Source organism: Streptomyces sp. NPDC101152, assembly GCF_044768275.1.
Taxonomy (GTDB): Bacteria; Actinomycetota; Actinomycetes; order Streptomycetales; family Streptomycetaceae; genus Streptomyces.
Genome location: NZ_JBIWPO010000023.1, coordinates 1 through 111,904, shown reverse-complemented (window position 1 = coordinate 111,904; position 111,904 = coordinate 1). Strand labels below are relative to the sequence as shown.

At 71.5% G+C, this 111,904-nt stretch carries 110 protein-coding genes, 3 pseudogenes and 1 riboswitch (1 of these 114 cut by a window edge); of the genes and pseudogenes, 61 read left to right on the top strand and 52 right to left on the bottom strand.

What is annotated here, in order from left to right:
- The 5 genes from ACIRVK_RS26970 to ACIRVK_RS26950 all read left to right on the top strand — a co-directional run.
- A protein-coding gene (locus ACIRVK_RS26970) for a TIGR03086 family metal-binding protein (protein WP_404251344.1) crosses the window boundary here: on the top strand, nt 1-100 show its 3' portion. Its footprint begins 488 nt before the window's first position; the window shows 100 of its 588 coding nt (coding positions 489-588); the start codon falls outside the window, past its left edge; the stop codon is at nt 98-100.
- Nucleotides 101-216: 116 nt separating this feature from the next.
- Nucleotides 217-873, top strand: coding sequence for a GntR family transcriptional regulator (locus ACIRVK_RS26965; RefSeq protein ID WP_404251342.1), 657 nt, complete (start codon nt 217-219; stop codon nt 871-873).
- Nucleotides 870-1,781: a dihydrodipicolinate synthase family protein gene (locus ACIRVK_RS26960; protein ID WP_404251340.1), complete on the top strand. Its 912-nt coding sequence runs from the start codon at nt 870-872 to the stop codon at nt 1,779-1,781. Before ACIRVK_RS26965 ends, ACIRVK_RS26960 begins: the two co-directional genes overlap by 4 nt.
- Entirely contained in the window at nt 1,778-3,514 is a 1,737-nt protein-coding gene (gene araD / locus ACIRVK_RS26955) for an L-arabinonate dehydratase (protein WP_404251338.1), read from the top strand. Before ACIRVK_RS26960 ends, araD begins: the two co-directional genes overlap by 4 nt.
- A 31-nt stretch (nt 3,515-3,545) precedes the next feature.
- Entirely contained in the window at nt 3,546-4,343 is a 798-nt protein-coding gene (locus tag ACIRVK_RS26950; RefSeq protein ID WP_404251336.1) for an HAD family acid phosphatase, read from the top strand.
- Nucleotides 4,344-4,353: 10 nt separating this feature from the next.
- Here ACIRVK_RS26950 and ACIRVK_RS26945 read toward each other — a convergent pair.
- The 4 genes and pseudogenes from ACIRVK_RS26945 to ACIRVK_RS26930 form a co-directional block, all read right to left on the bottom strand.
- Nucleotides 4,354-6,456: pseudogene (locus ACIRVK_RS26945) on the bottom strand (family 43 glycosylhydrolase).
- A gap of 140 nt (nt 6,457-6,596) precedes the next feature.
- Nucleotides 6,597-8,285, bottom strand: coding sequence for a rhamnogalacturonan lyase B N-terminal domain-containing protein (locus tag ACIRVK_RS26940; protein WP_404251334.1), 1,689 nt, complete (start codon nt 8,283-8,285; stop codon nt 6,597-6,599).
- 108 nt (nt 8,286-8,393) lie between these two features.
- Nucleotides 8,394-9,218, bottom strand: a complete 825-nt coding sequence (locus ACIRVK_RS26935) for a hypothetical protein (RefSeq protein WP_404251332.1) — start codon at nt 9,216-9,218, stop codon at nt 8,394-8,396.
- Nucleotides 9,215-9,781, bottom strand: a complete 567-nt coding sequence (locus ACIRVK_RS26930; protein ID WP_404251330.1) for a SigE family RNA polymerase sigma factor — start codon at nt 9,779-9,781, stop codon at nt 9,215-9,217. The genes ACIRVK_RS26935 and ACIRVK_RS26930 overlap by 4 nt, the downstream gene beginning before the upstream one ends.
- A gap of 231 nt (nt 9,782-10,012) precedes the next feature.
- Here ACIRVK_RS26930 and ACIRVK_RS26925 point away from each other — a divergent pair, with 231 nt between their 5' ends.
- Nucleotides 10,013-11,464 carry an NCS2 family permease gene (locus ACIRVK_RS26925; RefSeq protein WP_404251328.1) on the top strand — a complete coding sequence of 484 codons (1,452 nt, stop codon included), beginning with the start codon at nt 10,013-10,015 and terminating at the stop codon, nt 11,462-11,464.
- 112 nt (nt 11,465-11,576) lie between these two features.
- Here the strand turns inward: ACIRVK_RS26925 and ACIRVK_RS26920 are convergent, their stop codons facing one another.
- From ACIRVK_RS26920 to ACIRVK_RS26910, 3 genes are all read right to left on the bottom strand, one after another.
- Complete coding sequence (locus ACIRVK_RS26920) at nt 11,577-13,025, bottom strand: peptidoglycan D,D-transpeptidase FtsI family protein (protein ID WP_404251382.1); 1,449 nt, start codon at nt 13,023-13,025, stop codon at nt 11,577-11,579.
- Between the two features lie 87 nt (nt 13,026-13,112).
- Nucleotides 13,113-13,583, bottom strand: coding sequence for a GNAT family N-acetyltransferase (locus tag ACIRVK_RS26915; RefSeq protein WP_404251327.1), 471 nt, complete (start codon nt 13,581-13,583; stop codon nt 13,113-13,115).
- 18 nt (nt 13,584-13,601) lie between these two features.
- Nucleotides 13,602-14,375: an IclR family transcriptional regulator gene (locus ACIRVK_RS26910; RefSeq protein ID WP_404251325.1), complete on the bottom strand. Its 774-nt coding sequence runs from the start codon at nt 14,373-14,375 to the stop codon at nt 13,602-13,604.
- Between the two features lie 154 nt (nt 14,376-14,529).
- Here ACIRVK_RS26910 and ACIRVK_RS26905 point away from each other — a divergent pair, with 154 nt between their 5' ends.
- The 5 genes from ACIRVK_RS26905 (at nt 14,530) to ACIRVK_RS26885 (ending at nt 19,194) form a co-directional block, all read left to right on the top strand.
- Nucleotides 14,530-16,059, top strand: a complete 1,530-nt coding sequence (locus ACIRVK_RS26905) for an aldehyde dehydrogenase (NADP(+)) (protein ID WP_404251323.1) — start codon at nt 14,530-14,532, stop codon at nt 16,057-16,059.
- Nucleotides 16,060-16,085: 26 nt separating this feature from the next.
- The gene (locus tag ACIRVK_RS26900; RefSeq protein WP_404251321.1) at nt 16,086-16,694 is read left to right on the top strand and encodes a DUF1349 domain-containing protein; all 609 of its coding nucleotides are present in this window, start codon (nt 16,086-16,088) and stop codon (nt 16,692-16,694) included.
- Between the two features lie 91 nt (nt 16,695-16,785).
- The gene (locus ACIRVK_RS26895; RefSeq protein ID WP_404251380.1) at nt 16,786-17,259 is read left to right on the top strand and encodes a GNAT family N-acetyltransferase; all 474 of its coding nucleotides are present in this window, start codon (nt 16,786-16,788) and stop codon (nt 17,257-17,259) included.
- A 73-nt stretch (nt 17,260-17,332) separates the two neighbouring features.
- Nucleotides 17,333-18,049 carry a DsbA family oxidoreductase gene (locus tag ACIRVK_RS26890; protein ID WP_404251319.1) on the top strand — a complete coding sequence of 239 codons (717 nt, stop codon included), beginning with the start codon at nt 17,333-17,335 and terminating at the stop codon, nt 18,047-18,049.
- A gap of 95 nt (nt 18,050-18,144) precedes the next feature.
- Complete coding sequence (locus tag ACIRVK_RS26885) at nt 18,145-19,194, top strand: aminotransferase class V-fold PLP-dependent enzyme (RefSeq protein WP_404251317.1); 1,050 nt, start codon at nt 18,145-18,147, stop codon at nt 19,192-19,194.
- 80 nt (nt 19,195-19,274) lie between these two features.
- Here the strand turns inward: ACIRVK_RS26885 and thpD are convergent, their stop codons facing one another.
- The 6 genes from thpD to ACIRVK_RS26855 form a co-directional block, all read right to left on the bottom strand.
- Nucleotides 19,275-20,162: an ectoine hydroxylase gene (gene thpD, locus ACIRVK_RS26880; RefSeq protein ID WP_404251315.1), complete on the bottom strand. Its 888-nt coding sequence runs from the start codon at nt 20,160-20,162 to the stop codon at nt 19,275-19,277.
- A 7-nt stretch (nt 20,163-20,169) separates the two neighbouring features.
- Complete coding sequence (locus ACIRVK_RS26875) at nt 20,170-20,574, bottom strand: ectoine synthase (protein ID WP_404251313.1); 405 nt, start codon at nt 20,572-20,574, stop codon at nt 20,170-20,172.
- Between the two features lie 32 nt (nt 20,575-20,606).
- The gene (gene ectB / locus ACIRVK_RS26870; protein WP_404251311.1) at nt 20,607-21,878 is read right to left on the bottom strand and encodes a diaminobutyrate--2-oxoglutarate transaminase; all 1,272 of its coding nucleotides are present in this window, start codon (nt 21,876-21,878) and stop codon (nt 20,607-20,609) included.
- An 88-nt stretch (nt 21,879-21,966) separates the two neighbouring features.
- Nucleotides 21,967-22,482, bottom strand: coding sequence for a diaminobutyrate acetyltransferase (ectA, locus tag ACIRVK_RS26865; RefSeq protein WP_404251309.1), 516 nt, complete (start codon nt 22,480-22,482; stop codon nt 21,967-21,969).
- Between the two features lie 318 nt (nt 22,483-22,800).
- The gene (locus ACIRVK_RS26860) at nt 22,801-23,334 is read right to left on the bottom strand and encodes a DinB family protein (RefSeq protein WP_404251307.1); all 534 of its coding nucleotides are present in this window, start codon (nt 23,332-23,334) and stop codon (nt 22,801-22,803) included.
- Between the two features lie 58 nt (nt 23,335-23,392).
- Complete coding sequence (locus ACIRVK_RS26855; RefSeq protein WP_404251305.1) at nt 23,393-24,493, bottom strand: pyridoxal-phosphate-dependent aminotransferase family protein; 1,101 nt, start codon at nt 24,491-24,493, stop codon at nt 23,393-23,395.
- Between the two features lie 103 nt (nt 24,494-24,596).
- Between ACIRVK_RS26855 and ACIRVK_RS26850 the strand changes: the two genes are divergently transcribed.
- Genes ACIRVK_RS26850 through ACIRVK_RS26835 form a run of 4 tightly spaced genes read left to right on the top strand, consistent with a single transcriptional unit; the run spans nt 24,597 to nt 28,197 of the window.
- A complete protein-coding gene (locus ACIRVK_RS26850; RefSeq protein ID WP_404251303.1) occupies nt 24,597-25,460 on the top strand; it encodes a transporter substrate-binding domain-containing protein in 864 nt (287 codons plus the stop codon).
- Nucleotides 25,457-26,290: an amino acid ABC transporter permease gene (locus ACIRVK_RS26845; RefSeq protein WP_404251301.1), complete on the top strand. Its 834-nt coding sequence runs from the start codon at nt 25,457-25,459 to the stop codon at nt 26,288-26,290. The genes ACIRVK_RS26850 and ACIRVK_RS26845 overlap by 4 nt, the downstream gene beginning before the upstream one ends.
- Nucleotides 26,287-27,096: an amino acid ABC transporter ATP-binding protein gene (locus tag ACIRVK_RS26840; RefSeq protein ID WP_404251299.1), complete on the top strand. Its 810-nt coding sequence runs from the start codon at nt 26,287-26,289 to the stop codon at nt 27,094-27,096. Before ACIRVK_RS26845 ends, ACIRVK_RS26840 begins: the two co-directional genes overlap by 4 nt.
- Before the next feature lie 9 nt (nt 27,097-27,105).
- Entirely contained in the window at nt 27,106-28,197 is a 1,092-nt protein-coding gene (locus tag ACIRVK_RS26835; protein WP_404251297.1) for an amidohydrolase family protein, read from the top strand.
- Between the two features lie 155 nt (nt 28,198-28,352).
- Here ACIRVK_RS26835 and cobC read toward each other — a convergent pair whose 3' ends face one another.
- From cobC to cobM, 6 genes are read right to left on the bottom strand one after another with little or no spacing between them, the layout of a single operon-like run.
- On the bottom strand, nt 28,353-29,438 hold the full coding sequence (gene cobC / locus ACIRVK_RS26830; RefSeq protein ID WP_404251295.1) for an Rv2231c family pyridoxal phosphate-dependent protein CobC: 1,086 nt from the start codon (nt 29,436-29,438) through the stop codon (nt 28,353-28,355).
- Nucleotides 29,401-30,336, bottom strand: a complete 936-nt coding sequence (locus tag ACIRVK_RS26825; protein ID WP_404251293.1) for a sirohydrochlorin chelatase — start codon at nt 30,334-30,336, stop codon at nt 29,401-29,403. Before ACIRVK_RS26825 ends, cobC begins: the two co-directional genes overlap by 38 nt.
- Nucleotides 30,333-30,923 carry a precorrin-8X methylmutase gene (locus ACIRVK_RS26820; RefSeq protein ID WP_404251378.1) on the bottom strand — a complete coding sequence of 197 codons (591 nt, stop codon included), beginning with the start codon at nt 30,921-30,923 and terminating at the stop codon, nt 30,333-30,335. The genes ACIRVK_RS26825 and ACIRVK_RS26820 overlap by 4 nt, the downstream gene beginning before the upstream one ends.
- Before the next feature lie 20 nt (nt 30,924-30,943).
- Complete coding sequence (gene cobJ / locus ACIRVK_RS26815; RefSeq protein ID WP_404251291.1) at nt 30,944-32,635, bottom strand: precorrin-3B C(17)-methyltransferase; 1,692 nt, start codon at nt 32,633-32,635, stop codon at nt 30,944-30,946.
- On the bottom strand, nt 32,632-33,864 hold the full coding sequence (gene cbiE / locus ACIRVK_RS26810; RefSeq protein ID WP_404251376.1) for a precorrin-6y C5,15-methyltransferase (decarboxylating) subunit CbiE: 1,233 nt from the start codon (nt 33,862-33,864) through the stop codon (nt 32,632-32,634). The genes cobJ and cbiE overlap by 4 nt, the downstream gene beginning before the upstream one ends.
- 5 nt (nt 33,865-33,869) lie before the next feature.
- Complete coding sequence (gene cobM, locus ACIRVK_RS26805) at nt 33,870-34,688, bottom strand: precorrin-4 C(11)-methyltransferase (protein ID WP_404251289.1); 819 nt, start codon at nt 34,686-34,688, stop codon at nt 33,870-33,872.
- A gap of 96 nt (nt 34,689-34,784) precedes the next feature.
- Here cobM and ACIRVK_RS26800 point away from each other — a divergent pair, with 96 nt between their 5' ends.
- Nucleotides 34,785-35,513 carry a ZIP family metal transporter gene (locus ACIRVK_RS26800; RefSeq protein WP_404251287.1) on the top strand — a complete coding sequence of 243 codons (729 nt, stop codon included), beginning with the start codon at nt 34,785-34,787 and terminating at the stop codon, nt 35,511-35,513.
- A gap of 20 nt (nt 35,514-35,533) precedes the next feature.
- Here ACIRVK_RS26800 and cobI read toward each other — a convergent pair whose 3' ends face one another.
- The 9 genes from cobI to ACIRVK_RS26755 all read right to left on the bottom strand — a co-directional run bounded on the left by cobI (nt 35,534) and on the right by ACIRVK_RS26755 (nt 48,358).
- Nucleotides 35,534-36,280, bottom strand: a complete 747-nt coding sequence (cobI, locus tag ACIRVK_RS26795) for a precorrin-2 C(20)-methyltransferase (RefSeq protein ID WP_404251285.1) — start codon at nt 36,278-36,280, stop codon at nt 35,534-35,536.
- Nucleotides 36,265-37,791 carry a cobyrinate a,c-diamide synthase gene (locus ACIRVK_RS26790; RefSeq protein WP_404251283.1) on the bottom strand — a complete coding sequence of 509 codons (1,527 nt, stop codon included), beginning with the start codon at nt 37,789-37,791 and terminating at the stop codon, nt 36,265-36,267. Before ACIRVK_RS26790 ends, cobI begins: the two co-directional genes overlap by 16 nt.
- A complete protein-coding gene (gene cobO / locus ACIRVK_RS26785; RefSeq protein ID WP_404251281.1) occupies nt 37,788-38,387 on the bottom strand; it encodes a cob(I)yrinic acid a,c-diamide adenosyltransferase in 600 nt (199 codons plus the stop codon). The genes ACIRVK_RS26790 and cobO overlap by 4 nt, the downstream gene beginning before the upstream one ends.
- The gene (locus ACIRVK_RS26780; protein ID WP_404251279.1) at nt 38,387-40,372 is read right to left on the bottom strand and encodes a putative cobaltochelatase; all 1,986 of its coding nucleotides are present in this window, start codon (nt 40,370-40,372) and stop codon (nt 38,387-38,389) included. The genes cobO and ACIRVK_RS26780 overlap by 1 nt, the downstream gene beginning before the upstream one ends.
- Nucleotides 40,369-44,022, bottom strand: a complete 3,654-nt coding sequence (gene cobN / locus ACIRVK_RS26775) for a cobaltochelatase subunit CobN (RefSeq protein WP_404251277.1) — start codon at nt 44,020-44,022, stop codon at nt 40,369-40,371. Before cobN ends, ACIRVK_RS26780 begins: the two co-directional genes overlap by 4 nt.
- Complete coding sequence (locus tag ACIRVK_RS26770) at nt 44,019-45,551, bottom strand: cobyric acid synthase (protein ID WP_404251275.1); 1,533 nt, start codon at nt 45,549-45,551, stop codon at nt 44,019-44,021. The genes cobN and ACIRVK_RS26770 overlap by 4 nt, the downstream gene beginning before the upstream one ends.
- Nucleotides 45,548-46,489: a cobalamin biosynthesis protein gene (locus tag ACIRVK_RS26765; RefSeq protein WP_404251274.1), complete on the bottom strand. Its 942-nt coding sequence runs from the start codon at nt 46,487-46,489 to the stop codon at nt 45,548-45,550. The genes ACIRVK_RS26770 and ACIRVK_RS26765 overlap by 4 nt, the downstream gene beginning before the upstream one ends.
- A 100-nt stretch (nt 46,490-46,589) precedes the next feature.
- Nucleotides 46,590-46,730: riboswitch (cobalamin riboswitch) on the bottom strand.
- A gap of 127 nt (nt 46,731-46,857) precedes the next feature.
- Complete coding sequence (locus ACIRVK_RS26760) at nt 46,858-47,085, bottom strand: hypothetical protein (RefSeq protein WP_404251272.1); 228 nt, start codon at nt 47,083-47,085, stop codon at nt 46,858-46,860.
- A 34-nt stretch (nt 47,086-47,119) separates the two neighbouring features.
- Entirely contained in the window at nt 47,120-48,358 is a 1,239-nt protein-coding gene (locus ACIRVK_RS26755) for an anion permease (RefSeq protein ID WP_404251270.1), read from the bottom strand.
- A 250-nt stretch (nt 48,359-48,608) separates the two neighbouring features.
- On the opposite strand from ACIRVK_RS26755, the gene ACIRVK_RS26750 reads away from it, so the two are divergent.
- The 6 genes from ACIRVK_RS26750 (at nt 48,609) to ACIRVK_RS26725 (ending at nt 55,352) form a co-directional block, all read left to right on the top strand.
- Nucleotides 48,609-49,319 carry a class II aldolase/adducin family protein gene (locus tag ACIRVK_RS26750; RefSeq protein ID WP_404251268.1) on the top strand — a complete coding sequence of 237 codons (711 nt, stop codon included), beginning with the start codon at nt 48,609-48,611 and terminating at the stop codon, nt 49,317-49,319.
- Between the two features lie 112 nt (nt 49,320-49,431).
- Nucleotides 49,432-50,553, top strand: a complete 1,122-nt coding sequence (locus tag ACIRVK_RS26745) for an alpha/beta hydrolase (protein WP_404251266.1) — start codon at nt 49,432-49,434, stop codon at nt 50,551-50,553.
- A gap of 318 nt (nt 50,554-50,871) precedes the next feature.
- A complete protein-coding gene (locus tag ACIRVK_RS26740) occupies nt 50,872-52,119 on the top strand; it encodes a hypothetical protein (RefSeq protein WP_404251264.1) in 1,248 nt (415 codons plus the stop codon).
- A gap of 147 nt (nt 52,120-52,266) precedes the next feature.
- Complete coding sequence (locus ACIRVK_RS26735; RefSeq protein ID WP_404251262.1) at nt 52,267-53,865, top strand: ABC-F family ATP-binding cassette domain-containing protein; 1,599 nt, start codon at nt 52,267-52,269, stop codon at nt 53,863-53,865.
- A gap of 334 nt (nt 53,866-54,199) precedes the next feature.
- The gene (locus tag ACIRVK_RS26730) at nt 54,200-54,421 is read left to right on the top strand and encodes a helix-turn-helix domain-containing protein (protein WP_004002281.1); all 222 of its coding nucleotides are present in this window, start codon (nt 54,200-54,202) and stop codon (nt 54,419-54,421) included.
- A 127-nt stretch (nt 54,422-54,548) separates the two neighbouring features.
- Nucleotides 54,549-55,352 (top strand): enoyl-CoA hydratase/isomerase family protein, encoded by an 804-nt coding sequence (locus tag ACIRVK_RS26725; RefSeq protein ID WP_404251260.1) that lies wholly within the window; start codon nt 54,549-54,551, stop codon nt 55,350-55,352.
- A 4-nt stretch (nt 55,353-55,356) separates the two neighbouring features.
- On the opposite strand, the gene ACIRVK_RS26720 is transcribed toward ACIRVK_RS26725, so the two are convergent.
- The gene (locus ACIRVK_RS26720) at nt 55,357-56,067 is read right to left on the bottom strand and encodes a nucleopolyhedrovirus P10 family protein (protein WP_404251258.1); all 711 of its coding nucleotides are present in this window, start codon (nt 56,065-56,067) and stop codon (nt 55,357-55,359) included.
- A gap of 88 nt (nt 56,068-56,155) precedes the next feature.
- Between ACIRVK_RS26720 and ACIRVK_RS26715 the strand changes: the two genes are divergently transcribed.
- Genes ACIRVK_RS26715 through amaP form a run of 5 tightly spaced genes read left to right on the top strand, consistent with a single transcriptional unit; the run spans nt 56,156 to nt 58,487 of the window.
- Nucleotides 56,156-56,653, top strand: a complete 498-nt coding sequence (locus ACIRVK_RS26715) for an Asp23/Gls24 family envelope stress response protein (protein ID WP_404251256.1) — start codon at nt 56,156-56,158, stop codon at nt 56,651-56,653.
- A gap of 37 nt (nt 56,654-56,690) precedes the next feature.
- Nucleotides 56,691-56,876 (top strand): hypothetical protein, encoded by a 186-nt coding sequence (locus ACIRVK_RS26710; RefSeq protein WP_404251254.1) that lies wholly within the window; start codon nt 56,691-56,693, stop codon nt 56,874-56,876.
- Nucleotides 56,873-57,256 carry a hypothetical protein gene (locus ACIRVK_RS26705; RefSeq protein ID WP_404251252.1) on the top strand — a complete coding sequence of 128 codons (384 nt, stop codon included), beginning with the start codon at nt 56,873-56,875 and terminating at the stop codon, nt 57,254-57,256. The genes ACIRVK_RS26710 and ACIRVK_RS26705 overlap by 4 nt, the downstream gene beginning before the upstream one ends.
- Nucleotides 57,253-57,903: a DUF6286 domain-containing protein gene (locus tag ACIRVK_RS26700; RefSeq protein ID WP_404251250.1), complete on the top strand. Its 651-nt coding sequence runs from the start codon at nt 57,253-57,255 to the stop codon at nt 57,901-57,903. Before ACIRVK_RS26705 ends, ACIRVK_RS26700 begins: the two co-directional genes overlap by 4 nt.
- The gene (gene amaP / locus ACIRVK_RS26695; protein ID WP_404251248.1) at nt 57,900-58,487 is read left to right on the top strand and encodes an alkaline shock response membrane anchor protein AmaP; all 588 of its coding nucleotides are present in this window, start codon (nt 57,900-57,902) and stop codon (nt 58,485-58,487) included. The genes ACIRVK_RS26700 and amaP overlap by 4 nt, the downstream gene beginning before the upstream one ends.
- 18 nt (nt 58,488-58,505) lie before the next feature.
- Here the strand turns inward: amaP and ACIRVK_RS26690 are convergent, their stop codons facing one another.
- From ACIRVK_RS26690 to ACIRVK_RS26670, 5 genes are all read right to left on the bottom strand, one after another.
- On the bottom strand, nt 58,506-59,261 hold the full coding sequence (locus ACIRVK_RS26690) for an SDR family oxidoreductase (RefSeq protein ID WP_404251247.1): 756 nt from the start codon (nt 59,259-59,261) through the stop codon (nt 58,506-58,508).
- Nucleotides 59,262-59,266: 5 nt separating this feature from the next.
- Complete coding sequence (locus ACIRVK_RS26685; RefSeq protein ID WP_404251245.1) at nt 59,267-61,054, bottom strand: glycoside hydrolase family 15 protein; 1,788 nt, start codon at nt 61,052-61,054, stop codon at nt 59,267-59,269.
- Between the two features lie 82 nt (nt 61,055-61,136).
- Complete coding sequence (locus ACIRVK_RS26680) at nt 61,137-61,928, bottom strand: SURF1 family protein (RefSeq protein ID WP_404251243.1); 792 nt, start codon at nt 61,926-61,928, stop codon at nt 61,137-61,139.
- Nucleotides 61,929-61,977: 49 nt separating this feature from the next.
- Nucleotides 61,978-62,211, bottom strand: coding sequence for a hypothetical protein (locus ACIRVK_RS26675; protein WP_404251242.1), 234 nt, complete (start codon nt 62,209-62,211; stop codon nt 61,978-61,980).
- Between the two features lie 80 nt (nt 62,212-62,291).
- On the bottom strand, nt 62,292-63,272 hold the full coding sequence (locus ACIRVK_RS26670; protein ID WP_404251240.1) for a DEDDh family exonuclease: 981 nt from the start codon (nt 63,270-63,272) through the stop codon (nt 62,292-62,294).
- A 173-nt stretch (nt 63,273-63,445) separates the two neighbouring features.
- On the opposite strand from ACIRVK_RS26670, the gene ACIRVK_RS26665 reads away from it, so the two are divergent.
- The 8 genes and pseudogenes from ACIRVK_RS26665 to ACIRVK_RS26630 all read left to right on the top strand — a co-directional run.
- A complete protein-coding gene (locus ACIRVK_RS26665; protein ID WP_404251238.1) occupies nt 63,446-64,252 on the top strand; it encodes an acetoacetate decarboxylase family protein in 807 nt (268 codons plus the stop codon).
- Nucleotides 64,252-65,136, top strand: a complete 885-nt coding sequence (locus ACIRVK_RS26660) for an SDR family NAD(P)-dependent oxidoreductase (protein ID WP_404251237.1) — start codon at nt 64,252-64,254, stop codon at nt 65,134-65,136. The genes ACIRVK_RS26665 and ACIRVK_RS26660 overlap by 1 nt, the downstream gene beginning before the upstream one ends.
- Before the next feature lie 10 nt (nt 65,137-65,146).
- Nucleotides 65,147-66,433, top strand: a complete 1,287-nt coding sequence (locus ACIRVK_RS26655) for an amidohydrolase family protein (protein ID WP_404251235.1) — start codon at nt 65,147-65,149, stop codon at nt 66,431-66,433.
- Nucleotides 66,430-67,662 (top strand): amidohydrolase family protein, encoded by a 1,233-nt coding sequence (locus ACIRVK_RS26650; RefSeq protein WP_404251233.1) that lies wholly within the window; start codon nt 66,430-66,432, stop codon nt 67,660-67,662. The genes ACIRVK_RS26655 and ACIRVK_RS26650 overlap by 4 nt, the downstream gene beginning before the upstream one ends.
- A gap of 88 nt (nt 67,663-67,750) precedes the next feature.
- On the top strand, nt 67,751-68,461 hold the full coding sequence (locus ACIRVK_RS26645) for a VIT family protein (RefSeq protein WP_404251231.1): 711 nt from the start codon (nt 67,751-67,753) through the stop codon (nt 68,459-68,461).
- Nucleotides 68,462-68,585: 124 nt separating this feature from the next.
- Nucleotides 68,586-69,476 (top strand): sterol desaturase family protein, encoded by an 891-nt coding sequence (locus tag ACIRVK_RS26640; RefSeq protein WP_404251229.1) that lies wholly within the window; start codon nt 68,586-68,588, stop codon nt 69,474-69,476.
- Nucleotides 69,473-70,186 (top strand): lysoplasmalogenase, encoded by a 714-nt coding sequence (locus tag ACIRVK_RS26635; RefSeq protein WP_404251227.1) that lies wholly within the window; start codon nt 69,473-69,475, stop codon nt 70,184-70,186. Before ACIRVK_RS26640 ends, ACIRVK_RS26635 begins: the two co-directional genes overlap by 4 nt.
- Before the next feature lie 37 nt (nt 70,187-70,223).
- Nucleotides 70,224-70,690: pseudogene (locus ACIRVK_RS26630) on the top strand (hypothetical protein); the annotation flags it as partial.
- A 43-nt stretch (nt 70,691-70,733) separates the two neighbouring features.
- Here ACIRVK_RS26630 and ACIRVK_RS26625 read toward each other — a convergent pair.
- The 3 genes from ACIRVK_RS26625 to ACIRVK_RS26615 form a co-directional block, all read right to left on the bottom strand.
- Nucleotides 70,734-71,747, bottom strand: coding sequence for a CopD family protein (locus ACIRVK_RS26625; protein ID WP_404251225.1), 1,014 nt, complete (start codon nt 71,745-71,747; stop codon nt 70,734-70,736).
- A gap of 101 nt (nt 71,748-71,848) precedes the next feature.
- On the bottom strand, nt 71,849-73,213 hold the full coding sequence (locus tag ACIRVK_RS26620; RefSeq protein WP_404251223.1) for a CoA transferase: 1,365 nt from the start codon (nt 73,211-73,213) through the stop codon (nt 71,849-71,851).
- Between the two features lie 64 nt (nt 73,214-73,277).
- On the bottom strand, nt 73,278-74,804 hold the full coding sequence (locus tag ACIRVK_RS26615) for a S8 family serine peptidase (RefSeq protein WP_404251221.1): 1,527 nt from the start codon (nt 74,802-74,804) through the stop codon (nt 73,278-73,280).
- A gap of 252 nt (nt 74,805-75,056) precedes the next feature.
- Between ACIRVK_RS26615 and ACIRVK_RS26610 the strand changes: the two genes are divergently transcribed.
- The 3 genes from ACIRVK_RS26610 (at nt 75,057) to moaA (ending at nt 78,191) form a co-directional block, all read left to right on the top strand.
- On the top strand, nt 75,057-75,413 hold the full coding sequence (locus tag ACIRVK_RS26610; protein ID WP_404251219.1) for a DUF485 domain-containing protein: 357 nt from the start codon (nt 75,057-75,059) through the stop codon (nt 75,411-75,413).
- A complete protein-coding gene (locus ACIRVK_RS26605) occupies nt 75,410-77,035 on the top strand; it encodes a cation acetate symporter (protein ID WP_404251217.1) in 1,626 nt (541 codons plus the stop codon). The genes ACIRVK_RS26610 and ACIRVK_RS26605 overlap by 4 nt, the downstream gene beginning before the upstream one ends.
- A 166-nt stretch (nt 77,036-77,201) precedes the next feature.
- A complete protein-coding gene (gene moaA / locus ACIRVK_RS26600) occupies nt 77,202-78,191 on the top strand; it encodes a GTP 3',8-cyclase MoaA (protein WP_404251215.1) in 990 nt (329 codons plus the stop codon).
- Nucleotides 78,192-78,200: 9 nt separating this feature from the next.
- On the opposite strand, the gene ACIRVK_RS26595 is transcribed toward moaA, so the two are convergent.
- Together ACIRVK_RS26595 and ACIRVK_RS26590 are read right to left on the bottom strand one after the other, a co-directional pair.
- A complete protein-coding gene (locus tag ACIRVK_RS26595; RefSeq protein ID WP_404251213.1) occupies nt 78,201-78,413 on the bottom strand; it encodes a hypothetical protein in 213 nt (70 codons plus the stop codon).
- Nucleotides 78,414-78,624: 211 nt separating this feature from the next.
- Nucleotides 78,625-79,023, bottom strand: a complete 399-nt coding sequence (locus ACIRVK_RS26590) for a DUF3099 domain-containing protein (protein ID WP_404251212.1) — start codon at nt 79,021-79,023, stop codon at nt 78,625-78,627.
- A gap of 245 nt (nt 79,024-79,268) precedes the next feature.
- Between ACIRVK_RS26590 and ACIRVK_RS26585 the strand changes: the two genes are divergently transcribed.
- Entirely contained in the window at nt 79,269-79,547 is a 279-nt protein-coding gene (locus ACIRVK_RS26585; protein ID WP_404251210.1) for a GlsB/YeaQ/YmgE family stress response membrane protein, read from the top strand.
- Here the strand turns inward: ACIRVK_RS26585 and tyrS are convergent, their stop codons facing one another.
- The 3 genes from tyrS to ACIRVK_RS26570 are packed head-to-tail and all read right to left on the bottom strand — an operon-like array spanning nt 79,548 to nt 83,821.
- Complete coding sequence (gene tyrS, locus ACIRVK_RS26580; protein WP_404251208.1) at nt 79,548-80,816, bottom strand: tyrosine--tRNA ligase; 1,269 nt, start codon at nt 80,814-80,816, stop codon at nt 79,548-79,550. It abuts the gene before it with no gap.
- Between the two features lie 57 nt (nt 80,817-80,873).
- The gene (locus tag ACIRVK_RS26575; protein WP_404251206.1) at nt 80,874-82,268 is read right to left on the bottom strand and encodes a metallopeptidase TldD-related protein; all 1,395 of its coding nucleotides are present in this window, start codon (nt 82,266-82,268) and stop codon (nt 80,874-80,876) included.
- Nucleotides 82,265-83,821: a TldD/PmbA family protein gene (locus tag ACIRVK_RS26570; protein WP_404251204.1), complete on the bottom strand. Its 1,557-nt coding sequence runs from the start codon at nt 83,819-83,821 to the stop codon at nt 82,265-82,267. The genes ACIRVK_RS26575 and ACIRVK_RS26570 overlap by 4 nt, the downstream gene beginning before the upstream one ends.
- A 143-nt stretch (nt 83,822-83,964) precedes the next feature.
- Here ACIRVK_RS26570 and ACIRVK_RS26565 point away from each other — a divergent pair.
- The 9 genes and pseudogenes from ACIRVK_RS26565 to ACIRVK_RS26525 all read left to right on the top strand — a co-directional run.
- A pseudogene (locus ACIRVK_RS26565) lies at nt 83,965-84,711 on the top strand (DEAD/DEAH box helicase); the annotation flags it as partial.
- Nucleotides 84,712-84,763: 52 nt separating this feature from the next.
- Entirely contained in the window at nt 84,764-85,108 is a 345-nt protein-coding gene (locus ACIRVK_RS26560) for a hypothetical protein (RefSeq protein WP_404251386.1), read from the top strand.
- 44 nt (nt 85,109-85,152) lie between these two features.
- Nucleotides 85,153-86,361, top strand: a complete 1,209-nt coding sequence (locus ACIRVK_RS26555) for an McrC family protein (RefSeq protein ID WP_404251374.1) — start codon at nt 85,153-85,155, stop codon at nt 86,359-86,361.
- Nucleotides 86,362-86,421: 60 nt separating this feature from the next.
- Nucleotides 86,422-87,537, top strand: a complete 1,116-nt coding sequence (locus ACIRVK_RS26550; protein ID WP_404251202.1) for an SEC-C metal-binding domain-containing protein — start codon at nt 86,422-86,424, stop codon at nt 87,535-87,537.
- A gap of 81 nt (nt 87,538-87,618) precedes the next feature.
- A complete protein-coding gene (locus ACIRVK_RS26545) occupies nt 87,619-87,903 on the top strand; it encodes a type II toxin-antitoxin system Phd/YefM family antitoxin (protein ID WP_404251200.1) in 285 nt (94 codons plus the stop codon).
- Between the two features lie 5 nt (nt 87,904-87,908).
- Complete coding sequence (locus tag ACIRVK_RS26540) at nt 87,909-88,295, top strand: PIN domain-containing protein (RefSeq protein WP_404251372.1); 387 nt, start codon at nt 87,909-87,911, stop codon at nt 88,293-88,295.
- Between the two features lie 156 nt (nt 88,296-88,451).
- Entirely contained in the window at nt 88,452-89,171 is a 720-nt protein-coding gene (gene fabG / locus ACIRVK_RS26535; RefSeq protein ID WP_240862916.1) for a 3-oxoacyl-[acyl-carrier-protein] reductase, read from the top strand.
- A 5-nt stretch (nt 89,172-89,176) separates the two neighbouring features.
- Complete coding sequence (fabI, locus tag ACIRVK_RS26530; RefSeq protein WP_404251198.1) at nt 89,177-89,944, top strand: enoyl-ACP reductase FabI; 768 nt, start codon at nt 89,177-89,179, stop codon at nt 89,942-89,944.
- Nucleotides 89,945-90,110: 166 nt separating this feature from the next.
- A complete protein-coding gene (locus tag ACIRVK_RS26525; RefSeq protein ID WP_404251196.1) occupies nt 90,111-90,452 on the top strand; it encodes a hypothetical protein in 342 nt (113 codons plus the stop codon).
- Here the strand turns inward: ACIRVK_RS26525 and ACIRVK_RS26520 are convergent.
- Nucleotides 90,433-91,122 carry a FadR/GntR family transcriptional regulator gene (locus ACIRVK_RS26520; protein WP_404251194.1) on the bottom strand — a complete coding sequence of 230 codons (690 nt, stop codon included), beginning with the start codon at nt 91,120-91,122 and terminating at the stop codon, nt 90,433-90,435. The genes ACIRVK_RS26525 and ACIRVK_RS26520 overlap by 20 nt on opposite strands.
- Before the next feature lie 70 nt (nt 91,123-91,192).
- On the opposite strand from ACIRVK_RS26520, the gene ACIRVK_RS26515 reads away from it, so the two are divergent.
- From ACIRVK_RS26515 to ACIRVK_RS26500, 4 genes are all read left to right on the top strand, one after another.
- On the top strand, nt 91,193-92,491 hold the full coding sequence (locus ACIRVK_RS26515; protein WP_404251192.1) for a CynX/NimT family MFS transporter: 1,299 nt from the start codon (nt 91,193-91,195) through the stop codon (nt 92,489-92,491).
- Between the two features lie 49 nt (nt 92,492-92,540).
- Entirely contained in the window at nt 92,541-92,657 is a 117-nt protein-coding gene (locus tag ACIRVK_RS26510; RefSeq protein ID WP_404251190.1) for an SGM_5486 family transporter-associated protein, read from the top strand.
- 193 nt (nt 92,658-92,850) lie between these two features.
- A complete protein-coding gene (locus ACIRVK_RS26505) occupies nt 92,851-93,054 on the top strand; it encodes a hypothetical protein (RefSeq protein WP_404251188.1) in 204 nt (67 codons plus the stop codon).
- 65 nt (nt 93,055-93,119) lie between these two features.
- Nucleotides 93,120-93,638, top strand: coding sequence for a SixA phosphatase family protein (locus ACIRVK_RS26500; RefSeq protein WP_404251186.1), 519 nt, complete (start codon nt 93,120-93,122; stop codon nt 93,636-93,638).
- Between the two features lie 77 nt (nt 93,639-93,715).
- Here ACIRVK_RS26500 and serB read toward each other — a convergent pair whose 3' ends face one another.
- Nucleotides 93,716-94,942 (bottom strand): phosphoserine phosphatase SerB, encoded by a 1,227-nt coding sequence (gene serB, locus ACIRVK_RS26495; protein WP_404251184.1) that lies wholly within the window; start codon nt 94,940-94,942, stop codon nt 93,716-93,718.
- 249 nt (nt 94,943-95,191) lie between these two features.
- A complete protein-coding gene (locus ACIRVK_RS26490; RefSeq protein ID WP_404251182.1) occupies nt 95,192-96,979 on the bottom strand; it encodes a streptophobe family protein in 1,788 nt (595 codons plus the stop codon).
- 239 nt (nt 96,980-97,218) lie between these two features.
- Between ACIRVK_RS26490 and ACIRVK_RS26485 the strand changes: the two genes are divergently transcribed.
- A complete protein-coding gene (locus ACIRVK_RS26485; protein WP_404251180.1) occupies nt 97,219-99,735 on the top strand; it encodes an FHA domain-containing protein in 2,517 nt (838 codons plus the stop codon).
- Between the two features lie 91 nt (nt 99,736-99,826).
- Here ACIRVK_RS26485 and ACIRVK_RS26480 read toward each other — a convergent pair whose 3' ends face one another.
- The 3 genes from ACIRVK_RS26480 to ACIRVK_RS26470 all read right to left on the bottom strand — a co-directional run bounded on the left by ACIRVK_RS26480 (nt 99,827) and on the right by ACIRVK_RS26470 (nt 102,659).
- The gene (locus tag ACIRVK_RS26480) at nt 99,827-100,579 is read right to left on the bottom strand and encodes a transglycosylase SLT domain-containing protein (RefSeq protein WP_404251178.1); all 753 of its coding nucleotides are present in this window, start codon (nt 100,577-100,579) and stop codon (nt 99,827-99,829) included.
- Nucleotides 100,580-100,884: 305 nt separating this feature from the next.
- Nucleotides 100,885-101,964 carry an S-adenosylmethionine:tRNA ribosyltransferase-isomerase gene (locus ACIRVK_RS26475; protein WP_404251176.1) on the bottom strand — a complete coding sequence of 360 codons (1,080 nt, stop codon included), beginning with the start codon at nt 101,962-101,964 and terminating at the stop codon, nt 100,885-100,887.
- Nucleotides 101,961-102,659: an SDR family NAD(P)-dependent oxidoreductase gene (locus ACIRVK_RS26470; RefSeq protein WP_404251174.1), complete on the bottom strand. Its 699-nt coding sequence runs from the start codon at nt 102,657-102,659 to the stop codon at nt 101,961-101,963. Before ACIRVK_RS26470 ends, ACIRVK_RS26475 begins: the two co-directional genes overlap by 4 nt.
- Nucleotides 102,660-102,884: 225 nt before the next feature.
- Between ACIRVK_RS26470 and ACIRVK_RS26465 the strand changes: the two genes are divergently transcribed.
- The 4 genes from ACIRVK_RS26465 to ACIRVK_RS26450 all read left to right on the top strand — a co-directional run bounded on the left by ACIRVK_RS26465 (nt 102,885) and on the right by ACIRVK_RS26450 (nt 105,392).
- A complete protein-coding gene (locus ACIRVK_RS26465) occupies nt 102,885-104,033 on the top strand; it encodes a GAF domain-containing sensor histidine kinase (protein WP_404251172.1) in 1,149 nt (382 codons plus the stop codon).
- Nucleotides 104,026-104,667, top strand: a complete 642-nt coding sequence (locus ACIRVK_RS26460; RefSeq protein ID WP_404251170.1) for a response regulator — start codon at nt 104,026-104,028, stop codon at nt 104,665-104,667. Before ACIRVK_RS26465 ends, ACIRVK_RS26460 begins: the two co-directional genes overlap by 8 nt.
- Nucleotides 104,668-104,835: 168 nt before the next feature.
- On the top strand, nt 104,836-105,078 hold the full coding sequence (gene chpE / locus ACIRVK_RS26455; protein WP_404251168.1) for a chaplin ChpE: 243 nt from the start codon (nt 104,836-104,838) through the stop codon (nt 105,076-105,078).
- 98 nt (nt 105,079-105,176) lie between these two features.
- Nucleotides 105,177-105,392 (top strand): chaplin family protein, encoded by a 216-nt coding sequence (locus ACIRVK_RS26450; protein ID WP_404251166.1) that lies wholly within the window; start codon nt 105,177-105,179, stop codon nt 105,390-105,392.
- A gap of 9 nt (nt 105,393-105,401) precedes the next feature.
- Here ACIRVK_RS26450 and ACIRVK_RS26445 read toward each other — a convergent pair whose 3' ends face one another.
- Nucleotides 105,402-106,190 (bottom strand): hypothetical protein, encoded by a 789-nt coding sequence (locus ACIRVK_RS26445; protein WP_404251164.1) that lies wholly within the window; start codon nt 106,188-106,190, stop codon nt 105,402-105,404.
- A 136-nt stretch (nt 106,191-106,326) separates the two neighbouring features.
- Between ACIRVK_RS26445 and ACIRVK_RS26440 the strand changes: the two genes are divergently transcribed.
- From ACIRVK_RS26440 to ACIRVK_RS26430, 3 genes are all read left to right on the top strand, one after another.
- Nucleotides 106,327-107,124: an ABC transporter ATP-binding protein gene (locus ACIRVK_RS26440; protein ID WP_404251162.1), complete on the top strand. Its 798-nt coding sequence runs from the start codon at nt 106,327-106,329 to the stop codon at nt 107,122-107,124.
- A 74-nt stretch (nt 107,125-107,198) separates the two neighbouring features.
- Nucleotides 107,199-107,633: an NfeD family protein gene (locus ACIRVK_RS26435; protein WP_404251160.1), complete on the top strand. Its 435-nt coding sequence runs from the start codon at nt 107,199-107,201 to the stop codon at nt 107,631-107,633.
- A gap of 131 nt (nt 107,634-107,764) precedes the next feature.
- Complete coding sequence (locus ACIRVK_RS26430; protein ID WP_404251158.1) at nt 107,765-108,709, top strand: SPFH domain-containing protein; 945 nt, start codon at nt 107,765-107,767, stop codon at nt 108,707-108,709.
- A gap of 61 nt (nt 108,710-108,770) precedes the next feature.
- Here ACIRVK_RS26430 and ACIRVK_RS26425 read toward each other — a convergent pair whose 3' ends face one another.
- The 3 genes from ACIRVK_RS26425 to ACIRVK_RS26415 form a co-directional block, all read right to left on the bottom strand.
- Nucleotides 108,771-109,277 carry an HNH endonuclease gene (locus tag ACIRVK_RS26425; protein WP_404251156.1) on the bottom strand — a complete coding sequence of 169 codons (507 nt, stop codon included), beginning with the start codon at nt 109,275-109,277 and terminating at the stop codon, nt 108,771-108,773.
- A gap of 143 nt (nt 109,278-109,420) precedes the next feature.
- Nucleotides 109,421-109,960 carry a YbhB/YbcL family Raf kinase inhibitor-like protein gene (locus ACIRVK_RS26420; protein ID WP_404251154.1) on the bottom strand — a complete coding sequence of 180 codons (540 nt, stop codon included), beginning with the start codon at nt 109,958-109,960 and terminating at the stop codon, nt 109,421-109,423.
- A gap of 42 nt (nt 109,961-110,002) precedes the next feature.
- Nucleotides 110,003-110,785, bottom strand: coding sequence for a sporulation protein (locus ACIRVK_RS26415; RefSeq protein WP_404251152.1), 783 nt, complete (start codon nt 110,783-110,785; stop codon nt 110,003-110,005).
- Between the two features lie 152 nt (nt 110,786-110,937).
- Between ACIRVK_RS26415 and ACIRVK_RS26410 the strand changes: the two genes are divergently transcribed.
- Complete coding sequence (locus tag ACIRVK_RS26410) at nt 110,938-111,579, top strand: DNA-3-methyladenine glycosylase (RefSeq protein WP_404251150.1); 642 nt, start codon at nt 110,938-110,940, stop codon at nt 111,577-111,579.
- The last annotated feature ends 325 nt before the right edge of the window (nt 111,580-111,904 follow it).

Genomic DNA, 111,904 nt, shown 5'->3' with positions numbered 1-111,904 from the left:
CGGCGGCATCTTCGGGCCCGTCGTGCCCGTGCCGGACGAGGCGCCGCTGCTCGACCGGGCGGTGGGGCTGAGCGGACGCGATCCCGGCTGGAGGCCGTAGCCGCTGGTACCGGACTTCCTTTGTCGGAAGCATTGACGAACCCGGCGCCTCCTCCTACCTTCAACCGCGTCGTACTTCGTACGTCATATATGAGACGCGATACATGAGAGGCGCGCATGACCTTGGTGCCCACGCCGATCCCCTCCCGCACGCAGTACGTGCTGGAGGAGATCAAACGTCGCATCCTCACCGGGTGGCTGACGCCCGGTCAGGCCCTGGTGGAGACCGAGCTCGCCGCGCAGTTCGGGGTGTCCAAGACCCCGGTGCGGGAGGCGCTCAAGACCCTGGCCGGGACCGGACTGGTCGTGATGAGCCAGTACAAGGGCGTCACGGTGCGCATGGTGGACGCGGACATGGCGCGCGAGGTCTACGACGTGCGGTTGCTGCTCGAACCCGAGGCACTCAGGCGAACCGTCAGCAGGCGCGCCTCCCTCGACGCGGCCCGCGAGGCGCTGACGCGCGCCGAAGGCGCCGAGGACACCGCCGAACGCTCTCTCGCCAACCGGGAGTTCCACCGCGCCCTGTACCTGCCCTGCGGCAACCCGCTGCTCGGCCGGATGCTCGACGAACTCCGCGACCAGGCCGCCCTCGTCTCCGCGGTGGCCTGGGCCGCCTCGCCCTCCTGGGAGCGGGAGGCCGGCGAGCACCGGGAGATCCTGCGACTGGCCTCGGAGGGTGACGCGGACGGTGCCGCGCGCGCCCTGCACGACCACATCGCGTCGTTCGTCGAGCGAGCGTACCCCCGGGCAGCGGCAGAGGAAGGGCAGGCATGAGCAGCGTGACGTTCGAGGCCGGGCGATCGGCGCTGGCCGACGTGGTGGCGATCCCGGTGACCCCGTTCGCCGAGGACGGCTCCGTCGACCAGGAAGCCCACCGGGCGTTGCTGCGCCGGCTGCTGGAGGGCGGGGTGCGCATCCTCACCCCGAACGGCAACACCGGCGAGTTCTACGCCCTCACCCCCGAAGAGCGCCGTCTCGTCACGGAGTTGACCGTCGAGGAGGCCGGTGACCGCGCCACGATCCTCGTCGGTGTCGGCCATGACGTGCCCACCGCCGTCGCCTCCGCCCGCCACGCCCGTGAGCTCGGCGCCCAGATGGTCATGGTCCACCAGCCCGTCCACCCCTACGTCTCACAGGCCGGCTGGGTCGACTACCACCGGGCCATCGCCGAGGCCGTCCCCGAGCTGGGCGTCGTCCCCTACATCCGCAACGGCCAGCTGTCCGGCTTCCGCCTCGGCGAACTCGGCCACGCCTGCCCGAACGTCATCGGCGTCAAGTACGCCGTCCCCGACGCGGCCAGGTTCGCCGCCTTCGCGCGGGACGCGGGGCTCGACCGGTTCGTGTGGGTGGCGGGGCTCGCGGAGCCGTACGCACCCTCCTACTTCTCGGCGGGCGCCACCGGCTTCACCTCCGGACTGGTGAACGTCGCCCCGTCCGTCTCGCTGAACATGCTGGAAGCACTTCGATCCGGCGACTATCCCGCCGCGATGAAGGTCTGGGAGCAGATCCGCCGCTTCGAGGAACTGCGCGCCGCGAACGGTTCCGCGAACAACGTCACCGTCGTCAAGGAGGCCCTGGCCTCCCTCGGGCTGTGCCGCCGGGACGTCCGCCCGCCGAGCCGGACGCTCCCGGAGGACGAACGCGCCGAGGTCGCCGCCATCGCCGCGGGGTGGTCCGTATGAGCGACAGAGCGCGACTGAGTCCGGAGGAACTGCGCAGCCACCAGTGGTACGGCACCGAAGGCCAGTTGCGCACCTGGTCGCACAACGCCCGGATGCGCCAGCTCGGTTACGAGGCCGAGGAGTACCGGGGCCGCCCGGTGATCGCCGTCCTGAACACCTGGTCCGACATCAACCCCTGCCACGTCCATCTGCGGGAGCGCGCCGAGGCGGTCAAGCGGGGAGTGTGGCAGGCCGGCGGCTTCCCGCTGGAGTTCCCGGTCGCCACGCTGTCGGAGACGTACCAGAAGCCGACCCCGATGCTCTACCGCAACCTGCTCGCGATGGAGACGGAGGAGCTGCTGCGGTCGTACCCGATCGACGCGGCGGTGCTGCTCGGCGGCTGCGACAAGTCGACGCCCGCCCTGCTCATGGGCGCGGCCTCGGCCGACGTGCCGTCCCTCTTCGTGCCCGCGGGGCCCATGCTGCCCGGGCACTGGCGCGGGGAGATCCTCGGCTCCGGCACCGACATGTGGAAGTACTGGGACGAGCACCGCGCCGGCAACCTGACCGACTGCGAACTGCGCGAACTGCAGGGCGGGTTGGCGCGCTCCCCGGGCCACTGCATGACCATGGGGACCGCCTCCACGATGACCGCGGCGGCGGAGGTCCTCGGCATGACGCTGCCGGGCGCCTCCTCCGTCCCGGCCGTCGACTCGGGGCACGAGCGGATGGCGGCCGCCTCCGGGCGCCGTGCCGTGGAGCTGGCCTGGACGGCGCTGAAGCCGTCGGAGATCCTCACCCGCGAGGCCTTCGAGGACGCCGTCACCACGGTGCTCGGGCTCGGCGGCTCCACCAACGCCGTCATCCACCTCATCGCGATGGCCGGGCGCTGCCAAGTCCCGCTCACCCTGGACGACTTCGACCGCATCGCCCGGACCGTGCCGGTGCTCGCCGACGTCCGCCCCGGAGGACGGACGTACCTCATGGAGGACTTCTACTTCGCCGGCGGTCTGCCCGCCTTCCTCTCCCGGATCACCGACCTGCTGCACCTCGACCGGCCGACGGTCAACGGGACCTTGGGGAAGCAGATCGGGGGCGCGGTCGTCCACAACGACGACGTCATCCGTACCCGCGAGAACCCGGTCGCCGCCGAGGGCGGGGTCGCGGTGTTGCGCGGCAACCTCTGCCCGGACGGCGCCGTCATCAAGCACATCGCCGCCGAGCCGCACCTGCTCAGGCACACCGGTCCCGCGGTCGTCTTCGACGACTACAGGACCATGCAACGCACCATCGACGACCCGGAGTTGAACATCACCGCCGACAGCGTGCTGGTGCTGCGCAACGCCGGACCCAAGGGCGGCCCGGGCATGCCCGAGTACGGCATGCTGCCCCTCCCCGACCACCTGCTCAAGCAGGGCGTGCGGGACATGGTCCGGATCTCCGACGCCCGGATGAGCGGCACGAGCTACGGCGCGTGCGTACTGCACGTCGCACCGGAGTCGTACGTCGGCGGACCGCTGGCCCTGGTCCGCACCGGCGACTCCATCACCCTCGACGTCGAGGCACGCACCCTCCAACTCAATGTGACGGACGAGGAGTTGGAACGCCGACGGGCGGAGTGGACGCCACCGCCCACCCGCTACGAACGCGGCTACGGCGCCCTCTACAACGACCAGATCACCCAGGCGGACACCGGCTGCGACTTCAGGTTCCTGTCCAGCCCGGGCAAGGTCCAAGATCCCTACGCCGGTTGACGAGTCCCAGCGACGCGCGTAGAAACCTGTCATGCATAAGTCACTGCGTTTCGTGGCCGTCGCCGCCACCTGTGCCGTCGCCGGCGCCGCCCTCTACGGCGCCGGCGCGGCCACCGCCGGACAGTCCACCGCGAACTCCACCCATGAGCCGTACAACATCGGGCTCCTGGTGAAGGACATCGACACCTACTACGGCACCACAGTGGACGCGGGCGGCGTGTACCAGGCGTCCCCGACCAGCCCGTACGCCAAGGACCTCGCGCGCATCGACGCCGCCGCCCGCAAGTACATCGACCAGGCGGCCCGCAAGGCGCACCACCGGGGCGAGAAGCCGGCGGTCATGTTCGACATCGATGACACGCTGCTGCTCAGCCTCGACTACGAGAAGCGCTACAACTACACGTACAACGGCACCACCTGGGCCGACTACGTGAACAAGGCGGACCGTCCTGGCGTCTTCGGCAGTGCCGAGCTCGTCCAGTACGCGGCCAAGAAGGGCGTCGAGGTCTTCTACAACTCCGGCCTGAGCGAGGCGCAGCGCACCGCAGCGGTCGAGAACCTGAAGAAGATCGGCGCCGATGTGAACCTCGACGCCGACCACGTGTTCCTCAAGGACAAGGCCAACCCGCCGGCCTACCTGAGCTCCTGCGCCACCCCGGGCACCTGGACCTGCACGACCGTCCAGTACAAGTCCGCGACACGCAAGCACATCGAGGACGACCTCGGCTACGAGATCGTCGCCAACTTCGGCGACCAGTACTCGGACCTGGACGGCGGTTACGCCGACCGTGGGTACAAGCTGCCGAACCCGACGTACTTCGTGAGCTAGGGCCGCTGTATCAGCCGCTCACGGGCCGGATCGACTGCAGGGTGGGCACGACCGGTTCGATCGTGCCGTCGGCCGCGAACCGGAGGCGGTCGACGGTGGTTTCGCGGTGCGTGCCGTCGCCGCCGGGCCTGCCGGGTCCGTTGAGGGCGAACCGGTGGTATGCGACATACCACTGATCGGTGCCCGGCACGTTCACCACCGAGTGGTGCCCGGTGCCGAGGATCCCGTACTCGGGGCGCTTGGACAGGATCGTCCCCCGCTCGGTCTACGGGCCGAGCGGGGACGGTCCCGTCGCGTAGGCGACGTGGTAGTCCTCGCTGCGGGTGTCGTCCTCGGACCACATGAGGTAGTACGTGCCGTTCCGCTTGATCACGAAGGAACCCTCACGGAACTTGTCCGGGGTGATGTCCTTGATCTTCGCGGGGTCGTACGAGGTCATGTCCGGGTTCAGCGGCACGACGTACGCGTGCCCGTTGCCCCAGTACAGGTACGGCGTCCCGTCGTCGTCCGTGAACACGGCCGGGTCGATCATCTGGCCGCTCAGCTGCCCCTTCGCCACCAGGGGCTTGCCCAGCGCGTCCCGGAACGGGCCGGCCGGCGAGGCGGCCACCGCGACCCCGATCTGCTGTTCGGCGCAGAAGTAGAAGTAGTACCGGCCGTCGCGCTCGGCGATCGTGGGCGCCCAGGCGTGGTCGTCCGCCCAGGAGACGTCCCGCTCCAGGTCGAGAACGACCCCGTGGTCCTCCCAGTGGACGAGGTCGGGCGAGGAGTACGCCCTGAAGCTCCGGCTGCCCCAACCCGGGGTGCCGTCGGTCGTGGGGTGGATCCAGTACCGGCCGTCCAGGTGGTGCACGTCCGGATCGGCGGTCAGGCCGGGCAGGACCGGGCTGCCGGTGGGGACGGCCTCGACGGTCCAGGTGCGGCTCGTCCCGTCGGCGGCCGTGACGGTGTACGTCTGCGGGGTGCGGAAGTCGCGCCGGGTACCGGACGCCGGCGCCGAGGTCGCGCCCTTGCCCACCGTCAACTCCGGGGCGAGGCGGGCGAGATCGGCGTCGGGCTCCATCGGCAGGACGACCTTCGAGGTGGCCTCGGTGACGACGGCGTACCCCCTCTGGTCCGTCACCGTCGCGTCCACGACCGAGGTGGGGGTGGTGGGGTAGGCGGACAGTAGCCGGTCGTACTCCTCCCGCGTCACCGGAAGTACCGAGCCGTGCCGGGGACTCGGGGGGAGCTGGTGGTTCTCGCACATGGTCCATGCGCCGGAGTCGAGATCGGTGGTCTCGAAGGGGACGTAGCCGCGGTCGCCGTACTCGTCGATGAACAGGTACCACCGCTCGCCGGTGTTGGACCGGAAGACCGTCGGCCCCTCGCCGTGGTCGAGCCGGCCGCTGCCGACGCCGTCGGCGACGAACGCGTACTCGGTCGACGTCAGGTTCCTCGACTTCTCGACGGTGATGAACTTCGAGCCGGGAGAGCCGGAGGACGGGTCGCGTTCGTCCTTGGTGTAGCGGTAGTAGGTGTCCTGGTGCCTGATCACCGTCGAGTCGATGACCGAGTGGCCGGGGTCCGCCCAGACCCGGGCCGTGCTGAAGGTGCGGAAATCCCTGGTCGTGGCGTACATCATGCGGTTGTACGTGTCCCCGGTGTGGTCCTGATCGTCGTCGGCGTACAGCTTGGAGGCCCAGAACACGACGTACTCACCCAGCGACTCGTCCCAACAGGCCTCCGGCGCCCAGGCGTTGCCCGCGTTGTCCGGGGCCACCCGCACCAGCCGCTGGTCGGTCCAGTGGACCAGGTCGGTGGACTCCCAGACCATGATCGACCTGCTGCCGTGCCGCTGGACCTCGTCCCAACTGCCGCTGCTGTCGCCGTACATGCGCAGGTCGCTGGCGATCAGATAGAACCTGTCCCCCTGCGGGGAGCGGATCACGAACGGGTCGCGCAGTCCCTTCTCGCCGACGGTCGAGGTGAGGACCGGCCTGCCCTCGTTCAGTTCGCGCCAGTGCAGGGGGTCGTCACCGCGGCTGAGGGCGTAGCGGATCTGTTCGCCGTCGGCGGTGCCCTCACCGGTGAAGTAGGCGAAGAGGTAGCCGGCGTACGTGGGCTGGTTCACGGGCAGTCCTGTCGGAATGTGATTGTTTCTGTTGAGTGTGTTGTGCCTCCATGTAAGCGAACGCCCCGCCGGTCGTCACCGGCGGGGCGCTCCTTCGCCGACGAGGGGGGCTCAGTCGGCGGCTGCTGACCGAGGGGGGCTCAGGTCAGCAGGTCCACGCAGTCGAACGACGTGCCGGCGCTGAGATAGGCGCCGTCACCCGAGCCGCTCACCACGTTGATCTTGAGGACGTTGTACTGGTTCACGTCCGTCTTCCACACACTGGAAGGGACGTTGAAAGTGAAGGTGTGGTTGTTTCCGCGGTACGAACCCGTGGTGAGGGAGCGTGTGGTGGGCTGTGCGGGGGATGCGGGAACGGCCGAGACCCAGTCGTTCACGGTGACCCGGGGCCGGCCGCCGGAGAACGCGTCCGTCACCCCGATCCGCAGCGTGTGCGCGGCCGCGGCCTGGGCCCTGGTCAGCTTGAAGTAGACCAGGACGCCGTCGTTGACGTCCTTCCACAGGTAAGCGGGGAAGGACGCGGCCTCGCTCCCGCCGCCGATCGTGACGTTGCCGGTCCACTTGGCCGCCCGGGCGTCGGACGGATGGGCGTACGTCATCAGCTTGGCGTTCTTGAACTCGCCGGGCGTGCCGTCCCAGTCGCCGAGCCGCCACACGGTGGCCGCGGTGGACGGGTCGCCGGTGACGGCCAGGGTGTGCAGGGACGTCGTTTCGCCGGCGCTGACCTTCACCGTCTGTGTGTGGACGGCGAGTTCGTTCTTGTAGACGGTCAGCGTGTAGGTCCCCGGGAGCATGCCCGGGCAGGTGAAGGCGCCGGTGCCGGCCGTCGCCCTCGCCCAGTACTGGGCGTCCCTGTTGGCGAAGCCCACGGTGTAGGCGTACTTGGGGTCCATGCCCTTGAGGCCGACTCCCGCCACCTGGCCGCGTCCCACCCTGCCGACCCAGCCGGTGATGCCGAGGCCGTCCACCCAGGAGGTGTCGAGCCGGTCGTGGGCGAGGGCCGCCGAGGGCGCGCCGCCGTCCGTGAAGGCGATGACGTACGGGCCCTGGAGGCCGAAACGTTCCGCCTCGGTCTGGGCCTCGTTGTAGTGCAGGATCTCGTACAGGCCCGCGCCGCCCTCGTTCGAGTGGCGCAGCAGGGAGCGGTAGAACGGGCCGCCGGAGGCCTTCTCGTGGTTGGAGCGGACAAGCCACAGGCCGACCGAGCCCGTCGTGAAGCCGACCTGGTCGTAGTCGATGGTCCGCTTGCCCGAGTAGTGCTTGGAGTGGGTGGTGCCGTCCGGGGCCCGCCACACGTCACCGGCCTCGATGATCGTGTCCTTCGTCGAGTCCCAGGCGTCCGAGCCGGTGTTGGGGAACATGCCGGACTTGACGCGGACGATGTAGCGGGTCGCGGTGAAGGAGGCGTCCGCCTTGTTCGTCCACAGGTAGACGTTGTTCTGGCCGCTGCGGGCCGCGTACCACTGGGTGACGGGCCCGTGCACGACCTTGATCAGGATTGTCGCCCCGGACTGCCGGACGCTGACGGTGGAGGCACCGAGACCCGACTCGACGTGCGAGTGCTTGCCGCCGTACCCCTCGTACTCCTTGCCCCGGTAGACGAGGGAGGTGAGGTCGCCGGTCGACTTGGAGACCTTGAAGACCAGGAAGGCCCCGGTGTCGACGACATAGTTCGCGCCGTCGTCGCGGTAGCCGAAGGTCGCGGCGGACGCGGACGCGGTCCCGAGGAGACCGGTGCCGCCAGCGACGGCGGCGCCGGTGGCGGCCACGCCGATCGCGGAGGCCCCGAGCACTCTTCTGCGGGTGAGGTGCTTCTTGTGCGCGCTCAAGGGTCGAGTTCCCGTCGTACTTGAATTTTCACTCAGGTGGGTGGAGGGAGCATTGCGCCCCCTGGTTGCCACCGCGGAGCGAAAAGGTTGCCGCCCGCTTCGGAAGCACTAGGACGTGTGAGCTGTGAAGCCGCCGCCCACCGCGCGTTGCCAGCCGTCCGCCGTCGCCGTGATCGTGTAGGAGTCGTCCTTGGCGTCCCGTCCGCCGCGCTGGTGGTTGTACTGCCCGGCGAACAGCCACTCGCCCTTGGGGACGGTTCGGCCCGCCTTCAGCACCCACGTGTAGACCAGGAAGCCGTCCTGCTCGCCCACCGTGAGGGTGAAGTCCTGCTCCGGCAGTGTGCGCCAGGCGCCGGTCGAGGTCACCCCGCCGGTCTGCGCGACCTTCAACCGGACCGTCAGTGCGGTGAGTTCCCGGGCCGCCTTGATCGTGATGTCGCTCTGCGCCCAGTAGTCGTTGCTGTGCGGATCCACCGACCCGTCCGACCCCAGCGGGCCGTCGCTCTCGCCGCCAGCCGACGGCGGTACGGAGGCGGAGGGCGGCGCGGTGGACGGGGCGCCGCTCGGCCCGTGCGACCCGGACGCCCGGCTCGGATCCGGGTGCACCGGGGGTAGGGTCGCCCGGCTCGTCGCGTCCGGTGAGGGCGCGGGGGTCGGCGATACCTCGACCGTCTGCTGCGGCGCCTTGTGGTCCTTGACCGCGGACGCCACCGCGTACCCGCCGACCGCGAGCATGCCGGCGACCGCGGCCGTGGCGCCCACCACCCGGGCCCAGCCCCACAACGGCGGGCGCGTGGCCCGGTGGTCGCGACGCTCCTTGCGGGTCATGCCCTGCTCGACGCGGGCCAGGATGCGGGCCCGGTCCGGCTCGTGCGCCCCGGCCGCCTCGTGCAGCCGGGCGCGCAGCTCGTCGTGCACGTCCTGCTGCCTCATCGGTCCGTTCCTCCGGTCTCGTCACCGCGTGCCATCGCCGCGTGCACCTTCTGGGGAGCGTCCTGGGAACCGAGGATCCGCTGCAGCTCGGCCATCCCCTTGGACGTCTGGGACTTAACCGTACCGACGGAAACACCCAGCGCGAGCGCGGTGTCCTTCTCCGAGAGGTCGAAGGCGTGGCGCAGCACCACGCACGCCCGCTTGCGGAACGGCAGCCTGCGCAGGGCCTCCTGCACGTCGACCACGCCCGCCACGTCCGGGTCCTCGGTCCTCTCCGCGCGCTGCGACCAGAACAGCGAGATCCGGCGGCGCTCGCGTACGGCGCTGCGGATCCGGGTGCGGGCCAGGTTGGCGACGACTCCACGGGCGTACGCGACCGGATGGTCGGCGGCGCGCACCCGGTCCCACCGGTGCCACAGGGCGAGCAGCGCGTCCGCCGCCAGATCGTCGGCGGCGTCCGCCTCGCCGGTCAGCAGATGGGCGAGCCGGGACAGTTCGGCGTAGTGCCGCTCGAAGAAGGCATGGAACTCCATGGAGGCCGCGTCGTCGACGACAGTGCCCACGGGCACCCTTCCTGTGCGTGTCATGTGGATGACATGTGACCATCCGGGGCGTACCCGGGCGAGATCGCGAAGCGTAGCAGTGATCGTTGACCTGGTTTCGTACGGGACTTCGAACATGGTGTGACGGGCCAATCGATTCCGTAACGCGAAAGGAACCTGAAACAGGTGCGGTGTGGGAACAATCCAGCCAGCATCCGCACACGATCAATCAGCCGACGAGGAGCACCCGCCATGTCCGACACGAAGAAGGCGGCCGACCGGTCAAGTGCCGCGCCGTCAGGGGCGAACGGCGTCGACCGGTTCTTCCGGATCTCCGAGCGGGGATCCACCTTCGGCCGGGAGATACGCGGCGGTTTCGCCACGTTCTTCACGATGGCCTACATCCTCGTCCTGAACCCCATCATCCTGGGCAGCGCGAAGGACAAGTTCGGGCACCAGCTCGACACCGGTCAACTCGTCACCGCCACCGCGCTGGTGGCCTGTGTGATGACGGTCGTCATGGGCGTCGGCGGCAACCTTCCGCTCGCCATCGCCGCCGGTCTCGGCCTCAACGCCGTCGTCGCCTTCCAGCTCGCCCCGCTGATGAGCTGGCCCGACGCGATGGGCCTGGTCGTCCTCGAGGGCATCCTGATCTGCGTGCTGGTCGTCACCGGGCTCCGCAAGGCGATCATGGACGCCATCCCGCAGCAGCTCAAGCAGGCCATCGGCGTCGGCATCGGGCTGTTCATCGCGTTCATCGGCTTCGTCGACGCGGGGTTCGTCAGCCGCATCCCGGACGCGGCGCAGACCACGGTGCCGGTGCAACTGGGCGCGGTCGGCCGGCTGACGGGGTGGCCGGTGCTGGTGTTCTGCCTCGGCGTCCTGCTCACCATCGCGCTGCTCGCGCGCAGGGTGAAGGGCGCGATCCTGATCAGCATCGTGACCATGACGATCGTCGCGATCATCATCGACTCGGTGGCCGACATCAAGAGCTGGGGCCTGACGACCCCGCACGTGCCCGACAAGATCGTCGCCACGCCCGACTTCGGACTCATCGGCCACTTCAGCCTGTTCGGCGGGTTCGCGAAGGCCGGTGTCCTCACCGCCGTACTCCTGGTGTTCACGCTGATCCTGTCCGACTTCTTCGACGCCATGGGCACGATCGTCGGCATCAGCGCGGAGGCGGGACTGCTCGACGAGAACGGTCAGGTGCCCGGGATCGGACGGGTGCTGTTCATCGACGGCGCGGCGGCGGTCGCCGGCGGGCTCGGCTCGGCGTCCTCCAACACCGCGTACATCGAGTCGGCGGCGGGCGTGGGCGAGGGGGCGCGGACCGGGTTCGCGAACCTGATCACGGGCGGCCTCTTCGGGCTCGCGCTGTTTTTGACCCCGCTGCTGACGATCGTGCCGCTGCAGGCCGCGGCGCCCGCGCTGATCGCCGTGGGCTTCCTGATGATGACCCACGTCAAGCACATCGACTGGGACCGGTACGAGATCGCCATCCCGGCGTTCCTGACGATCGCCGCGATGCCGTTCACGTACTCCATCACGGACGGCATCGGGGCGGGCTTCGTCGCCTACGTGCTGATCAAGTCGGTGCTGGGGAAGGCGCGGGAGGTGCACTGGTTGCTGTGGGGGGTGACGGTGCTGTTCGTGGTGTACTTCGCCATCGACCCCGTGGAGCAGATTCTCGGGGTCAAGTGAGGGGCGCTGCGCGGCCTGTGCGGGTTCGTTGTGGCTGGTCGCGCCCGCGCGGCGGAGCCGCAAATCGGCACAGCCCCGCGCCCCTAAGGGGCGCCACAGTTGACGGCGTCTTCTAGTTGAGGGCCGCCTGCATCATCGCCTTCGCCACCGGGGCCGCCAGGCCGTTGCCGCTGACCTCCGAGCGGGCCGCGTCGGACTGTTCGACCACCACCGCCACGGCGATCTGCTTGCCGCCCGCCTTGGCGTAGGAGGTGAACCAGGCGTACGGGGTCTGGCTGTTGTTCTCGCCGTGCTGGGCGGTGCCGGTCTTGCCGCCCACCGTCACGCCGGGTATCCGCGCGTTCGTGCCGGTGCCCTGGTCCACCACCGTCTGCATGGCGGACTGGAGTTGTGCGGCGGTGGAGGAACTGACGATCCGCTTCGCGCTCGTGCTGTCGTCGTAGTTCTTCAGGATGTCGCCGCCGCTGTCGGTGATCTGCGCGACCATGTGCGGCGAGACCAGCTTGCCGCCGTCGGCTATGGCGGCGGACACCATCGCCATCTGCAGCGGCGTCGCGGTGACGTCGTACTGGCCGATGCCCGTCAGGGCCGTGGAGGACTTGTCCATGTGCGACGGGTAGACGCTGGTGTACGCCCGCACCGGGACGTCCTGCTGCGTGTCGTTGAAGCCGAACTTCTCGGCTGTCGCCCGCACCTTGTCCTGGCCCAGGTCGACGGCCATCTTCGCGAAGACGTTGTTGCAGGAGTACTCCAGCGCGGTCCGGATCGAGGCGTCGGCGCAGGGCGCGTTCGGGTTCTCGTTGGACAGGTCGTGGGTGGTACCCGGCAGCCGGTACGGGTCCGGGCTGTCGGTCTTCTGGTCCACCGACGCGTACAGGCCGTTCTCCAGCGCGGCCGCCGCCACGACCAGCTTGAACGTCGAGCCCGGGGGCAGCGGCTGGCGCAGCGCGCGGTTGGTGAGCGGCTTGGCCGGGTCCGCGTTCAGCTTCGACCAGGCCGCGGCGGCGGTGTTGGCGTCGGTCAGCGACGTCGGGTCGTACGACGGCGTGGAGACGACCGCCAGGATCCGGCCGGTCGACGGGTCGATCGCGACCGCCGCGCCCTTCTTGTCGCCGAGCGCGTCGTACGCAGCCTTCTGCACCTTCGGGTCGATCGTCGTGACCACGTCACCCGGCTCGGCCCGTTGACCCGTGACCGTGTCCATCACGGTCTTCAACCGGCTGTCCGTGCCGTTGAGGAGCTTCTGGTAGAGGCCCTCCAACTGCGTCGGCGCATAGCTCTGCGAGGCGTAGCCGGTCACCGCCGCGTACAGCGGACCCTGCTTGTACGTCCGCTTGTACGCGAGGTCGCCGCTGGTCGTGCGCGTGGAACCGGTGACCGGGCTCCCGGCCACGATGATGTTCCCGAGCGGCTCCGCGTACGTCCGGATCGCGTTGCGCCGGTTGGCCTTGTCCTCCGCGAGGGCCGTGCCGTCGAAGAACTGCACCCAGGTCGCCCGGATCAGCAGAGCGAACACCAGGAGCAGCACGAAGACGGAGGTCCGCCTGATCGTCCTGTTCATCCCGATCAAGAAGACGAACGGGACGAGTGCGGTGTTCCCGCCCACCCGGATTCTCATCGGGCGCACAGGAACCGCCGGGCGCGGACCTCAGTCCTGGAGCGTCATCACGACCTCGTCGATCTCCTCGCCCCGCGCGTTCGCGAACCCGCTCGCCCACGCCGTGAGCCGGAAGCCGCACTTCTCCAGGACCCGCCGCGAGGCGGCGTTGTCCGCGGCGGCACGGGCGTACAGGGGCCGTTCGGAGACCTCGGCCAGCAGCCCCCGGAGTGCCGCCGTGGCCACCCCGCGCCCCCAGTACGCCCGGTCGATCCAGTACGTGACCTCACGTTCGCCCGGCTCCCCGTACACCGCCGCGCTGCCCACCACGTCACCGTCGACCAGGACCGTGCGCGGCAGGTCCTCGGAGGCCCGGATTCGTTTCCAGTGGGCGTCGAAGGCGTCCCGGTCGGCGGGATCCTTCGGTGTGAAGGCCGCCATGTGCAGGGCCTCGGGGTCGTTCATCTGCCGGAAGAAAACCGCCAGATCGCTGTCATGTACTTCCCGGAGCACGACATCCATGGGGCCCGAGCCTATGGGTCAGAGCCTGCGCGTCGCCAGGGTCAGCCGGTCCCGCGCGTCGAACAGGGCGTCCTTCACCATCTGTTCGTGGGCGGGGGTGAGCCGGGCCACCGGCACCGAGCAGCTGATCGCGTCGCGGGCCGGAGTGCGGTACGGGATCGCCACGCCGAAGCAGCGCAGCCCCAGGGTGTTCTCCTCGCGGTCGACCGCGAAGCCCTGCTCCCGCACCTGGTGCAGCTCCTCGATCAGCTTCTCCCGGTCGGTGATCGTGTTCTCGGTCAGCGCCGGCAGCGTCTCCGGGAGCATCTTGCGCACCTGCTCGTCGCTGTACGTGCTCAGCAGCGCCTTGCCGAGGGAGGTCGAGTGGGCGGGCAGCCGGCGGCCCACCCGTGTGAAGGGGCGCAGATAGTGCTGGGACTGGCGGGTGGCCAGGTAGACGACGTTGGTGCCGTCCAGACGCGCCAAGTGGATGGTCTCCGTGGTGTCGTCCGAGAGGCGGTCCAGGGTCGGCCGGGCCGCCGCGACCACCTCGTCACCGTCGATGTAGGAGGTGCCGACCAGCAGGGCCCGTACGCCGATGCCGTACCGTGTGCCGGTCGCGTCGGTCTCCACCCAGCCCAGCTCCACCAGGGTGCGCAGCAGCATGTAGAGGCTGGACTTGGGATACCCGACGGCCTCCTGGACCGACGCGAGGGAGTGCATGCCGGGGCGACCGGCGAAGTACTCGAGCAATTCAACGGTCCGCACCGCGGACTTGACCTGCGCCCCGCCGCCTGTCTCGGCTGCCGACATCGCCCTTGACCCCTTCGTTCGACGAGACACCGAAGATATAGTCTCCAACAGCAGATTCATCACCAGAGACAGCGTTCAGCATATCGAACGCCGCTGGTGAATGACCCGGAAACTGCGGTATTACAGCGCAAGACATACGTTGGAGGGACCCGCGGTGGCAGCAGCACCAGTCTGGAGTGTCGACCCCCGAACCGGGAAGCAGCGTGAACAGGTTGCGGTGGAGGCCACAGCCCAGGAGGTCGACGCCACCGTCCGGGCGGCCCACGCGGCCCGCGCGTCGCTGGCCGACCGGGCCGTCCGCGCGGCCTTCCTGCGCACCGCCGCGGAGCAGCTCGAGGCGGCCAAGGACGGGCTCGTGGAGACCGCCGACGCGGAGACCGCGCTCGGCCCGGTCCGGCTCACCGGCGAGCTCGCCCGAACCTGCTTCCAGCTGCGGGCCTTCGCGGACATCGTCGACGAGGGTGCCTTCCTCGACGTGATCATCAACCACCCCGACGACACCGCGACCCCGCCGATCCCGGACCTGCGCCGCTACAAGGTGCCCCTGGGCGTCGTCGCCGTCTACTCGGCCTCCAACTTCCCCTTCGCCTTCTCGGTCGCCGGCGGCGACACCGCGAGCGCGCTGGCCGCGGGCTGCCCGGTCGTCGTCAAGGCGCACCCCGACCACCCGGCCCTGTCCGAGCTGGTCGCCAAGGTGCTGCGCCGGGCCGCCGCCGCGCACGGCGTCCCCGAGGGCGCCGTCGGCCTGGTGCACGGCTTCGAGGCGGGCGTCGAGCTGGTCAAGCACCCGCTGGTCGCCGCGGCCGGCTTCACCGGTTCGGTACGGGGCGGTCGCGCCCTCTTCGACGCGGCGGCGGCCCGTCCGACGCCGATCCCCTTCCACGGCGAGCTGGGATCGCTCAACCCGGTCGTCGTCACCGAGGCCGCCGCGGCGGAGCGGGCGGAGGCCATCGGCGCCGGCCTCGCCGGCTCGATGACCCTCGGTGTCGGCCAGTTCTGTGTGAAGCCTGGCCTGGTGCTGGCGCCGAACGGCGCGGCCGGCGACCAGTTGCTCAAGTCGCTGACGGACGCGGTGAGCAACACCGACGCGGGCGTGCTCCTCGACCACCGGATGCGGGACAACTTCCTCGCCGGCGTGGCCGAGCGGGCTCAGCTGCCGGACGTGGAGTCGCCGGTGACCCCGGGCGCGGGCGGCGAGCACACGGTGAGCGCGGGCTTCCTGACGGTGTCGGCGGACAAGCTGGCCGAGGAGGGTGCCTACGACCTGCTCCTGGAGGAGTGCTTCGGCCCGGTCACGGTCGTGGCCCGCTACGGGGACGAGGCCGAGGTGCGGGCCGTGCTGTCCCGGCTGCCCGGCAACCTGACGGCGACCGTCCACCTCTCGAGCGAGGAGGCGGCCGGCGCGGGGCGGGGCGCGGAGCTGCTGGCCGAGCTCACGCCGCTCGCCGGACGCGTGCTGGTGAACGGCTGGCCGACGGGCGTCGCCGTCGCCCCGGCCCAGCACCACGGCGGCCCGTACCCGGCGACCACTTCGACGTCGACGTCGGTCGGCGGCACGGCGATCGAGCGGTGGATGCGGCCGGTCGTGTACCAGGGCGCCCCCGAGGCGCTGCTGCCGCCCGAGCTGCGGGACGACAACCCGCTCGGCCTTCCGCGCCGGTTGGACGGCCGCCTCGAACGCTGAGCGCCCCCGCCTGACACAATCGCCCGATGGACGTCGAACTTCCCGAACTCCCCTTCGCCCTGCGCACATACGGCCCCGAGGGCAACTGGTCCTACGAGGACGGTGTGCTCACGGGGTGGGCCGGGCCCCGGCAGGACCGTTTCGTGCCGCCCACCGGGGAGGCGCTGGAGCCCGCCTCCGACGCGCCCCGGCTGCTCGGCTGGCCCGAGGGGGACTTCCAGCTGATCGCCCGGGTCACCGTCGGGTTCGCCGGCGCGTTCGACGCGGGAGTGCTCTACGTCCATGTCGGCGAGCGGGCCTGGGCCAAGCTCTGCCTGGAGTACTCCCCGGACGTGCCCACCGTCTGCACGGTGGTCACCCGGGGACACTCCGACGACGCCAACTCCTTCACCGTGGAGGGCAGTTCGGTGTGGCTGCGGGTGAGCCGCACCGGCCGCGCCTTCGCCTTCCACGCCTCCCGCGACGGCCGGCGCTGGACCTTCATACGCCTGTTCACCCTGGGCAGCGAGAAGGAGACGGACGCGGCCCAGGTCGGCTTCATGACCCAGTCGCCGATGGGGGAGGGGTGCGTGGTGACGTACGACCACATCGAGTTCCGCGACAACTGGCCGGCGGACCTGAGGGACGGCAGCTGAAGCCGGCCGGGTCGGCGCGGCGGGAACCACGGTCGCGGGGAGGCTCGTCCTCCGCTGCGTGACCAGAACACACCGCACCGTGGACGCCCTGGTGATCAGAACCGCCCTGCCGGCGGAGGCGGGGGCCGTCGCCGACCTGCACCTGCGCGCCCGCTCGACGTACTACCCGGACGGCGTCCCCGAGGACGGCACGGACTGGTCCGCCGCGTGGCGCAGCGCCATCGAGCGGCCGGACGGACAGGTGCTGTGCGCCGTCGAGCACGGCAGGATCGTCGGCATCGCCTCCTTCCGCACCCCTGAGGGCGCCCCGTCGGGAACGGTCAAGCTCTTCCAGTTCCATGTCGCCCCCGACCACTGGCGCTCCGGCATCGGTACGGCCCTGCACGCGGCCTGCGTGGAGCAGTGGCGGGCCGACGGCCGGCGCACCGCCGTCCTCGACGTGCACGTCGGCAACGAGCGCGCCCAGGCCTTCTACGCCCGCCGGGGCTGGGTCCCGGACCCGGAGAACCCGCCGGCCGAGGGCGACCACCACCTGTTCCTCAGATATGCGGTGACCGGGGAATGATCCCGACTGCTTGAACGTTCACCCATCAGCCGGAGGGAGCCTCCGTACCCGTACGAGCTGGAGAGCCGAGAACATGAAGGTCGAGATCTGGTCGGACATCGCCTGTCCCTGGTGCTACGTGGGCAAGGCCCGCTTCGAGAAGGCGCTGGAGGCCTTCCCGCACCGTGACCAGGTCGAGGTCGTGCACCGCTCCTTCGAACTGGACCCGGGCCGCGCCAAGGGCGACGTGCAGAGCGTGATCTCCATGCTCACCAAGAAGTACGGCATGAGCGCGGCGCAGGCCGAGGCCGGCGAGGACAACCTCGGCGCGCAGGCCGCCTCCGCGGGCCTGGAGTACCGCACCCGCGGCCGCGACCACGGCAGCACCTTCGACATGCACCGCCTGCTCCACTTCGCCAAGACTCGGGGCAGGCAGGACGAGCTGATCCAGATCCTGTACAAGGCCAACTTCGCCGAGGAGCGCTCCCTCTTCACGGAGGGTGACGAGCGGCTGGTGGAGCTGGCGGTCGAGGCGGGCCTCGACGCCGAGGACGCCCGCAAGGTCCTCGCCGACCCCACCGCCTACGCCGACGACGTCCGCGCCGACGAGGCCGAGGCCGCCCAGCTCGGCGCGAACGGCGTGCCCTTCTTCGTCCTCGACCGCAAGTACGGCGTCTCCGGCGCCCAGCCCGCCGAGGTCTTCGCCCAGGCCCTCACCCAGGCCTGGGGCGAGCGCTCACCCCTCCAGCTGGTCGACCAGGGTGACGCCGACGCCTGCGGCCCCGACGGCTGCGCCGTACCGCAGCGGTAGAACCGCAGGTCGGGGCGGATTCATAAGGATCGCTTAGGGGAACCACGTAGAAGTCCGCAATGGACCAGGACTTCTCGCGGCCCCACAGTGGTGACATGGAGACCTTCGAGAGCCTCGTCCGAACCGAGTTCGCCCCGAAGAACACCTATCTGAACACCGCGAGCACCGGGCTGGTTCCGGCCCGCACGGTGGCCGCCATGCGGACCGCCGTGCAGGCGGCGGCCGAAGGGGCGCCGACCGACATGTTCGCGGACGTCGAGGCGAGCCGCGCCAGTTTCGCGCGGCTCGTCGGCGTCCCCGAGCGCCGCGTGGCGGCCGGCGCCTCCGTCGCCGTCTACAGCGGCCTGATCGCGGCGTCCCTCCCCGAGGGCGCCGAAGTCCTCACCGCCGAGGGCGACTTCAGCTCGGTCGTGAACCCCTTCCACGTCCGCCCCGACCTCAAGGTCCGCGCCGTACCGCTGGAACGCGTCGCCGAGTCCGTGCGGCCCGGCACCGCCCTGGTGGCGGTCAGCGCCGCCCAGTCCGCCGACGGACGGATCGCCGACCTGCCCGCGATCCGGGAAGCGGCACGCGCCCACGGGGCCCGCACCTACGTCGACGCCTCCCAGGCCGCCGGCTGGCTCGACTTCGACGCGGACGCCTACGACTACTCGGCCGCCGTCGCCTTCAAGTGGCTCGTCAGCCCGCGCGGCGTGGCCTTCCTCGTCGTCCCCGAGGACCTCGGCGGGCTGACCCCGCTGTTCGCCGGCTGGGTGGCGGGGGAAAGTCCCTGGGACGCGTGCTACGGCCCCATCGACGAACTCGCCCACTCGGCCAGGCGGTTCGACGAGAGCCCCGCCCTCTTCTCCTACGTCGGCGCCCGCCGCTCCCTCGAACTCCTCGAGGAACTCGGCGTGGGGGCCGTCCGCGCCCACGACCTCGCCCTCGCCGACCGCTTCCGCGCGGGCCTCGCGCGCCTCGGCCACGTGCCGGTGGCGGCCCCCGGCTCGGCGATCGTCTCCGTGCCCCGACTGGGCGGCCGTCAGCCGGAGTTGAGCAGGGCGGGCGTCGAGGTGTCCGACCGCGCCGGCCATCTGCGCGCCGCCTTCCACCTCTACAACACCCCGGCGGACGTCGACCGCCTGCTGGACGTCCTGTCCGGCTGACGGAGCGCCCGGCGCCGTGTCTCCGACACGCCGACGGCCCGGCTCCCCGTGAGGAGCCGGGCCGCGTGTCCCACGGCGGGTCAGCGCACCGGCGTGAAGTCCCGTGCGCCGATGAACTCCGGGCGCCGCACGGGCGCCGCGAACGGTTCGACCGCCGTGTTCTCCACGCTGTTGAACACGATGAACACGTTGCTGCGCGGAAACGGCGTGATGTTGTCGCCGGAGCCGTGCATGCAGTTGCAGTCGAACCAGGTCGCCGAACCGGCCTTGCCCGTGAAGAGCTTGATGCCGTACTCGCTCGCCATCTTGGTCAGCGCCTCGTCGGAGGGCGTGCCGGCGTCCTGCATCTGCAGCGACTTCTTGTAGTTGTCCTCGGGCGTGGCGCCGGCGCAGCCGAGGAACGTCCGGTGCGAGCCCGGCATGATCATCAGCCCGCCGTTGGTGTCGTAGTTCTCGGTCAGCGCGATCGAGACGGACACCGTGCGCATGTTGGGCAGGCCGTCCTCGGCGTGCCAGGTCTCGAAGTCCGAGTGCCAGTAGAAGCCGCTGGCCCCGAAACCGGGCTTGACGTTGATCCGCGACTGGTGGACGTAGACGTCCGAGCCGAGGATCTGCCGGGCCCGCCCCACGACCCGCTCGTCGCGCACCAGCTTGGCGAACACCTCGCTGATCCGGTGCACCTCGAAGACCGAGCGGATCTCCTTGGACTTCGGCTCGACGATGGAGCGCTCGTCCGCGCGGATCGCCGGGTCGGTGGTCAGCCGCTCCAACTCACGCTGGTACTCGGCGACTTCGTCCGGTCCGATCAGCTGGTCGATGGCGAGGAAGCCGTCCCGCTCGAACGACTGCAGGTCGAGGGACGAGATCGGGCCCGGGGTGTCCGGGGAGCCCCAGACGACCGGGTCCTGGCGGGGGACGGACACCTCGGCGGGGCCGCGGCTGGGGTAGAGATCGGTGACGGTGGTCATGTGGTTCTCACACCTCCTCGGGTTCGGTGAGCAGGGGGTAGACGCCGTTCTCGTCGTGGTCCTCGCGGCCGGTCACCGGCGGGTTGAAGACGCAGATGCAGTGGAAGTCCTCGTTGACCTTGAGCGTGTGCCGCTCGTGGCCGTTGAGGAGGTACATCGTGCCGGGCGTGATGTGGTACGTCTGCCCGGTCTCGCGGTCGGTCAGCTCGGCGTCGCCCTGGGTACAGACGACGGCCTCGATGTGGTTCGCGTACCACATGTGCGTCTCGGTGCCCGCGTACAGGATCGTCTCGTGCACCGAGAATCCGACCCTCTCCTTGGCCAGGACGATGCGTTTGCTCTCCCAGGTGCCGGACGCGGATTTCACATGCCGGTCGGTGCCTTCGATCTCCTTGAACGAACGGACGATCACTGTGCTGCACTTCTCCTTTTCTCGGTGGGTTCTCAGTGGGTCTCGCGGACGGCCCGGGCGAGGACGCTGAGCCCTTCGTCGAGCTCGTCGGCGGTGACGGTGAGCGCCGGGAGGAGCTTGACGACCTCGCTCTCCGGACCCGAGGTCTCGATCAGCAGCCCCAGGTCGAAGGCGCGCCGGGCGACCCGGCTCGCACGCTCCTTGTCGTGGAACTCCATGCCCCACACCAGCCCGCGGCCGCGGTACTCCTTGACGTCGGCGCGGTTCTCCTCGGCGACGGCGGCGAGCGCCTGCTCGACCTGCTCGCCGCGCGCCCGGGTCTGCTTCTCCATCGCCGACCCGTCCGCCCAGTACGTCTCCAGGGCGGCGGTGGCCGTGACGAAGGCGGGATTGTTGCCACGGAAGGTGCCGTTGTGCTCGCCCGGCTCCCAGATGTCCAGCTCGGGCTTGAACAGGCACAGCGACATGGGCAGTCCGTAGCCGCTGATCGACTTGGACACGGTGACGATGTCCGGCGTGATGCCGGCCTCCTCGAACGAGAAGAAGGCGCCGGTACGGCCGCAGCCCATCTGGATGTCGTCGACGATCAGCAGCATGTCCTGCCGCTCGCACAGCTCGGCCAGCGCCCGCAGCCACTCGGCCCGCGCGACGTTGATGCCGCCCTCGCCCTGCACGGTCTCGACGATCACGGCGGCGGGCTTGTTCAGCCCGGAGCCCTGGTCCTCCAGGAGCCGCTCGAACCACAGGAAGTCTGGGACCGTCCCCTCGAAGTAGTTGTCGAACGGCATGGGTGTGCCGTGCACCAGCGGAATCCCGGCGCCCGCCCGCTTGAAGGCGTTGCCGGTGACCGCCAGCGACCCGAGCGACATCCCGTGGAAGGCGTTGGTGAAGGACACGATCGCCTCGCGTCCCTTGACCTTGCGGGCCAGCTTGAGCGCCGACTCCACGGCGTTGGTGCCCGTCGGCCCCGGGAACATGACCTTGTACGGCAGGTCGCGCGGGCGCAGCACCAGGTCCTGGAAGGTCTGCAGGAAGGTGCGCTTGGCGGTGGTCGACATGTCGAGCCCGTGCGTGACGCCGTCCCGCTCCAGGTAGTCGATCAACGCCCGTTTCAGGACCGGGTTGTTGTGGCCGTAGTTCAGTGAGCCGGCCCCGGCGAAGAAGTCCAGGTACTCGTGGCCGTCCTCGTCGTACATGCGGCTGCCGTGCGCACGGTCGAAGACGGTGGGCCAGCCGCGGCAGTAGCTGCGCACCTCGGACTCGAGGGTCTCGAAGACGCTGAGGTCGGGCTGGGTGATGGTCACGACGAATCGCTCCTCGTTGCGTGGGGGGAGTGCGTGGGGTCGTCAGTGGGGGAGTGGTGAGGGGGCTTCGGAGGGGATCAGCGGGGGGTCAGAGGGAGAGGGGGCCGATGCGGTACAGCACCTCGGGGTCGTGCGGCCCGTCGGGGAACAGGTCGGTGGCGAACAGCACCTCGCGCTCCACCTCGGCGCCGTGCCGCTCGGCGAACGAGGTGAACAGCCGCTCGGAGGCGGTGTTGCCGGGCGTGATGGTGGTCTCGACGGCGGTGATCCGGTGGGCGGCGGAGGCCCGCGCGACCAGCCCGTCCAGCAGTGCGGCCGCGAGCCCGCGGCCCCGGTGGGCGCCGTCCACCGCCACCTGCCACACCAGCAGGGTGCGCGAGCGGTCCGGCCGCACGTACCCGGTGACGAACCCGACCGGCTCGCCGCTCGCGTCCCGCGCCACGGCCGAGGTCGACGCGAAGTCGCGGCACCACAGCAGGTAGCTGTACGACGAGTTCAGGTCGAGCGTCTTCGAGTCCCGCGCGATCCGCCACAGCGCGGCGCCGTCCGCCGGTGAGGGGCGGTCTATTTGCAGTTCTGCTGGGTCTGCTTGTGCGGCAGTCATGCATAGGGAACTTACCGAGCAGAATTTAAAAATGCATGGCTGGTCGGGGTTACGTATGGGCGCGGTATGTGTTATCGCGCGAGCGCGAGGCGTAGAGCCCTGCGAGGGAAAAATCGCCCGGTTTGCTCGGTAAATACCGTGCAAACCGGGCGTGATGTGTAACGCGTCACAGCCGTGTAACCCTCACGAGATCTGCCCGAATCACCCCCGTCGGCGTTCGCGAAATCTTTGCGTTTACTGCGATGAAAAGCGGGCAGGAGAATACGGGAAGCTACCCCGTGAAGAGACCTGAAAGAATACCGCTGAATAGTGCGGAATTCAGGCCCCGGTAACCCCGTCGATACGCTCGCGCAGGATATCCGCGTGCCCGTTGTGCCGCGCGTACTCCTCGATCAGGTGGATGAGCACCCAGCGCAGAGTGACCTCGGCACCGGCCACCGGCCCGTCGACGATCCGCCCCCGGTACTCCAGCGACCGCCCGGCGCACAGCTCACGCCCCCGGGCGATCTCCCGGCGCCACCGGTCCAGCGCCTCGTCGAGACCCCGGCCGGGCTCGAGCCCGTACCCGCTCTCGTTCCGCTCCCCGTACACCGGCGGCACGTCCAGCCCGCCCACCACCCTCTGGAACCAGTTCCGTTCCACCTCGGCGAGGTGCTGCACCAGCCCGAGCAGGGTCAGCTCCGACGGCTCGGCGGCCGCTCTGCGTACCTGCGCGTCGTCCAGCCCCCTGCACTTCAGCTCCAGGGTGGCCCGGTGGAAGTCCAGCCAGCTTTCGAGCACGGCCCGCTCGTCACCGGTGAGGTGGGGGACGGGACGGCCGTCGGGAAGGGTGTGAGGAGTGTCGGTGGTCATGGGGCGAGCATGGCACGAGCCTCTGACACCGCAGCCATGCCCGGCCCGCCGACGGCGACTACCGCCAGGTGGTCTCCACGGCCCGCCGCGCCCCCTCCAGGTCCACGGCCTGGCCCTGCTCCGCCAGCGCGGCCCCCAGCGCCGCCAGGCTCGCCTGCACCGCGCTGACCGTCGCATCCGTCCCGTAGTGGTTGACCCGGATCATCTCCGCGGACAGCGCACCCCCGCCCGCCGCCAGCGGCAGCGTCGGGTCGCCCTCCAGCGCCCGCGCCACCAACTCCGAGGCGACGAGCCCCGCCGGCACCCGCAAGGTCGTCGCGACCGGCGCCGCGTCCCGCGCCTCGTACACAAACGGCTCGAGGCCGCCCCCGAGCGCGAGCGCCCCGGCACGCGTCGCGGCCGCCGCGGACGCGTGCCGGGCCGTCACGGCCGCGAGCCCCACCTTCTCGATCCGTTCCAGACACGCTTCGAGCGCCAGCATCTCCAACTGCGCCGGAGCGTGCGGCAGCGCCTTGCGGCCCCCGTCGAGCCACCGCTGCTTCCAGTCCAGCAGCGAGAGGTACGACCGCCGGGGCGCCCCCGGATTCGCCGCCATCCGTGCCCACGCGCGCTCGCTCACCGACACCGCGGACACACCGGCAGGCCCGCCCATCGCCTTCTGCGCCCCGATCACGCACAGGTCCACACCCCACGCGTCCGGCAGCACCGGCTCGGCCCCGACGGAGGCCACCGCGTCCAGGTAGAAGAGCGCACCCCGCTCCTGTACGACGTCCCCGATCTCCGCGACCGGGTTGGTGTTGCCGGTCGCCGCCTCCGCGTGGACCAGGGACACGAAGTCGATCTCCGGACGCTCGGCGAAGGCCTCCCGGATCTGCTCGGCGGTCACCGCCGTGTGGAAGGGCACCTCAAGGTCGACCACCGTCGCCCCGCAGTCCCGCAGCCAGTTCCCGAAGGTCTGCCCGTACGGCCCGGTGACCACGTTCAGGGCGGTCGTCCCCGGGCCGGCCGTCCCCCGGATCGCCCCCTCCAGCGGCAGCAGCGCCTCGCCCTGCATGATCACCACGTCCTGCCGCGTGTCCAGCAAACGGGCGACCCGGTCCTGGATCTCGGCGAAGCGGGCGGCGCTCAGCGGGGCCAGGTCCAGGAACGGGTGGGTCACGGCGGTGCCTTCTTCTCGGTCATGGGGTAGAGGTGACGAGAGTAACCGGCACCCCCCACCCCACCCCGGCCGGCGACTTGACCCCGCACCACAGGAGGTTCCCGTGCACACCGTCCCCGGCCGCCGATCCCGTGCCCCACGCCGTGTCCTGGCCGCCACCACCGCGACGGCCGGGCTGCTGCTCGTGGCCGCCTGCACCTCCACCGGCAACGGCGGCAGCGGCGGCAAGACCGCCGCCGGCGGCGTCCAACTGGTCAAGGCCGGACAGCTCACCACCTGCACCCACCTGCCGTACCCGCCCTTCCAGTCGGAGATCAACGGCACGGTGCAGGGCTTCGACGTGTCGATGATCGACCTCGTCGCCAAGGACCTCGGCGTCAAGCAGCAGATCCTCGACACGCCGTTCGAGAACTTCAAGACCGGAGCATTCCTCAACTCCGGCGAGTGCGACCTGGCCGCGGCCGGCATGACCATCACCGCCGAGCGCAAGAAGAACGTCGACTTCTCCGACCCGTACTTCGACGCCACCCAGGCCCTCCTCGTCGACAAGAGCAGCGGCGTCACCTCCCTCGCCGACGCGAAGGCCAAGAAGGTCAAGCTCGGCGCCCAGGCGCAGACCACCGGTGAGGACTACGCGAAGAAGCAGGGCTTCGACCCGGTCTCCTTCGAGTCCTCCGACGCCGTCCTCAACGGGCTGCGCACCGGTCAGGTCAAGGCCGTCATCATCGACTACCCGGTGGTCCAGGGCTGGCTCAAGGACAAGGCGAACGCGAACGCCTTCAAGCTCGCCGCCAACATCAACACCGGTGAGCAGTACGGCTTCACGGTCAAGAAGGGCAACACCAAGCTCCTCGCCGCCATCAACAAGGCGATCAAGGACGCGAAGGCCGACGGCACGTACAAGAAGCTGTACGAGAAGTGGATCGGCCCCTACGACCAGTCCGCCGCGTCCCCGTCGGCCTCATGACCGCCACGGACGTCCGGCTCCAGCCGAGGAAGAACGGCATGACCAGGCGCCAGAAGCGGCGTCTGTCGCGCGGGGCGCAGTACGTGGTCTTCGTCGCCGCCGTGATCGCGTTCGCGGTCGGGGCCGACTGGGGGCGGCTCAGAAACCAGTTCGCGCAGGGCAGCATCGCCCGGCAGATGTTCCCGGACGTCATCACCATGGCGCTGAAGAACACCGTGCTGTACACGCTGTCCGGGTTCGTCGTCGGACTGGCCCTCGGCATGGTCATCGCGCTGATGCGGCTGTCGTCCGTGGGCCCCTACCGCTGGCTGGCCGGCGTCTACATCGAGATCTTCCGCGGCCTGCCCGCCCTGCTGATCTTCATCTTCATCGGCGTCGCCGTCCCGCTCGCCTTCCCCGGCACGGAGATCGTCGGCGGCACCTACGGCAAGGTGGCCCTCGCGCTCGGCCTGGTCGCCGCCGCGTACATGGCCGAGACGATCCGCGCGGGCATCCAGGCGGTGCCCAAGGGCCAGATGGAGGCGGCCCGCTCACTGGGCTTCTCCCCGGCCCGCGCGATGGTCTCCATCATCATCCCGCAGGCCTTCCGGATCATCCTCCCGCCGCTGACCAACGAACTCGTCCTGCTCTTCAAGGACTCCTCGCTGGTCCTCTTCCTCGGCGTCACCCTGGAGGAGCGCGAACTGTCCAAGTACGGGCGGGACCTGGCCAGTACGACCGCCAACTCCACGCCGATCCTCGTCGCCGGCCTGTGCTACCTGCTGGTGACCATCCCGCTCGGCTTCGTCGTGCGCCGCATGGAGGCCAAGGCCCAGGAGGCCGTCAAATGAGCCAGCAGCCTGCCGCGACGGGCCCGGAGATCGAAGTGCGGGGCCTGCACAAGTCGTTCGGCGACAACGAGGTGCTGCGGGGCATCGACCTGGAGATCGGCCGTGGCGAGGTCGTGTGTGTGATCGGCCCCTCCGGCTCCGGCAAGTCGACGCTGCTGCGGTGCGTGAACCTCCTCGAGGAGCCGACGAAGGGCCAGGTGTTCGTCGGCGGCACGGAGCTGACGGACCCGGACGTCGACATCGACGCCGTCCGCCGCCGTATCGGCATGGTCTTCCAGCAGTTCAACCTCTTCCCGCACCTCACGGTCACCGAGAACCTCACCCTGCCGCAGCGCCGGGTGCTGCGCCGGGACAAGGCGACGGCGGCGCAGGTGGCGGGCGAGAACCTGCAGCGGGTGGGCCTCGCCGAGAAGGCGGACGCCTACCCCGCCTCGCTCTCCGGCGGCCAGCAGCAGCGTGTCGCCATCGCCCGCTCGCTCTCCATGGGCCCCGAGGTGATGCTCTTCGACGAGCCCACCTCCGCCCTGGACCCGGAGCTGGTCGGGGACGTCCTCGCGGTCATGCGGATGCTCGCCCAGGAGGGCATGACCATGATGGTCGTCACCCACGAGATGACCTTCGCGCGGGAGGTCGCCGACCGGGTGGTCTTCATGGACGGCGGTGTGATCGTCGAGGACGGCAGCCCCGACCAGGTCATCGCCAACCCCACCCACGACCGCACCCGCCACTTCCTCTCCCGCCTCCTCGACCCGGCCATGGCCCAGGTAGAGGAGGAGACCTCGGACCAGCTCGGGGGAGGCACTTAGGCTGGGCCCATGAGCGAGCAAGCGGTGCTGCACGTGAAGGGCAGGGTCCTCGTCGGCCCCGAGGACGTCCGCGACGAACTGTGGGTGGTCGGCGGCCGGATCTCCTACGACCGTCCCGCCGGCGCGCGTGAGGTGCGGACCGTCGACGGCTGGGCCCTGCCCGGCCTCGTCGACGCCCACTGCCACGTCGGCCTCGGTCCGCACGGCCCCGTCGACCAGGACGTCGCCGAGAAGCAGGCGCTGACCGACCGGGAGGCCGGCACCCTCCTCATCCGCGACGCCGGATCGCCCTCGGACACCCGCTGGGTCGACGACCGCGCGGACCTGCCGAAGATCATCCGGGCCGGCCGGCACATCGCCCGCACCCGCCGCTACATGCGCGGCTACGCCTGGGAGATCGAGCCCGAGGACCTGACCGAGTACGTCGCCCGGGAGGCCCGCCGCGGTGACGGCTGGGTCAAGCTGGTCGGCGACTGGATCGACCGCGATCTCGGCGACCTCGCCCCCAGCTGGCCGCGCGACGCGGTGGAAGCGGCGATCACCGAGGCCCACCGTCTCGGCGCCCGCGTCACGGCGCACTGCTTCGCCGAGAACTCCCTGCGCGACCTCGTCGAGGCCGGCATCGACTGCATCGAGCACGCTACGGGCCTGTCCGACGACCTGATCCCGCTGTTCGCCGAGCGCGGGGTGGCGATCGTCCCGACCCTCGTCAACATCGCGACCTTCCCGCAACTCGCGGCCGGCGGGGAGGAAAAGTTCCCCCGATGGTCGGCCCACATGCAGCGCCTGTACGAGCGCCGCCACGAGACCGTCCGAGGCGCCTACGACGCCGGGATCCCGGTCTACGTCGGCACCGACGCCGGGGGCTCCCTCGTGCACGGCCTGGTCGCCGAGGAGGTCGCCGAGCTGGTCACCGCCGGCATTCCGTCCGTCGAGGCGCTCTCCGCGACGACCTGGGCCGCGCGGAAGTGGCTCGGCCGACCGGGCCTGGAGGAGGGCGCACCGGCCGACCTCGTCGTCTACGACGGGGACCCCCGAGCCGACGTACGGGTACTGGCGGCACCGCGGCGGATCGTGCTGAACGGCGCGATCGTCGGCTAGCGTCCCCGCGGAAGGCGGTGCGGCGCACCGCGCTCGCCGCAACCTTGGACGGCGTGGACGGCGGAAGGCCGTTCAGCGTCCTGGACGCCGAGGCGGAGCCCCCTGGGCAGGGCAGAAGGGGCAGCAGCCAACCCCGCCTCGCCGCGCAGCGAGCGTCACCGCCGGGCGAGGGCCACCGCCCGATCCAACGCCCGCACAAACCGGTTCACCGTCCCCCGGTCCCGCACCGCCACCCGCAACCACTCCTCCCCCAGCCCCGGAAACGTGTCCCCCCGCCGCACCGCGAACCCCAACTCCCGCAAATGCCGCCGCACAACAGCCGCCCGGGGCACGTGCACCAGCACGAAGGGCCCCTCGGCGGGCTCGACGACCCGCAGCCCGCCGGGGCCGAACTCACCCAGCCCCGCGACCAGATGAGCCCGGTCCGAGGCAACCCGGTGCGCCGCGTGCGCCGCCTCCGCGAGCGCCCGAGGCCCGACACACACCTCCGCCGCAGCCAACGCCGGCGTGGACACCGGCCACAACGGCTGCGCACGTTCCAACTCGGCGATCGTCTCGGCCGCAGCGAGGACGTACCCGATGCGCAACCCCGCGAGCCCCCACGTCTTGGTCAGACTCCGCAGCACGACAAGACCGGGCACGTCGGTCCGCCCGGCCAGCGCCTCCCGCTCACCCGGCACGGCGTCCATGAAGGCCTCGTCGACCACCAGGGTCCGCCCAGGCCGGGCGAGCCCGGCGACAGACGCGGCCGGATGCAGGACGGACGTCGGATTGGTCGGATTCCCGATCACCACCAGATCCGCGTCCTCCGGAACCATCCCCGGATCGAGCCGGAAGCCGTCCTCCTCCCGCAGCAGCACCCGCTCCACCCGGTGCCCGGCATCCCGCAGCGCCGCCTCCGGCTCGGTGAACTGCGGGTGTACGACCACCGCCTGACGCACCTTCAGGGCACGGGCGAGCAGCACGAACGCCTCCGCCGCCCCGGCCGTCAGCAGCACCCGCTCCGCCGGCAGCCCGTGCCGCGCGGCGACCGCCGCCCGGGCCGCCCGCCCGTCCGGGTACGCGGCCAGGGCCCCCAGCGACCCGGCGATGTGCTCGCGCAGCCAGACCGGGGGCGTGCCGGCGCGCACGTTGACCGCGAGGTCCACCAACTCCGCGCCGTCGTCCCGCACCTCGGCGTCCCCGTGGTGCCGCAGATCGTGCTCAGTGCGCATGCGCGTGTCCGCCGTGGTGGTGTCCATGGTGATGCCCGTGATGGTGGTGACCGTCGTCGTCCGGGTGGAAGTGCGGCTGCTGCGGCAACCCCACCTTGTCCTCGAACCCGGGCAGCGCGATCCGGTACACGCACGAGTCGCAGTTCATCCGCAGATCGCCCTTCACCGCCTCCTCGTACCGCTCCATCACCAGGTCCAGCAGCTCCGGCTCCGGTCCGATGACCTCGGCCGACCGCACCTCGACCTCCGGGTGCGCGGCCGCCCACTCCTTCGTCTGCTGCTTCACCCGGTCCGGCAGGATGCCGGTGAACAGGAAGTACGGCAGGACGACGATCCGCCGCGCCCCCAGCTTCCGGCACCGGTCGAGCCCGCTCGGCACGTCCGGCGCCGCGAGCGACACGAACGCCGTCTCCACGCCCGCGTACCCGCGACCCTCCCACAGCAGCCGTGCCGCCTTGTGCACCTCGGCGTTGGCGTCCGGGTCCGTCGACCCGCGTCCGACCAGCAGCACGGTCACGTCGGCCCGGGCCTCGGGGCCGTGCCCGGAGGTGCCCAGCGCCTCGTCCAGCCGCCGTTCCAGGACCGACAGCAGCGCGGGGTGCGGGCCCAGCGGGCGGCCGTAGGCGTACGAGATCCCGGGGTGCCGTTCCTTCTCGCGGGACAGCGCGGCCGGGATGTCGCCCTTCGCGTGCCCGGCGGACACCAGCATCAGCGGGACGGCGGCGAACCGCCGTACGCCCCGCTCCACCAGCTCGGTCACCGCGTCGCCCAGCGGCGGCGGTGACAGCTCGATGAAGCCGCCCGCGACGGGCAGTTCGGGGTGACGGCGGCCGAGCTCCCGTACGAAGTCGCGGAACGCCTCGGCTCCGGCATCGTCCCGGGTGCCATGACCGGCGATGAGCAGGGCGGGCGCAGGGGTGGTCACGATGTCTCCTCGGACGGTGAAAGGGGGTGGTACAGCAGGGCGTTGAGCGCGGCGGAGGCGACCGCCGAACCGCCCTTCTCGGACACGTTGCTCACGGCGGGCAGTCCGCTCTCGCGCAGCGCGGCCTTCGACTCGACCGCGCCGACGAAGCCGACGGGCAGACCGATGACGAGCACCGGGTGCGCGTCCAGGGTCAGCAGCTCCTCCAGTGCGGTGGGAGCGTTGCCGATCACCCAGAGGGCGCCCGGCCCGACCTGTTCGTAGGCGAGCCGGATCGCGTGCGCCGAGCGGGTCAGCCCGTCGGCCGCCTTGGCGTCCCGCAGCCGGCAGACGGTCTCGCGCCGGGTGATCCCGGCGGCCACCATCTCGACGTCGACCACGACCGGCGCCCCGGCGTGCAGCGCCGCGTGCGCCGCCGCCAACTCGCCCTCGTCCATGACGAGATCGCTCGCGTAGTCGAGGTCGGCGGCGGAGTGGATGACCCGCTCCACCACGGCCCGGGTCAGCGGCGGGAAGTGCGAGGTGTCCAGGCGGGCGCGCAGCCGGCGGTAGGACTCCTCCTCGATCGGGTGAACGACACGGTTCACCGGCCCCGCGACGGAGTGACTCATGACGTGGCCTCCTGCCAGCGGTAGCCGCGCGGCGTCACCATGCGCCCCGCGATCTCACGGGTCGCCGTGTTGCCCACGGTCACGACCGTCATCATGTCGACCGTCGCCGGGTCCAGCGCGTCCAGCGTCGTCAGCCGGCTGGACTCGTCGGGCCGTGACGCGTTGCGGACGACACCGACGGGCGTCGTCGGCTCCCGGTGCTCGGCCAGGATCGCCAGCGCCTTCGGCAGCTGCCAGTCGCGGCCCCGGGAGCGGGGGTTGTAGAAGGTGACGACGAGATCCGCCTCGGCGGCCGCCCGCACCCGGCGCTCGATGACCTCCCACGGTGTGTGCAGGTCGGACAGGCTGATGGACACGTGGTCGTGCCCGAGCGGAGCCCCGAGGACCGCCCCGGCCGCGAGCGCCGCCGTGACACCCGGTACGCCGATCACGTCGATGTCGTCGGACGCCTCGGCCAGCGCGGGCGAGGCCATCGCGTACACACCGGCGTCCCCGCTGCCGATCAGCGCGACCGCCTGTCCCTTGCGCGCCTCGGCGACAGCCGTCCGGGCCCGCTCCTCCTCGGCCCCGAGCCCGGACTCCAGGATCCGGGTACCGGGGCGCAGCAGATCGCGGATCTGGTCGACGTACTGGTCGAGTCCGACGAGCACGGAAGCGCGCCGCAGCTCGGCACGCGCGCGCGGGGTGAGCAGGTCGCGGGCGCCGGGACCGAGCCCGACCACCGCGAGCCGGCCGCGCGCGGGACGCCGTACGACGGCGCAGGTCGCCATCGCGGCGTGCCCCTCCGCACGCGCCGACTTCCGCTTGGGGACGAGGAGTTCACCGCCGCCCACGAGTGCGGCGGCCTCGGCGACGGAAGGGGTGCCGACGGCCGCGAGGGGCGCGTCGGAGGGGTTGGGGACCTCCACCGCCGCCAGCTCCTCGGCGGAGTGGGTCACGAGCGGCACACCGAGCCGTTCGGCCGCCGCCACGATGCCGGGTTCCTCCGCCTTGGCGTCGACGGTGGCGAGTTCGGCGAGGGACCGCACGGACAGCCCCGCGTCCCGCAACGCGTGCTGGACCAGCTCCAGCACCTCCTCGACGGGCGCGCCCTTGGAGGCGCCGACGCCGACGACGAGGGACGGCGGGCGCAACAGCACCTCGTTGTCGGCCGCTTGACCGGCGCGATCGGTGACGCGGATGACACAGGCCCCCTCGGAGGCCACCGGCAGCGGCGGCAGCGGCCAGCTCACCTCGGCCCGCAGGGCGACGGGCTCACCGTCGAGGAGCGCCCGCGAGACGGCCGCGACCGCGCCCTCCACCGGCAACCCGAGTGTGTCGAGCCCCGCGACCCCGGTGGCGTCCGTCGCCGTCGTCACCACGGGCTCGGCGCCCAGCAACCCACCGACCTCCACGGCGAGTTCGTTCGCCCCGCCCCCGTGCCCGCCCACCAGGGACACGGCGAACCGCCCACCCTCGTCGACGCACACCACACCCGGGTCGGTCGCCTTGTCGCCCAGCAGCGGCGCGACGAGCCGCACCACCGCCCCCGTGGCCAGAAAGCACACGAGCTGCTCGCACTCCGCGAACGCGGCCCGCACGGCATCCCCGACGGGACCCTCGTACACGCGCGTACGGTCCGGCCAGGCGGCGGCCAGCCGGTCGCGCGCAGCCGCCCCCGCCGCGGTGGCGGAAATGAGGCCGATCACTGAGCAACTCCTTCACGAGAGACGGGAGTTCTGACTCCCCACAGCAGAAAAACGGGATTGGTCGCCGCCAGCCGGGTCACGTCACCGGGCAGCGGCGCGAGGCGCGAGGACTGCAACAGCACGCCGTCGCAGTCGAACCCGGCACCGGTGAGGGCCTCGCGGGCCGCCGGCACGCGGTCCAGCGCGGCCATCGCGACGACGACCGTCCGCCGGGCGCGGCGTGCGCAGGCGGTGACCACGGCGGGCAGCTCGCGCCCGCCGCCACCGACGAACACGGCGTCGGGATCGTCCAGTTCGGCCAGCGCGTCCGGCGCCGAGCCGTGCACGACCCGGACGTCCACGCCGTGCGCGGCGGCGTTGGCGCGGATCCGTTCGACGCCGTCCGGGGTCTTCTCGACCGCGGTGACGGCGGCCCCGAACCGCGCGCACTCGACGGCCACCGAACCGGAGCCCGCGCCGACGTCCCAGACGTGCTCGCCGAGCCGGGGCCCGAGTCGGGCCAGCGCGAGGGCCCGTACCTCGAACTTGGTGATCATCGAGTCGCGGTGCGCGAACTCGGCCTCCTCCAGCGCCCAGCGCGCGGGGCCGGGATCCGCCCCGGCGAGTGTGCGCACCCCGCCGAGCGCCCGCGTCTCGTCGAGACACAGCACGACACTGACGTCCGAGCCCCAGTCCCGGCCGGCGGCCTCGGCGGGCGTGACCCGCTCGACGCGTTCCTCGGCGGAACCGAGCGCCGAGGCGACGAGGAGGATGCGGGCGTCCGGCCCGAGAGCGGCCCCGAGTTCGGCGGGCCCGCTGCCCGGCCCCGTCAGCACCGCCACCTTCGGATGCGCCCGGCACGCGTTGACCGCCGTACGCAGGTCCCGCCCGTGCGCGCTGACCACCACGGCGTCGTCCCACGGCAGCCCGGCCCGCGCGAAGGCGGCGGCGACGGACGAAACCTCCGGCCGCACCTCCAGCCGCTCCGGCCCGAACCGCTCGGCCAGGGCCCGCACGATCCCGAAGAACCCGGGGTCGCCGGAGGCCAGCACCACCACCCGGCCGTCCTTGTCCAGGTGCCGTTCGACGACGTCCAGCGCGGGTGCCAGCGGCCCGAGGACGACCTGGTCGGCGTCCGGAGGCACCGGCGCGGCGGACAGATGCCGCCGGCCGCCCACGACCAGCCGGGCCCCGTCCAGCACGTCGGCGGGAAGCGGTGCCCCCGTGCCCGTACCGACCACCGTGATCAGGCCGCTCACGTACTCGCCCCGCGCTCGCGCAGCGCCCGACGGGCCTCGGGGTCGGCCTTGCGGTAGCCGTGGAAGTGGCCGGGGTGGTAGAGGTGCGAGCGGGTGCCCTCGGCGGACAGGGCCGGGCCGACCAGGAAGAGGGTGTGCTTCCAGAGCCTGTGCTCCTTCACCGTCTCCTCCAGCGTGCCGATCGTGCAGGTCACCAGCAGCTCCTCCGGCCAGGTCGCCTGGTAGGCGACCACGACCGGCGTGGAGGTCGGGTAGCCGCCCTCCAGCAGCTCCCGCACCAGCTGCCCGCTGCGGGCCGCCGACAGGAAGATCGCCATGGTCGTGCCGTGCCGGGCGAACTCGCGGACCTCCTCGCCGGGCGGCATCGGCGTCTTGCCGCCGCCGAGCCGGGTGAGGACGACGGACTGCGCGACCTCGGGGATGGTCAGCTCGCGTCCGGCGAGCGCGGCGACGGCGGAGAACGCCGATACGCCGGGCACGACCTCCGTCGCGATGCCGACCCGCGCGCACCGGTCGAGCTGTTCCTGCGTACCGCCCCACAGGGCCGGGTCGCCGGAGTGGATCCGGGCGACCCGCAGCCCCTCGGCGTGCGCCCGCTCGTAGACGGCGACGACGTCCTCCAGGGACATGGTCGCCGAGTCGAGGATCTCCGCGTCCTCGCGCGCGTGCTCGAGGACCTCCGCCTGGACCAGGCTCGCGGCCCAGATCACGACGTCGGCCTCGGCGATGGCGCGCGCGGCACGGAACGTCAGCAGGTCGGCGGCGCCGGGGCCGGCACCGACGAAGGTCACCTTGCCGGTGGGGGCATCGGCCATGGAAATCGGGTCCTCTCTGTACAAAAAGTGTCACGGGTGCTGCTGCCGAGGCCGCAGGATGTGCGCGAGGGGCCATTGATCGGATAACAAGTCCCCATGGCGGTCTTCGTCGCGCTCGGCGCGTTCCTGATGACGCTGGCCGGCGGCTGGACGGCACAGCGCGTGACCGACCGTCGCCACCTGGTCCTTGGCCTGGCCGGTGGACTGATGCTCGGCGTGGTCGGCCTCGACCTGCTGCCGGAAGCGCTGAAGGCGGCCGGCGACGAGGTCTTCGGCGTACCGGCGGCCCTCCTGCTCTTCGTGGCGGGCTTCCTCCTCGCCCACCTCGTGGAGCGCACGCTCGCCGCCCGCCAGGCCTCCCACGGCGGAGAGGAGCACTCCCACCGAGCCCCCGAGGTGGGGCTGGCGGCGGCTGCGGCGATGGTCGGTCACAGCGCGATGGACGGCGTGGCGATCGGCGCGGCCTTCCAGGTCGGCGGCGGTATGGGGGTGGCGGTCGCCCTGGCGGTGGTCGCCCACGACTTCGCGGACGGCTTCAACACCTACACGATCACCAGTCTGTACGGGAACGCCCGCCGCAAAGCCCTGATCATGCTGTTCGCGGACGCGGCGGCCCCCGTGGCGGGCGCCGCCTCGACGGCGTTCGTCACCATCCCGGAGGCCGTGCTCGGCGGCTACCTGGGCCTCTTCGGCGGTGTGCTGCTCTATCTGGCCGCCGCCGAGATCCTCCCCGAGGCCCACCACGAGCACCCGGCCCGCTCGACCCTGCTGTGCACGGTCGCGGGCGCGCTGTTCATCTGGCTGGTGGTGGGCCTGGCCGCCTGAGCCGGCCGCTGCGCCGGCGGTCACAACTTGCCGCCCCGCCCGCCCTCGCGCCGCGCGGGCGCGATGAGCGTGGACAGATACGGCAGCGGGCCGCCGTCCAGCTCGGCGGCGGACCGGATCGACTCGCTCTCCAGCCCGAGTGCCGCGCCCCACACCGCGCCCTCGAGCCGCCCGGTCTCCCGCAGCGCCTCGGCGACCTCGGCGGCGTGCCGGCCGAACTTGTAGGCGACGACTGTGCCGGGCCCGTTCAGGGCCTCCTTCAGCACGGCCGCTCCCGCGGTGACGGGGACCAGGGTCAGCGGCTCGGTGCCCTCGGTCAGCACGGCCCCCGACCGCGCCGCCAGGTCCTGCATGGCGGTGATGCCGGGCACGGTCTCCACCGCCGTTCCCGGAACCAGCCCGGTGACGGTCTGCGCGAGGTAGGTGAAGGTGGAGTACACGTTGGGGTCGCCGATCGTGGCGAAGGCGACGCTCCCGTGCTCCCGCAGCAGCGCGGCGACCCGCTCCCCGGCCGCGTCCCAGGCGGCCTCCCGCCGCCCCCGGTCACTGCGCTCGTTGAGCGCGAACACGACCCGTACGACCTTCTCCTCGGGCACGTAGTGCAGCACGGTCGCCTCGGCGCGCCCGCGCTCCCCGGTGTCCATCACGGGCACGACGACCACACCGGCGGCCCGCAGCGCGTTGACGCCCTTGACGGTGACGAGCTCCGGATCGCCGGGTCCCACTCCGACCCCGATCAGCCTGCTGTTGCTCATGACGTCCGGCACCTCTCCACGAACCGACGGGCGACACCGGGCTGCGAGGCCCAGTGCGTGTGCAGATAGCTCGCGTGCACACCTCGCTGTACGAAACCCTCGACGCGCCGCTCAGGGGCGCGCACCCCCCAGGCCGGAGCCGTGCCCGCCCCCGGCTCGACGACGGTCCGGTGGAACTCGTGCCCCCGCATCCGCGTCCCCGCGAGGGCCAGCACGCTGTCACTCACGGCGACGGCGTCCCGGTACCCGAGCGTGAGCCGCTCGCTCATCCGGCCACCCGCGTCGATCACCCCGCACATGGGCAACCCGTCCAACTCCCGGCACAGATACAGCAGCCCCGCACACTCGGCGGCGACGGGAGCCCGACGGTGGGCAAGCGCGGCAACGGCCTTGCGCAGCGACTCGTTGGCCGACAACTCGGCCGCATACACCTCGGGAAACCCGCCGCCGACGACCAACCCCCGTGTGCCATCCGGAAGTTGTTCATCCCGAAGCGGATCAAAGCCGACGACCTCAGCACCGGCCGCGGCAAGCAACTCACCGTGCTCGGCATACGAAAACGTGAACGCGGCCCCACCGGCAACAGCAACGACCGGCCGTTCGGTCACGTCTTGACGCCGGCCGGGATTATCAGCCCGTCTGGGGGTCCCCCCTCTGGGGGAGTTTGAGGACGAGGCCCCTTCAGGGCCGATCGGGGGGCCAGAGGGCAGAGCCCCCTGGGGCGGGGCCGAAGGGGCAGCAGCCCCTGGTGACGGGACGGGTAGGGGCGGCGGGGGCGAGGAAGCCAGAGCCGCACCCGGATCCCACGCCGCACACGACAACGCCCCCGCACCGCGCGCCAGCGCGAACAACCCCTCCAGATCACACCCGCGTTCGACAAGCGCCCGCATCGCCGCCACGGCATCCACGGCGGCACCCCCCCGCTCGGCAACCGGCACCAGCCCCAGGTGCCGAGACGGCGTCTCCACCGGCGCGGCCCGCCGCAACACCCCCAGCACCGGCACCCCGGCCGCCTCCAACGCCTCCCGCAGAAGCGCCTCGTGCCGGTCCGACGCCACCTTGTTCAGGATCACGCCCCCGACCCGCACCTCCGGGTCCCAGGACGCGAACCCGTGCACCAGCGCCGCCACCGACCGCGACTGCGAGGACGCGTCCACGACCAGCACCACGGGCGCCCGCAGCAGCTTCGCAACCTGGGCGGTGGACGCCAGTTCACCTTCCCCCGCGGCCCCGTCGTACATCCCCATCACACCCTCGACGACCGCGAGGTCACACCCCCGCGCTCCGTGCAGGAACAGCGGAGCGACCAGCTCCGGCCCGCACAGGTACGCGTCGAGGTTCCGCCCCACCCGCCCGGTGGCGAGCGCGTGGTACCCGGGGTCGATGTAGTCCGGCCCGACCTTGTGCGGGGACACGGCGAGCCCCCGCGCGGCGAACGCGGCCATCAGCCCCGTGGCGACGGTGGTCTTGCCGCTGCCGGACGCCGGCGCGGCGATGACCAGCCGTGGGACGGAAGAGGTCACCACTCGATGCCCCTCTGCCCCTTCTGCCCGGCGTCCATCGGATGCTTCACCTTGGACATGTCGGTCACGAGGTCGGCGAAGTCGACGAGCTTCTCGGGCGCGTTCCGCCCGGTGATCACGACATGCTGGGTACCGGGACGGTCCCGCAGCACGGAGACGACCTCGTCGGTGTCCACCCACCCCCAGTGCATCGGGTAGGCGAACTCGTCGAGCACGTACAGCTTGTACGTCTCGGCGGCCAGGTCCCGCTTGACCTGCTCCCAGCCCTCCCGGGCCTTCTCCTCGTTGTCCAGCTGCTCGTCGCGCTGCACCCACGACCAGCCCTCGCCCATCTTGTGCCAGTCGACGGACCCGCCCTCACCGCTGGCGCCCAGCACCCGCAGCGCGTTCTCCTCGCCGACCTTCCACTTGGCGGACTTGACGAACTGGAACACACCGATCGGCCACCCCTGGTTCCAGGCCCGCAGCGCGAGCCCGAACGCGGCGGTGGACTTGCCCTTCCCGACCCCGGTGTGCACGACGACCAGCGGACGGTTCCTCCTCTGACGGGTCGTCAGTCCGTCGTCCGGCACGACACTCGGCTGCCCCTGCGGCATTACGCGGCCCTCCCCTGTACGTCCTTCACCAGCCCGGCGATGGAGTCCGCCCGCAACTCGTCGAGCGTCACCGCCGTCCCGCCCAGCTCACCGGCGAGCCGGCCCGCCAACCCCAGCCGCACCGGCCCCGACTCGCAGTCGACCACCACCGAGGCGACCGACTCGGCCGCGAACAACCGTGCCGCCCGCCCCGCGAGCGCGACGGGCTCGGGCCCACCGGTTGCCCGGCCGTCCGTCACCACGACCACGAGCGGCCGTCGCGCGGGATCCCGCAGCCGCTCCACCCGCAGCACGTCATGCGCCTTCAACAACCCGGCGGCGAGCGGCGTGCGCCCGCCCGTCGGCAGCGACTCCAGCCGGGCCGCCGCCGCGTCGACGGACGAGGTCGGCGGCAACGCGACATCCGCCGCCGCCCCCCGGAAGGTCACCAGCCCCACCTTGTCCCGCCGCTGGTAGGCGTCCAGCAGCAGCGACAGCACGGCGCCCTTCACCGCGCTCATACGCTGCCGCGCCGCCATCGACCCGGAGGCGTCGACCACGAACAGCACGAGGTTTCCCTCGCGCCCCTCTCGCGTCGCCTGCCGCAGATCGTCCCGGCGCACCACAAGACCCGGCCCGGACCGCCCCCGCGCCCGCTGGTGCGGGGCGGCGGCCTGCACGGTCGCCGCCAGATGCAGCTTGGTGAGCGCCCCACGGGGCCGCCGGGCCCCGGTCGTCCGCCCGTGCTCGGTCCGCGCCCGCGAACGCCGGCCCACCGCGCCCGCCCCGATCCCGGGCACGCTCAGCACCTTGGTCCGGAACGGCTCGGCGGCCCGTACGGCGGACTGCTCGCCCGCGCCGGAGGCCTGCGGTTCACCGCCCTCCCCGGCCTCGGGCCGCGCGCCCGTGTCGCCGCCGCCCTGCGGCCCCTCGTCCGGCGTCGGCTGCCCGCCGCCCCCGCCGGGACCGTCGCCGTCGGGCTCGGGATCGTCGTCCTCGGCGAACTCCTCCAGCGTCTCGTCCAGCTTGTCCTCGTCGAGTCCCGGCGCGTCGAAGGGGTTGCGGCGACGCCGGTGCGGCAGCGCGAGCAGCGCGGCCTGCCGCACGTCCTCGGCGAGCACGTCCGTCCGCCCGGCCCAGGCGGCCAGCGCGGTCGCGGTGCGGGCCATCACGATGTCGGCCCGCATGCCGTCCACCTCGAAGGCGGCACAGGTCGCCGCGATCTGCCGCAACGCCCCGTCGCCCAACCGCACCGACGGCAACAACTCCCGTGCGGCGACGATCCGTTGCCGTACGGCCGCCTCCTCGTCCGCCCAACGGGCCGCGAAACCGGCCGGATCGTCGTCGTACGCCAGCCTGCGCCGCACGACCTCCACCCGCTGGTCGGGTTCGCGTGAGGCGGCCACCTCCACCGTCAGCCCGAACCGGTCGAGCAACTGCGGCCGCAGCTCGCCCTCTTCGGGGTTCATGGTGCCGACGAGCAGGAAACGGGCCGCGTGGCGCACGGACACGCCCTCACGTTCGACGTAGGAGGCGCCCATCGCGGCCGCGTCCAGCAGGAGGTCGACCAGGTGGTCGTGGAGGAGGTTGACCTCGTCGACGTAGAGGATGCCCCGGTGCGCGTCGGCGAGCAGGCCGGGCTCGAACGCCTTCACGCCCTCCGCCAGCGCCCGCTCGATGTCCAGGGCGCCCACCAGCCGGTCCTCCGAGGCGCCCACCGGCAGTTCGACCATCCGCGCCGGACGCGTCTCGAACGCCCCCGGCTCGTGCGGACCGTCCGGGCAGGCGGGGTCGGGGGAGTCGGGGTCGCAGGAGAAACGGCACCCGGAGACGACGTCGAGCTGTGGCATCAGCGCCGAAAGCGCCCGTACCGCGGTCGACTTGGCGGTGCCCTTCTCGCCGCGCACCAGCACACCGCCGACCGCCGGGGAGACGGCGTTCAGGAGCAGTGCGAGCCGCAGGTCGTCCTGGCCGACAACGGCCGTGAAAGGAAAGGGGGTGGTCACTGGTCGCCCTCCAGGTCGCCTTCCAGCTCCAGGTACGTGGCGCGCAGCCGCTCCAACGTCTCCGCGTCGGGCTCGTCCCACAGCCCACGTTCGGCGGCTTCGAGCAGCCGCTCGGTGATGCCGCGCAGCGCCCACGGGTTGGACTTCTTCATGAACTCCCGGTTCTCCGGGGCGAACACGTACTCGGCGCTGAGCTTCTCGTACATCCAGTCGTCGACGACCCCGGCCGTGGCGTCGTACCCGAAGAGGTAGTCGACGGTCGCCGCCATCTCGAAGGCGCCCTTGTAGCCGTGGCGCCGCATGGCCGCCATCCAGCGGGGGTTGACCACGCGGGCGCGGAAGACGCGGTGCGTCTCCTCCCCGAGCGTGCGGGTCTTCACCTGGTCCGGGGTGGCGGAGTCGCCGACGTACGCCTCGGGCGAGGACCCCGTCAGATGGCGGACCATGGCGACCATGCCGCCGTGGTACTGGAAGTAGTCGTCGGCGTCGACGAGGTCGTGCTCGCGGGTGTCGACGTTCTTGGCGGCGACCGCGATCCGCTTGAACGCCGTCTCCATGTCCCCGCGCGCCGCCCGCCCGTCGAGCCCGCGGCCGTAGGCGTAACCGCCCCACACCGCGTACACCTCGGCCAGGTCGGCGTCCGAGCGCCAGTTGCGGGCGTCGATCAGCGGCAGCAGCCCGGCACCGTACGCGCCCGGCTTGGAGCCGAAGATCCGGGAGGTGGCCCGGCGCCGGTCACCGTGTTCGGCGGTGTCCGCGTCCGCGTGGGCCTTCACGAAGTTGCGGTCGGCGGGCTCGTTCAGCTCGGCCACCGCGCGCACCGCGTCGTCGATGAGCCCGACCACGTGCGGGAACGCGTCCCGGAAGAAGCCGGAGATACGGACCGTTACGTCGATGCGGGAACGGCCCAGCTCGGTCAGGGGGACCACCTCGAAGCCCGTCACCCGGCGCGAGGCGTCGTCCCACACGGGCCGGCAGCCCAGCAGCGCCAGGATCTCGGCGATGTCGTCGCCCTGCGTCCGCATCGCCGACGTGCCCCACACCGTCAGGCCGACGGACTTCGGGTACTCGCCGGTGTCCTGCAGATAGCGCTGCACGAGGGAGTCGGCGAGCGACTGGCCGACCTCCCAACTCAGCCGGGACGGAATGGCCTTGGGATCGACCGAGTAGAAGTTGCGGCCGGTCGGCAGGACGTTGACCAGACCGCGGGTGGGGGAGCCGGACGGGCCGGCCGGGACGTAACCGCCGTCCAGCGCCTTGAGGATGTGGCCGATCTCGTCGGTGGTGCGGGCCAGCCGCGGCACGACCTCGGTGCAGGCGAACTCCACCACCGCGACGGCGTCCGGGAGTTCGGTGCCGAGCACGTCACGCACGAGGGCACGGCTCTCGGCGACCGCCCACTCCCGTGCCTCCATCCCCTCCGCGATCCGCCGGCACAGCTGCTCCAGCAGGTCGATGGCGTCGGCGGCGGTACGCGACGGCCCCTCGACCAGGTCGCTCAGCTCGACCGGCACCTTCACCGGCGCACCCGGCTCCGCCAGCAGTTCCTTCTCGACCAGCCCGAAGTGGGCTGCCAGCGAAGCCCGCAGCCCCGGCAGCGCGTTGGCCTGACCGCCCCACACCTGCGAGGCGCGCAGCACGGCGAGAACAAGGTTGACGCGCGGCTCACCGACCGGCCCGCCGCCGAGGACGTGCAGACCGTCCCTGATCTGCACGTCCTTGATCTCGCACAGGTAGCCGTCGATGTGCATGACGAACTCGTCGAACGCCTCGTCGTCCGGCTGCTCGTCGACATGCAGGTCGTGGTGCAGCTCGGCCGCCTTGACCAGCGTCCAGATCTGCGCGCGGACCGCCGGAGCCTTCGTCGGGTCCAGGTCGGAGACGAGCGCGTACTCGTCCAGCAGCTGCTCCAGCTTGGCCAGGTCGCCGTAGGTGTCGGCGCGGGCCATCGGCGGGACGAGGTGGTCGACGACCGTGGCGTGGCCCCGCCGCTTGGCCTGGGTGCCCTCGCCGGGGTCGTTGACGATGAACGGGTAGATCAGGGGCAGTTCGCCGAGGACCGCGTCCGGCGCGCACCCGCTGCTGAGTCCGAGTCCCTTGCCGGGCAGCCACTCCATCGTGCCGTGCTTGCCCATGTGGACGATCGCGTCGGCGCCGAAACTGTTCTCCAGCCACCGGTACGCGGCCATGTAGTGGTGCGACGGCGGCATGTCCGGGTCGTGGTAGATCGCGATCGGGTTCTCCCCGAAGCCGCGCGGCGGCTGGATCATCACGACGACGTTCCCGAACTGGAGCGACGCGAGCACGATGTCGTCCCCGTCGACGTACAGCGACCCCGGCGGCTCCCCCCACGCCTCCAGCATCCCGTCGCGCAGCTCGGGATCGAGCTTGCCGAACCAGGCCCGGTAGTCGGCGAGCGGAACGCGCGCGGGCGCGGCGGCCAACTGGTCCTCGGTCAGCCACTCGACGTCATGACCACCGGCCTCGATGAGCCGGTGGATCAACTCGTCGCCGTTGTCCGGGTATTCGGTCAGCGAGTATCCCGCCTCCCGCAGCGCGTCCAGCACCCGCACGGCGGACGCGGGCGTGTCGAGGCCCACCGCGTTGCCGACGCGTGAGTGCTTGGTCGGGTAGGCGGTGAAGACGAGCGCCAGCTTCTTGTCGGCGTTCGCCTGGTGGCCCAACCGGGCGTGCCGTACGGCGATTCCGGCCACCCGCGCGGCTCGCTCGGGGTCGGCGACGTACACCGGGACGTCGTCCGGGCCCTGCTCCTTGAAGGAGAACGGCACGGTGACCAGGCGCCCGTCGAACTCCGGGATCGCGACCTGCATCGCCGCGTCCATGGGGGAGAGGGCGGCGTCCGAGGCGTCCCAGGCCTCCCGCGACGAGGTGAGGCAGAGCCCCTGCAGCACGGGCACGTTCAGGTCCGCGAGCGCCCCGATGTCCCAGGCCTCCTCGTCGCCGCCGGCCGAGGCCTCGGAGGCGTGCGTGCCGCCGGCGGCGAGGACGGTGGCGACCAGGGCGTCGGTCTTCGCCAGGATCTCGTACAGCCCCGCGTCCGCGCCGCGCAGCGAACCGCAGTACACGGGAAGGGCGTTGGCGCCCCGCGCCTCGATCGCGTCGCACAGGGTGTCCACGAAGGCGGTGTTGCCGCTGAGCTCATGGGCTCGGTAGAAGAGCACGCCGACGGTCGGCCGCCCCTCGACGAACTCCCGCTCGCCATGGACGCCGTACTCCGGCATCTTCTGCGGCTCGACGAACCCCTCACCCGTCAGCAGCACGGTGTCGGACAGGAACCGGGCGAGCTCGGTCAGGTTGGCGGGGCCGCCCTCGACGAGGTACCTCAGCGCCTCCGCCACGACCCCCGCCGGCACGGACGACTCCGCCATCAACTCCGCGTCCGGCACGGCCTCCCCGCCGAGCAGCACGGTCGGGACGCCGGACGCCTTCAGCGCGGCCAGCCCGTCCTCCCAGGCCCGCTTCCCGCCCAGCAGCCGTACGACGGCGATGTCGGCGCCGTCGAGGAGCGCGGGCAGCTCCTGAGCCACATCCACCCGGGTGGGATTGCCGATGCGGTAGCCGGCGCCGGACGCGGCCCGCGCCGCCAGCAGATCCGTGTCGGCGGTCGACAACAACAACACTGTGCTCATGCGGGCGCTCCCGGTGGAATGAAAGGCAGTCCTTGCGGCGCGCCGGACTCGATGAGCCGCCACAGCGCGTCCGTGTCCGCGTGCTGTTCGATCAGGTCGCCGAGCCGGTCGAGCTGCTCCTCGCGCAGCGCGGCGAACGACGTGTCCTCGGCCGGTACGAAACGGCGGCCCGCGGCGGCCGCCACCTCGCGCAGGAACGCCCGCCGGAAGCCGTCCGACTCCAGCGAGCCGTGCCAGTGCGTGCCCCAGGTGTGGCCGACCCGGCAGCCGTCCAGGCCGTGTCCCTCGCCATCGGAGATGAACCCCTCCCCGCCGGTCACCTCGGCGACCCCGTGATGGATCTCGTACCCCTCGACCCGCTCGCCCAGGGCCTCGCCGACCGGCCGGGTGAGTGTCTTCTCGCGGGCGAACCGCACCCGCACGGGCAGGACACCGAGCCCCTCGACCCGGCCACGCCGGCTCTCCACCTCGTCCTCGATGTGCTCGCCGAGGATCTGGAAGCCGCCGCAGACACCGAGGATCGGGCGGCCTTCGGCGGCCCTGCGCACCAGCGCGTCGGCGAGTCCCCGCTCGTGCAGCCACTCCAGCGCCCGCACGGTCCCGCGGGTGCCCGGGACCACCACCAGGTCGGCGTCGGCCAGTTCCTCGGGCCGGTCGACGAACCGCACCACGACCCCGGGTTCGGCGGCCAGCGCGTCCACGTCGGTGAAGTTGGACATCAGCGGGACCGCGCACACGGCGACCCGCAGCACGTCCTCACCCACCGGCGGGGAGACGTTCGACTCCCGCACGGTCCCGCGCAGGGAGACTCGCAGTCCGTCCTCCTCGTCGATGCCGAGCCCGTGCCGGAAGGGCAGGACGCCGTAGGTCCGCCGGCCGGTGAGACCGTGGAGCATGGCGAGACCGGGTTCGAGGAGCGAGACGTCGCCCCGGAACTTGTTCACCAGGAAGCCGGCGACCAGCCGCTGGTCCTCCTGCGACAGCAGCGCGACGGTCCCGAAGAACGAGGCGAACACGCCCCCGCGGTCGATGTCACCGACGACGAGCACGGGAAGCCCGGCGTTGCGGGCGATCCCCATGTTCACGATGTCGGTGCGGCGCAGGTTGATCTCCGCCGGGCTGCCGGCCCCCTCACAGATCACCGCGTCATACGTGCCCCGCAACTCGGCGAGACAGTCGAGAACGGTCCCGAGAAGCTGCTGCTGCCGCCCGCCGTGGTACCCCCGCGCGCTCAACTCGCCCACCGGCTTGCCCATGAGCACGACCTGGCTGCTCTGCTCGCCGCCCGGCTTCAGCAGCACGGGATTCATCAGCGCGGTCGGTTCGATCCGGCAGGCCTGCGCCTGCATGGCCTGCGCCCGCCCTATCTCGGCACCCTCGCGCGTCACGAAGGAGTTGAGCGACATGTTCTGCGCCTTGAAGGGCGCCACCTTGACGCCTTGCCGCACGAGCCACCGGCAGATCCCGGCGGTGACGACACTCTTGCCGGCGTCGGAGGTGGTACCGGCGACGAGGAGACCCCCGCTCATGACGTACGTCCCTTCACCAGGAGGCGCGCGGCGGCACTGACGCCGAGCGCGAGCAGACCGACGCGCCGGGAGAGCCGTACGGCCCGCTCGATGTCGGGCACGGCGACGGCGCGGCCCGCCGTGTTGAGCACGGGCCGGTGTTCGACCCGCCCGCCGTACGAGAGGGTCCCGCCCAGGCGCACGCCGAGCGCGCCCGCGAACGAGGCCTCCACCGGACCGGCGTTGGGGCTCGGGTGCTTGCCGGCGTCGGCCCGCCAGGCCCGTACGGCCCCGCGCGGGTCGCCGCCCGCGACCGTCGCCAGCGCCGCGGTCAGCCGTGCCCCCGGCCACCCGGCCACGTCGTCCAGCCGCGCCGAGGCCCACCCGTACCGCCGGTACCGTTCGGACTTGTGCCCGACCATGGCGTCCAGCGTGTTGACGGCCCGGAACCCGAGCAGCCCCGGAACGCCCCCCACGGCCCCCCACACCAGCGCCCCGACCACCGCGTCCGACGTGTTCTCGGCGACCGACTCCACCACGGCCCGCGCGATCCCGTCGGCGTCCAGCGCCTGCGGGTCCCGCCCGCACAGATGGGGCAACCGGTCCCGCGCGGCCTCGACGTCCCCCGCCTCCAGGGCTCGCCCGACGGCCCGCGCCTCACGCGCGAGCGAGGTTCCGCCGACCACCGCCCAGGTGGCGGCGGCGGTCAGCGCGACGGAGGCGGTACGGGACGGCCGTACGGCTCTCTGCGCCACGGCGCCCAGCGCCACGGCCCCCCCGGCGCACACGGCGGTGTGCAGCGCGCCCCACCCCCGGTGGTCCCGCCACAGCACCCGTTCCACAGCTCCCGCGGCCCGCCCGAACGCGGCGACCGGATGCCCCCGGCGGGGATCGCCGAGGAGCTGGTCACCGAGGAGTCCGGCGGCGGCGCCGTACGCGAAGACGCGACCGGCACGCATCGGCTCAGCCGGCCGTGGGGGCGGGCAGCGACCTGGTGCGATACCTCAGACGGCAGGCGAGCATGACGACATGTCCTCACTCAGGGTGTCCACGCCCTGGTTCGACGAGACCGGCGGTGGGAGTTCCTGGCTCCCGGGGCTACCTACCCCGGTGACAGTGGCGGGACCGCGCCGGACTCGCACCGGCTTCCTCCCTTGCCGCCGTATATGGCTCCGGCAGTCCACCACGGGGTTGGAAGGGCCGTCAACTTGCCGTTGACCTGCGACGGGAGAGTGTGCTGAGGCCCACACGTCAGGGGTCGCCGGGGTCACGGAAACGCGTGGTGCCGGGACGGATCACCGTCCCGGCACCAACTGCGGGTCAGGGCTCAGCTTTTGGACATGATCAGGTTGATTCCGTAGGCCACCGCCGCCGCGCAGGCCGCGAAGCACACGTAGGCGCCGGTGACCGCGAGGGTCGCCGAGTTGCCCTGGGCCACGGCCCGCTCACGGCGGGACAGGCCCATGACGCCGAGGGTGAACAGGGTGACGAGGCCCACGGTGACCGCGAGGCTGACACCGAAGACGGAGCCCAGGGCCGACCAGTCGATCTTCATGCTGCTGCTTCCTTCGTTACCGGGTGCCCGGGGCTCAGACGGCGGCCGGCGGGGCCGCCGCCTCCGTGGTGGTGACCGGTGCGGCGATCGTGGCCGTCAGGCCCTCCGTCACCGCGCCCGTGGGAGGAGGGGTCACGGCGGCGATCGCCGTGGTGACCACGCCGGCCGGCTCCTCGGTCTCGTTGACGTTGGAGGCGTCGACGACCTCGCGGCGCGAGACCTTCCAGATCGCGGCGCTGGCCGCGACGAGGAAGACGGCGACGACGGCGGTGCCCCAGTCGCCGAGGTCCGTGACGGACTCGGCGCCCGCGCCGACCAGGGCGGCGGCGGGGAGTGTGAGGACCCAGGCGACCAGCATCCGGGTCGCCGTGGACCAGCGGACCAAGCCCCCCTTGCGGCCGAGGCCCGCGCCCATCACCGAACCGGAGACGACGTGCGTGGTGGAGAGGGAGAAGCCGAGGTGCGAGGAGGCCAGGATGGCGGTGGCCGCGCTGGTCTGGGCGGCGAAGCCCTGCTGCGGCCTCAGCTCGGTCAGGCCCTTGCCCATCGTGCGGATGATGCGCCAGCCGCCGATGTAGGTGCCGAGCGCGATGGCGAGGCCGGCGGAGAGGATGACCCAGGTGGGAGGGTTGGAGCCGGGGGCGATGGCGCCGCCGGCGACCAGGGCGAGGGTGATGATGCCCATCGTCTTCTGCGCGTCGTTGGTGCCGTGGGCGAGCGAGACCAGACCGGCGGAGGCGATCTGGCCGGCGCGGTAGCCCTTCTCGGCCGCCTTGCCCTCGGCCTTGGAGTCGAGGGCGTAGGAGAAGCGCGTCGCGAGCATCGCGGCGAGCCCGGCGACGACCGGGGCGGCGAGCGCCGGCAGGAGCACCTTGGTGACGAGCACGTCGCCGTGGACGGCACCGAAGCCGGCCGAGGCGACGGTGGCGCCGATCAGACCGCCCATCAGGGCGTGCGAGGAGCTGGAGGGCAGGCCCACCAGCCAGGTCACCAGGTTCCAGAGGATCGCGCCGACCAGGGCGGCGAAGATGACCTCGGGACGGATGCCGTTCTCATTGACGAGACCCTTGGAGATCGTGTTCGCGACCTCGACGGACAGGAAGGCGCCTACAAGGTTGAGCACGGCGGACATGGCCACCGCGACCTTGGGCTTGAGTGCACCGGTCGAGATGGTCGTGGCCATCGCGTTGGCGGTGTCGTGGAAACCGTTCGTGAAATCGAACGCGAGTGCGGTGATCACCACAATCGCGAGGATCAGCGAGAAGTTTTCCATTTACCCAGGCAATCGTTCGAAGTCATCGGTCGGTTGACCGTAGGAAACCTGGGTGAACGGAAGATGAACTGGGGTGGACTTCGGAGTGTCGGGGCCGGTATCCCCGGGCGAACGGACGGCAGCGCGGTCGGCGTCCCACCGTGCCTCCTGTCGTACGGGTTGTATTCGATGTCGAGCGCCGGCGGCGGCGACCGTCCTGAAGTGACCCGGTTCCGGGGCGCGTTGGCGGCTCGCCTGGGATGATCGCCGCATGACTGAGCGGCGGCGGGAGCAGCGGAGCGGGCGGGACGAGCGGGACGAGCGGGGGAGGAGTGCGCTCCCCGAGGAGGCGCGGGCCTGGGACGACCTCGTCGTCACGGCCCGCCGCACCGTCACCGACGGCCTGGTCGTCGGCACCTCCGGCAACGTCTCGGTGCGCGTCGGGGACACCGTGCTGGTCACGCCGTCCGGCGTCCCCTACGACCGTCTCACGCCGGACGACATCACCGGCGTCGGCCTCGACGGCCGACAGGTCCTCGGCACCCTGGTCCCGACCAGCGAACTGCCGATGCATCTGGCCGTGTACCGCTCGACCGGCGCGCGGGCCGTCGTCCACACCCACGCCGTGCACGCGACCGCGGTCTCCACGCTCGTCCCCGAGCTCCCGCCGATCCACTACATGGCCGCCGCCCTCGGCGGCCCTGTCCGAGTCGCCCCCTATGCGACGTACGGCACCGACGAGTTGGCCCAGAACATGCTCCGTGCCCTCGCCGACCGCACCGCCTGCCTCCTGCAGAACCACGGCACGGTCGCCCACGGCACCGGCCTGTCCCAGGCCTACGACCGCACGGCCCAGCTGGAGTGGATGTGCCGGCTGTGGCTCACGGCCTCCTCGGTGCCGGGGATGTCACCGAACCTGCTCTCCCTCGCCCAGGTGGAGGAGGCCGAGGAAAAGCTCCGCGGGTACGGGCAGCAGAGGTGACGAGGCGGGGTACCGGAGTGGGGTGAGCACACCACACCGCCGTCGACGCCCCGCATCACCCCGCCCCTTCTTCCCGCTGGCCGGTATTCGGGTCCGCCAGGACACTGGACAGGTGCGCACTGTCAAAGCGGCGGCCGCCGCCGTCACCGTAGCCCTGGCCGCCGGCGCGGCCTCCGTGGCCGTCGGCCGGTTCGCCAGCGACGCCGCGCTCAAGGCCCCGCCCGGCCGCCCCCTGCCGACCGAACCCCGCCTCACCGTGCACGCCACCGCGGCCGGCCAGATCGCCCTCACCCGCGACCTGGCGTCCCTGCGCCCCGGCACCTACGGCCTCGCCGGCGACGCCACGCACGCGGTCGTCGGCCCCGTCCTCGGCACCGCGCCCCACTCCGCCGACACCGTCGTACGCCGCCTCGAACGCGTCACGCACGGCACCCTCGAACCCGGCGACAAGGTGTGGCTCACCCCCAACGTGTACGTCGGCAACCCCCGGGACGCCCTCGGTCTCGACCACGCAGACATCGACGTCCCCGGCGAACTCGGCCCCCTGCCCGCCTGGTTCGTGCCCGGCGCGCGCACCACCTGGGTGATCGCCGTGCACGGCCTCGGCACCACCCGCGAACACGCCATGAACGTCATGGAGTTCCTGCACCGCCAGCGCTTCCCGGTGCTCGCCCTCGCCTACCGCGGCGACCTCGGCGCGCCGCGCTCCCCGGACGGCCTGAACCACCTCGGCGAGACCGAGTGGCGCGACCTGGACGCGGCCATCCGCTACGCCGTCCGGTACGGCGCCGAACAGGTCGTCCTGCTCGGGTGGTCCACCGGCGCCACCATGGCGCTGCGCGCCGCCGCGCACTCGGGCCTGCGCGACCGTGTCTCCGGCCTCGTCCTGGACTCCCCGGTGCTCAGCTGGGCGACCACCCTGCGCGCCCTCGCCGCGGCCCGCCGCACCCCGGGCGCCCTGCTGCCGCTCGCCGTACGCGCCGCCCAGGGCCGTACCGGCATGGAGGGTGACCGCTCCGCCGCGGCCGCCGCCGCGCCGACGGTCCCGACGCTGGTCTTCCACGGCCCGGACGACGCCCTCGCCCCCTGGCAGTTCTCCCGCAGCCTCGCCGGCGCCCACCCGAACATCGTCGCCCTGCACACCGTACGGCAGGCCCCGCACGCGGCGATGTGGAACGCCGACCCGAGCGGGTACGAGGAGGCGTTGCGCCGTTTCCTGACCCCGCTGATGTGAGCGCCGTCGGGGAGGCGGGCGGAACGGTCGACCTGATTCCGTTTAAGGCCGTACCAGTGGCCTGATCCGGGCCCTTCACCCCCGCGGGCGCCCGTGCCTTGGCCAACCCCGTCGCCCCCTGTGACGTTCCGTTTGGGTTTTCGGACCGTCAACCGGAAGACTGCACCCGTGACGTCCCGTATCCCGCGCGACTCCAGGCTTCGACTCGTCCGCCCGCGACCCCTGGCCGCCGCCCCCACAGCGGTGAACCACCGGCGCCCGAGGCGCCCCGCACCGCGCCCCCCGGAAGGCACACCGGCACCCGCGGTGCTGGCCAGAATGGCGCGCTCCGGCCTGGCCGGCGCGGCCCGCGTCGCCCACTGGGCCGACACCGCCCTCGGCCCGGGCGGCGACGCCGCGACCGCCGACGGCAAGGCCACCCTCGCCGACGCGACCGCCGAACGGGCGGCCCGGGATCTGGGCCTGACCGTCGCTCAGGTCCGCGCCGACTGGGACACCGCCCGCCTCGCCGGCCTCGTCGAGGTGCACGGCGACAGCGCCCGCCCCGGCTGGCGGCTGCGCGCCTGGGACCGTGACGACAGCGCCGTGCTGCGCGGCTGGGTCGCCCTCTTCGACGCCTGGTCGCTCGCGCACGCGGAACCCGTCGAGCACGAGCCAGCCGCCGTCGCCGAGGTCGTCTCCGCGATGCCGCAGGTGCTCTCCTTCCTCCAGCTGTCCGCCGGGCCCGTGCCGGTCGAGCAGTTGCTGGACCTCCTGGAGCAGCGCGTCACCGAACTGCGCACCGAACGCTGCGAGATCCCCTACGGCCCGCAGCCCGAGCCGGTGGAGCCCGCGGCCCCGGACGCCCCGCTCGCCCCCCTCCTCGACTGGGCCCTGCACGCGCTGGCCTCCGTCGGCGCCCTCACCTACGGCGACGGGCAGGCCACCCTCACCCCGCTCGGCAACTGGGCGGTGTGGGTCAAGCTGGAGCAGATCTGCGTCGCCGCGCAGAGCCCCGCCGGCAACATCGAGGCCGTCGCCGAGGAGATGCTGCGCGGCTGCGCCCAACTGCGCCCGAACGCGGCCCGCGCCGAGTACCGCGCCTGGCTCGCCGCCCGCCCCGTCGGCAGCGCCGTCACCGAACTCATCGACGCCGCCCGCGGTGACGACGCCCTGCTGCGCGGCCTCGCCTTCGAGGCGCTGCGCGTGGTCGGCGCCCCCGCCGAGCCCGACGTCCGCGCGGTCGCCGACGAGCCCACCCTGCGGCCGTACGCCCTCCTGTGGCTCGCCGAGCACGACGGCGTCGACCCCGAGGACGCCCACGAGGTGCTCACCCGCGAGGAGGCCACCTGGCTGTGGGTCGACACCGCGGCCGCCGTCGCCGACCACGGCGAGGCCCCCATGCTGGTGCGGCACCTGGAGTCCGCCGTGCAGCCGACCGTGCCGATGCTGCTCGACGAGGTGCGCGCCGTCGGCCACCCCCGCACCGTCCAGGTCCTGGTCGCCCTCGCCGCCGCCCACCCCGACCCGGCCCTCGCCAAGGCCGTGCGCCGGGCCGCCTTCCAGGTGCACACCGGGGGGAACTGAGAAGTGCCGTAACGAACACCAGAACGCAGAAAAAGTGCTTGCACGGCGCCGTTAGACTGGGCCCATGGCCATTCTCCTCGCGCATTAGACGGCGGGAACGTCCTCAGCCGCCCATCCGTCAACCTCAGTCCGCCCAGGAGTCTGTCCGTGATCTCCGCCACCGGTATCGAGCTGCGCGCCGGCGCCCGAGTCCTCATCGAGTCCGCCACCTTCCGGGTCGCCAAGGGCGACCGCATCGGCCTGGTCGGCCGCAACGGCGCCGGCAAGACGACCCTCACCAAGTGCCTGGCCGGCGAGGGCATCCCCGCCGCCGGCCAGATCACCCGCTCCGGCGAGGTCGGCTATCTGCCCCAGGACCCGCGCACCGGCGACCTCGACGTCCTCGCCCGCGACCGCATCCTCTCCGCGCGCGGCCTGGACGTCCTGCTGCGCAAGATGCGGGAGAACGAACAGCGCATCGCCAACGGCCAGGGCGCGACCCGGGAGAAGGCCCTCAAGCAGTACGAGCGCCAGGAGACCGAGTTCCTGACCAAGGGCGGTTACGCGGCCGAGGCGGAGGCCGCGACCATCGCCGCCGCGCTCAACCTGCCCGACCGGGTGCTCGGCCAGCCGCTGCACACGCTCTCCGGCGGTCAGCGCCGCCGTATCGAGCTGGCGCGCATCCTCTTCTCGGACGCCGACACCCTGCTGCTGGACGAGCCGACCAACCACCTCGACGCGGACTCGATCATCTGGCTGCGGGACTACCTGAAGACGTACCGCGGCGGCTTCATCGTGATCTCCCACGACGTAGACCTGGTCGAGACGGTCGTCAACAAGGTGTTCTACCTGGACGCCAACCGCGCCCAGATCGACGTCTACAACATGGGCTGGAAGCTCTACCAGCAGCAGCGCGAGGCCGACGAGAAGCGCCGCAGGCGCGAGCGGCAGAACGCCGAGAAGAAGGCGGCCGCGCTGCACTCGCAGGCCGACAAGATGCGGGCCAAGGCGACCAAGACGGTGGCCGCGCAGAACATGGCCAAGCGGGCCGACCGGCTGCTCGCCGGGCTCGAGGCGGTGCGCGTCTCCGACAAGGTGGCGAGGCTCCGTTTCCCCGAGCCGGCGCCCTGCGGCAGGACCCCGCTCACCGCCGAGGGCCTGTCGAAGTCCTACGGCTCGCTGGAGATCTTCACCGACGTCGACCTGGCCATCGACAAGGGCTCCCGGGTGGTCATCCTCGGCCTCAACGGCGCCGGTAAGACCACCCTGCTCAGGCTCCTGGCGGGCGTCGAGCAGCCGGACACGGGCGCGGTGGTACCCGGCCACGGCCTCAAGCTCGGCTACTACGCCCAGGAGCACGAGACCCTCGACGCCGACCGCTCGGTCCTGGAGAACATGCGCTCGGCCGCTCCCGACATGGACCTCGTCGAGGTGCGCAAGGTGCTCGGCTCGTTCCTGTTCTCCGGCGACGACGTCGACAAGCCGGCCGGTGTCCTCTCCGGCGGCGAGAAGACCCGCCTGGCGCTGGCGACCCTGGTGGTCTCCTCCGCCAACGTCCTGCTCCTGGACGAGCCCACCAACAACCTCGACCCCGCCAGCCGTGAGGAGATCCTCGGCGCGCTGCGCACCTACAAGGGCGCCGTCGTCCTGGTCACCCACGACGAGGGCGCCGTGGAGGCGCTGCAGCCGGAGCGCATCATCCTGCTGCCCGACGGTGTCGAGGATCTATGGGGATCCGACTACGCGGACCTCGTCTCCCTCGCTTGATCGAATGCGTGATCAACGGCGTAGGGATCATTCGGCCCACCGGTGATCCACCATCTGTGTGAGATCTCCTCGTATCGAGGTGTGTCGTACATCGATTTCACGGCCGAGCCCTTGATCGTCAAGGGTTCGGCCGTCTCACGTCCTGACCTGGTACTTCGTGGATCAACCCGTTCGGCCGAACGAACACGGGAGTGCGGAATTACGAATTCCGCTTGTGGGGATGCGCTCCTGTCGTCAAAACCCTGTCTCACGGACCTTGCCGAATGGGTGGCCATGAAGGCCCGGAGGGGTGATCATGAGGAGACCAGAGCGCACTTCCCATGAGGAGGCACGGGTGGCCGAGACTCTGAAGAAGGGCAGCCGGGTGACCGGCGCCGCGCGCGACAAGCTCGCGGCAGACCTGAAGAAAAAGTACGACTCCGGTGCGAGCATTCGGGCACTGGCCGAGGAAACCGGCCGCTCGTATGGCTTCGTGCACCGGATGCTCAGCGAGTCGGGCGTCACGCTCCGTGGGCGTGGCGGTGCGACACGGGGCAAGAAGGCCGCCTCGTCCTGACCTGTGCGGCCCATCGGCTTCGATGGTGGCCACCCGGTCGGTCGGCTGACCGGCCGGGTGGTTACTGTGCAGTCACTTAGCTTGCAGTCACGCCAGCTCTGCTGACCGCACTCATCGGAGGCGCCCCATGGCCACGCCCGCCAAGGACCTCGGTCCCGTACTCGACAAGGACGGCGTACGGCTCACCGTCGACGACGCGATCGCCACGGTGACGCTGACCAACCCGGCCAAGCGCAACGCGCAGAGCCCCGCCCTGTGGCGGACGCTCGCCGAGGCCGGGCGGGTCCTGCCGGGCTCCGTCCGGGTCGTGGTGCTGCGTGCCGAGGGGCAGTCCTTCTCCGCCGGCCTCGACCGGCAGATGTTCACGCCCGAGGGCATCGAGGGCGAGCCGAGCCTCATCGACCTCGCCCGCAGCAGCGACGGTGAACTCGACGCTAGCATCGCCGGCTTCCAGGACGGCTTCACCTGGTGGCGGCGCAGCGACCTCGTGTCCATCGCCGCCGTCCAGGGGCATGCCATCGGGGCGGGCTTCCAGCTCGCCCTCGCCTGTGACCTGCGCGTCGTCGCCGACGACGTGCAGTTCGCCATGCGCGAGACCAGCCTCGGCCTGGTGCCGGACCTGACGGGCACGCACCCCCTCGTCGCCCTGGTCGGCTACGGCCGCGCGCTGGAGATCTGCCTCACCGGACGCTACGTCCAGGCCGAGGAGGCGGTCAGCACCGGCCTCGCCAACCTCGCCGTCCCGGCCGACCAGCTCGACGCCGCCGTGCACGACCTGGCCTCGGCGATCCTGGCGGCACCGCGGGACGCCGTGATCGAGACCAAGGCACTCATCCGCGGGGCCCACGGCCGCTCCTACGACGACCAGCGCGCCGCGGAACGGGCCGCGCAGGCACGGCGGTTGAGGGACCTGGCGGGCCTCGGCGAGTGACCGCTCAGCCCACCGCCGTCACCAGCACCGCCACCGTCGGCTGATCCGGCAGCGCCCCGGCCACCGCCGCGCGCACCTCGCGTGCCACCTCCACGGCCCGGTGGTCGGCGTCCACCGCGATCTCCACGCGCGCGTGGCGATACGGCAGGCCGCCCTCCTGTTCCCGCTCCTCGAAGTGCACCGCGCGACCGAGGCCCCGGGTCAGGCGGGCGACCCCGGGCACCCTCCGCGCGGCGGACGCCGCCCGCAGCTCGTCCCCGTCGCCGGGCTCCCCGGCGCGCGGCGGCTCGACCGGCGGTACGGCCTCGGGCTCCGGCTCCTCGTCCAGCAGCGCCGTCACCCGCAGATCCACCTCCGTCACCGCCAGCCCGAGCCGCCGCGTCGCCGCGGTCCCCAGTGCCGTCCGCAGCAGGGCCGCGGTCGTCGGCAGCGGCCGTACCGCCGTGGCCGCCAACCGGGCCGTCACCCGCAGTGCTCCCGGTGGCAGCGCGCTCGGCGGGGGCGGGACCACGGAGTCGTGTGTGTCGTCCGCATCGGCGAGGGCGATCCGCAGCGTGTCGAGCCGTATCCCGCCCACCTCCCCGGCCGCACCGCGCAGGACCGCCACGGCCGCCTCCTCGGTGATCCACACGCCGTCCCGCGGGCCGCCCAGCGGCAGCAGCCGGCCCGGACCCAGCCGGTGCCGCACCGTCTCGGCCCATCTGTCCGCCGTCATTTCTCCAGCCTGCCGCATCCCCGGCGCGTCAGGGGACAACCCCACTTACCGTGGTCCCAGAACGACGAACCGAAAGGGACGTACGGCGATGACCGACATGACGGAGCAGAACCGGACGAGGACCCCCACGGGCGAGCAGGAGGTGCCGGAGACCCCCGGGACGCGCAAGGCGCAGGTGACCCGGCGGGGCGGCGGAGACCCCGGCACCCGGGGCCGTACGTCCATCGCCGACGGGGTGGTGGAGAAGATCGCCGGGTTGGCGGCGCGGGACGTGGTCGGCGTGCACGCCCTCGGCAGCGGGCTCAGCCGCACCTTCGGCGCCGTCCGCGACCGGGTGCCCGGCGGTTCCAAGTCCGTGACCCGGGGCGTGAAGGCCGAGGTCGGCGAGGTGCAGACGGCGCTCGACCTGGAGATCGTCGTCGACTACGGCGTCTCGATCGCCGACGTCGCCCGCGCCGTGCGGGAGAACGTCATCGCGGCGGTGGAGCGGATGACCGGACTCGAGGTGGTCGAGGTCAACATCGCGGTGAGCGACGTGAAGCTGCCGGAGGAGGAGGACGAGGAGCCGGAGCCCCGGATCCAGTGACCGCCCGGCGAGTGGACAAGGGTGAGGGGAGCACACGATGAACATGGCCGTGGTCGGCATGATCGCCGGGATGGCGCTGGGCTTCGCCGGGTACTTCGGCGGCTTCGGGGCCTTCCTGCTGGTGGCCGCGCTGGGCGCCATCGGGTTCGTCGTGGGACGGTTCCTGGAGGGGGACCTGGAACTCGGCGACTTCTTCCGCCCGCGTGACGACCGCCGGCGGTGAGTGAGGTGAGCGACGGCGTCGGCGAACTCGGCAGACCCGTGACCGCCGTCCCACCCGGTGAACGCGGGGTCACCAGGATCGCCGACCGGGTCGTCTCCAGGATCGCCGCACAGGCGGCCCGCGAGGCCCTCGCCGACCGGTCGGCGCCCACGGCGCCGCCGTACGCCACCGTCGTCGTGCACCACGAGGCGGTCCGAATCAGCCTCCATCTCGAACTCGACTACCCCTGCGACATCGGCGCCCGGTGCGCGCAGGTGCGTCGACATGTCGCTTCGCGGGTACGCGAGTTGGTGGGCATGGAGGTGCCGGAGGTCGCCGTCCACGTGGAGCGGCTGCACCTGACCCCGGCGCACGGCGCGGTACAGGGGAGGACGCGATGAGCGAGCCCCAGGGCTCCGAGGGCACCACACAACGACTGCCGGTCATCGAGAGGGAACCCGCGCGCGAAGCGGCCTACGGGCCGCCGCCGTCCGGCCAGGACGGCGACCAGGGCCGCTTCTGGTCCGCGCGCCGCGTCCCCGCGGGCATCGTGGCGCTGCTGATCCTGGCGGTCGCCGGCCTGTTCCTGTACGACGTCGCGGCCGTGCGGGCCCACCGGCCGGCGATGGGCTGGCGCCGCGAACTCGCCCACCAACTGGCGAGCCGCCCCCTCGACGACACCTGGGTCCTCGTCGGCGCCGCGGTCGCCGCGGTCCTCGGCCTCTGGCTGATCGTGCTGGCGGTGACCCCCGGCCTGCGCGGAGTCCTGCCGATGCGCCGCACCCAGGTAGACGTCCGCGCCGGACTGCACCGCGAGGCCGCCGCGCTCGTGCTGCGCGACCGCGCCATGGACGTCGCCGGCATCCAGTCGGTACGGGTCAGGATGCGCCGCACGCGCGCCGACGTGTACGCCGTCTCGCACTTCCGCGACCTGGACGAGGTGCGCGCCGACCTGGACGCGACGATCACCGACGCGATCAGGGGCCTGGGGCTGGTCCACCCACCCGCGCCGGCCGTCCACGTACGGCGCTTGGGACGGAAGGGATGAGGACGGTGCTCAGGATCGTCGACCGCGTACTGATCGGGCTCGTGGGACTCGCCCTGCTCGTCCTGGGAGGCTGGGTCCTGGCCGTCGGACTGGGCGCGACCCCGCCCTCCTGGTGGCTCCACGACGGCCGCCACGACGTCCTGCTCAGCGACGCGGAACGCACCCGCTGGCAGGGGCACGGCTGGTGGTGGCCGACGGTCATCGCCGTGCTCGCCGCCCTCGTCCTGCTCGCCGCCTGGTGGCTGACCGCGGTCCTGCGCCGCCGCCGGCTCACCGAGGTGCTCGTCGACACCGGCGACGGCGAGGGCGCGCTGCTGCGCGGCCGGGCCCTCGAGGGCGTACTGGAGGGCGAGGCGGCCGGGCTGGACGGCGTGGCCCAGGCCCGCGCCCAGCTCACCGGCCGCCGCACGGCACCCGAGGTCCGCGTGGACCTCCTCCTGGAACCCCAGGTGGACCCGGCGACCGCCCTCCACCACCTGACCGCCACCTCCCTGACGCACGCCCGCAATTCGGCCGGTCTCGCGGCAATGCCGGCGGAGGTCAGGATGAGGGGCGTCAAACACCGTGCGGAAAGGGTCAGTTGACCGCGAGGCGACCGGCGCTCAGAACCCGTGCCGCATGCCGCCGTCGACCGGCAGCATGATCCCGGTCAGATAGGAGGCGGCCGGCGACAGCAGGAACGCCGCCGCCCGCCCGAACTCCTGCGGCGTGCCGTAACGCCTCAGCGGGATACGGGACTCATGGGCGGCGCGAGTGGCCTCCGGGTCGGCGGACATCCCGTCCAGCTCGCGCACGCGGTCGGTGTCGATGCGGGACGGCAGCAGCCCCACGACCCGGATGCCGCGCGGCCCCAACTCGTCCGACAGGGACTTCGCGAAGCCGGCGAGCCCCGGCCGCAGCCCGTTGGAGATGGTCAGGCCGGGAATCGGCTCGTGCACCGAAGCCGACAGCACGAACCCGATGACACCTCCCGCCTCCAGCTCGGCGGCGGCCGCCCTCGCCAGCCGGACGGCCCCCAGGAAGACCGACTCGAAAGCCGCCTGCCACTGCTCGTCCGTGTTGTCGGCGACGAACCCGGGCGCCGGCCCGCCCACGCTCACGAGTACACCGTCGAACCCGCCGAACCGCTCCCGCGCCGCCGCGACCAAACGGGCCGGCGCCTCGGGATCGGCGTTGTCGACGGCCACCCCGAAGGCGTTCGGCCCCAGCGCCGCCGCCGCGTCGGCCACCCGCTGCTCGTCCCGCCCGGTCAGCACCACCTTCGCGCCGTCGGCCACCAGCTCCCGCGCCGCCGCGCTGCCGAGCCCGCGGGTGGCCCCCGTGACGACGTACACCCGGTCCTTCAGTCCAAGATCCATGGCCCCTATCCTGCCTCGCCGTCGTCGAACAGGGCGAGGGCGGTGTTCACCAGGCCGACGTGACTGAAGGCCTGGGGCACGTTGCCGAGCTGGCGTCCGGCCACGGGGTCGTACTCCTCGGACAGCAGTCCCACGTCGTTGCAGAGCCCCACCAGCCGTTCGAACAGCTCTCGTGCCTCCGTCGTGCGGCCCGTCATCTGCAGCGCGTCCGCCAGCCAGAACGAGCAGACGAGGAAGGCGCCCTCCTCGCCGGGCAGCCCGTCCACGGTCGTCCCGTCGGTGCTGTAGCGGCGCAGGAAGCCGTGGTGCGTGAGCTCCTCGCGGATCGCGGCGATGGTGCCGAGGACGCGGGGGTCGTCCGGTGGCAGAAAGCCCACGCGCGGCACGAGGAGGAGGGCCGCGTCGAGTTCGCGGGAGCCGTAGGACTGCGTGAAGGTGTTCCGCTCGGTGTCGAAGCCCTTCTCGCAGACCTCCCGGTGCACCTCGTCGCGCAGCGCGCGCCACCCGTCCAGGTCGCCGTCCAGCTCGGGGTGCTCCTCCAGCGTGCGCACCGCCCGGTCGGCGGCCACCCAGACCATGACCTTCGAGTGCGTGAAGTGCCGCCGGCCGCCGCGCACCTCCCACAGCCCTTCGTCCGGCTGCCGCCACTCGTCGCGCAGCCAGTCCATCAGCGCCACCTGGATCGCCCACATGTGCGGCCTGGTGGACAGACCTGACCTCCGGGCCAGGTACAGCGAGTCCATGACCTCGCCGTACACGTCCAGCTGCAGCTGGGTGTAGGCGTCGTTGCCGATCCGTACGGGCGTGGAGCCGGCGAAGCCCGCGAGCCAGGGCAGCTCGACCTCCGGCAGCCGCCGCTCGCCCGCGAGGCCGTACATGATCTGCAGATCGGCCGGGTCACCCGCGACCGCGCGCAGCAGCCAGTCACGCCAGGCCTCGGCCTCCTCCCGGTAGCCGGCGGACAGCCCCACGTTCAGGGTGAGGGTCGAGTCGCGCAGCCAGCAGTAGCGGTAGTCCCAGTTACGCATACCGCCCAGCTCCTCGGGGAGCGAGGTGGTGGCGGCGGCCACGATGCCGCCGGTCGGACGGTAGGTGAGCGCCTTGAGGGTGATCAGGGAGCGGACGACGGTGTCGCGGTGCGGTCCGTCGTAACGGCAGCGCCCCGCCCACTCCCGCCAGTCGCGGACGCTGGTGCGCAGTGCCTTGTACGGGTTGATGCGCGGCGGGGGAGACTCGTACGAGGGGTGCCAGCCGAGGACGAACGCGACCTTCTCGCCCTCCCCGACCGTGAACTCCGTGTGCGTGCCCAGGTCCTCGCCCCAGGTGCGCACGTCCGGTTCGCTGCGCAGCCAGACGGCGTCCGGGCCCGCCACGGCCACCCGCTCGCCGTCGGACCTGTGCACCCACGGCACGATCGAGCCGTAGTCGAAGCGCAGCCGCAGGGTGCTGTGGACGGTGACCCGGCCACCGAGGCCCTCGACGATACGGACGAGGTGGGGGGTGCGGTCGCGCTCGGGCATGAAGTCGGTGACGCGCACCGCGCCCTCGCCGGTCTCCCAGTCGGTGTCCAGGACCAGGGTGTCGTGCCGGTAGGCGCGCCGGGTGCAGGGGACTTCGGCGTCCTTGGGGGCGATGCGCCAGTAGCCGTTGTCCTCGTCGCCGAGCAGCCGGGCGAAGCAGGCCGCGGAGTCGAAGCGGGGCAGGCACAGCCAGTCGACCGAGCCGTCCCGGCCGACCAGGGCCGCGGTCTGTTCGTCGCCGATGAGGGCGTAGTCCTCGATGCGCGGGTGCACGCTGTGCGGGTTCCCGGCGGAAGAGGCCGACAATCCAGTGCGGCACCAGGGGTGGCCCGGGCGGGTGAGCCGGGCCGGTGCCTCACACCGAGGCCGGCTCGGCCTGCGTCTCGGACTCCTTCGCCGCCTCGGCCCGGTCCCGGCGCTCGCGCTTGACGAGCACCCACCAGCCGTAGGGGACGCCCGCCGCGAACAGCCACCACTGGATCATGTAGGCGTAGTTCAGCGGAGCGTCCTCCTTGCCGGGGTCGGAGATCTGCTGGGGCGTGCCGCCCTTAGGCTGGGGCGCCGTCTGCTGGATGTAGCCGCCGAGCACCTCCGCGCCCAGCCGGCGGGCCTGCTCCTCGCTGTTGATCAGCATGACCTGCCGGGGCGGCAGCCCGCTGAGGTCCTTGATGCCGCTCGCTGCGGTCGTCTCGTCGGGCATCAGCCGCCCGGAGACGGTCACCTGCCCGGCCGGGGGCGCGGGCACCTTCGGGAACGTCGTCTGGCTGGGGCCGTCGGAGGGGATCCAGCCCCGGTTGACCAGCAGCACCTTGCCGTCGGTGAGCACGAACGGGGTCAGGACGTGGTAGCCGACCTCGTCGTCGGAGTTGGTGCGGCGGCGCACGACGACCTCGTCCTTGGTGTCGAAGTGGCCCTGCGCCGTCACCGTCCGGTAGCGGTCGTGCCTGGTCACGGTGTGTCCCGGCGAGGTCAGCGCCTCCGCGGGCACGGGCTTGGCGTGCAGCGCGTCGGACACCAGCTGGTTACGGGCGCTGCGCTCCTCGTAGCGGTGCATCTGCCAGATGCCCAGCCTGATCATCGTGGGGATGAGCAGCAGGGCGACCAGCGTGAGGATCACCCACTGCCGGGTCAACAGGAAGCGGTACACCCCACGACCGTACAACTCGGACCGCGGGGTGCCGTCGCCAGGGGGGCGCTCAGACCCGGTCGACGATGCCCGCCTTCCCGGCCTCGCGGGCGCAGTGGGCACCGCAGTACCACTGGCCCCCGGCCTCGACGCCCTGCCCGATGATCTGCACCCGGCAGTGCTCGCAGACCGGAGCCATGCGGTGGATCGCACAGGAGAAGCAGTCGAAGACGTGGATCGCGCCCTGGGCGTGCACCTCGAAGGTCATTCCGTAGTCATTGCCGCAAACTTCGCATTTAGCCATGCGCCACAGGGTGAGCCGCCTCCGCCGTGGGGGCGAGCCGGCGGTGGGCGAGTCGCCGCGCAATCACCCGTCCGTACGGGTCACCCGTCGGCCGGCGCCACGTCGCGCAGCAGCTGTCCGAAGGCCGCCTCGTCGACCACCGGCGTGCCGTACTGCCGCGCCTTGACCACCTTCGAGGTGCCCGAGTCCGGGTCGTTCGTCACGAGCAGACTCGTCAGCCGGGAGATGCTGGTCGCGACATGCAGCCCGGCCTGAACGGCACGGTCCTCCAGGAGGTCGCGTTCGACGGAGGTGTCCCCGGAGAAGGCGACCCGCATGCCCTGCTTGAGCGGCTTGCCGTCCTCGAAGCGGCCCGGGTTGGGATAGGGGCAGGCGGGCCGCCTGCGGGACGGGCGCCAAGTCGTCGGCCGGTAGCCGCCGTGACCGCCCGGCTGGCGCGGCACCGGGCTGTCGCTCCACTCCGTCAGCGGACGGCACTCCAGCAGCGGCAGCCGGACGCCGCCCTCAGCCGCGGCCCGCAGGCTCGGCCGGAACGCCTCCGCCAGCACGCGCGCGTCGTCCAGCGCGTGGTGCGCCCGCCGCTGGAGGACGCCGAAGTGGGCGGCCAGCGTCTCCAGCTTGTGGTTGGGCAGCGGCAGGTCCAGCTCCTTGGCGAGCGCGATGGTGCACAGCCGCTGGCGCACCGGCGCCTCGCGTTTCGCGCGCGCGTACTCCCTGGCGATCATCTGCCAGTCGAACACCGCGTTGTGCGCGACGAGCACCCGGCCCTCGAGCCGGGTCGCGAACTCCTCGGCGATGTCCGCGAACAGGGGCGCGCCCTCGAGCATCTCGCTCGTCAGACCGTGGATCCACACCGGGCCCGGGTCCCGCTCCGGGTTGACCGTCGTGTACCAGTGGTCCTCGACCTCGCCGCGCGCGTCCAGCCGGTAGACGGCCGCGGAGATGATCCGGTCGTCCCGGGCCAGGCCGGTTGTCTCCACGTCAACGACCGCGTATCCCTGCGGATACGCGACCGGCCACGCCGTGGGGGAGGACGCTGCGGGCGTACGGTCATCGAGCATGGTCCCTGAGGATACGGGCCGCCACTGACACGCCCCTCCGTCAGGTGCCCTGTCGCACAAGCCCGTTCGAATGTCCTGAATGCCCCCGCGCGTGGCTATGGACCTTTTCACCGCCCGGTGCGACCGTGCCTCCCGCCCGGCGTATGACCCCCGACGGAAGGGCGGTACGGCGTATGGCCCGCGTACGGTACGGCGCACGGACCGAGGAGGAGCTCGCCGCCGCGCGCACGGCGAGCGCACGGCTGCCCGACATCTGGTCCACCGGCGTGGTGGCGCTCTGGGAGACCGACCCGGACGCCCTCGCCGCGGTCCTGCCGCCGCCGCTGAAACCGACGGGCCGGCCGCTGGTCCGCGTCAACATCAGCAAGGTCGACCTGCCCGGATACCCGCTCGGCGCGGGCTCGTTCGCGGTCGCCGCGAGTCACGGCGGCGTCGACGGCTGGTACCCGCTCGTCATGCCGATGACCCATGAGCGGGCCCTCACGGGCGGCCGCGAGGTCTTCGGGGAGCCGAAGAAGCTGGGGGAGGTGACGGTCGAGCGGGACGGGGACGTGGTCCGCGCGCGGATGGCCCGGTACGGCATCGCCTTCGTGGAGGTGCGCGGCCACGCCGGCGAACCGCTGCCCCTGCCGGAGCCGAGCCGCAGGACCGACTTCTACTTCAAGTTCCTGCCCGCCGTGGACGGTTCTGGCTTCGACGCCGACCCGGTGCTCGTGCACTGCGTGCGCAACGAGCGGGTGCGGCGGCTGGAGCACGTCACCGGGGAGGTGGTGCTGCGCGAGTCGGTGTACGACCCGGTGGCCGACCTGCCGGTCCGCGAACTCCACGACATCACCATCGGCGAGAAGACCAGCGACCAGCGCGGCAAGGTCGTCGAACGGGTCAGCGGCGAGGCCCTGTTGCCCTACGTCCACCAGCGGTACGACGATCCGCACCAGGTGCACGACGCCCCGCCGCCCAGCCCCGAGGGGAGCGCCTGATGCAGCTTCGGGCCGGACAGGTCGCCGTCGTCACCGGCGCCGCGAGCGGGATCGGGCTCGCCATGGCCCGCCGGTTCGCCACGGAGGGGCTGAAGGTGGTCCTCGCGGACGTCGAGGAGGCCGCGCTGGAGAAGGCCGTCGCGGAACTGCGGGCCGCCGGCGCAGAGGTGCACGCGCGCGTGGTCGACGTCGGCGAGCGCCAACAGGTGCTCGATCTCGCCGAGTCGGCGTACGACAGGTACGGCGCCGTCCATCTGCTGTGCAACAACGCCGGGGTCGGCTCGGGCGCCGAGGGCCGGATGTGGGAGCACGAACCGAACGACTGGAAGTGGGCGTTCTCCGTCAACGTGTGGGGCGTCTTCCACGGAATCCAGGCGTTCGTGCCGCGGATGATCAAGTCGGGTCAACCCGGTCATGTCGTCAACACGTCCTCCGGCGACGGCGGTATCGCCCCCCTGCCCACCGCCTCCGTGTACGCCGTCACCAAGGCGGCCGTCGTCACCATGACCGAGTCCCTGTACGCCCACCTGAGGGCGGAGCACGCGCGCGTGGGCGCGTCGGTGCTCTTCCCCGGGCCGCACATGCTGCGCACCGGCCTGTGGGAGTCCCACCGCAACCGCCCCGAGCGGTACGCCAAGAAGAGGCCGCGCAGAACGCCCTACCGCAGCCTCGACCAGTGGGAGACCGCGATGCGCGCGGCGGGCAAGGAGGTCTCCTTCACGCCCGTGGAGGAGGTCGCGGAGTTCGTCGTCGAGGGTGTCCGAGCCGACCGCTTCTGGCTGCTGCCGCCGAGCGAGCACAGCGACGCGCAGATCCGCGCGCGGGCCGCGTCGATGCTGGACCGCACGAACCCGTCGTACCTGGAGAGCTTCATCCTGGACTGAGGAGGCCGGTGTGACGACCGACCGGGACCCGTACCTGATCATCTCCTCCGACTGCCACGCCGGGCTGCCCACCGAGGAGTACCGGCCCTATCTGGACCGGCGATTCCACCGGGACTTCGACGAGTTCCTCGCCGGGCGCGAGCGGCGCCGCGAGGAGATGACCCGGCTCGGCATCCGCAACGACGCGTTCGCGACCAAGTGGTTCGAGGACAACGAGGAGGGGCTGCGCGGGGGTTGGGAGCCCGCGCAGCGGCTCAAGGAACTCGACGGCGACGGGGTGGCCGCCGAGGTGGTCTTCCCGGACGCGGACGCCGTCGACAGCCGCACGGCCGCACCCTTCGGCGTGGGCCTCGGCCTGTCCGGCGACCACGACCCGGAGCTGGGCATGGCGGGCGCCCAGGCGCACAACCGCTGGCTGGCCGACTTCGTCTCGCAGCACCCCGAACGGCACTGCGGGGTCGCCCTGCTGCCCGTCACGGCCGAGGTGCCCAAGGTGGTCGCCGAGATCCACCGGGCCAGGGAGTCGGGGCTCGGCGCGCTCATGATCCCCGCCCTGTGGGGCGACAAGGAGCCCTACCACGACCGCCGTTACGACCCCGTGTGGGCGGCGGCGGCCGAGTGCGGGATGCCGGTGCTGACCCACTCCGGATCGTCGCCGCGCCACGAGTACGGTGACCACCTGGGCATCTTCGTCAGCGAGGTCACCTGGTGGCCGTCCCGCCCGCTGTGGTTCCTCCTGTGGTCCGGCGTCTTCGAACGCCACCCCGGACTGAGGTTCGGCGTGGCGGAGTCGGGCTGCTGGTGGCTGCCGAACCTGCTGTGGTTCATGGACCGCCTCTACCTGGGCGCGCACGGCGGCAAGAAGCTCTCCCCCTTCGCGGGGCTGGGGCGCCCGCCGAGCGAGTACCTCGACCGCCAGATCTTCGTCTGCGCGACCAACACCAAGCGCCGCGAACTCGCCCAGCGCTACGAGATCGGCGTCGACAACATCCTCTGGGGCAGCGACTTCCCGCACCCCGAGGGCACCTGGCCCGACACACGCGCGTGGCTGCGCCGCACCTTCCACGACATCCCGGTCACGGAGACGCGCCGCATGCTGGGCCTGGCGGCGGCGGAGGTCTTCGGCTTCGACGTGGAGCGGCTGACCCCGCTCGCCCACCGCATCGGCCCGACCCCGGACGACCTCGGCCAGCCCGAGGACCAGCGGGCCGTGGAGGCCTCCTGGGCGGGCTCGCGCGAGGTGGGCCGCCACTGGCTGACCGGCCACGACTTCCCGACCCTGGGGGTGACGCGGTGAGCGGCGGCGACCGGTACACGGTGATCTCGGCCGACTGTCATGCGGGGGCCGACCTGCTCGACTACAGGCCGTACCTGGAGAAGCGCTACCACGACGAGTTCGACGTGTGGGCGGCGACCTACGTCAACCCCTACGAGGACCTGCTCGCCGACGCGGCCGACCAGAACTGGAACTCCGAGCGCCGGCTGGCGGAGCTGGAGCAGGACGGCATCGTCGCCGAGGTGGTCTTCCCCAACACCATCCCGCCGTTCTTCCCGTCCGGCTCCCTCATGGCCCCGGCCCCGACGGCCGAGGACTTCGAGCGGCGCTGGGCCGGCCTGCGCGCCCACAACCGCTGGCTCGCGGACTTCTGCGCGGCCGCCCCGGGCCGGCGCGCGGGCGTCTTCCAGATCCTCCTGGGCGACGTGCAGGAGGCGGTCAAGGAGATCAGGTGGGCCTCCCAGGCGGGCCTGAAGGGCGGCCTGATGCTCCCCGGCACCCCGCCGGGCTCCGGGCTCCCCGAGCTCTACTCGCAGACGTACGACCCCATCTGGGCCGTCTGCGAGGAACTCGGCGTCCCCGTCAACCACCACGCGGGCTCCGCGTCCCCGCCGCTCGGTGACGAACCGGCCGCCCGTGCGGTGTTCATGGTCGAGACGACATGGTTCTCCCACCGCGCCCTGTGGCACCTGGTCTTCGGCGGTGCCTTCCGTCGTCATCCGGACCTCAGGCTCGTCCTCACCGAGCAGGGGTCGGGCTGGATCCCGGGCGTGCTCGACATGCTGGACTACTACCACGGCCGACTGATCGCCGCCGCGACCAGGGCTTCCACCGCGGAGTCCAAGTTCGGGGCGGGGCTCGCCGCCCGCATGGGCAAACCGCCCTCCGAGGTCTGGCACGACAACTGCTACGTCGGCGCCAGCTTCATGCGCCCCCACGAGGTGCCGCTCCGGGACCGGATCGGCGTCGACAAGATCATGTGGGGCAGCGACTACCCCCACGACGAGGGCACCTATCCGTACACGCGCGAGGGCCTGCGCTTCGCCTGCGCGGGCGTGCCCCGCGACGAACTCGCCGCGATGCTCGGCGGCAACGCGGCCCGCGTGTACGGCTTCGACCTCGACGTCCTGGACCCCATCGCGGCGAAGGTGGGCCCGACGGTCGAGGAGATCGCCCAACCGCTGACCGAGCCGCCCGAGGACGCGACGAGCCCGCTGTTCGCCAAGGGCGCCTCGGTACGGGTCTGGTGAGGCGGTGCGGAACGCCGGCGCGGGCGCCGACCGGGACCGGCGGGCGTCGGTACGGGTGAGATCGCGGCCCGGGTGGCATCCTCCCCGTGTGACAGAACCAACGCACGACGAGGCCCACGGGGGCGCAATGGGGGCGCGGCTGAACTGGCTGCGCGCGGCCGTTCTGGGCGCCAACGACGGCATCGTCTCGACCGCAGGGCTCGTCGTCGGCGTGGCCGGCGCGACCGACAGCCGTTCCGCGCTGCTCACCGCGGGGCTCGCCGGGCTGCTCGCCGGGTCCATGTCGATGGCCGCGGGCGAGTACGTGTCCGTGTCGACCCAGCGGGACTCGGAGATGGCCGCCCTCGCGCTGGAGAAACGGGAGCTGCGGGAGCAGCCGGAGGCCGAGCTGGAGGAGTTGACGGAACTGCTCGAGGATCGCGGACTGTCGCGCGAGGTGGCCCACGAGGCGGCCGAGCAGCTGACGCGGCGGGACGCGCTGAGGGCGCACGCACGCGTGGAACTCGGCATCGACCCCGACGAGCTGTCGAACCCGTGGCACGCGGCGTGGGCGAGCTTCCTGGCGTTCACGGTGGGCGCGCTGCTCCCGCTGCTGGCCATCGTGCTCCCGCCCGCCGGCTGGCGGCTGTGGATCACCGTGGTCTCGGTCCTGGCCGCTCTCGTCCTCACCGGCTGGACCAGCGCCCGCCTGGGTGCCGCCGAACCGCGCCGCGCGGTCCTTCGGAACGTGGTGGGCGGCGCGCTGGCGATGGGCATCACGTACGCGGCGGGGGCGCTTCTGGGTGCGGCCGGGGTGTAGCGGGCACGACCGCCGTCGGGCACGGCAGTTGGCGGAGATCACCAAGAAGCAAGCGCGTACCCCGGGAAATACTTGTGGGTAACAACGTCTAGCCCCCGCCGACCAGCGGTTCTACCGTGCCACCATGCCGAACCTGCCCGATGTCGTGCTGTGGTCGATACCCGCCTTCGTGCTGCTCACCGTGATCGAGATGATCAGTGTGCGCCTGCATCCCGACGAGGAGGCGGCCGGCTACGAGACGAAGGACGCCGTGACCAGCGTCGGCATGGGGCTCGGCAGCCTCGTCTTCGACTTCGTCTGGAAGATCCCGATCGTCGCGATCTACACGGCGGTCTACGAACTCACCCCGCTGCGCGTGCCGGTGCTGTGGTGGACGGTCCCGCTGATGCTCCTCGCGCAGGACTTCTTCTACTACTGGTCGCACCGCGGCCACCACGTCATCCGCATCCTGTGGGCGTGCCACGTCGTCCACCACTCCAGCCGGAAGTTCAACCTCACCACCGCGCTGCGCCAGCCCTGGACGTCATGGACGGTCTGGCCCTTCTACGTCCCCCTCATCGCCGCCGGCGTGCACCCGGCCGCCGTCGCCTTCTGCTCCTCGGCGAACCTCGTCTACCAGTTCTGGATCCACACCGAGCGGATCGACAAGATGCCGCGCTGGTTCGAGTTCGCCCTCAACACCCCGTCCCACCACCGCGTCCACCATGCCTCCCAGGGCGGCTACCTGGACCGCAACTTCGGCGGCATCCTCATCGTCTGGGACCGGCTCTTCGGATCGTTCGTGCCCGAGGGGGAGCGGCCCGTCTACGGGTTGACCAAGAACATCAACACGTTCAACCCGATCAAGGTCGCCACCCATGAGTACGTCGCGATCCTCAAGGACCTACGCGCGGCGACCGGTTGGCGGGAGCGGGCCGGACGGGTGTTCCGGGGGCCCGGCTGGGCGCCGGAACCGGCCGGGGAGGCGACCATGGTGGCGGAGCCGGCTCCCGCCGAAGGAACCGCGGCCGCGTGACGCCCGACCCCGAGGGCACGGCACGCACGCGTGCCGTCGCGCCCCTCCTCCTGGGCGCCTTCAGCACCGTCGCCGCCGTCGACCTCGTCTCCCTGGCCGCCGGCTTCCACCCCGGCCATCTCGTCGCCAAGCCACTGTTGATGCCGCTCCTGGCCGCCTGCGCGAGCACACGCGGCGCGCCCCGGCTGCTGATCGCCGCGCTTCTCTTCGGCTGGGGCGGCGATGTTCTCCTGCTGTCCGACGCGTCCTGGGCCTTCCTCGCGGGCGTGGCGTCCTTCGCGGCGGGCCACCTCTGCTACGTCGTCCTCTTCCGGCGGCTCCTCCCGCGGTCCCGTAACGGCACTCCCCGCGCGCGTGGCCGCCTCCTCGCCTGCGTCTACGCCGCCGCCCTCGTCACCACGGTCGCGCTGCTGTGGCCGGACCTGCCGGCGGGCCTGCGCATCCCCGTCGCCTGTTACAGCACCCTGCTCACCGCCATGGCCTACTCCGCCGCCCGGCTCGGTCCGGTCGCCGGACTCGGCGGCGCGCTGTTCATGGTCTCCGACACGCTCATCGCCAGCGGAGTCGCCGACTGGCCGCAGCCCCCGCGGCCCCAGCTGTGGATCATGCTGACGTACTCGGCCGCGCAGTTCCTGCTGGTCCGGGGCAGCCTCGCGGAGCGGCCCGGGCCCGTGACGGCGTACCGCGAAGTGCGTTCGCCCACCCCCTGAGCGCGACCACGTCACCACGTGCCGGATCCCGTGGTGCAGCCGCCCACCGACGCCGTGGTGCGGGCACGAGTTCCTCGGGTTTCGTGGAGGAGACCGGCAGCGAGGTCACCGGCGTCCGCCGCGGTGTGCCGCGAGGGCCTGACCACGTCCTGCGGGCACGACGGCTTCTGGGGTTCCGTCGGGCACGACGCGGCCAGGGCGAGGCCGTCCGCGTACCGTTCGCCGACGGCACCCTCGGCACGGGCACCCGCCCCGGCGCCACGGTCGCCGTCGTGGGCGACGGAGCCGTCGGTCGGTGCGCGGTGCTCGCCGCTCGGCGCGGAGCGGATCATCGCGCCCGGCCGCCACCGGCGTCGACCTGAGCGTCATGTTCAACCGCAACGCGTTGCGCGGCAGTGTCGCGCCCGTCCGCAGCTACATCCCGGACCTGCTGCCCGACGTCTGGACGGCTACAAGGCGATGGACGAGCTCACGGCGCTCAAGGTCCTGGTCACCAACGACTGATCAGGTCCTGGTCGTCAACAGTTGATCAACGGATCGACGCGGCTCACGACCAGCGGATCGGCAGGGGCAGTGCCGTCAGCAGGCCCGACACCACGACCACCAGGCCCAGGGCCACGACCTCCATGCGCGCGGGGGAGCAGGCCGACAACGGGTCGGTGGCGCGGCGCAGCCTGATCCGCGCGCACAGGGCGAGCAGCGCGACGGCGCCCACGAGGAGCACCTTGGCCAGCAGGGTGCGCCCGTAGGCCGTCGTCGTCAGCTGGTCCAGGATCGAGTGCGGCGGCATTCGTCGCAGCGAACTCCAGGTGCCGCTCGCGGTGATGACGGCGAGCAGGACGGCCGCCACGCGCGCGTACAGCCCGAGCAGCGCCGGTCCCGCCTCCACGGGACCCCACCGTCGCAGGGTGCGCAGGACGTGCAGCAGACCGCCCGCCCACAGCGCCGCGCAGGTCAGATGCACCAGCGTCAGACCGGAGCCGACGAGCGGGGTGTGCTCGGGGGCCGGGTGGGCCCGCAGGGCCTCGGCCACGATCACCGCGCCCAGCGGCCAGAGTTGGCTTGCGGGGCGCCGGGAGCGGGCGCACGCGGCGGCCAGCAGGAAGGCGTTGACCTCGAGCAGGGCGAGTTTGCCGTCCCGCGAGGCGTACAGTCCGCCGACGTCGATCTGGTCGAGGCTGTGCGGCACCAGGTTGCCCGTCGAGACGACCGAGGCGAGTCCCAGGGCGGCGACGAAACCGGCGACGGCCGTGTACGGGCTCCAACTGCGCGGAGCGTCGGCGGTGGGGGCGCCGGGCAGCGAGCGGGTGAGACGGCCGACGAACCACTCGCCCACCGGGACGCACAGCGCCAGGAACACCACCGCACGCAGCAGCGCGATGCCACCGGTGCCAGGGGCCTCGGCCTCACCGGTGCCGTGCAGTGCGGCGGCCGGTCCGAGCAGGGGTATCAGGGCCGCGAGGCCCACCAGGACAAGGACGGTGACGGCCCGGCCGACGCCGGGACGGCGTATCGGCTCGCCGGCGTCGGCCGCCTCGGGCGTGGGTCGTGTCAAAGTCACCCCAGGATCTTCACCAGGTACCACAGAACCGGGCAAGTCGAGGGAAACAACCGGCGGTACGGCATTCCGCCCATGCGTACGTTTTCTGTCGCCCCCCTGACTCAGGCCCAGCCCGCGGGATCCGACCCCCAGTTCGTCGGCGGACGCGCCCAGTCACCCGGCCCGCCCGCGAAGGACACCGGCGACAGGGCGTGGCGCAGCCGCCCCAGCGTGCAGTCCCTCTCGGCGAGCCAGGGCCCGGGCCCGTCGCACGTGACATCCCCACGAGGGCCGGCCGGCAAGCCGTTCACGAGCCACTCGGCCGTCCGGGCGAGTGCGAGCCGCACGAGCCGGCTGCCGCCGTCCCGCGACTGCTCCGTCAGAGCCCGCAGCACGCCCGCCGCCAGCAGGTAGCCCGTCCCGTGGTCGAGGGCCTGCGCGGGCAGCGCGCCCGGCGCCCGCTTGGGCCCCTCGATCGCCGCGATCCCGGAGGCGGCCTGCACGAGACTGTCGAACCCCCGCCGCCGGGCCCACGGCCCGTACGCGCCCCAGGCCGACACCTGTGCCACGACGATCCCCGGCCGCCGCTCCGCGAGCGCCGGCGCCGAGAGTCCGAACCGGTCCAGGGTGCCCGGGCGGTACCCGGTGACGACGACGTCCGCCGTGGCGAGCAACTCCTCGAAGACGGACCGGTCGGCCGCCAGGTCCAGGAGTGCCGAGCGCTTCCCGAACCCGGTGTCGGCGTGCTGGTCGGGCAGTTCGGGCAGGTGCGGCGGGTCGAGGCGCAGGACGTCCGCACCGAGCAGGGCGAGCGTGCGGGTGGCGACCGGGCCGGCCAGCACCCGCGTCAGGTCCAGGACGCGCAGTCCGGCGGCGGGCAGCAGGGGAGAAGTGCCGGTCGGAGGAAGCACGCGCGCGGGGGCGTCGTCGAGCCGCGCACGCTCGACGAGCGGCCGCCGGGCCACCTCGGCGCCCTGCTCATGGGCGGCCCACTCCTCGGGTGTGCGCAGGGCGACAGCGAGTCCCCCGGCCGCGGTGACGGACTCCTCGACCTCGGCCGAGGTGCGCTCGGCGAGCGCCGCCCCGACGGCTTCCGCGTCCTCGGACACGCCCAGCGCGCCAAGCAGCCGCGCCCGGTGATGGGGATAGTTGGCGTGGGTCCGCACCCACCCGTCCGCGGTCGGCCACAAACGCGACAACGGTGCGAAGGAGACCGGCGCCCGCCCGTCGACGAGCAGGTGCCGCTCACTGTGGAACGCGGTCGCGACGGCCCCGTCGTCCACCTGGACAGCCGGCACCGCCGCGAGTCCCGCTCGCCGCGCCCCGAGCTCGGCGGCGGCCAGCGCACACGCCCCGACACAGGCGCGCGCCAGCTCCCGCACGGGAAGGCGCCCTGGCAGAGCGCCCTCCCGCACCACGGTCGACACGCGTGAGACAAGAGCGGGATCGCCGCCCACCGCGGACCATGCGAACTTGATTGCAGTCATGACTGCACTATGCAGTATTGACGCAATCAATATATGGACTGGGTTTCACGGGTGTCATGTGGATCTACTGCACCGCTTGCAGCGCGTTGACGATGCCGAAGCCGTAGAAACCGTTGACCCTCTTGCCGCCCACGCAGGTCGCGTCCACCACGCCGTCACCGTCCCCGTCGTACGGGCCGGCCGGGCAGCCCGGGTTGACCGCCTCGGCCTTGAGCAGCGCCTGCAACTGGGCCGGCGTCGCCCACGGGTGGGTCGACTTCAGCAACGCGGCCACCGCCGCCACGTGTGGCGAGGCCATCGACGTGCCCTGAAGGAAGCCGTAGGAGTCGTTGGGCAGCGTCGACAGGATGCGGCCGTTCTTCGACGGCGTGTCCGGGATCTGGTACTTGTCGCCGCCCGGCGCCGCGACGTCCACGACGCCGTAACCGTAGCTGGAGTAGTACGACTTGACGCCCTTGACGCCCGTCGCGCTGACCGTGACGACACCCGGCAACTGGGTCGGCACGTCGAAGCACTCGTGCGGGTCGACCGTACGGTTCACCGGAGTCGAGTCGTCCGGGCTGGAGCCGTCGACCAGGGCGTGGGAGTCCAGGTCGTCGTTGGAGTTGCCCGCGGAGGCCACATTGAGCGTGCCCTTGCGCTGGGCGTACAGCTGCGCCCTGTTGACGGCGTCGACGATGGCACGCTGATCGGGGTCGTCCATGCAGTTGTACAGCCAGGGATCCACGTAGTAGCTGTTGTTGGTGACCTCGACGCCGTGATCGGCGGCGAAGACGAAGGCGCACACCACGCTCTCCGGGAAGAAGAGCGAGTTCGCGTCCGGCTGCGCCACGGTGATGCTCGCGACCTGCACGCCCGGCGCCACGCCCGCGACGCCGATGCCGTTGCGGGCCGCGGCGATCTCGCCCGCCACATGCGTGCCGTGGTAGTGGTGGCCGTCGTTCACCGGCCGCCAGGCGCCGTAGCTGCTGTCCGCCTTGCCGCTGACACAGTTCGCCGACTGCGCGGCGGAGAAGTTGGGCGCGATGTCCGGGTGCGTGTCGTCGACGCCGGTGTCGATGACGGCGACGGTCACCTTCCTGCTGCCCGGGTTGATCTCGGCGGCCTTGTCCGCGCCGATCGCCCTGAGGTCCCACTGGTCCGCCTCGAGCGGCTCCTCGCCGGCCGTCGAGCTCTTCGCCAGCTTCGCCGCCTCCGCCTTGGACAGGTACTGCACCGCCCCCTGGTCCGTCGTCTGCGCGGAGCGCACCGGCGAGGTCCGGGAGGCACCGGCGGACTGCACCCCGCGCACCGTGCGTATCTTCCGCGCGAAGTCGAGGTCCGTGGAGTGGACGACGATCACGCCGATCCTGTCGTACGACACCACGACGGAACCGCCGGCCGCATTGATCGCGGCCTTGACCGACTTGATCGTGTAGGGATCCGTCCTCGTGTTGACGAGATAGGCGTAGGAGTCCTCGGCCGCCTGGGCGGTGGATTGCGCACGCGGTGTGGCCTGCGCGGCCGTCGGCAGGAAGCCGAGCGAGGCGGTCAGCGACAACGCGACCGGCACCGCGAGGGCGAGCCGACGTCTGGGACGCAGATGAGCCATGGGGTCTCCACATCATCCGGGTACGAAACAGCCCGAGTCACAGGTGGTGCTCGGGCAGGTACATGACGGGCGGTTCGGTCCGAAAAACTATCTTCCGAAGCGGCTGGTCAGCAATGAGTTGCCCAAGACGGGTTCGGAAAGTGGTCAAGGACGTTGAACCCGTCCTCGCGTGGCGCCGTGACCTTGGGCAGGGAACGCGAGGACACTCGCTCCGACCCCGTCCCGCCCGCATCCGCAACGCGAGGAGACTCCGTGGCCACCGAGACACCGCCCCCCTCGAAAACCCCAGCCGCACTCCCTTCCACCGAGGAGTTCACCGAGGTGCAGGAGAGCGCGGAGTTCGGTGAACTGCGCCGCTCCCACCGCTCGTTCGCCTTCCCGCTCACCGTCGGCTTCATCGCCTGGTACCTGCTGTACGTCCTGCTGTCGAACTACGCGGGCGACTTCATGGGCACCCAGGTGGTCGGCAACGTCAACGTGGCCCTCGTCCTGGGCCTCGCCCAGTTCCTGACCACGTTCCTCATCGCCTGGTGGTACGCGCGCCACGCCGCCGCGAAGCTCGACCCCAAGGCCGAGGCCATCAAGTCCCGGATGGAGGGCGGCGCATGAGCCCCGCGCAGCACACCCTGCTGGCCGCCGGAGAGGCGAGCCAGCACCGCCCGCTGATCACCACCCTGTTCGCGGTGTTCGTCGCCGCGACCCTCGTCATCACCGTCTGGGCCGGCCGCCAGACCAAGGACGCCGCCGACTTCTACGCCGGCGGACGGCAGTTCACCGGCTTCCAGAACGGCCTCGCCGTCTCCGGCGACTACATGTCCGCCGCGTCCTTCCTCGGCATCGCGGGCGCCATCGCCCTCTTCGGCTACGACGGCTTCCTGTACTCCATCGGCTTCCTGGTCGCCTGGCTGGTCGCCCTGCTCCTGGTCGCCGAACCGCTGCGCAACTCCGGCCGCTACACCATGGGCGACGTCCTCGCCTACCGCATGCGCCAGCGCCCGGTCCGCACCGCGGCCGGCACCTCGACCATCGTCGTGTCGATCTTCTACCTGCTGGCCCAGATGGCGGGCGCCGGCGTCCTGGTGTCCCTGCTGCTCGGCATCACCAGTGACGGTGGCAAGATCGGCATCGTCGCCCTGGTCGGCGTCCTGATGATCGTGTACGTGACGATCGGCGGCATGAAGGGCACCACCTGGGTCCAGATGGTCAAGGCCGTCCTGCTGATCGCCGGTGCGCTGCTGCTGACCTTCCTGGTGCTGCTGAAGTTCCACTTCAACGTCTCCGACCTGCTCGGCTCGGCCGCCGGCAACAGCGGCAAGGGCGCCGCCTTCCTGGAGCCCGGCCTGAAGTACGGCGCCACCGGCACCACCAAGCTGGACTTCATCTCCCTCGGCATCGCCCTCGTCCTGGGCACCGCGGGCCTCCCGCACATCCTGATCCGGTTCTACACCGTGCCGACCGCCAAGGCCGCCCGTAAGTCCGTGATCTGGGCGATCGGCCTGATCGGCGCCTTCTACCTGATGACCCTCGCGCTCGGCTTCGGCGCCGCCGCGCTGATCAAGCCCGGCGAGATCATCGCCTCCAACAAGGCGGGCAACACGGCGGCCCCGCTGCTCGCCCTGCACCTCGGCGGGGTCGACTCCAACTGGGGCGCGATCCTGCTCGCCACCATCTCCGCGGTCGCCTTCGCCACGATCCTCGCGGTCGTCGCGGGCCTGACCCTGGCCTCGTCCTCCTCCTTCGCGCACGACATCTACGCGAACGTCATCAAGAAAGGCCAGGGGAGCGAGAAGCAGGAGCTCGGCGCGGCCCGCTGGGCCACCGTCGGCATCGGCGCGGTCTCCATCGTCCTGGGCGCCCTCGCCCGCGACCTGAACGTGGCCGGCCTGGTCGCCCTCGCCTTCGCGGTCGCCGCCTCCGCCAACCTGCCGACGATCCTCTACAGCCTCTTCTGGAAGCGGTTCACCACCTCCGGCGCCCTGTGGTCGATCTACGGCGGCCTGGTCACCGCCGTCGGCCTGGTGCTGTTCTCGCCGGTGGTCTCCGGCAAGCCGGCGTCGATGTTCCCCGGCGTCGACTTCCACTGGTTCCCGCTGGAGAACCCCGGCATCATCTCGATCCCGGTCGGCTTCCTGCTCGGCATCGTCGGCACCTACCTGTCCAAGGAGGAGCCGGACGCCGGCAAGTACGCGGAACTGGAGGTCCGGTCCCTGACCGGCACCGGCGCCCACTGACTTCCCCCGGAGCACACCTGTGAGCGGCCGCGTCGTAGATGCCTACGACGCGGCCGCTTCGCACCTCGTGGGATCGGGCGCTGTCGTTGTCAGTCGTGTCACGTAGGCTCGCAAGTGACGGGAAAAGACTCACCCGAACTGATCCACCACGAGGGAGGGGGCCCACGTGCTCATCGACACCTACGGCCGAGTGGCCACCGACCTGAGGGTCTCGCTGACCGACCGGTGCAACCTGCGCTGTACGTACTGCATGCCCGAGGAGGGCCTGCAGTGGCTGGCCAAGCCCGACCTGCTCACCGACGACGAGATCGTCCGCCTGATCGACATCGCCGTCACCTCGCTCGGCATCGAGGAGGTCCGCTTCACCGGCGGCGAACCCCTGCTGCGCCCCGGCCTCGTCGGCATCGTCGAGCGCGTCGCGGCCCTCGAACCCCGCCCCCAGATGTCCCTCACCACCAACGGCATCGGCCTGCGGCGCACCGCGACCGCCCTGAAGGCGGCGGGACTGGACCGGGTCAACGTCTCCCTGGACACCCTGCGCCCGGACGTCTTCAAGGCCCTCACCCGCCGCGACCGCCACCAGGACGTCCTCGACGGCCTCGAAGCCGCCCGCGAGGCCGGCCTCACCCCGGTCAAGGTCAACTCGGTGCTGATGCCGGGCCTGAACGACGACGAGGCCCCGGACCTCCTCGCCTGGGCGGTGGAGCACGACTACGAACTGCGCTTCATCGAGCAGATGCCCCTGGACGCCCAGCACGGCTGGAAGCGCGAGGGCATGGTCACGGCGGGGGACATCCTCAGCTCCCTGCGCACCCGCTTCGACCTCACCCCCGAGGGCGCGGACGAGCGGGGCTCGGCCCCCGCCGAACGCTGGATCGTGGACGGCGGCCCCCACCGGGTGGGCGTCATCGCCTCGGTGACCCGCCCGTTCTGCGCGGCCTGCGACCGCACCCGCCTCACCGCCGACGGCCAGATCCGCACCTGCCTGTTCGCCCAGGAGGAGACGGACCTGCGAGCAGCCCTGCGCGACGGCGCCCCGGAGGAGGAGATAGCCCGCATCTGGCGTCTGGCCATGTGGGGCAAGAAGGCGGGGGCGGGCCTGGACGACCCCTCGTTCGTCCAGCCGGACCGCCCGATGTCGGCCATCGGCGGCTAGCGCCGCGGCCTAGGAACCCTCGGGCGCTTCCCACTCCGCGAGCAGAACGACGTCCTTCAGGAACCCCCGCACCCCGAGGAACTGCGACAGATGCTCGCGATGCTCCTCGCACGCGAGCCAGGTCTTGCGCCGCTCCGGTGTATGGATCTTCGGGTTGTTCCACGCCAGCACCCACACGGCGTCGACACGGCAACCCTTGGCGGAACAGATCGCGTCACTCACCAGCACGTCTCACAGAGGGGGAACAAGGCGACGCCGAGCAGCCACGGGGGGAGCTGCCCGGCGTCGGTCCGTCGCTCCGACGGGGGATGCGGAGCGCCTACGAAGTATGTCACGGGTAACCCGTCGCCCGGCACCTGAACAACATGATTGATCTGAGCTTTTCTTGAGCTTGGCGCGTAGTCGCCTTCCGCTTACGAGGCCTCCGCTCCGCTCACGCGCGATCGCCCGGCTCGCTCCGTACCCCCCGCCCCGGCTCCGCCGGGACATCGTCCGGGACCGATTCCGCGAAACCGTCACTCGTCTCCGGCGGCGTGATCATCGGACGCAGCGGAACGGTCACGAAGGTCGTGGGGAGCGACGGTGCGTTCTCCCGGCCGGCGTTCGCGATCACCACCGCGATATAGGGCAGAACTGCCCCGAGCACCAACGCCACGATCGCGACGTGCCGTTCGACGTTCCACAGCGAGGCCGCGAGGATCACCGCCACCGTACGGATCGACATCGAGATGACATACCGCCGCTGCCTGCCGCGTACGTCCTCGTGGAGACCGGTCCTGGCTCCGGTGATCCGGAACACCTGGCCGTTGCCGCCGCCATGCTGCTTCCGCATCACAATTCACCATCCACCCGCATCGGCCGCCCCCCGCCCCGTGTCCGGTCCGACCCCGGCCGGGGAACGAGGTCCGGACCCCTCCAACGTTACGCCGCGCCTGCGTCGCCTACGAGACCGGGTCCCCTCCGGCCTGGGCGAACGGCATCGGCAGTAGCACGTACGGCGGTGCCCCACAGGCGCCGTACGGCGTACGCGCCGAGACTGGGCGTACTGCTCACGTCGAGCCGTACAAGGAGGCAGCCATGGGCTGGTTGTGGGCGATCATCGTGGGGTTCGTGCTGGGCCTGATCGCGAAGGCGGTCATCCCCGGCAAGCAGCACAGCCCCCTCTGGCTGACCACCATCTGCGGCATGCTCGGCGCGACCGTCGGCAACGCCGTCGCAAGAGCGGCCGGCGTCGCCTCGACCCGGGGCATCGACTGGAGCCGCCACGCCTTCCAGCTCGTGGCGGCGATCATCATCGTCTTCGTGGTCGACATGCTCTACATGGCGACCTTGGGCAAGAGGAAGCAGACGGTCTGACTAGGCGGACGTGACCTCGACCGCCGCCAGGTTCTTCTTGCCCCGGCGCAGCACCAGCCACCGCCCGTCCAGCAGGTCCTCCTCGGCCGGTACGGCGTCCTCGGAGACGACCTTGACGTTGTTGACGTAGGCCCCGCCCTCCTTCACGGTCCGCCGCGCGGCCGACTTGCTGGCCACGAGACCGACCTCGGCGAACAGGTCGACCACCGGGCCGAGCTCGGCGACCCGGACGTGCGGTACCTCGGACAGAGCCGCGGCCAGCGTCCTGCCGTCCAGCTCCGCCAGCTCGCCCTGACCGAACAGCGCCTTCGACGCGGCGATCACGGCGGCCGTCTGCTCGGCGCCGTGCACCAGCGTCGTCAGCTCCTCCGCGAGCGCCCGCTGAGCGGCCCGGGCCTGCGGACGCTCCTCGGTCTGCCTCTCCAGCTCCTCCAGTTCCTCGCGGGACCGGAAGGACAGGATGCGCATGTACGTGGAGATGTCCCGGTCGTCGACGTTCAGCCAGAACTGGTAGAAGGCGTACGGCGTCGTCATCTCCGGGTCGAGCCAGACGGCGCCGCCCTCGGTCTTGCCGAACTTGGTGCCGTCCGCCTTGACCATCAGCGGCGTCGCCAGACAGTGCACCTCGGCCCCGGGCTCCAGCCGGTGGATCAGGTCCAGGCCCGCGGTGAGGTTGCCCCACTGGTCGCTGCCGCCCTGCTGGAGCGTGCAGCCGTGCCGCCGGTACAGCTCCAGGAAGTCCATGCCCTGCAGCAACTGGTAGCTGAACTCGGTGTAGCTGATGCCCTCCTGGGACTCCAGCCGGCGGGCGACCGAGTCCTTCGTCAGCATCTTGTTGACGCGGAAGTGCTTGCCGATGTCCCGGAGGAACTCGATGGCCGACAGACCGGCCGTCCAGTCCAGGTTGTTCACCATGACCGCGGCGTTCTCGCCCTCGAAGGACAGGAATGGCTCGATCTGCGCGCGCAGCCGGGTCACCCAGTTCGCGACCGTCTCCGGGTCGTTCAGCGTGCGCTCCGCCGTGGGCCGCGGGTCACCGATCTGGCCGGTCGCCCCGCCCACCAGCGCCAGCGGGCGCAGGCCCGCCTGCTGGAGCCGGCGCATGGTGAGGACCTGCACCAGATGGCCGACGTGGAGACTGGCCGCGGTCGGGTCGAAACCGCAATAGAACGTGACGGGACCGTCCGCGAGCGCCTTGCGCAAAGCGTCCTCGTCAGTGGACAGGGCCCACAGGCCCCGCCACTTCAGCTCGTCGACGATGTCCGTCACGGTTCTCGTATCTCCTTGGATGTTCTTCGGGCGGTCGAGCGACCACCGGCTACGAGGTTATACGCCCCGACTGACAGAGCTCATATTGAAGTCGGGCACCCGCAGCGCGGGCATCGCAGCCCTAGTGAACCAGTCGCTCCACTCCCTCGGCAGCGTCTTTTCCGTGCGCCCGGCCTCCGTCGCCCGCCCCAGCAGATCCACCGGCGACTCGTTGAACCGGAAGTTGTTGACCTCGCCGACCACCTCGCCGTTCTCCACGAGGTAGACGCCGTCCCGGGTCAGCCCGGTGAGCAACAGGGTGGCCGGGTCGACCTCACGGATGTACCAGAGGCAGGTCAGCAGCAGCCCGCGCCCGGTGTTCGCGACCATCTCGTCCAGCGAGCGGTCCTCGCCGCCGGTCAGCACGAGGTTCTCGATCGCGGGAGCCACCGGCAGCCTGGTCAGGCCCGCGCTGTGCCGGGTGGTCGTGAGGTGCCTCAGCTCGCCCTCCCGTACCCACTCGGTGGCCGCGAGCGGCAGCCCGTTGTCGAACACCGACTGGTCTCCGCCGGAGGAGTGCGCGATGACGAAGGGCGCGGACTCGAGGCCCGGCTCGTTCGGGTCGCTGCGCAGGGTCAGTGGCAGCTCGGTCAGTCGCTCACCCACGCGCGTGCCGCCGCCCGGCTTGGAGAACACCGTCCGCCCCTCGACCGCGTCCCGGCCCGACGCCGACCACATCTGGTAGATCAGCAGGTCGGCCACGGCTGTCGGCGGCAGCAGCGTCTCGTACCGCCCGGCGGGCAGCTCGATCCGCCGCTCCGCCCAGCCGAGCCGTACGGCGAGTTCGGCGTCCAGCGCCGCCGGGTCGACGTCCTTGAAGTCCCGGGTGGACCGCCCCGCCCACGCCGAGCGCGTACGGTCCGGTGACTTGGCGTTCAGCTCCAGGGTGCCGTTGGGCTGGTCGTGACGCAGGCGCAGACCCGTCGACGTACCCAGGTAGCTCGACACGAGCTCGTGGTTGGCGAAGCCGTACAGCTCGCGTCCGCCCGCACGCGCGCGTGCGAAGGCCTCACCGAGCGCGGGCGCGAAGTCGGCGAACACGGCGGAGGTGGTCTCGGCGGGCGCGTCCGTGAAGTCGGGCGACAGCGGTACGTCCCGCACCAGTGGCTGCGCGTCCTCGGCGGGCCCTGCCCCCCGGGCGGCGGCCTCGGCGGCCCGCACCAGGGACTCCAGCTCGTCCACGGTCACCGCGGAGCGGGAGACCACCCCGGAGGCGGTGCCCTCCTTGCCGTCGACGGTCGCGACGACCGTGAGGGTACGCCCCCTCGTCACACCGTTCGTGGTGAGCGCGTTGCCCGCCCAGCGCAGGTTGGCGGTGGAGTGCTCGCCGGCGATGACCACGCAGCCGTCGGCGGTGGACAGCTCCAGCGCCCGCTCGACGATCTCGTGCGGCTTGTTGCTGCGGGCGCTCATCGACCGGCCTCCTGCGTCGTGTTGAGGATGTTGACGCTCTTGAAGAGCGCGGAGGGGCAGCCGTGCGACACAGCGGCGACCTGGCCCGGCTGGGCCTTGCCGCAGTTGAAGGCGCCGCCCAGGACATACGTCTGCGGGCCGCCCACGGCCGCCATGGAGCCCCAGAAGTCGGTGGTCGTCGCCTGGTAGGCCACGTCCCTCAGCTGTCCGGTGATCCGCCCGTTCTCGATCCGGAAGAACCGCTGGCCGGTGAACTGGAAGTTGTAGCGCTGCATGTCGATGGACCACGACCGGTCCCCGACGACGTAGATCCCGCGGTCCACGCTGCCGATCAGGTCCTCCGTCGACATCCCCGCCGGATCCGGCTGCAGCGACACGTTGGCCATGCGCTGCACCGGCACGTGCCCGGGGGAGTCCGCGAAGGCGCAGCCGTTGGACCGCTCGAAGCCGGTCAGCCGCGCGATGCGCCGGTCCAGCTGGTAGCCGACGAGCGTGCCGTCCTTGACGAGGTCCCAGGACTGGCCCTCGACGCCCTCGTCGTCGTACCCGACGGTCGCCAGGCCGTGCTCGGCGGTGCGGTCGCCGGTGACGTTCATCAGCTCGGAGCCGTACCTGAGCTTGCCGATCTGGTCGAAGGTGGCGAAGGAGGTGCCGGCGTAGGCGGCCTCGTAGCCGAGGGCGCGGTCCAGTTCGGTGGCGTGGCCGATGGACTCGTGGATGGTCAACCACAGGTTGGACGGGTCGACGACCAGGTCGTACAGACCCGCCTCGACACTTGGTGCCCGCATCTTCTCGGCGAGCAGCTCCGGGATCTGCTCCAGCTCGCCCTCCCAGTCCCAGCCGGTGCCGGTGAGGTACTCCCAGCCGCGCCCGACCGGCGGCGCGATGGTGCGCATCGAGTCGAACTCGCCGCTGGACTCGTCGACCGACACGGCGGTGAGCGACGGGTGCAGCCGCACCCGCTGCTGCGTCGTCACGGTCCCGGCCGTGTCGGCGTAGAACTTGTTCTCGTGCACGGTGAGAAGCGAGGCGTCGACATGGTCGACCCCGTTCGCCGCCAGCAGCCGCGCACTCCACTCCGCGAGCAGCGCCGCCTTCTCCTCGTCGGGCACGGTGAACGGATCGATCTCGTACGACGAGATCCACGTCCGGTCGGCGTGCACGGGCTCGTCGGCCAGCTCCACCCTCCCCCACTGCCCGAAAGGCGTGGGAGGTGCCCCCACGTCCGAGCCGGCCGCCTTGATCACCTGGGCGGACAGCTTCGCCATCGCCACCGCCTGCGAGGCGACCTTGGCGGCGGCGTCCAGGCTCAGGTCCACGCCCGAAGCGAAGCCCCAGGTGCCGCCGTGCACGACCCGCACCGCGTACCCGAGGTCGGTGGTGTCCGACGAGCCGGCGAGCCGGGCGTCCCTGAGCCGCCAGGAGGCGCTGCGCACCCGCTCGAACCGGAAGTCCGCGTGCTCGGCGCCCAACGCACGCGCGCGTGCGAGCGCGGCGTCGGCGAGGGCGCGTAGAGGTAGGGCCGTGAAGGCTTCGTCGATGGTATGAGGCACCTGCGTCTCTTCCTGTTGGCATGACAGCGACCGGCGGTTGCTCCGATCATGTCGCGGCGACGTGCTCCACGACCACACGTTTGCGTCCACGTTCGCCGGCATGGTGAGAGCCCCGTCGAAGTTGAGGGGGGCCTGGCCGATCCATGGACGTCTTCGGTGTGCACCAGGACCTCATCGCGGAGTACGAGGCCTTCATGAGTTCCCTCGTCGCCGTACGGGATCCGAACATCGAAGGCCACCTGGATGACGAGCGGCGCCGGAAGACCCGCTGGCCGGACCCCAAGCTGGCTCTGAACCCCACCTTTCGGAGCGGTGGGACCGTGGCCGCTCTGTGCGACGAGGGTCTGCTGCACCCGATGTGCCGCGAGTTCTTCCGGCACAAGGAGCACGAGCACGACCCCGGCAGCCGTACCCTCTCCCTCCACCAGCACCAGCGTGAGGCCATCCTGGCCGCCGACCGCGGTGACTCCTACGTCCTGACCACCGGCACAGGCTCGGGCAAGAGCCTGACCTACATCGTGCCGATAGTTCACCAGGTGCTGCGCGACCCCAATCCGGACGGCATCTCGGCGATCGTCGTCTACCCCATGAACGCGCTGGCCAACAGCCGGCTCCACGAGCTGAAGAAGTACCTGACCTGGGGCGTTCCCGAGGATCGTCGCAAGGTGACCTTCGCCGGGTACACCGGGCAGGAGGACTCCGAGCAGAAGCTCCAGGTCGTGCGGAACAAGCCGGACATCCTGCTCACCAACTGCGTGATGCTGGAGTACCTTCTCACCCGTCCCGACGAACGGCGGGAGCTCAGAGCCGCCCACGGGCTCAGGTTCCTCGCCCTCGACGAGCTGCACACCTACCGGGGCCGCCAGGGTGCCGACGTCGCCCTCCTCGCACGGCGCCTGCGGGACGCCCGTGAGGCACCCGATCTCCGATACGTCGGCGACGATGGCCACGGGCGTCACCTTCGCGGAGGCCCGCGAGGAGATCGCGAAGGTCGCCACCCACGACTCTCACGTCCGCCTCCTCGACGAGCTCAACCGGACGCTCGCGGACGACAGACCGGGGGACCGCTCCTTCCGCGTCGGACCGTCCTGCTTCATGCAGGATCTGGCCCACAACGGCGACGGCGCCCTCGAACGCCTATGGCGCACGCAGATCCTCCCCCTCCTCACCGAGCACCACTGGGGCGACGGCGTGGAAGTGGAGACGGTGTACGCGCTCGGCACCCTGCGCACCCGGCTCGGCATCCGGCCGCCCACCGCTGCCGACGGCGACGCGGCCGACTCGTGAACCGCCGTCACACCCGCTCCCTCCATGGCGACATCGCGTTGCCCGTGGCGCTCAAAGAGGGCGACGGCTGGACCAGTTGGGACCTCACCCAGCCCCAACTGGAGACGCTCGCCGCCCACCCCAGGCTGGTCGCGTTGCATCCGGAGAGCGCCACCCGCTGGAGGCTGAAGCCCAAGGACCACATCGGCTCCGTACGGCTGGGCTCGGGCGAGGGCACCGTACAGCTGAGCATCACCCCCAAGGTCCCCGTCGACCGGCTTCTCCACCTCGTCGCGTACGCCCCGGACCGCGTCGAGTTCGACCCCCGCCCCGTCACCGCCGAGCCCCGCCCCGACCTGCTGCCCGCCCTAGCCCACGCCTTCGTCTCGGCGGCCGACCGGGCGCTCCAGCAGGGCGTTCTGCACGACTACCGGGAGACCCACGACACGCTGCCCGTCGTACGCGGCCGCATCCGCCACGCCGACCAGATCCGCCGCAGACCAGGCGTCCCCGTCCCCCTGGAAGTCGTCTACGACGACCACACCCCCGACATACCGGAGAACCGCCTCCTCCTCGCCGCCATCCGCCGCCTGCTCCGCGTCCCCGGCCTCGACCCGGCTCCGCGAACCACTCTGCAACGGCTGACCGCCCGCCTCGAAGGCGTCCACGCCCTGCCTGCGGGGGCCCGCCCGCCCCAATGGACTCCCGGGCGCCGCAATGCCCGCTACGCCCACGCCCTCGTCCTGGCCGAACTCGTCCTGCGTGGTGCTTCGTACGAACTCGGCGACGGCCGCCACATCGCCGTCGACGGCATGCTCGTCGTCATGTGGCGGCTCTTCGAGGCGTACCTCGCCCGGGCGGTCGGAGAGGCCCTGCGCCACCGCGCCGGCGGCCGGCCCGCGCCCCAGGACCGCAGCCACTTCCTCGACACGGCGGGCCGTCACCCGCTCAAACCGGACCTCGTCCACTACCTGCCCTCTCCGCACGACGGTGTCCAGCGTCCGGCCGCCGTCGTCGACGCCAAGTTCAAGACCAAGCCGCGGCGGGAGGACCTGTACCAGATGACCGCGTACTGCGTACGCCTCGGCCTGGGGGAGGGGCACCTCGTGTACGCGTCGGGGAGCGAAGGCGTCGTCGAAGTGCCGGTGGGCGAGGGACGGTTGAGGATCTTCCGGCATGTCGTCGATCTGGCCCGCCCCTGGCGGGAGTTGGCCGCGGACGTCGAGGCCCTCGCGGAGGTCGTCGACGGCGCGCGGACGGTGCGGGCCGCCTGAATCGGGTGATCGCGGGGCGTTCCCCGACGGCGTCGACTGCGTCCGCACTACGGTGAGTTCATGGCCAGTAAGCGCCGCCAGTCCGGCAAGCAGAAGACGACCCGTCGCACCCGTCAGCCCACCACTCCCGCCCAGGCCGCGCAGGAGTACGTACGGTTGGTGGAGCACTACCCCGAGGACCGTGAGGAACTGTTCCGCGAGGCCGCCGACGCCTGGCGGAGTGCGGGAGAACACGACCGTGCCCTGGCGCTCTACGAGCGGCTGCTCGATCCGGAGTCGGGTGGTTGCAAGGAACCGGACGTGGTCGACGCATGGCGTATCGACACCTTGTGGGAGGCGGGACGCGAGGAGGAGGCGCGGACGGCGGCGGCCTCGTTCCGCGCGCGACACCCCAGTGACGCCACCGCCTGGAGCCTCGTCGCCGGGACCTTCGAGCACGTGGACGAGACGGGGACCGCCGCCGAGTGGTTCACGACCGGTGTCATCCATGCCCTTGGGGCCGGCGCCGAGGTGACGGCGGACGTGGTCGAGGATTTCCGGGACTCGTTCGGTCTGGAGGAGCTCCTCATCGGCCGCCATCGCGTGCGGCGTGTGCTCGGCGAGCCGCACGACGACTGGGACGACGTGGCCGACGAAGTGCACGAGCGGCGCGCGTCGCCCCTGTTCGGCCGGGTACGTCCGCTGGACGAACTGCACGACCCGCTGCGCCTGAAGCGGATGGCCGAGGCGGGGCCGGACGCGTTGTGGGCCGAGATGGAGGAGTTCGCGGCCGCGACGGGCGAGGAGAGGGTGTCGCCAGGGCGAGCGCTCAGGACCTGTGTCCTGTTCTGGCCGCCGGAGGAGTTCGCCCGGCTCGTAGAACGTTGGCCGGCGGTCGTGGAGGCGTATGGCGACGACCACGCAGGCCATCTGCGGCAGGTCGAGGGCACCCTGCGTGAACTGTCGGACCAGGGGGGCGTCCACCTGGCGGTCGCCCGTGCCACGCTGAGCGCCCTGGAGGCGTACATGGAGGAGAAGGGCGGGTCACCGGACACGGCGTCCGCCCGGTCCGGGTACGCGGCCGAAATGGCTCGGAGAGGCGAGGCCGTCGACTGGCCGCCCGCCCGTAACGGACCTTGTTGGTGCGGTTCGGAGCGCAAGTACAAGAAGTGCTGTGGAAATCCCGCCTTCGGGTGAACAGCCAAAAGGGCGGGGCATCCTCGGTGTGGGTACAATCGCATAGATGTAGGTACAGTTGCCTGTATCGAGGAGTCCCTCATGAGCGCCGTCTCTGTCCGCGAGTTCTCGCACAACCCCAGCGCGGTCTTCGCCCGTGTGGAGAAAGGGGAGACCGTCGAGGTCACCCGGCACGGCAACGTCATCGCCATAGTGAGTCCGGCGGCAAGCCCCCTGCAGCGGTACGCGCACCTCGTGGCGGAAGGCAGAATCAGACTGCCCGAGTACACGTCGGCGGACCGTCACAGCATGCCGCGCTACGACGTACCGGACGACGTCGACCCCCTCGCCACCCTCCTCGCGGAGCGCGAGGAGGACCACCGGTGATCTACATGGACTCCTCGGCGCTCGTCACATGGATGTCGCGGCGCAACTACTGGGCCGCGCTGGACACGTTTCTCGGAGACCGCGGAAGCCTCCCCATGGCCACCAGCAGTCTGGGTTTTGTCGAGACGACTCGCACACTTGACCTCATGGGGACCTTCCCCGACGCCATGGTCGACCTGGAGCACGGAGTCGGTGAGATTCTGCTGACCCCGGAGGTACGCCGGGGGGCCGCCGCCCTGACCGGCCGCCTGCGCACGCTGGACGCCGTCCACGTGGCCAGCGCACTGAGTCTGGGAGAGAACCTCACGGCGCTGGTGACGTACGACAAGCGCATGCTGGAGACGGCCCTCGCGGCAGGCCTGCCCGCCCACGCCCCCGGAATGACCGCCTGACCGGCGTCGACTGTAGAAACCCGACAGCCAGTCCCCCGAGCCACTGTCGGTGCCCGAATGTCCTCGGGCGCGACCGGACCGATAGGTTTTCGACTGAAGCCGCCTGTCACCAGGTGTTGGGCGGGTGTGTCAGACCCCTATCGAAAGGGTGATCCGTTGAGCCGCTCGGTTCTCGTCACCGGAGGCAACCGGGGCATCGGCCTCGCCATCGCCCGCGCGTTCGCCGACGCCGGCGACAAGGTCGCGATCACATACCGCTCCGGGGAGCCGCCGGCCGCCCTCACAGAATTGGGCTGCCTGGCCGTCAAGTGCGACATCACCGACACCGAGCAGGTGGAGCAGGCCTACAAGGAGATCGAGGCCCAGCACGGTCCGGTCGAGGTCCTCATCGCCAACGCCGGCGTCACCAAGGACCAGCTCCTGATGCGCATGTCCGAGGAGGACTTCACGTCCGTCCTCGACACCAACCTCACCGGCACCTTCCGCGTCGTCAAGCGCGCCAACCGCGGCATGCTGCGCGCCAAGAAGGGCCGTGTCGTCCTCATCTCGTCGGTCGTCGGGCTCCTCGGCTCGGCCGGCCAGGCCAACTACGCCGCCTCCAAGGCCGCCCTGGTCGGCTTCGCGCGCTCCCTCGCCCGTGAGCTGGGCTCGCGCAACATCACGTTCAACGTCGTCGCGCCCGGCTTCGTCGACACCGACATGACCAAGGTGCTCACCGACGAGCAGCGCGCGGGCATCGTGGCCCAGGTGCCGCTCGGCCGTTACGCCCAGCCCGAGGAGGTCGCCGCGACGGTGCGGTTCCTCGCCTCGGACGACGCCTCGTACATCACTGGAGCCGTCATCCCCGTTGACGGCGGACTGGGAATGGGTCACTGAACACCATGAGCGGAATTCTCGAGGGCAAGCGCGTCCTGATCACTGGTGTGCTGATGGAGTCCTCCATCGCCTTCCACGCCGCCAAGCTGGCCCAGGAAGAGGGCGCCGAGATCATCCTGACCGCGTTCCCGCGGCCTACGCTGACCGAGCGCATCGCCAGGAAGCTCCCCAAGCCGACCAAGGTAATCGAGCTCGACGTCACCAACGACGAGCACCTGGCGCGGCTGGCCGACCTGGTCGGCGAGGAGCTCGGCGGCCTCGACGGCGTCGTGCACTCCATCGGCTTCGCTCCGCAGGACGCGCTCGGCGGCAATTTCCTCAACACGCCGTTCGAGTCCGTGGCCACGGCCATGCACGTCTCGGCGTACTCCCTGAAGTCGCTGACCATGGCCTGCCTGCCGCTCATGCAGAACGGCGGCTCGGTCGTCGGCCTCACCTTCGACGCCTCCTTCGCCTGGCCGCAGTACGACTGGATGGGCCCGGCCAAGGCCGCCCTGGAGGCCACCAGCCGCTACCTCGCCCGCGACCTGGGCAAGCAGAACATCCGCTGCAACCTGGTCTCCGCGGGCCCGATCGGCTCCATGGCCGCCAAGTCCATCCCGGGCTTCAGCGAGCTCGCCTCCGTCTGGGACAGCCGCTCCCCGCTGGAGTGGGACCTCAAGGACCCGGAGCCGGCCGGCAAGGGCATCGTCGCGCTGCTCAGCGACTGGTTCCCCAAGACCACGGGCGAGATCGTCCACGTGGACGGCGGCCTGCACGCCATCGGAGCCTGAGCTCCGGTACGTCGCTCCCGTACGTCGTCGACGCCCCGTTCCGGCAAGGAGCGGGGCGTCCCCCGTTCGGCCTATCCGGCCGGGCGCCGACGGCCCGCAACGGCGCACTCTGGATTACGCGTTCACCGACGCGTCCCCTCCCCAGCACGGCCGAGGAGGTTACCTTGTGCGCCTGCCCCGCAGCCTGGCCTCAGCGACCGCGGCCCTCGCGCTCGTGCTGTCCCTCCCGTACGAAGCGGCGCCCCACGCGCGCGTGAGCAGGCCCGTGCCGGTCGAGCTCTTCGGTGCCGAGTGCCGTACCACGGTCGCCGGTTCCCATGTGACCGCGTACTGCCACAACCCCTATCCCGAGACCGACGGCGTCAGCCTGCACGTGGAGTGCGACCGGTGGTGGGACCTCGACACCGACAGCGCCCCCGTCGACGCCCGGCCGGCGATGACCGTACGGCTCACCGGGCGGTGCTGGAAGGAGGTCCGCTCGGTGTGGATCACCCACCAGAAGCGGTGAACCGCCCCAGTCGGCACTGGAACGGGTAGCTCGCCGCCGCCGCGCCCGCCGCCTCCGCGTCGCCCGCGCGGATCGCGTCGACCAGCCCGGTGTGCTCCATGAACGCCTCCGGCGTCAGGTCCGCGCCGACGTCCTCGCGCAGCCAGTCCATCAGCACCTCGCCCAGGTCGGCGTGCATCGCGGTCATCACCTCGTTGTGGGACGCGGACACCACCGCGAGGTGGAAGGTCGCGTCGGCCGTCACGAACGCCTCCTTGTCGCCCGACTCCCACGCCTCCTCGCGCCGCGCCAGCAGCGCGTCGAGCTGCTTGAGGTCCTTCTCCGTGCGCCGCTGCGCCGCCAGCCGCGCCGCGGCCGACTCCAGGGCTGAGCGCAGCTCGGCGATGTGCCGCGGGTCCGCGCCGGCGAACCGGCGGTGCATCACACCCGCCAGCTCGCTGGTCGCCACGACATAGGTGCCCGAGCCCTGGCGGATGTCCAGCAGACCGTTGTGCGCGAGCGCGCGCACGGCCTCGCGGACCGTGTTGCGTGCCACCCCGAGCTGCTCGACCAGTTCCGGCTCGGTCGGGATGCGCGAACCGACGGGCCACTCGCCCGAGGTGATCTGGTTCCGCAGCGCGGCGATGACCTGCTCGGACAACGCGGAACGACGGGGATGACTCAGAGGCATGGCACACCTTCGCACGCGGTGTCCGGGCGTTTCCGTCCCGGGGATGGACAACCAATCATCCAATGATTCTATGATAGGTCCCATGGTGTATGAGGAAAATCGGACGACGACGTCCACGACGACGGTCCGGACCCCTGCCGTGCGCGAACCCCGGCGACCCGCCACGCGCGCGTGGACGCTACGCCTGCTGGTCATCGGCATCGTCCTGTCGGCACTGAACCTCCGCCCCGCCATCACCAGCCTCGGCGCCCTCCTCGAGGAGGTCCGCGCCGGGCTCGGCATGAGCGGCAGCGTGGCCGGACTGCTCACCTCCGTGCCCCCGCTGTGCTTCGCCGTCTTCGGCGTCATGGCCCCGCGCCTCGCCCGCCGCTTCGGCCCCGGCGCGGTCGTCTGCGCGGGCATGCTCGCCATCACCGCCGGCCTGCTCGTACGGCCGTACGCAGGCGGTACGCCCGGCTTCGTGGCCGGCAGCGCGCTCGCCCTCATGGGCATCGCCGTCAGCAACGTCCTGATGCCGGTCATCGTCAAGCGCTGGTTCCCCGATCGGGTGGGTTCCATGACGGGCCTGTACTCCATGGCACTCGCCCTGGGCACCTCGATCGCCGCCGCGGTGACGGTGCCCATGACCGACGCCCTCGGCGGCGGCTGGCGGACCGGCCTCGTGGTGTGGGCGGGGCTCGCGGCGGCGGCCGTCCTGCCGTGGCTCCCGTTCGTACGGGACCGGGGGACGGCGTCCGCCGGCTCCGTACGGCAGGAGCACGCGCGCGTGGACGCCCCCGCCCTGCGGATCACCCGCAGCCGTACCGCCTGGGCGCTCGCCGTGTTCTTCGGGCTCCAGGCCACCGCCGCCTACGTCACCATGGGGTGGATGGCGCAGATCTTCCGGGACGCCGGGGTGCCCGTCGGCCGGGCCGGGCTGCTGCTCGCCGTGACGATGGTGATGGGCGTACCGCTCGCCTTCGTCATCCCCCGCGTGGCCACCCGGCTGCCCCACCAGGGGCCGATCGTGCTGGTGCTCGGCGCCTGCGGACTCGCCGGCTACGCGGGCCTCTACCTCGCGCCGGCCGGCGGCGCCTGGGCCTGGGCCGTCCTGCTCGGCGTCTCCAACTGCGCCTTCCCGCTGGCCCTGACGATGGTCGGCATGCGGGCCCGGACCGGCGCGGGTGTCGCCCAGCTGTCGGCCTTCGCGCAGAGCACCGGCTACCTCATCTCCATCCCCGGCCCCCTGCTGGTCGGCGTGCTCTACCAGCACAGCGGCGGCTGGGGCCTGCCGATCGCGCTCATGGCCGCGCTGATGGTCCCGCAGATGGTGGTCGGCGTCCTGGCCGGCCGCGACCGCACGGTGGAGGACGAGGCCGCCGCGCGCTGAGCCGTACCCCGGCGGATCCGACGCGGCCCGGGGGTGCGAGACTGGCCGTATGCCAGTGCTCGACCCGAACCCCCAGAACGGCCAGCGGAAGATGCTGCTCGTCTTCGGCTCGTTCTTCGCCATCTTCCTGATCATCGCCATCGTCGCGACGATCGCCTCTCCGTGACGACCGCCTCGCTCTGACCGCCGGAGGGTGGGGCTACCGCCGGAGGGTGGGGCTAACCCCCCATCCCCTAGGGGGCCGTTCTCAGGGTCAAGTGGGTGGATCTCCGGATGGGTTGAGGGGCCCGGCGTCCGTACCTTCGAAGGGTGGCCGCGAGCGGCGGACCACCGACCACTCGAAGACCAGCGGAGGCACCATGTCGGCCCAGTCGCACACCCGGCCCCACCCGGCGACCACGGGCGGCGTCGACATCAGGCTGCCCTGGTGGGCCCTCGTCCTGCCGGCGCTCGCCTTCGTCGTGCTCCTGGCCCTGATGCTGAACCCGACGGGCGCGCAGGCGGCCGGCGACCCGGTGATCACGCACCTCTTCGAGCGGGCACAGCAGCTCATAGCCCGCTGAGCACCCACTGAGCGGCCCGTCAACTCCCTGCGCCTCATGGCCTGTTTCATGCGAAGCTGGGACGCATGAGCGTCGCAGAACCCCGCAGGATCGTCCTCTTCCGGCATGCGAAAGCCGACTGGCCACAGGTGACCGACCATGAGCGCCCCCTCGCTGAGCGGGGCCGACTGGACGCCGCGGCGGCCGGCCGCAGGCTGGCCGACACCGGCATTCCCTTCGACCTGGCCCTGTGCTCCACGGCGACCCGGACCCGGGAGACCTGGAAGCTCGCGGTCCACGAGTTCCCGCACCGGCCGAAAACCGTCTACGAGGAGCGGATCTACGAGGCCTCGCCCGGCGAGCTCATCGCCCTGCTCAACGAGACCCCGGAGGACGCGCAGGGCGTCGTCCTGATCGGCCACAACCCCGGTGTGCAGGGCCTTGCCGAGATCCTGGCCGGCTCGGCCGAGGGCGACAGCCGTGAGCGGATGAACCGGCGCGGCTTCCCGGCCGCCGGCTTCGCCGTCCTGTCCTTCGACGGCTCCTGGAAGACCCTGGAACCGGCGGTGGCCACGCCGCTCGACTTCTGGGCGCCGACCGAGTAGACCGCGCCGTACCTCGCCCGTGGGGCCCGGCACCGCATCGGTGCCGGGCCCCACGCCCGTCCTCGCTCGGCGGCGGTTCAGCCCTCGTCGTGCGTGTCCGCCGCCTCGACCTCTTCGCGGGTGACGCCCAGCAGATACAGGACCGTGTCGAGGAACGGCACGTTCACCGCGGTGTGCGCCGCCTCCCGCACCACCGGCTTGGCGTTGAAGGCGACCCCGAGACCGGCCGCGTTGAGCATGTCCAGGTCATTGGCGCCGTCGCCGATCGCCACGGTCTGGGCGAGCGGTACGCCCGCCTCGGCGGCGAAGCGCCGCAGCAGCCGCGCCTTGCCCGCGCGGTCCACGATCTCGCCGGTGACCTTGCCGGTCAGCCTGCCGTCGACGATCTCCAGCGTGTTGGCCTGGGCGAAGTCCAGCCCCAGCCGCTCCTTGAGGTCGTCGGTGACCTGGGTGAACCCGCCCGACACGACACCCACCTGGTACCCGAGCCGCTTCAGCGTACGGATGAGCGTGCGCGCCCCCGGCGTCAGCCGCACCTCACTGCGCACCTTGTCCACCACCGAGACGTCGAGTCCTTCCAGCAGCGCCACGCGCGCGTGCAGCGACTGCTCGAAGTCCAGTTCCCCGCGCATCGCGGCGGCCGTCACCTCGGCGACCTCGGCCTCGCAGCCGGCGTGCGCGGCGAAGAGCTCGATCACCTCGTCCTGGATGAGCGTCGAGTCGACGTCCATGACGACGAGCCGCTGGGCCCGCCGGTGCAGACCGGCGGCGACGACCGCGACATCGACACCCAGTGCCGCCGCGTCCGTCACCAGCGCGGTGCGCAGCGGCTCGGTCGCGACGCCGGAGACCGCGAACTCCACGGCGGTCACCGGATACTTGGCGAGCCGGAAGATGCGGTCGATGTTGCCGCCGGCCTGAGCGATCTTCGCGGCGATCCGGGCGGTCGCCTCAGCGGTGAGCGGATGGCCGAGGACGGTGACCAGGGAGCGACCGAGGCCGCGGGGCCGGTTGTCGCCGCGGCCGGAGATGATCTCCGCCTGCATCTTCATGGACTCCGCCCAGCTGTGGACGGTCGCCCGCAGGTCACCCTCGAGGGAGGCGGCCGGCTGGGTCACGAGCGCGCACAGCGTGAGGCGGCCACGGGTGACGACCTGCTCGATGTCGACCACGTCGACGGAGTAGGCGGCGAGGGTGTCGAAGAGGCCGGCCGTGATGCCCGGCCTGTCCTTGCCGAAGATCTTGACGAGGAGGGTCGGGGCGTCGGCCGTCACGTCGGACGTCGGGATCTGCGAAGCGCTCATGGTCCACCCACCGTATCCGGCACCCAGTGCCGCCCGCCGCCGCGGTCCGCCTGACGGACACGGAACAGTGGGTGACGCCCGGGTGGTACGCACATTACGCGCGGACCACGGAGGCATCACCGGCAAAGCCTCCACCGGGGGCGTTCCCCTGCTGGCTGAGCGGCCGTTCCTCGGGCTGGCCCAGCGAGGGAGGCGGGGTGGCGACGACGGCATGGCGGCCACGGGTGCGCGTTCCGCCCGCTGATCGGCTCAGCGCCCGCCCCTCGGTCGTCCGGGTGGGGGAGGCGGGGGCGGGGGTGGAGGCGGGCCGTCGTAGGGGCCGGCCACCGTCGGTGGGCCGTACATGTCGTCCCGCCTCGCGTCGGGCGGTGGCACCTGCTCAGGCCCCTGCTGTGTGCGCCCGGAGGCCTCGGGCCGTCGCGTGCCCTCCGGGCGCGCCGGCCGGGCGTCCTGCGGCGCCCGCAACTCCTCCGGCACCTGCAGATACGGGTTGGTGGAAGGGTTCGGCGGCCGGTACGGCGAACCGGGCCGGTACGGGCCCGGCGCCCCCGTACCCGGCGACGGCCGCGACTCCAGCCCGTGCGGGGGGTACTGCTCGCCCAAGGCCGGCGCTCCCGCCGTCGCGGCCGTCGCCAATGGCGCGGCCCGCCGCCCCGCCGCCCCGCTCGCCCACGCCAGCAGCGCCCCGGTGCCCCCCGCGCCCGCACCCCACAGGGCACCCAGCAGCAGAGCCAGTCCGAGGTTCCCGTGCAGTTGGATCCCGGCGCCGAACGCGTCGAACCCCAGGACGGCGAGCGAGGCGTTCACCGACACCTCCGTCAGCCACGCGAGCAGCGGCAACGTCAACGCCGTGGCGACGCCGAACCGCACCGCGCAGCGCCCCGCGAAGCCGAGGGCGCCCACGGGTCCGCTCCCCGGGCCACCGGCCACCGGCGTCCGCACCGCCGCCAACACCCCCGCCACCAGCATCATCACGGCCGCCGCCACCCCCAGCAGCCACACCCGGCCGTCCAGTTCGGCCAGGTGGCCCAGCGTCACCGACTGGCCGCTCCGCGAGGTGAGCAACGCGTCCAAGGGGTGGGGGAGAAGCTTGGTCAGCACCCCCGTCGCCCTGCCGTCGAAGGGGACGAACAGGCCGATCGGGATGCCGAGCCACGTGCCGTTGGGGGCGCCCAGCAGAGCCGCTCCGAAGATCCGCCGGGGATGGGTGTCGCCGATCGCCGCGTACGCCGCCGCCGCGCACCCCGCGGCCACGGCCACCAGCAGCACCGTGACGAGGGCGGACGCGGCCGGCCGTACGACACGGTGCACGGCCTCCCAGCCGTGCGGCAACGGAGTGCGGCGTGAGGCCAGCAACGCGATCAGCAGGATGCCGGCCGACCAGCCGAGACCGCCCAGCAGCGTCGGCGCCGTGTCGACCGAGAAGCCCACCGCCGCCTTGGCGTCGACGAGTTTGCCGATGTTGTCGGGCAGGAGCCCGCCGATGTTCCCGAGGTCACCGAGCCCCGGAATGCTCACACCCCCGCCCCCGCCCCCGACGCCCGGCAGCTTGTCCAGCCCCAGCGAGCCGCCGTCGATCGTGATGACGTCATGCCCGGCCCAGGCGAGGCCGCCCAGTATCGCCACGAACAGCACGACCACCGTGCCCGCCCGCGCGAGGAGTTCGGACGGAGCGATCACAACGCCCGCCGAGCGCAAGGACCGTAGGAAGAACCACGACAGGAGCAGCGCGCCCACCAGACTCACGCCCAATGGCGTGATCGTGACGGCCGTATGGGCCTCCGCACCCTTCAGACCGAACGCGGACACGTCGCCCGAAGGCGAGATCGAACCACCCGCCCCAAGAGCCACCACCGCCGCGGTCATCGGCCCGAGCGAACCCGCCGAGTCCGCCTGCAGCAGATGCAGTCCGAGCGCCGCCGTACCCGCCATCCCGATCAACGCCCAGCTCACGGAGGCGATCGCGGACAACACGACGTCTCCCCACGGCACCCTCGTCCCGCCGCGGACCGACTCGACACCCGACGACGCGCTCATGGCAGACCCCCCGATCCGCGGCGCGGCCGGTCGCCGCGCACGTCCCCCTCGCGTGGACTACCACTCTCCGGGTCGCTTTCAACCCCGTCAACGGAACCAGCGGTTGCGTAGGAGCGTGGTGTTCACAAGGCCCGACTTTCGGTCAGAGGGGCGGGCCTGAAATAGTTCCCGACGATGTTCGACATCCCTAGACTCCCTGTGATGGGGGTAACTCGGGGGACTACTCAGTGGGGCATGGAGTGCCGGAACTCGTACTGGAATCGAATGGACGTACCTGGACGCTCGACGCGTCCCGGTCATACACCCTCGGACGTGATCCGCAGGGCGATATCGTGCTCGACGACGCCAGGGTGTCCTGGCGCCATGCCACGATCAGCTGGACGGGCCGCAGTTGGGTCATCGAGGACCACGGCTCGACCAACGGCACGTTCATGCAGGGGCAGCGGGTCCATCGCATGGAGATCGGCCCCGGCTCGGCGGTCCACCTCGGCAACGCGACGGACGGGCCGCGGGTGAGCGTCACGGGCGCCGCGGCCGCCGTCGCCACACCGCAGGCACAGCCGCAGCAGCAGCCGTACGCCGCCCAGGGCGCGGCCCCCGGCTGGGCCCAGCAGGCCCCGCCGCAGCAGCAGGTCCCGCAGGCCGCCTGGGGGCAGCCGCAGCAGGCCGCCCCGCACGTCCCGCAACAGCAGAACCCCGGTGGTGGCGCGGGGGCGCCGCCGGTCTACGGCGACCGCAGCCCGACCACGTTCCACCAGTTCTCCATCGGCCGCGTGATGCGCATCGGTCGTGCCCTGGAGAACGAGTTGGTCGTCTCCGACCTGCAGGTCTCCCGGCACCACGCCGAGTTCCACTCGACGCCCGACGGCCGGATGGAGATCCGCGACCTCGGCTCGCACAACGGCACGTACGTCAACGGCCAGCCGATCGCCAAGGGCGGTTCGCAACTCCTCGGCCCCGCCGACATCGTGGGCGTCGGCCACTCCACGTACCGGATCGTCGGCGACCGTCTCGAGGAGTTCGTCGACACCGGTGAGGTGTCCTTCTCGGCCCGCCATCTGACGGTCACGGTCGACGGCGGCAAGCAGATCCTCAAGGACGTCTCCTTCGGCGTCCCGGAGAAGTCGCTGATCGCGGTCATCGGCCCGTCCGGCTCCGGCAAGTCGACGCTGCTGAAGGCGCTCACCGGCTACCGGCCCGCCAACCAGGGCGACGTCCTCTACGACAACCGCAACCTGTACAAGCAGTTCGCCGAGCTGCGCCAGCGCATCGGTCTGGTCCCGCAGGACGACATCCTGCACAAGGAACTGACCGTCAAGAAGGCCCTCAAGTACGCGGCCAAGCTGCGCTTTCCCGCCGACACCACCGGCGCGGAGCGCGAGGCCCGCATCGACGAGGTGCTGCGCGAGCTGAAGCTGGACATCCACAAGGAGAAGAAGGTCACCTCCCTCTCCGGCGGCCAGCGCAAGCGCGTCTCCGTCGCCCTGGAGCTGCTGACCAAGCCGTCGCTGATCTTCCTGGACGAGCCCACCTCGGGCCTCGACCCGGGCATGGACCGCGACGTCATGCAGCTGCTGCGCGGCCTCGCCGACGACGGCCGCACGGTCCTCGTCGTCACCCACTCGGTGGCCGAACTGGCACTGTGCGACAAGCTCCTGGTGATGGCGCCGGGCGGTGCGGTCGCCTACTTCGGCCCGCCCGACGAGGCGTTGAACTTCTTCGGCTACGACACCTGGGCCGACGTCTTCTCCGCCTTCGAGAACTACCGCGACTACGACTGGGCCGGGCGTTGGAAGGGCTCGGTGCACTACCAGATGTACGCCGCGGACATCGACGCCGTCGCACCACAGTCCGTACAGCTGCCTCCGATGCAGGCGATGAAGCCGCCGAAGCCGCAGGGCTGGGTCAGCCAGTTCGGCACGCTGGTGCGCCGCTATGTGTCCGTCATCGCCTCCGACCGGGGCTTCCTGGCCCTGACGGTGATCCTGCCGCTCGTCCTCGGCGCGGTGAGCCTGCTCATAGACTCCGGCAAGGGCCTGCTGCCCAACCCGATGATCAACCGGGCCACCGGCCAGCCCGTCCCGAACGGCACGGCCACCACGGTCCTGCTGATCCTCGCGGTCGGCGCCTGCTTCGCCGGCGCCGCGAACTCGGTGCGAGAGCTGATCAAGGAACGGGTCATCTACGAGCGTGAGCGCGCCACCGGCCTGTCCCGCTCGGCCTACCTGATGTCCAAGGTGTTCGTGCTCGGCGTGGTCACCGTGCTGCAGGGCCTGATGGTCGGCGTCATCGGCTTCGCCAGCCGCGAGATCCCGAAGCAGGGCCTGGTCCTCGGCAGCGCCACGCTCATCGAGCTCTGCCTGCCGATCATGGCGCTCGGCTTCACCTCGATGATGTTCGGCCTGATCATCTCCTCGCTGGTGAAGACGTCCGAGAAGACGATGCCGTTGCTGGTCATGTTCGCGATCATCCAGGTCGTGTTCACCGGCTGCCTGTTCGCCCTGAACGGCTCGATCGGCGCCAACCAGGTCTCGTACCTGATGCCGAGCCGTTGGGCGGTCGCCGCGGCCGGTGCCACGCTGGACTTCAACAAGATCAGCCCGCCCGGCAAGGGCAAGAGCAACGACCCGCTGTGGGAGCACACCGTCGGCGCCTGGACCATGGACATGGTCGCGCTGCTCGTCCTGGGTGTGATCTGTGCCTTCTTCGTGGCCCGCTTCCTGCGCCGCCACGAGCCCGAGGTCATGCGCAAGTAGTCCGGGCACCACGCGCCGGTACGACGCGAAGGGCGGCACCCGTCACGGGGTGCCGCCCTTCGGCGTTCACGCACAGAGGTCCGCGCCGACCTCAGTACGCGCTGTTGACGTTGTCCATCGAGCCGTACTTGGCGGCCGCGTAGTTCGCGGCGGCGGTGATGTTGGCGACCGGGTCGTAGATGTTCCAGGACGTGCCGGCGACGTGGTATGCGGTGAACGTCGGCGGGATGACCTGCAGCAGGCCCTTCGACGGGATGCCGTTGATGGCGTTGATGTCCCAGTTGTTGATCGCGTTCGGGTTGCCCGAGGACTCCCGCATGATGTTGCGGTACAGGCCGTTGTAGCTGCCCGGGATGCCCTTGGACTTCATGATGTCGAGGGAGTGCCTGATCCAGCCGTCGAGGTTGTTCGCGTAGCTGGGGGCCGCGGTCTTCTTCACGGCGGCGCGCTGGGCGGACCGGCTGGCGGCCTCCTTGGCCTTGCGCGCGTCCTCGGCCCGCTTCTTCGCCGCGGCCTCGGCGGCCGCCTTCTTCTTCGCGGCGGCGTCGGCGGCGGCCTTCGCGGCGGCCTTCGCCCGCGCCTCGGCCTTCGCCTTGGCGGTCTCGGCCTTGATCGAGTCGACGGCGAGCCGGTCGGTGACGCTGGCCTTGACGTCCTTGATCTGCTGGCTGCTGTAGGCCACGTTGGCCGAGGACGCGGCCTCGCTGGTGGTCGTCGAGGCGTTGCTGGGCACCGCAGAGAACGCGAGGGCGGCCGCACCGAGGGCGGAGACGCCGGCGATGGCGATCTTGTGGTGGCGGGTCAGGGCGGGCTTGTGACGGCGGGTGATGATGTTCTTGGGCATGGCAGACGGACCTCTTCGAATAGCGCGGAGGTCGCTCATACGTCCGGCGGGGACACGGGTTCTTCCCGCACGAACGCCGCGGGCGGAACCCGCGGCGCTGAGCGACGGCAGCCATTCTTAGCGGCCGCAAAATGGCGAGGCAAAGGTGTGACGTACGATCCCGGGTAGTGGATCGGGCAAGGGCAAATCGGGGCAGACTGGACCATCTGTCCCGCTCATGAGGTCAGTCCTTTTCTCCTACCGACCTTCGTACGTGACCTGCGCCCTATGCGCGGGCTCACATCGACCAGGCCACGCTCTCACCGCTAGTTGCGAGAGCAATGCTCTGTGTGAGGGTTCTGTGGCGGGAGGATGAGATGGACGTCCCCGAACTCGTGCCACAGATAGCGCCCGCGCAGCGCCTCGTCGTATCCCCGGTCCAGCGCGGCCCGGCCCGCGATCGCCTCCAGCATCAGCAGATGCGAGGCCTCCGGCTCGTGCAGCCCGGTCAGCAGCCCGTCCACCACCCGCACCCCGCGCTCCGGGGTCACCACCAGGTCCGTCCATCCCGCACGCGCGCGTACGACACCGTCCGGCCCCACCGCCGACTCCACGGCCCGCACCGCCGTCGTCCCCACGGCGACGACCCGCCCCCGTCCGGCCTTCACCGCGTTGATCAGCCGCGCCGAGGACTCCGGCACCGAGAACCGCTCCGGATACGGCGGCTCGTGCGACTCCGCGGACGCCACCCCGGCATGCAGCGTGACCGGCGCGAAAAACACACCCCGGCTCACCAGCTCCGCCACCAGCCGCCCGGTGAAGGGCCGGGCCGCACTCGGCATCTCCGCGCTGCCCGCCCCGTCGGCGGACGGCAGCGCGAACACCGTCTGGTACACGGACAGCGGCTGGTCCCGCGCGGTGTAGGCGTACCGGACGGGCCGCCCGTGCACGCGCAGCACGCCGGCCACCTCCGACCCCGACGCCCGCGCCCACCACAGACGATCACCGCGCGCACTCAGCGGCTCCTCCAGGACCAGGCACGCACCGCCGGGCAGCCGCACCTCCGTCCCCGCGGGCCCGCCCGCCCGCGCGCGCGTGCTGCCCCTCCCGTCCGGATCCCGCAGCTCGACCGCCCACCGCCCGTCGTCCCCGCGCGTGGAGAAGTGCACCACCACGCGCGCGTGCCCGATCCGCCCGTCCACGGCGGCGGCCAGCGTGGCCGACGTGTTCACGACGAGCAGATCCCCGGCCCGCAGCAGCCGGGGCAGCTCCCGGAACGCGTGATGCGACACCTCCGTCCCCCGCGACACGAGCAGCCGTACGGCGTCCCGGTCGAGCCCGGGCCCACGCTGCTCGACCGGGACACGCGCCGACAGCTCCTCAGGCACGCGCACGGCCAGCGTCATCGCCCCTCCACCAGCAGCGACGGAGCCGCATAGCGCCCGCTCGCCGGCCGCTCGTCCAGCAGCCGCAGGAACGCCGGGACCACGGAGGCCGGGTCGGGCCGCGGATCGTCGTCGCCCGGTACGGCCGCCGCGTACAGGTCCGTCGCCATGTCCCCGGGATCCACCGCCCACACCCGCAGGCCCGGCTCCTCCTCACCGAGCACGGCCGCCAGGTGGTCGAGGGCCGCCTTGGACGCCCCGTACCCGCCCCAGGTCTCGTAGGGCTCGGCGGCCGCGTCCGAGCTGATCGTGATCACCGTGCCCGTCGCCGCGGCCCGCAGCAGCGGCAGCGCCTCCTGGACCAGGCCGAGCGCGGCCACCACGTTCACCTCCAGCGCCCGCCGCAGCCCCTCCAGGGGCAGGCCGTCCAGCCGTACGAGCGGCTCGGCGCCCAGCGCGCTCGCGTTGCTCACCAGCAGGTCGACACCGCCCAGCCGCCCGGCCGCCGCCACGAGCTCGGCCCGGTGCCGGGCGTCCGTGACGTCCCCGGGCAGTGCCCTCACGCGCGTGCCGTACGGTCCCAGCCGCGCCGCCGTCTCCTGGAGAACCTCCGCGGTCCTCGCGTCGAGCACCAGATCCCAGCCCCTCGCCGCCAGGGCCTCGGCGAGCCCCCGCCCCAGCCCCTTCGAGGCCCCCGTGATGATCGCTACCGGCATGACTCCGTGTCCCCTCGTCGTCGCCGTCCTTCGACGGGCATGTCCTCAACCTAGGAACGGCGCCGTGCGCCGGCCTCGGACGCGGGCACCAAAACGGCGGGTCCCTTCGCCCTAAGCCGCGGACCCAGGGCGGCAGACCTAGGTCTGCGGTCGTAGGCCCACCGGCCCCCGCCGCGCCCCCACAGGTCCGATCCCGTCGTCACACCCCGCCGGTACCTTGAGGTCATGAGTCATCGGCCCCAGTCCGGCCTCGCCGCGGTGAGCGACGCGCTGCTGGCCATGAGCAGGCATCTGGAGGTGCGCGACGTCCTCAAGACGATCGTCGCCTCGGCCCGCGAGCTGCTCGGCGCGCAGTACGCCGCGCTCGGCGTCCCCGACGACCACGGAGGCTTCGCCCAGTTCGTCGTCGACGGTATGAGCGACGCGCAGTGGAAGGCCATCGGACCGCTCCCTCGCCAGCACGGCATCCTCGCCGCGATGCTGCACGACGCCAAGCCGGAGCGCCTCGCCGACGTTCGCGAGGACCCCCGCTTCGAGGGCTGGCCGTCCGCCCACCCCGAGATGTCCGACTTCCTCGGCCTGCCCATCCGGGACGGCGACGAGGTCATCGGCGCCCTGTTCCTCGCCAACAAGCAGAACTGCCCCAAGCCCGACGGCGGTTGCCGCTTCACCGAGGAGGACGAGGACCTGCTCGCCCTCCTCGCCCAGCACGCCGCGATCGCCCTCACCAACGCCCGCCTCTACGAGCGCAGCCGCGAACTGACCATCGCCGAGGAACGCTCCCGCCTCGCGCACGAACTGCACGACGCCGTCAGCCAGAAGCTCTTCTCCCTGCGGCTGACCGCCCAGGCCGCCGCCGCCCTCGTCGACCGCGACCCGGCCCGCGCCAAGGGAGAACTGCAGCAGGTGGCCGCGCTCGCCGCCGAGGCCGCCGACGAACTGCGGGCCGCCGTCGTCGAGTTGCGCCCCGCCGGCCTCGACGAGGACGGCCTCGTCGCCACGCTGCGCACCCACGTGCAGGTCCTCGACCGCGCCCACAGCGCGCGCGTGACCTTCGACAGCCACGGCGTGCGCGCCCTGCCCTCGGCCCAGGAGGAGGCCGTTCTGCGGGTCGCCCAGGAGGCGCTGCACAACGCCCTGCGGCACTCCGCGGCCCAGGCCGTGCACGTGACCCTGGCCCGGCGCGGCGCCGGCACGGTGCTGCGGATCACCGACGACGGCACCGGCTTCGACCCCAGAGCCGTACGGCGGGCCGGACGCCATCTCGGCCTGGTGTCCATGCGTGACCGTGCGAGCGGGGTCGGCGGCACGCTGACCGTGGAATCGGCGCCCGGAAAGGGCACAACGATCGAGATGGAGGTCCCCGGTGGCTGACGCAATCAGGGTGCTGCTCGTCGACGACCACCAGGTGGTCCGCCGCGGTCTGCGCACCTTCCTCGAGGTGCAGGACGACATCGAGGTCGTGGGCGAGGCCGCCGACGGCGCCGAGGGAGTCGAGCGCGCCGAGCAGCTGAAACCCGACGTGGTCCTCATGGACGTCAAGATGCCGGGCATGGACGGCGTGGACGCCCTGCGCAGACTTCGCGAACTGGACAACCCCGCGCGCGTGCTGATCGTCACCAGCTTCACCGAGCAGCGCACGGTCGTCCCGGCCCTGCGCGCCGGAGCCGCCGGGTACGTCTACAAGGACGTGGACCCCGACGCCCTCGCCGGCGCCATCCGCTCCGTGCACGCCGGGCACATCCTGCTCCAACCCGAGGTCGCCGGCGCCCTGTTGTCCCAGGAGGAGGCCAACTCCGGCCAGGGCAGGGCGGGCTCGCTCACCGAGCGGGAGCGGGAGGTGCTCGGCCTGATAGCGGACGGCCGCTCCAACCGGGAGATCGCCCGCGCCCTCGTCCTGTCCGAAAAGACCGTCAAGACCCACGTCTCGAACATCCTGATGAAACTCGACCTCGCGGACCGCACCCAGGCCGCCCTGTGGGCCGTACGCCATGGCGTGACCGGCTGAAACGCTCTGAGCAGGGTGTCACGGTCGGCAATACGGAGGGTTTTGGTCCGGACTGAGATTCATACCGTCGTGGGAATGTCCCCCGGATGGCGCATCCTTCGTGGATCTCCGCCGTTCTCCAGTGCGTGCCGCGGCGACTGCCGCGGCAATCGCTAGGAGGGCTCAGAAGTGAAGAACCTGAAGAAGGCAGCGGCCGTGACGATGGTGGCCGGCGGTCTGATCGCCGCCGGTGCCGGGATGGCCTCCGCCACCGACGCGCACGCCGACGGCCAGGCCGTGGGCTCCCCGGGCGTCGTCTCGGGCAACCTCGTCCAGGCCCCGGTGCACATCCCGGTGAACGCGGTCGGCAACAGCGTGAACGTCATCGGCGTGCTCAACCCCGCCTTCGGCAACCTGGGCGTCAACCGCTGACGTCCGCTGCCCGGCGGTCGGTGACCTCCGGCCTCCCGGAAGCTCCCGGGAGGCCGGTCAGTTTTTCGTCCGACTGGCACATCGCCAGGAAGGCCGCCGTGGCCGTCACCGTCGCCGGTATCGTCGCTGGCGCTTCCGCCGACGCCGCTGTCGCCGGCTCGCAGGCCGACGGCGCGGCCGTGAAGTCGCCGGGCGTCGGCTCGGGCAACGTCGTCCAGGTCCCGGTCCAGGTCCCCGTCAACGTGGTCGGCAACACCGCGAACCTGATCGCCTTGCTCAACCCCGCGTTCGGCGACAAGGGCGCCAACAGCTGACGGGTGCGCTCAGCGCACCCCCCGCTCCCGCTCCTCCACATACGCGTTGTACGCGGCCACCTGCGCCCGCCGTGCCGTCCGCTCCACCGGCCGCAACGCGGCGGCCCTGGCGCCCATCTCCCCGGCACTCACCGCGCCCCCGTGCCCGTTCTCCTCCGCGAGGGACACCAGCAGGCCCACCCGCTGGGCCAGCTCCAGCACCCGCACCGCCCGCGGCGGGTACCCCGGCGCCAGCACCCCCCGCCCCCGCTCGGCCCGCGCCCGGTACGCGTCGATCGCCGCCTCCGCCACAGGCCCCGACGCGGCGACGTCCAACCGGGACAGAACCTCGGTCGCCTCCCGCAGCGCCTCCGCCAGCTCCCGCTCGGCCTCGCCCAGCGACGGCACGTCCGCGGGCGGCGCCTCCCGCACCGGCAGACAGCGCCAGAGCACCTCGACATGCCTGTCGCCGTCGGGCCCGGCCTCGAACACCTCCGGGACCAGCCCCAGCGCGGCGCCGTGGCAGATCACCGCCTCCTCCGCCTCCAGCGCCCGCGCGTTGAACTCCGGCGGACCGCTCAGCCCCAGCGGATGCCCGGGCGCGGGCAGCGCGACCCTGAGCCCCGCCACCCCCAGCACCCGCAACCGCCCCAGCGCGAGGGTGAGCCCGACCTGGCCCGACTCGCCGGGCAGGCCCTCCATCCGGTGCACGGCATCCTCCCCGACGATCGCGAGCACCGCGTCGTCCGGTGAGACAAGTCCGGCCAAAAGGGCGTTCCCCCAAGCCGCGAGGCGTCCTGAACGTGGTTCCGAGAGCATGCGTCCACCCTAAGGACCGGACCGATGGAATGGAGCGGCCGACCGGTGGCGTAGATTTCTTCGAGGGCGGCGCCCGCAGGCGCCCGCGACCGCCGATGCCGAGACCGGTCACACTGCAAGGGGAGACAACGCGCTCATGAGCGATGTTCTGGAGCTGGAGGACGTATCCGTGGTCCGCGAGGGCCGGGCTCTGGTGGAGGAGGTCTCCTGGTCGGTCAAGGAGGGCGAGCGCTGGGTCATCCTCGGCCCCAACGGAGCCGGCAAGACCACCCTCCTCAACGTCGCCTCCAGCTACCTCTACCCCAGCAAGGGCACCGCGACCATCCTCGGCGAGACCCTCGGCAGGCCCGGCACCGACGTCTTCGAACTGCGCCCCCGCATCGGCATGGCCGGCATCGCCATGGCCGACAAGCTCCCCAAGCGCCAGACCGTCCTGCAGACCGTCCTGACCGCCGCCTACGGCATGACCGCCGGCTGGCAGGAGGAGTACGAGGACATCGACGAGCAGCGCGCCCGCGCCTTCCTCGACCGCCTCGGCATGACGGAGTACGTGGACCGCAAGTTCGGCACCCTCTCCGAGGGCGAGCGCAAGCGCACCCTCATCGCCCGCGCCCTGATGACCGACCCCGAGCTGCTCCTGCTCGACGAACCCGCCGCCGGCCTCGACCTCGGCGGACGCGAGGACCTCGTCCGCCGCCTCGGCCGCCTCGCCCGCGACCCGATCGCCCCCTCGATGCTGATGGTCACCCACCACGTAGAGGAGATCGCCCCCGGCTTCACCCACGTCCTGATGATCCGTCAGGGCAAGGTCCTCACCGCCGGCCCCCTGGAGCTCGAACTCAGCTCCCGCAACCTCTCCCTGTGCTTCGGCCTCCCGCTCGTCGTCGAGCAGGTCGGCGACCGCTGGACGGCCCACGGCCTGCCGCTGTCCTGAGCGCCCCTGCGAGAAGCCGGTTACGGGCTTTTGCGCCCTGTCGGTGAACCGACCGGCGGTCATACCATGACCATGTGAACGACATCGACGCCTGGGTGTGGTGGCTGGTCGGCGCAGCCGCGCTCGGAATCCCGCTCGTGGTAACGGCGATGCCGGAGTTCGGCATGCTCGCCGTGGGCGCCGTCGCCGCCTCGGTCTTCGCCGGACTGGGCTTCGGCACCGTGGCCCAGGTCCTCACCTTCGTCGTCGTCTCCGTCGCCCTGATCGCGGTCGTCCGGCCCATCGCCGTACGGCACGGCAAGCAGCGTCCCCAACTAGCCACCGGGGTCGACGCGTTGAAGGGCAAACAGGCCGTCGTCCTCGAACGCGTCGACGGCTCCGGAAACGGCCGCATCAAACTGGCCGGAGAGATCTGGTCGGCCCGCTCCCTCGACACCGAACGCACCTACGAAGTAGGCCAGGAAGTGGACGTCGTGGAGATCGAGGGGGCGACCGCGATCGTCATCTGACCTCGTACGACTCAACTGAACCGAACAGCTCCCGAGTTGCACGACGGTCTGTCAGACTCGACCAGCAAGATCTTCAACAAGCATAAGATCTTCCGAGAGCGCCGAGGCGGAGAAGGGTACGGGGAACGACGATGGAACCGGTCATCATCGTCCTGATCATTCTGGTGGTGTTGGTCTTCATCGCCCTGATCAGGACAATCCAGGTCATCCCGCAGGCCAGCGCCGCCATCGTCGAGCGCTTCGGCCGCTATACGCGGACGCTGAACGCGGGCCTCAACATCGTCGTCCCGTTCATCGACACCATCCGCAACCGCATCGACCTGCGCGAACAGGTCGTACCGTTCCCGCCGCAGCCGGTGATCACACAGGACAACCTGGTCGTCAACATCGACACGGTCATCTACTACCAGGTCACCGACGCCCGCGCGGCCACCTACGAGGTCGCCAGCTACATCCAGGCCATCGAGCAGCTCACCGTCACCACGCTCCGCAACATCATCGGTGGCATGGACCTCGAGCGCACCCTGACCTCCCGCGAGGAGATCAACGCGGCCCTGCGCGGTGTCCTCGACGAGGCCACCGGCAAGTGGGGCATCCGCGTCAACCGCGTCGAGCTCAAGGCCATCGAACCGCCCACCTCCATCCAGGACTCGATGGAGAAGCAGATGCGCGCCGACCGTGACAAGCGCGCCGCGATCCTCACCGCCGAAGGTACGCGCCAGGCCGCCATCCTCACCGCCGAGGGCGAGAAGCAGTCCCAGATCCTGCGCGCCGAGGGTGAGGCCAAGGCCGCCGCCCTGCGCGCCGAGGGCGAGGCCCAGGCGGTCCGCACCGTCTTCGAGGCGATCCACGCCGGCGACCCGGACCAGAAGCTCCTCAGCTACCAGTACCTCCAGATGCTCCCGAAGATCGCCGAGGGCGACGCCAACAAGCTCTGGATCGTCCCCAGCGAGATCGGCGACGCCCTCAAGGGCCTGTCCGGCGCCATGGGCAACTTCGGCCCCATGGCGGGCGGTTCGGGCGGAGGCGGCACCGAGAAGGCCACCGAACGCCGCGAGAAGCCGTCGATAGACTGACTCCGCCGACACGACAGCGGGGCCCGCCTCCCTCAGGAGGCGGGCCCCGCTGTCGTACCCGCTACGCCGCGTTCAGCGCCAACCAGTCGGGCAGCGCCTCGAAGTCATCGGCCCCCAGCGCCAACAGCATCGCGTCCTGCGGCGAGGGCTCGAACGGCTGCCGCAGCAACGGCATACCCGCCTGCTCCGGAGTCCGGTCCGCCTTACGGTGATTGTCCTCCGCGCAGGAGGCCACCGTGTTCAGCCACGAGTCCCGCCCACCCTGCGCCCGGGGCACCACGTGGTCCACCGTCGTCGCACGCCTGCCGCAGTACGCGCACCTGTGCCGGTCCCGCACCAGCACACCCCGCCTCGACCACGGCGCTTGTCTTCGGAACGGCACCCGTACGTATCTGCACAGCCTGATCACACGGGGCGCGGGTATGTCCACCGCGGCTCCCCGCATGCGCAGTTCGGGGTGGGCCTGCTCGACAACAGCCTTGTCCTGCAGCACCAGAACGACGGCCCGATTCAACGTCACCGTCGACAGCGGCTCGAAGCTCGCGTTCAGTACCAGCGTCTCCCGCATCCAGCCCACCTCCCGTGCAGTCGGCCCACCCCCTGGCGGGCTTGGATCAACTCTGGCCGGGCACGCCGAGATGGACAACGCAATAAAAAATGCCCGCCCCTGATCAATTCCAAGACCAGAGGCGGGCAAACGTTCCATGAACGTCAGTCTTCGGCGGGCACCTCGAACTCACCGATGAGCTGGGCACGCGCGATGGCGTGGAAACGCAGGTTGAAGCCGACGACAGCCGGGGTGACGTCCGCGTCCGGACCGAGCTTCTCCTGGTCCACGGCGTACACCGTGAACACGTACCGGTGCGGTCCGTCCCCGGGAGGCGGAGCGGCCCCGCCGAAGTCCCGGGACCCGTAGTCGTTACGCACCTGGATCGCGCCCTCGGGCAGTCCCTCGAACTTGCCGCTGCCCGCGCTCGCCGGCAGCTCGGTCACCGAGGCCGGGATGTCGAACACCACCCAGTGCCAGAACCCGCTGCCCGTGGGGGCGTCCGGGTCGTAGCAGGTCACGGCGAAGCTCTTGGTCTCGGCGGGGAAGCCCTCCCACCGCAAGTGCGGCGAGGTGTTCCCGCCCGCGTAGACCTGAGCGTCCTTGAGCGTGGCGCCCTCCTGGACGTCCTCGCTCGTCACCGTGAACGCCGGCACGGGCGGGTGGAAGTCATGGGGGAGAGGCCGCCGCTTGAGCTCGGACACCTCGGTACCTCCTGATCTATGACGGAACCAGCAGTTCCGAGCCTAGAACCAGTTCCGCTTGCTGCCGACCTCGGACAGCCACTGGTTCAGGTACGCCGCCCAGTCGGTCCCGTGGAAGTCGTGCAGACCCACCTGGAAGGACCGGTAGGTGTCACTGCCCTCGCTGAACAGCCCCGGCTTCTTGTCCATCTCCAGGACGACGTCCATCGCGTGCTCGTCGGCCACGAAGCTCAGCTCGACCTGGTTCAGTCCCCGGTACTGGGACGGCGGATAGAACTCGATCTCCTGGTAGAACGGCAGCCGCTGCCGTGTCCCCCGGATGTGACCGCGCTCCATGTCCGCGTTCTTGAACCGGAAGCCCAGCTGGATGAAGGCGTCCAGGATCGCCTTCTGCGCGGGCAGCGGGTGCACGTTGATCGGGTCGAGGTCGCCGGAGTCCACGGCCCGTGCGATCGCCAGCTCCGTCGTCACCCCGATGTGCATCCCGCGCAGCGCCTGCCCGTCGATCATCGTGACCGGCGTCTCCCACGGGATCTCCAGCCCGAACGGCACCGCGTGCACAGCTCCGGCCTGCAGCTCGAAGGCCCCACCGAGCCGCACCTTGGTGAACTCGATGTTCTGCTTGTACTCCTCGTCGCCGCTCTCCACCTCGACCTTGGCCTGCAGCCCGACGGACAGCCCCTCGACGTCCTGGTTCACGGAGCCGCCCTGGATCCGCACCTCCCCCTGGACCACGCCACCCGGAACGACGTTGACCTCGGTCAGCACCGTCTCGACCGAAGCCCCGCCGGCCCCCAGACTCGCGAGCAGCTTCTTGAACGCCATGTCTCTCCCTCTACCTGTACGTGCCGAACGAGCGGGCCCTTGATCACTACCAACGCGATCCGACCGCCCCCGGTTCCGCCCCACACCCTGGCAAGAAGGGGAATTCTTGACCACCCCTTGGCATCCACCCGCCTGGACTACGCTCGGACGCCATGATCGTGTCCCCGGACCGTACGCCCCTCCCCAGGGAGTTCTTCGACCGCCCCGTCCTGGAAGTCGCCCCCGACCTCCTGGGTCGCGTCCTTGTGCGCACCACCCCCGACGGCCCGATGGCCCTGCGCCTGACGGAGGTCGAGGCGTACGACGGCCCGAACGACCCCGGCTCCCACGCCTATCGCGGCCGCACGCCCCGCAACGACGTGATGTTCGGTCCGCCCGGCCATGTGTACGTCTACTTCACCTACGGCATGTGGTTCTGCATGAACCTCGTCTGCGGTCCCGAGGGCAGGGCGAGCGCGGTCCTGCTGCGGGCCGGCGAGGTGATCGAAGGCGTCGAGCTCGCTCGTAAACGTCGACTTTCGGCCCGGAACGACCGAGAACTGGCCAAAGGCCCGGCACGCCTGGCCACGGCCCTGGGGGTGGACCGCAGCCTCGACGGCACGGACACCTGCAGCGCCAACGAGACCCCCCTGCGCATGCTCACGGGCAGCCCGGTCCCCTCCGGCCAGGTACTGAACGGTCCACGCACCGGTGTGGCCGGTGAAGGGGGCGTCCACCCCTGGCGCTTCTGGGTCGCCAACGACCCGACGGTGAGCCCCTATCGGGCCCACGCGCCCAGGCGCCGCCGAAGTTGACTCGCTCTTGGAAGGTGCGTAATGTAGCCCGAGCCGCTTGAACCGGGTACGGCGATCGCCAGCAGCCGGAAGCGGCCAAACCACTACTTACGATCACTCCCTCAACGGGGTCGAATTCGTCATGTCAGCATGCCCGAATTCGAACTCGCGGAACTCGATTACGAGTTCTCGGAGGAATCGGCTAACGTAGTGAACGTCGAAAGGCCCCGCCGACAGGGAATCAGACGCCGAAAGGATCTGATAGAGTCGGAAACGCAAGACCGAAGGGAAGCGCCCGGAGGAAAGCCCGAGAGGGTGAGTACGAAGGAAGCGTCCGTTCCTTGAG

What these genes read in the sequence shown, in the direction of transcription:
- ACIRVK_RS26965 (WP_404251342.1), top strand. Translation starts at nt 217, where the DNA reads ATGACCTTGGTGCCCACGCCGATCCCCTCCCGCACGCAGTACGTGCTG.
- ACIRVK_RS26960 (WP_404251340.1), top strand. Translation starts at nt 870, where the DNA reads ATGAGCAGCGTGACGTTCGAGGCCGGGCGATCGGCGCTGGCCGACGTG.
- araD (WP_404251338.1), top strand. Translation starts at nt 1,778, where the DNA reads ATGAGCGACAGAGCGCGACTGAGTCCGGAGGAACTGCGCAGCCACCAG.
- ACIRVK_RS26950 (WP_404251336.1), top strand. Translation starts at nt 3,546, where the DNA reads ATGCATAAGTCACTGCGTTTCGTGGCCGTCGCCGCCACCTGTGCCGTC.
- ACIRVK_RS26935 (WP_404251332.1), bottom strand. Translation starts at nt 9,218, where the DNA reads ATGAGGCAGCAGGACGTGCACGACGAGCTGCGCGCCCGGCTGCACGAG.
- ACIRVK_RS26925 (WP_404251328.1), top strand. Translation starts at nt 10,013, where the DNA reads ATGTCCGACACGAAGAAGGCGGCCGACCGGTCAAGTGCCGCGCCGTCA.
- ACIRVK_RS26920 (WP_404251382.1), bottom strand. Translation starts at nt 13,025, where the DNA reads ATGAACAGGACGATCAGGCGGACCTCCGTCTTCGTGCTGCTCCTGGTG.
- ACIRVK_RS26915 (WP_404251327.1), bottom strand. Translation starts at nt 13,583, where the DNA reads ATGGATGTCGTGCTCCGGGAAGTACATGACAGCGATCTGGCGGTTTTC.
- ACIRVK_RS26910 (WP_404251325.1), bottom strand. Translation starts at nt 14,375, where the DNA reads ATGTCGGCAGCCGAGACAGGCGGCGGGGCGCAGGTCAAGTCCGCGGTG.
- ACIRVK_RS26900 (WP_404251321.1), top strand. Translation starts at nt 16,086, where the DNA reads ATGGACGTCGAACTTCCCGAACTCCCCTTCGCCCTGCGCACATACGGC.
- ACIRVK_RS26890 (WP_404251319.1), top strand. Translation starts at nt 17,333, where the DNA reads ATGAAGGTCGAGATCTGGTCGGACATCGCCTGTCCCTGGTGCTACGTG.
- ACIRVK_RS26885 (WP_404251317.1), top strand. Translation starts at nt 18,145, where the DNA reads ATGGAGACCTTCGAGAGCCTCGTCCGAACCGAGTTCGCCCCGAAGAAC.
- thpD (WP_404251315.1), bottom strand. Translation starts at nt 20,162, where the DNA reads ATGACCACCGTCACCGATCTCTACCCCAGCCGCGGCCCCGCCGAGGTG.
- ectA (WP_404251309.1), bottom strand. Translation starts at nt 22,482, where the DNA reads ATGACTGCCGCACAAGCAGACCCAGCAGAACTGCAAATAGACCGCCCC.
- ACIRVK_RS26860 (WP_404251307.1), bottom strand. Translation starts at nt 23,334, where the DNA reads ATGACCACCGACACTCCTCACACCCTTCCCGACGGCCGTCCCGTCCCC.
- ACIRVK_RS26845 (WP_404251301.1), top strand. Translation starts at nt 25,457, where the DNA reads ATGACCGCCACGGACGTCCGGCTCCAGCCGAGGAAGAACGGCATGACC.
- ACIRVK_RS26840 (WP_404251299.1), top strand. Translation starts at nt 26,287, where the DNA reads ATGAGCCAGCAGCCTGCCGCGACGGGCCCGGAGATCGAAGTGCGGGGC.
- ACIRVK_RS26835 (WP_404251297.1), top strand. Translation starts at nt 27,106, where the DNA reads ATGAGCGAGCAAGCGGTGCTGCACGTGAAGGGCAGGGTCCTCGTCGGC.
- cobC (WP_404251295.1), bottom strand. Translation starts at nt 29,438, where the DNA reads ATGGACACCACCACGGCGGACACGCGCATGCGCACTGAGCACGATCTG.
- cobM (WP_404251289.1), bottom strand. Translation starts at nt 34,688, where the DNA reads ATGGCCGATGCCCCCACCGGCAAGGTGACCTTCGTCGGTGCCGGCCCC.
- ACIRVK_RS26800 (WP_404251287.1), top strand. Translation starts at nt 34,785, where the DNA reads ATGGCGGTCTTCGTCGCGCTCGGCGCGTTCCTGATGACGCTGGCCGGC.
- cobO (WP_404251281.1), bottom strand. Translation starts at nt 38,387, where the DNA reads ATGCCGCAGGGGCAGCCGAGTGTCGTGCCGGACGACGGACTGACGACC.
- cobN (WP_404251277.1), bottom strand. Translation starts at nt 44,022, where the DNA reads ATGAGCACAGTGTTGTTGTTGTCGACCGCCGACACGGATCTGCTGGCG.
- ACIRVK_RS26770 (WP_404251275.1), bottom strand. Translation starts at nt 45,551, where the DNA reads ATGAGCGGGGGTCTCCTCGTCGCCGGTACCACCTCCGACGCCGGCAAG.
- ACIRVK_RS26765 (WP_404251274.1), bottom strand. Translation starts at nt 46,489, where the DNA reads ATGCGTGCCGGTCGCGTCTTCGCGTACGGCGCCGCCGCCGGACTCCTC.
- ACIRVK_RS26760 (WP_404251272.1), bottom strand. Translation starts at nt 47,085, where the DNA reads ATGAAGATCGACTGGTCGGCCCTGGGCTCCGTCTTCGGTGTCAGCCTC.
- ACIRVK_RS26755 (WP_404251270.1), bottom strand. Translation starts at nt 48,358, where the DNA reads ATGGAAAACTTCTCGCTGATCCTCGCGATTGTGGTGATCACCGCACTC.
- ACIRVK_RS26750 (WP_404251268.1), top strand. Translation starts at nt 48,609, where the DNA reads ATGACTGAGCGGCGGCGGGAGCAGCGGAGCGGGCGGGACGAGCGGGAC.
- ACIRVK_RS26740 (WP_404251264.1), top strand. Translation starts at nt 50,872, where the DNA reads ATGGCGCGCTCCGGCCTGGCCGGCGCGGCCCGCGTCGCCCACTGGGCC.
- ACIRVK_RS26725 (WP_404251260.1), top strand. Translation starts at nt 54,549, where the DNA reads ATGGCCACGCCCGCCAAGGACCTCGGTCCCGTACTCGACAAGGACGGC.
- ACIRVK_RS26720 (WP_404251258.1), bottom strand. Translation starts at nt 56,067, where the DNA reads ATGACGGCGGACAGATGGGCCGAGACGGTGCGGCACCGGCTGGGTCCG.
- ACIRVK_RS26715 (WP_404251256.1), top strand. Translation starts at nt 56,156, where the DNA reads ATGACCGACATGACGGAGCAGAACCGGACGAGGACCCCCACGGGCGAG.
- ACIRVK_RS26710 (WP_404251254.1), top strand. Translation starts at nt 56,691, where the DNA reads ATGAACATGGCCGTGGTCGGCATGATCGCCGGGATGGCGCTGGGCTTC.
- ACIRVK_RS26700 (WP_404251250.1), top strand. Translation starts at nt 57,253, where the DNA reads ATGAGCGAGCCCCAGGGCTCCGAGGGCACCACACAACGACTGCCGGTC.
- amaP (WP_404251248.1), top strand. Translation starts at nt 57,900, where the DNA reads ATGAGGACGGTGCTCAGGATCGTCGACCGCGTACTGATCGGGCTCGTG.
- ACIRVK_RS26690 (WP_404251247.1), bottom strand. Translation starts at nt 59,261, where the DNA reads ATGGATCTTGGACTGAAGGACCGGGTGTACGTCGTCACGGGGGCCACC.
- ACIRVK_RS26675 (WP_404251242.1), bottom strand. Translation starts at nt 62,211, where the DNA reads ATGGCTAAATGCGAAGTTTGCGGCAATGACTACGGAATGACCTTCGAG.
- ACIRVK_RS26670 (WP_404251240.1), bottom strand. Translation starts at nt 63,272, where the DNA reads ATGCTCGATGACCGTACGCCCGCAGCGTCCTCCCCCACGGCGTGGCCG.
- ACIRVK_RS26665 (WP_404251238.1), top strand. Translation starts at nt 63,446, where the DNA reads ATGGCCCGCGTACGGTACGGCGCACGGACCGAGGAGGAGCTCGCCGCC.
- ACIRVK_RS26660 (WP_404251237.1), top strand. Translation starts at nt 64,252, where the DNA reads ATGCAGCTTCGGGCCGGACAGGTCGCCGTCGTCACCGGCGCCGCGAGC.
- ACIRVK_RS26640 (WP_404251229.1), top strand. Translation starts at nt 68,586, where the DNA reads ATGCCGAACCTGCCCGATGTCGTGCTGTGGTCGATACCCGCCTTCGTG.
- ACIRVK_RS26620 (WP_404251223.1), bottom strand. Translation starts at nt 73,213, where the DNA reads ATGACTGCAATCAAGTTCGCATGGTCCGCGGTGGGCGGCGATCCCGCT.
- ACIRVK_RS26615 (WP_404251221.1), bottom strand. Translation starts at nt 74,804, where the DNA reads ATGGCTCATCTGCGTCCCAGACGTCGGCTCGCCCTCGCGGTGCCGGTC.
- ACIRVK_RS26605 (WP_404251217.1), top strand. Translation starts at nt 75,410, where the DNA reads ATGAGCCCCGCGCAGCACACCCTGCTGGCCGCCGGAGAGGCGAGCCAG.
- ACIRVK_RS26590 (WP_404251212.1), bottom strand. Translation starts at nt 79,023, where the DNA reads ATGCGGAAGCAGCATGGCGGCGGCAACGGCCAGGTGTTCCGGATCACC.
- ACIRVK_RS26585 (WP_404251210.1), top strand. Translation starts at nt 79,269, where the DNA reads ATGGGCTGGTTGTGGGCGATCATCGTGGGGTTCGTGCTGGGCCTGATC.
- ACIRVK_RS26575 (WP_404251206.1), bottom strand. Translation starts at nt 82,268, where the DNA reads ATGAGCGCCCGCAGCAACAAGCCGCACGAGATCGTCGAGCGGGCGCTG.
- ACIRVK_RS26560 (WP_404251386.1), top strand. Translation starts at nt 84,764, where the DNA reads ATGGCCACGGGCGTCACCTTCGCGGAGGCCCGCGAGGAGATCGCGAAG.
- ACIRVK_RS26550 (WP_404251202.1), top strand. Translation starts at nt 86,422, where the DNA reads ATGGCCAGTAAGCGCCGCCAGTCCGGCAAGCAGAAGACGACCCGTCGC.
- ACIRVK_RS26545 (WP_404251200.1), top strand. Translation starts at nt 87,619, where the DNA reads ATGAGCGCCGTCTCTGTCCGCGAGTTCTCGCACAACCCCAGCGCGGTC.
- ACIRVK_RS26540 (WP_404251372.1), top strand. Translation starts at nt 87,909, where the DNA reads ATGGACTCCTCGGCGCTCGTCACATGGATGTCGCGGCGCAACTACTGG.
- fabI (WP_404251198.1), top strand. Translation starts at nt 89,177, where the DNA reads ATGAGCGGAATTCTCGAGGGCAAGCGCGTCCTGATCACTGGTGTGCTG.
- ACIRVK_RS26520 (WP_404251194.1), bottom strand. Translation starts at nt 91,122, where the DNA reads ATGCCTCTGAGTCATCCCCGTCGTTCCGCGTTGTCCGAGCAGGTCATC.
- ACIRVK_RS26515 (WP_404251192.1), top strand. Translation starts at nt 91,193, where the DNA reads ATGATAGGTCCCATGGTGTATGAGGAAAATCGGACGACGACGTCCACG.
- ACIRVK_RS26510 (WP_404251190.1), top strand. Translation starts at nt 92,541, where the DNA reads ATGCCAGTGCTCGACCCGAACCCCCAGAACGGCCAGCGGAAGATGCTG.
- ACIRVK_RS26505 (WP_404251188.1), top strand. Translation starts at nt 92,851, where the DNA reads ATGTCGGCCCAGTCGCACACCCGGCCCCACCCGGCGACCACGGGCGGC.
- ACIRVK_RS26500 (WP_404251186.1), top strand. Translation starts at nt 93,120, where the DNA reads ATGAGCGTCGCAGAACCCCGCAGGATCGTCCTCTTCCGGCATGCGAAA.
- serB (WP_404251184.1), bottom strand. Translation starts at nt 94,942, where the DNA reads ATGAGCGCTTCGCAGATCCCGACGTCCGACGTGACGGCCGACGCCCCG.
- ACIRVK_RS26490 (WP_404251182.1), bottom strand. Translation starts at nt 96,979, where the DNA reads ATGAGCGCGTCGTCGGGTGTCGAGTCGGTCCGCGGCGGGACGAGGGTG.
- ACIRVK_RS26480 (WP_404251178.1), bottom strand. Translation starts at nt 100,579, where the DNA reads ATGCCCAAGAACATCATCACCCGCCGTCACAAGCCCGCCCTGACCCGC.
- ACIRVK_RS26475 (WP_404251176.1), bottom strand. Translation starts at nt 101,964, where the DNA reads ATGACGCTGGCCGTGCGCGTGCCTGAGGAGCTGTCGGCGCGTGTCCCG.
- ACIRVK_RS26470 (WP_404251174.1), bottom strand. Translation starts at nt 102,659, where the DNA reads ATGCCGGTAGCGATCATCACGGGGGCCTCGAAGGGGCTGGGGCGGGGG.
- ACIRVK_RS26465 (WP_404251172.1), top strand. Translation starts at nt 102,885, where the DNA reads ATGAGTCATCGGCCCCAGTCCGGCCTCGCCGCGGTGAGCGACGCGCTG.
- ACIRVK_RS26445 (WP_404251164.1), bottom strand. Translation starts at nt 106,190, where the DNA reads ATGCTCTCGGAACCACGTTCAGGACGCCTCGCGGCTTGGGGGAACGCC.
- ACIRVK_RS26440 (WP_404251162.1), top strand. Translation starts at nt 106,327, where the DNA reads ATGAGCGATGTTCTGGAGCTGGAGGACGTATCCGTGGTCCGCGAGGGC.
- ACIRVK_RS26430 (WP_404251158.1), top strand. Translation starts at nt 107,765, where the DNA reads ATGGAACCGGTCATCATCGTCCTGATCATTCTGGTGGTGTTGGTCTTC.
- ACIRVK_RS26425 (WP_404251156.1), bottom strand. Translation starts at nt 109,277, where the DNA reads ATGCGGGAGACGCTGGTACTGAACGCGAGCTTCGAGCCGCTGTCGACG.
- ACIRVK_RS26415 (WP_404251152.1), bottom strand. Translation starts at nt 110,785, where the DNA reads ATGGCGTTCAAGAAGCTGCTCGCGAGTCTGGGGGCCGGCGGGGCTTCG.
- ACIRVK_RS26410 (WP_404251150.1), top strand. Translation starts at nt 110,938, where the DNA reads ATGATCGTGTCCCCGGACCGTACGCCCCTCCCCAGGGAGTTCTTCGAC.